The organism is Variovorax sp. dw_954 (genome assembly GCF_018449755.1).
Taxonomy (GTDB): Bacteria; Pseudomonadota; Gammaproteobacteria; order Burkholderiales; family Burkholderiaceae_C; genus Variovorax.
The window spans coordinates 113,980-224,063 of the sequence record NZ_JAAVVD010000002.1 but is presented as its reverse complement, the minus strand read 5'-3'; the positions used below and the strand labels follow the sequence as shown (position 1 = coordinate 224,063).

Below are 110,084 nucleotides of genomic sequence, written 5' to 3'. Positions count from 1 at the left end.
AGGGTATGCCCAGTGATCATGCGTGCCCTGGCCGAAGCCAGGAAGACGATCGCCTCCGCCACGTCGGCCGGTTCGGCCAGGCATCGCATCGGCGTCATGTCGAGCACGCGGTTGAGCAACTCGGCATTGCTGAACAGCCCGACCGTGAGTTCCGTGCGCACCCATGTCGGCGCCACGGCGTTGACGCGAATGCCTTGCGCGGCCCATTCGACCGCCAGCGCGCGCGTCATGTTGACGATCGCGCCCTTGGTCGCCTGGTAGGACACGTTCGGATAGAGCCCGCCGCCGGACAAGCCCATGATCGACGAGACATTGACGATGGCGCCCCCGCCCGCCGGCAGCATCCGCCGCGCCGCCGCGCGGCTGCACAGGAACACCGCCGTGAGGTTCACGTCCAGCACCGCCTGCCAGTGCGAGACGGGCATCTCGACGGTCGGGTGGCGCAGCGCGATGCCTGCGTTGTTCACGAGGACGTCGATGCGCCCGAAGCGCGCCATGACCTTGTCGAAGGCCGGTTCCACGGCCGACTCGTGCGTGATGTCGACGTTCTCCGCCAGGTGCTCGATGCCCCGCGCGGCCAGCGCTTCGTGCGCGACCGCCAGCGCCTTCTCGTCGCGGTCGAACACGACCGGCGTCGCCCCTGTCTCCACCAGCGCCTGCACGGTGGCCCAACCGATTCCCTTGGCGCCGCCGGTGACGATGGCGATGCGCGGCGTTGCGGAAGCATTCATGGTTTGTCGGCTTTCAGCGGACACAGTGGAGGATCAGTGTACGCCCGCACCCCACGCATCGAGGCAGGCCCGGTGGCATCATCCGCCGCATGAACGCCCTCCCCTCCGCCCGCGATGTCGTGGCCTTCTGGCGCGAGGCCGGTCCCCGCCGCTGGTTCGCGAAGGACGCGACCTTCGATGCCGAGTTCAAGTCACGCTTCGAAGCCGCCCACCATGCCGCCGCCACGGGCGCGCTCGACCACTGGGCCGACGATGCCGAAGGCGCGCTGGCCTTGCTGATCCTGCTGGACCAGTTGCCGCGCAACGCCTGGCGCGGCAGCGGCCACATGTACGCGACCGATGGCAAGGCCCAGGCGATTGCCCGCGGGGCGGTCGACGCCGGCTTCGACCAGCAGGTCGACGACGCGGAGATGCGCGCGTTCTTCTACCTGCCGCTCATGCACTCGGAATCACTCGACGACCAGCACCGTTGCGTCGCGCTCTGCACCACGCTGAACGAGGAACAGGCGCGCTACGCGGTGCACCATCGCGAGATCATCGAGCGCTTCGGGCGCTTCCCGCATCGCAATGCAGTGCTTGGGCGCACCGCCACGGCGGAAGAGCAGCGGTTCCTGGATGGCGGGGGGTTTGCGGGCTGAGGGCCGGGCCTTCACGCCTTCTTGGGCAAATCCTCTTGCAACTGCTCATCCAGCCAGTCCAGCACCCGCTGGTTGAGCAGCGAGCGGTTCTGCATCTCGCAGTGGGTGCCGGCGCCTTCCGCCGCAGTGAAGCGCAGCAGTTGCTTCGGGCATTTCAATGCTTCGAACAAGGCCGCGGCCGAGTGCGACAGCCGATCGTTCTCCGCTGCCGTGATGAGCGTTGGACAGCGGATCGAATCGATCCGTCCGTCGAGCGTGAACTTCTCGGCCTCGGCGAAATAGTCGCGAAGGTTGTTCACACCGTGGACCCAGTAGCCTCGCTTCATGACGCCCCAATGCAGCTTCGGATCGTTGGCGATGAAGGTCTCCAGCCGCTCGATCCACTGCGCGGGCAGATCGCTCAGTCGCGCGGCCAGCTCGACCGGGACGCCCAGTTGCACGGCCGCGGCGCTGAAGCCGGAAGCCACGCTCGACAAGCCCGGATCCGCGATGCACGCAGCCAGGCGCGGCTCGCCGGAGGCGCCGCGTGGCGCCAGGTAGCCGCCAAGGCTCAAGCCACTGAGCACGATCCGCTGCGGATCGACGATGTCGAAGGTGAGCGCGTGGTCGACGACGGCGCGAACGACCGTCTCCCAGTCCGGCCGCTGGCGGAGTCCCTGCTCGTACAACGCGCCGCCCTGGCCAGGGCCGTCGAACGCGAGGCAGTGATAGCCGCGACGGCTCGCGGCCACGACGGAGCCGAAATACAGGTCGGTGATGGTGGCGTCGTATCCGCTGAGAAGGATCAGCAACGGACGCCGCTCGTGCCCGCGCCTTTCGGCCGGCAGCAGGTAGCCCGGTAGGGTCGTGCCCTCGAACGGAATGCGCAGGCTGGTCGCGGGGGTCTCGTCCAGGGCCAGGGCGCTCTCGAACGCAGCGGTCTGACTCCGGAATGAAGCCAACAGGCGCGGGTCCACGGGCTCACCGAAAAGGGGGTGGAAGGCGGCCGCATGGAAGCAGCTCGCCTTGAGAAAGAGGCCGCGTGCGCTGTCCCGGTGGCCGCGTCCGAGCGCCTCTTGCGCGTTGGCCGAGAGACGCTCTGCCGCCTGCGTCCAGGCGGCATGGAAGGCGCTGTCGTCGCCATCCCCGACCGCCGCGCCCACGGCCGCGATCTCGCCGTAGTCGGCGCCGCCGTAAGGAATGTAGGCGAGAGGCCAGCTCCCGAATTCATCGTGGAGATGGTTGCGAAACAAGGCCATTGGTACTCCTCAGGGCCAGAAGTTGGCCGCAGCCGACGGGCTCGAATCGTATAGGCGGGCGGCTCCCGCGTCATCCTCTTTGCGCGCCGCTGGTTGCGAAAACCACCCTTCGCAGGCACGATATTGCCGCAGTGCGGTGAACCCTCGCGCTCACCATTTGCCGGTGCCGGACTGCGACTGCCGAGTTGCATGAAAAGGTCCGCCACGCGCCGCCATGTCCTTCCTCTGGCCTCAATACCTCTGGCTCTTGCCAGCGCTGGTGCTGCTGCCGCTGGCCTACGCCTGGCTGCTGCGCCGGCGGAGCAAGGCGGCCTTGCGCTACAGCAGCCTGGGCATCGTTCGCGCGGCGGCGGCTGGCCGCAACTGGCGGCGGCACCTGCCGCCCGCGCTGCTCCTGCTGGCCTTCGCAGGGATGCTGCTGGCCGCGGCGCGCCCGGTCTCGCGGGTGCCGTTGCCATGGGCGCGGTCCACCATCATGCTGGCCATGGACGTGTCGCTCAGCATGCGCGTCAGCGACGTCAAGCCGAGCCGCCTGGAGGCCGCGCAGGAGGCAGCCAAGCTGTTCCTGCGCGAGCTGCCCAAGGACATCGAGGTCGGGCTCGTCACCTTCGCCGCCAGCAGCCAGGTCGCGCAGCGCGCCACCCTGGACCGCGAGGTTCTGGCCGCTGGTATCGACGCCTTCCAGATGCAGATGGGCACGGCCGTGGGCAACGCCATCGTGCTGAGCCTGGCGGAGCTGTTTCCGGAGCAGGGCATCGATCTCGCAGACCTGAGCTCCGGCGGCGGCAAGCCGCAGGGTCGCAGCCTGGACGCGCAAGCGAAGAAGGCGCCCCGCGAGTTCACGCCGGTGGCGCCCGGCTCGTACAACTCGGCCGCGATCATCCTCCTGAGCGACGGCCGCCGGACCACGGGGGTCGACACGCTGGAGGCGGCCAGGATGGCGGCCGAGCGCGGGGTGCGCATCTACGCCGTCGGCCTGGGCACGGCGGAGGGCGAGGTCGGCACGCCCGAGGGCATGGCCATCTACCTCAAGCTGGACGAAGTCACGCTGCGCGAAGTGGCGCGCATGACGGGCGGCGAGTACTTCCATGCCGCAACGGCGGAGATGCTGAGCAGCGTCTATGGAAACCTCGGCACGCGCGTGCAGGTGGTGACGCGGGAGACCGAGCTGGCCGGAGTGCTGGCGCTGGCCTCGGCGGTGATCGCGATCGTGGCCGCCCTGCTGTCCATGATCTGGTTCCGGCGAATCACATAGGGCGTCACACCATCGCCAGCGTCCGCTCCACCACGTAGTCTGCGATCGCCAAGGACGCGGTCAGTCCGGGCGACTCCATCCCGAACAGGTTCACCAGCCCCTGGATGCCATGCTGCGTCGAATCCAGGATGACGAAGTCCGTCGCCGTGTTGTGCAGCGACGAGCCCGGGCCGGCCAGGCGGGGGCGGATGCCGGTGTAGCCGAGTTGCAGGTCACCGTCCTGCAACGCCGGGTAGTAGCGCCGGATCGAATCGTAGAACGCCGATTCGCGCGAGGCATCGAAGTGGTAGTCCACGCCGTCGCGCCAGCTCAGGTCCGGGCCGAACTTGCATTGCCCGCCCAGGTCCAGCGTGACGTGCGCGCGCAATGCGCCGTCGCGGCCGGTCGGGTACACGAGGTGATTGAACGGCGACTTGCGCGCCAGACTGAAGTAGTGGCCGATGGCGTAGTACAGCGGCGGCACCAGGCCGGCCGGCATGCCCTCGATCGCACTGGCCACGCGTTGCGCATCCAGTCCCGCGGCATTGACGACGGTGCGGCAGTGGACCTGCATCGCTTCCGGGCCGCCCACCTTCAGCACCACGCCATCGTCGTCCGCCGCGCCGCCGACCACCTGGCTTTGCAGCGCCAGCGTGGCGCCATGGTTCTCCGCATCGCCGAGGTAGCTGAGCATCAAGGCATGGCTGTCGACGATGCCGGTGGACGGCGAATGCAAGGCGCCGACACAAAGCACCTCGGACTCCATCGCACGGGCCTCGTCGGCATTGAGCAAGCGCAGGTCGGTCACACCATGCGCCGCGCCGAGTTCGATGTACTTGTGCAGGTCCGCCAGTTCCGATTCCTGCGCCGCGACGATCAGCTTGCCGATGCGCCGGTGCCCGACGCCGCGCTCCGCGCAATAGGCGTAGAGCGCCGCCTTGCCCGCGACGCACAGCCGGCCCTTGAGCGCGCCGGGCGCGTAGGAGATGCCGGCGTGAATGACCTCGGAGTTGCGCGCGCTGGTCTGCGTGCCGATCGCGTTCTCGCTCTCCAGGATCACGACCTCGCGGCCCGCCATCGCCAGGGCGCGCGCGATGGCGAGCCCGACCACACCCGCGCCGATGACGGCGCAATCGATCTTTTCCATGGCCTCAATCCAGCTTGATGCTGGCCTCGCGGATCAGGCCGCCCCACTTGGCGTGCTCGGCCTTGATCAGCGCCGCGAACTGCTCCGGCGTGCCGGTGACGGGAATGCTGCCTTCGCCGGACAGGCGCTCCTGCACATCCTTGCGGCCCATGATGGACACCACCTCCTTGTTGAGCAGGGTGACAGCGTCCGCAGGCATCTTCGCCGGGCCGACGAGGCCGAGCCAGGTCACGGCCTCGAAGCCGGCGAAACCCTGTTCCGCAACGGTCGGCACCTTGGGCAGTGCCGGCAGCCGCTGGGCCGAGGTCACGGCGAGGGCGCGCACCTTGCCCGCCTGGACCTGCGTCATCACCGACACGCTGTTGCCGAAGTACGCAGGAATCTGTCCACCAAGCAGGTCGGTCATGGCCGGCCCGGCGCCCTTGTACGGCACCTGCAGGACCTGGATGCCGGCGCGGCGCGCCAGCAGTTCGCCCGCGAGGTGACCTACGGTGCCGTTGCCGGCTTGCCCGATGCTCATGGTCCCGGGCTTGTCTTTCGCGGCCTTGACCAGGTCGGCCAAGGTCTTGTACGGCGAGTCGTCGCGCACCACCAGCACCACGGGCTGCACCGCGATCTCGACGATCGGCGTGAAGTCCTTGAGCGGATCGAACGGCATCTTCGAATACAACGCCGGGTTGATGGCCAGGTTCGAGGCCTGGCCCATGCCGAGCGTGTAGCCATCCGGCGCAGACTTGGCGACGGCGTCCAGGCCGATGTTGCCGGCCGCGCCGGGCCTGTTGTCGACCACCACGATCCACTTATGCAGCGTGGTGAACTTCTCGGCCACGAGGCGCGAGGTGGTGTCAGTGCCGCCACCGGGCGGGAACGGCACGATGAGCTTGATCGGCTTGCTCGGGTAGGCCCCTTCGGCCCATGCCGCGGCGGGCGCGATGGCGGCGGCTGCGAGCGCCAGGGAGGTCGACAGGAGGAAATTGCGTCTGTTCATGGAAATGCCTCGTTGGTACTTGAAGGAGTGACGGTTCAGATCGGCAGGCCCTTGGCCCGCAAGGTCGCGTCGAAGCGCTCGGGGTCGGACTTGCCGGCCGCGTTGTCGGCGCGGATCTTTTCCTCCTTGACCAGGTGGGCGCGGGCACGCGTGAGGACGTCGGCGGCTTCGGCCGCGGGAATCGCGATCACGCCATCGGCATCGCCGACGATCAGGTCGCCCGGCAACACGGCCAGGCCGGCGCAGGCGATCGGCACGTTGATCTCGCCCGGGCCGTCCTTGCTCGGGCCACGGTGCGTGTGGCCGCGGGCGAAGATCGGCATGCCCTCCTCCGCCCACTCGCAAAGGTCACGCACCGCGCCGTCGATGACCAGGCCGCCCAGTTTCTTCGCCACGCAGGTCGTGCGGATCAGGCCGCCGACCAGGGCTTGCGACACATCGCCGCCGCCGTCGACGACCAGCACGTCGCCGGGCTGCACCATCATCAGCGCCTTGTGGATCATGAGGTTGTCGCCGGGGCGCACGCGCACCGTGACGGCCGGGCCGCACAGAACCGTGTCGAGGCGGCCATGGTATTGGCGCAGGCCGACCGTGCCGATGTTGCGGCTCATCGCGTCGCCGATCGCGGCCACGGGGATCTCGCGGAATGCCGAGACGATGTCCGCTGCGGGCCCCTCGACGCGGGGGTTGATGCGGTAGCCCGCGGGCCACTGCACCGGCGCAGGGATTGAGGGGTTGGTGGTCATGCGGACACTCCTGAAGCGGGGGTTGTCTCGTTGCGAAGCACCTGCGGATTGACGCAGGCGGATGGATCGGCGGGACGGCCCTGCAGCCAGCCCAGCACATTGCGCGCGGCGCCGCTTGCCATGCCGGCCAGGGCGGCCGGCGTCGAGCCGCCGACATGCGGCGTGAGTACGACGTTGGGCAGTGCGGCGAGCGGGCTGCCCGCGGGCAAGGGCTCCTGCGCCATGGTGTCGAGCCCGGCGGCGTGAAGCTGGCCGCTTTGCAGCGCGTCGATCAGCGCGGGCTCGTCGACGACTTCACCGCGCGCCGTGTTCACGAGTATGGCGCCACGCGGCATCGCCGCGAATTGCGCCGCGCCCAGCATGTTGCGCGTGTGCTTGTTGAGCGGAACGTGCAAGCTGAGCACGTCGGACAGCGGCAGCAGCGCATCGAGCGAAGGCAGCGTGCGAACGCCGTCCACCGGGCTGGCACCGGCCTTGAGCGCAGGGTCGAAGGCCACGACCTTCATGCCCAGCGCCATGCAAACCTTGGCCACGCGCTGGCCGATCTGCCCGAAGCCGACCAGGCCCAGCGTCCGGCCTTGCAACTCGACGCCATCCTGCGCACGGGACCAGCGGCCATCGTGCAGTTCGCGGTCCATCCAGCCGATGCGCCGTGCCGCGGCGAACATCAGGCCGAGCGTCATCTCCGCCACCGACTGCGCGTTGGCGCCGGGCGTCACGTACACCGGAATGCCGCGTTCGGTGGCCGCCTCCACGTCGATGTTGCTCACGCCGACACCGTGCTTGGAAATCACCTTCAACGTCGGGCAGGCTGCAATGGCATTCGCAGACAAAGTGACCGTGCGCGAGATCACCGCATCGATCGGCTCGGTGGCCATCAGATGCTCGAGCTCCTCGACGCTCTCGGCATCCTTCAGGTAGATCACCCGCGCCCCGGCCTCGGCCAGCAGGTCCACGCCTGCCTTGGCCAGCTTGGGCGCGGTGACCAGAACTGTCGCTGTCATTGGACTGTCTCCGTTGTTGATGGACTGGATTCTGGAAAAACCCATTCATTCCGTCCATTCGATAATGTTCATCTTTCGATTCCTGTGATTTATCAATGGACATCAACCTCCGTGACCTGAAGTACTTCGAGACGGTGGCCGAGCTGGGTCATCTGGGCCAGGCGGCCGACAAGCTCGGCCGCACGCAGCCGGCGCTGACCAAGTGCGTGCAGCGCCTGGAGGAAGCCTTCGGCAGCGCGCTGTTCGAGCGCAAGGGGCGCGGCATCCAGCTCACGCCCGTGGGCGAGGTCTTGCTGATGCGGGCCAGGCTGTTGCGCAGCGCCACGGAAGAGGCCCTGCGCGAGGTCGGCGACTTCGCGCGCGGCAACGCCGGCCACGTGCGCATCGGCAGCGGACCGATCGCCGCCGACCACGTGCTACCCGAGATCTGCAGCCTGCTGCTGGCCGAGGCGCCGGGCACCACCATCGACATCACGATCGCGCCGAGCATGGCGCTGCGCGAGCGCCTGCGCGAAGGCACGATCGACCTGCTGATCGGCCTCATGTCGGAGCATGACGATGCCTTCGTCACCCATTCGATCGTCGAGGACGTGGTCGTGGTCGCGACCAGCCCCAGCCATCCGGTGTTCGACCTGCCCAAGGTCACGATGAAGGCGCTGCTGCAATGGAACTGGGTGCTGCCGGACCAGGCGACTCCAAGCCGGCAATGGCTCGATGCGGTGTTCCAGTCGCACGGCCTGGCCAAGCCGACCGTGCAGATCAACGCCAACTCGATTCCCCTGCTGCCGCGCCTGATCGCGCGCACCGATCTGCTGAGCTTCCTGTCGCGCCACACGCTGGGTACGGGCGACCGCCGCAACGCCTTGCGCGAGGTGCCTCTGAAGGAGACGACCCTGCGCCGCAAACTCGGCGTGACCTACCGCAAGGAAGGCTATCTGTCGCCAGCGGCGCAACGTCTGGTGACGCTGCTGCGCTCGCGCGGGGAGCGGCTGTTCACCTCCGCGATGGCAACGGGATCGGAGTGAGGGAGGCGCAAGCAGGCAAGCTCGCTGCTACTTCATCCAGTTCTCGACCTGCAGCCCCTTGACCCGGCCGAAATCCTTCGTGTTGTTGGTGACCACGATGGCGTCCGTCGCACGCGCGTGCGCGGCGATCATCAAATCGGCCGCGCCAAGCTGCGCACCACGCTTCTTCAGGTCCAGCCGAATCTCCGCGTAATGCTGCGCGGCCTCCTGCGGCCACGGCGCGACCGCCAGGTGCAGTTCCAGGTTGTCCAGCGCGGCCTGGTTCTGCTTGCGCCTCGCTGCGGCCGAGGCCCGCACGCCGTAGCTCAGTTCCGCGAACGTCACGACGGACATGAGCTGCTGTTGCAAAGGAACCGCCTGCACGCGAATTTCCAGCATGGGTGACTCGCGGCGCATCAGGAAGATGCAGGTATCCGTGTCCAGCATGTAGACGGGTGCGGTCAAAACGACCGCTCCTGGACCGGCAGACGCTCCGCATCGGCCATGAAGTCCGGCGATGCCACTACGGGCGATTCAAAGAAGCCGCTCCAGTCCGCAGGGCGCGGCGTCAGGATCACGCTCTCGCCCTCGCGGCGAATAAAGACCTCGCGCACGGAGTCTGGAAACCGGAAGTCCACCGGAATCGAAACGGTTTGAACGCGGTTGTTCCAGCCAACACGCGCGGTCGGCCGGTGGGTGGATGCTTGTGGTATTGCCATGTGTCACAGCATATGGCATTCGCCGCCATATATCAAGCCATGTGGCAAATGCGCGCTCTCGCCCGTCGGCTTTGTCAATTCGACTTCACCCATAGCGAGACAGGCCGGGCGCGGGCCGCCCCGGCGACTTTCAGTAAGTCGCATCCTTGCTCCGCGGCAGCCACACCTCGATGGCGCCCGGCGTGCTCTTCAGCGAGGGCGGCAGCTTGATCACCGTCCAGGCCTGGCCGTTCGGCAATGGGGCGGTGAGTTGCAGCAGGTCGGTGCACGCGCGTGCGCTGTCGGCCTGGATGACCATGGTGGGGACAGGATGGCCTCGCGGCGGCGAGCGTCCTTGCCGCTGCGAGGTGCTGATCAGGTCCTCCGTCGGCGGCACCGAGGCGCCGAGTTCGCGCCAACGCCAACGCCATTCGCGGACCTGCTCGCGCATGGCCGGGCCGTAGATCTGCACATAGACGACCGTGCCCGCACAGGCGGCGCTGCTGATCGCGGGAGGCACGGGTGGCGGCACTGGCGGCACGGCCGGTCCGGGGGGACCGACCTGCGGCGCTTCGGTTCCGGCCGGGGGCGCGGGGTAGGACGGCGTGCCGGCCTTGGGAGCCGGTCCGGTCGCCACGGCCACCGACGGCGCAGCACCGGTCAGCATCTCGTTCAGCCACACCACCATCGGCCACGGCGTGGGCAAGGTGCCGCTGCAGTTCTGCGACGGCGGCGTCAACCCGGTGTAGTCGCGCGCCCAGTAGCGCGGCGCGCATGGGGGTGCCTGCGCGGGCTGCAGGCAGTCGATGCCGTTGGCCGGGTCGAGCAGCCGCGCGCAGGCCGGCGTGCGCTGCTCCACCGGCTCGCGCGTGCAAGCCGCCTTGGCATCGTCGACGATCCGCACCGACAGGCGGAACTTCGCCATGAAGTTGTCGCCGCCGTCGCGGCACAGCAGGTCGCCGGTGCGCAGCAGTTCCGCCGCCAGCGAGGCGGGCGCATCGCCGCTGGTGCCGACGCCGTTCTTCAGCCGCGCCCACAGTTGCGACAGGTCCTTGAAGGCCGCGTTCTCCGATTTCTCCGCGTCGGCGAGCTGGGCGCGCCAGCTGTCGATGCCCTGCCACGCGGCCACGCCGATGGTCGCGGCCGTGCCCAGGCCCACGGTGGCCGTGACCGCCCCGGCGCGGAGCACGCGAGCCTGCAGCCGGCTCGCCGTCGTCGCCATCGTGCCGGCGGTGCCGGCAGGTGGCGCACCATCCGCGGCAGCCCGCGTGCCCGCAGCCTGCGCCGCCTGGCCGTCGTCGGGCATGAACAGGCCGGGCGCGCCGTCAGCCACCATGTCGAGCAACTCGCCGTCCAGCCGCGTGCCGATCTGGGCGCCCAGGCGGAAGTAGCTTTCCCACTGCGCCTCGTCGAAGAACTGGTCGGTGGTCGGCTGCTGCGGAAACGCCGGGTTGGCCGCCTTGAAGTTGACCAGGTCCACCGGGAGCGCGGCCGAGACGTTCGGCTTGACCAGGATGATCTGCCCCGTCGCGCCGCTCGTGTAGCGCACTTGCGCGAGCGCGAGGCAAGCCTGGCTGGAGGGCGACGCCAGGTCGTTGAGCGAGCCGAAGGCTTCGAGCTGCGGCAGGCTGGCGCCGGGCCGCGGCTTCATGAAGGTGATCTCGGCGTTGAGGTCGATGCGGGCGCGGCGGATGAGGATCTCGAGGTCGCAGAAGCGGTAGTCTGGGTCGGCGCCGCAATCGGCAATCACGATCAAGGCGGCCTCCTGCCGCAGCAGTGCATACGCGCCGGTGTTCTCGAAATGGCCGCCGTCGCTCAGGTACCAGTTGGCCGAGCTGCTGCCCGGGAAGGCGCCGAAGCATTCGAGCAACAGGAAGCGCGTCTTGGTCAGCAACTTGGTGCCGCGCACTGCCGCGCCACGTTGCAGGATGCCGGCTTCGGCGCTGTTCCACCAGTAGCCCAGCCGCAGCCCCGCGAACACGGTGAGCGCCGCAATGCCGCGCTTGGTCAGGCGGCCGAAGCCGGGCGCGAACGCGGCGCCGGAGATGGCCGTCCACGCGCCCAGCGTCATCGCGCCATCGCCGTGTGCCTTGGCCCATTCGGAGCCACCCGCCTGCATCCAGCCGAGCGGCCCGATGGTCATCGGCAGGCTCTTGCGGTCGCGGTTGAAGAGCTTCTGCTTCGGGTCGTGCGTCTGGTTGATGCAGACGTTGGCCAGGTGCACCGGCCCGCCGTATTGGTGCGGCGCGTACTTGAGTTGCGAGATGTCGTCCTGCCCATCCACCTCGCCCACCGGCACCTGGGGCGGCATGAGCCCGGAGACCTGGTCGGTCGGGCTCGCGCCCAGCCGCCGGGCATTGGCCGCGCCGAGGTAGCCGCGCACGATGCGCGCCTTGTAGAACATGTGCAGCGACGAGATGTTGAGGAACGCGAAGTTCGAGCCCGTGAGCGTTGCATACGCACCCAGGACCACGAACATCGCCGCCAGCCAGGCCCAGCCGCGCCAGAACTCCAGCCCCTCCGGCTGGAACACCTGCAGCAAAGTCGCCGCATACACCACGCCGATCCACCATGCGGCCAGGCAAAAGGCCAGCACCAGGCCGAGCACGCTCGCCAGCGCGGCCAGCATGCTCTTCTCCAGTCCCGGCGTCTGCTGTTTCTGCGACAGGATCACCGGCAGCACCGCGCGCAGGATCGCGGCCACCACCAGCAGCGTCGCGCCATAGGAGGCCCGCATCTGCTGGTTCTCCGCGGCCAGCCACCAGGCCGAGCGGTCGAGCAGGCCCAGCACGCCGATCAGCAAGGTGGTGTTGAGCACCGCAGCCAGCGCATCGGTCAGCTCGTTGCGCTGCTGCGCAGCCGTGCGGTGGCGGCTGCGGTACACGACCCAGGTCAAGGCGATGACCCAGCACAACGCAAAGCCAACGAAGGCGGCCGACAGCCAATCCGGCCCGCCGGCATAGATCACGAGCATCGGGCCGAGGATGCAGGCGCCGATGCTCAAGACGCACCACATGCCCACCTGGACCAGCAGGAACTTGAGCGAGGGTTTGTCGCGCACCGACCAGTACGCGCACGACAGCACGATCGACGCGATGAACGGTCCCGCGGCGGCAAACCACAGCGTGGGCAATTGCGTGGCCGCCTTCACCAGCAGCCCGATCGTGGCCTGCGCCGTGGTCGGCTGCGTGTTGTTGAGATCGACCGCGCGAAACACCGCATCCCACATCAGCAGGTTGCTCGCGGCCAGCGCCATGCCGACCAGGCAGGCGGCAATCGCCAGCTCGATGTGGGTGCCCAGCAGGTTGCGCAGGTAGAGCGCCGCGGCAAACAGCGTGTCGCGCATACCGCCCGGTATGAGATAGCGGCCGTTGGCGCGCAGCCACCACCCGAAGCGCGCGCGGTCCACGTCGGCGAAGGCGCGCTCGATCTCGCGCACCTCGTCCGCGGATTTCGCGTCGGTGCAGAGGCGGCCCAGCGTGGCGCCGATGTAGCCGCCGCCGGAGACCGTCGACACGATGTCGAACTTCAGCAACTGGCGGTGGGCCGCCAGGGACTTGATCAGCCCCAGGCAAAAAGTAGCGCTGCGGATGCCACCACCCGACAGCGCCAAACCCCAGGCGCGACGACCATCGTCCGCGCCATTCAATGCTTCGCGCCGTGTCTTCACAAGCTCACGCAGCGTCTCATCCATCCGGTGACCTCGGTGTGGAGACCCCACTATTCCATCCGCGAACGGAGGCGGCAATTTGGCGGACGGTCTATGGCGCAACGGCAACGGAGCTTGCAGGCATAGTGCTTAGGTGCGCTTAGCCTGCTCCCCTGAGCGTTGCAAGATCGGCCACGAGACAGATTCGCAAGAGGGGGCTCCCTGTGCTGACAGGCGCTCAATTCGCGCAGGTCATGGTTCGCGCTTCGCAGAGAAGCGCCTCCTTGGTGTATCTGGGCCGGCTCGACGGATCCAGCCGACGCATTGCTGCGTGGCACCGCGGCGATCCAGTTGGAGCTGACGCAACCACCTTTCATGCCACCACCCTTCGGGCCGCCGCCTTCGGACACGCTCGCGGTACGGCCCGACAAGGAAGATGCAGCGGAAAGTCACACGACGATCCGCTCCCGCAACTCCCGCCGCAGGATCTTGCCGGACGGCGACTTCGGGATCGCATCCACGAACGCCACCGCGCGCACCCTCGCATAAGGTTCTACATGCGCCGCGACGTGGGCCACGAGCTCGGCTTCGCTGACTTCTGCACGCTTCACGACGAAAGCCTTCGGCGCCTCACCCGTCTCCTCATGGGGGATGCCGATCACCGCCGCGTCCGCCACCGCCGGATGCGTGAGCAGCACCGACTCCAGTTGTGCCGGCGCCACCTGGTGCGCGTTGACCTTGATCAGCTCCTTCAGGCGGTCGACGATGAAGAACTCGCCATCGTCGTCGATGACCACGACGTCGCCGGTATGCAGCCAGCCATCGGCATCGATCGTGGCGTCGGTCGCCTGCACGTTGCCGAAGTAGCCGCGCATGACGGTCGGCCCGCGCACCAGCAGTTCGCCGCGCTGGTTCGGGCCGAGGTCCGCGCCCGTCGCCACGTCGATGACGCGGGCCTCGTTGTTGGGCAGCAGGCGGCCGACCGCGCCCGGCTTGGCCGGATCCTCGTCGCGCCTGCGGCCACTCACGGCCAGCGTACTTTCCGACATGCCATAGCCTTGCCGCACCTCGACGCCCATGCGCGCGCCGGCCTCGTTCTGCAGCGCCTCGCCCAGCGGCGCGGCGCCGCTGTTGATGAACTGGACGGACGACAGGTCGTACTTCGCCACCAGCGGATGCTTGGCCAGCGCCAGCACGATCGGCGGCACGAGCATGAGCGACGTGACGCGGTGGCGCTCGATGAGCTGCAGGAACTGCTCGAAGTCGAAGCGCGGCATCGTCACGCAGGAGAGGCCCCGCCGGACCGTCATGCAGACGAAGGCCAGCAGGCCGTAGCAGTGGAAGAACGGCAGCACCGCCAGCGACTGGTCCTCCGTGGCATCGCCCCACAGGGTTTCGAGCTGCGCCATCATCGCCACCATGTTCCGGTGCGTCAGCATCACCCCCTTGGCGCGGCCCGTGGTGCCGCTGGAGTAAGGCAGCGCGACCAGGTCGCGAGCCGGATCGATCTCGATCCTCAAAAGCCCGGCCTCCTCCGCGACCAGCGCCGCGAACGGCGTGGCGCCCTCGGCTTCGCCGAACACGAACACCTCCTCGACGCCGGCCGCTTTCGCCGCCTCGAGCGCGACGCCGATGAAAGGCGGAACCGTGAGGAGAAAGCGCGCCCTGCTGTCGCCGAGTTGTTCCGCCAGCGTCTCGGTGGTGCACAGCGGGCTGGCCGTGGTCACCACGCCGCCGGCCATCGCCACACCATGGAAGGCCACGACGTACTCGGGCAGGTTCGGGCAGAAGATGCAGAAGACATCGCCCTTGCGCAGGCCGCGTTCTTTCAGCAGCGCGCTGGCCACGCGCCGCGCCATGCCATGCACCTGGCCATGGGTCAGCGTGCGGCCGGTGGGGCCGTCGATGAAAGCGGTCTTCTGCGCATGCGAGGCCGCGTTCGCGAAGACGAAGTCGGTGACGGACTGGGCAGGGATCTCGATGTCGGGCCAGGGGCTGCGAAAGATCATGTCGGCCTCCTCGGCGCGGGACGCCGGGGTGGCACTTTACTGCGGGGGCATGCGTCGACTACGACTTTTTTCTACACCCGTGGAGGGATGAATCAGGCCATCCCGAACACGGTCACATCCGCCCCGCCATCGGGTGCGTCCGCCACCCTCGAAAACTGCCCCAGAATGCCATTGACAAGCCATGGCGCATGGACTGTCATGCACCACCATTTCAAGGAGGACAAACGAATGAATTTCCGATCCGATTCCAGCGCCCCTGCGGCCGTCTTCACCGTGGCTGCCATCCTCGGCGCGCCGGCCGCCCAGGCTCAGGACTCGGAAGAACTGGCCAAGAAGCTGTCGAACCCGGTCGCGGCGCTCATCAGCGTGCCGTTCCAATACAACTACGACCACAAGTACGGCAGCGACGAATCGGGCCATAAGAACGTGCTGAACGTGCAGCCGGTGGTGCCCATCGAGCTCAACGCCGAATGGAACATGATCAGCCGCACCATCGTGCCGATCGTCAGCCAGACCAACATCCAGCCGGGCACCAGCCAGACGGGCCTTGGCGACATCACGCAGAGCCTCTTCTTCTCGCCCAAGGCGCCGGGCCCGGGCGGCATCATCTGGGGCGTCGGCCCGGCGTTCTACCTGCCCACCGGCACCGACTCCGCGTTGAGTGCGCGCAAGTGGGGCGCAGGCCCGACCATCGTGCTGTTGAAGCAGGAAGGCCCGTGGACCTACGGCATGCTGGCCAACCACATCTGGGCGGGCGGCGGCGACTCGAATCGCCCGAGCATCAGCAACACTTTCATCCAGCCTTTCCTGTCGTACACCACGAAGGACGCATGGACCTTCGGCGTCAACACCGAGTCGACCTACGACTGGAAGAACAAGCAATGGTCGGTGCCCGTCAACCTCACGGTGGGCAAGCTCATCAAGGTGGGCAAGCAGCCGATCAGCCTGACCGGCGGCCTGCGCTACTGGGCCGAGAGCCCGGATTCGGGGCCGAAGGACCTGGGCTTACGCTTCGTCGTGACCTTCCTGTTTCCGAAGTAGCACGGCGACGATGCCAATTCGTCGCCGGACGCCGGTGGCGGACCCTCTTCGCCGCCCGACGTTGCGCCTCTACTTGCCGCCTTCCCAGCTCGACTCGATCTGTTTGACCAGGTTCTCAGGCAGCGGAACATATCCCAGGTTTTGCGCGTCTGCCCGGCCGCCCGAGAGCGACGCCTTGAAGAACTTCAATGCCTCGGCCGAGCGGGCAGCGTCGTGTGCCTGGCGCGGCATGAGTGCAAACGTCGTCGCGGTGATCGGCCAGGATTGCGCGCCTGGCGCATCAGTCAGCAGTTGATAGAAATCGGGGCTCGTCCAGGTGGCGCTGGCTGCTGCCGCCTCGAAGCTCTCCGGCGAAGGCCTGACGAAGGCACCGCTCTTGTTGCGCAGCAACGCGTACGTCATCTTGTGCTGGATGGCATAGCTCAGTTCGACGTAGCCGATCGAACCCTTGATGTAGTTGACGTAGCGTGTCACGCCGTCGTTGCCGCCGCCGCCCGTGCCGGTGGGCCAGGCGACCATCGTGCCCTCGCCGACCTTGGTCTTCCACTCCTCGCTCACCTTGCCGAGGTAGTTGACGAAATTGAAGGTCGTGCCCGAGGGGTCCGACCGGTGCGTGACGGTGATCTTGAGATCCGGCAGCTTCAGGTCGGGGTTGAGCGCGGCAATGACGGGATCGTTCCAGTTCGACACCTTGCCGAGGAAGACGGCGGACAGCACCTCACCGCTCAGCCGCAACTGGCCCGGCGCCACGCCATCGATGTTCACGACCACGACCACGCCGCCGATCACGAGCGGGAACTGCATGAGGTCTGCCGCCTTCAGGTCCTCTGGCGCCAGGGGCGTGTCGGAAGCGCCGAACGTGGATTGGCCGGCCTTGACTTGCTGGATACCCGCTCCGGAGCCGATGGCGAGATAGTTCACCTTGACGCCGGTCCTGGCGTAGTAGCTCGCGGCCCATCGCAGCATGACAGGGTAGACGAACGTCGAGCCCGATCCGGTGATGTCGACTGCCGAGGCCGGCATGGCAGCGAGCATCGAGGCGAGTGCCACGACGCCGGCCGCAAACCGTGGCCGGGTTGGATGAAACATCTTCATGACGAGTCTCTCCGCAGTCGAATGGACCGCCGACTATCTCGCCGGCTCGGCGTGAATGCCAATCGCCTGTTTGGCCGACGGCAATAAGCCGTAGGCGCCGTCACCTTTTTCCTCAGTGCGCGCTTGGCGTGCGCACGATTGCCGCCAATGCCTCTAGCGCAGCAACAGGCGCAGGAGATACGCGAATATCGCGAGCCCGCCAAGCGCGACGGCAGCCGTTTCGCCAAGGCTCGCCTCCTTGGGAACCGCTGCGCCGGCCACCGCGTTCGTGCGCGAGGCCGGCGCGGGCGCCTGCGAGAAGGGGTTGAAGATGGCGCCGCCGGGGCGCGCGCCGGGTTCCTGCTTCGGCTCCGGCCCCCCCGTGGCCGATGGCGTTCGCCTTGCTGGCGTGTCCTCGCTTGCCGTGACCTCCTGCTGCGCCATGGGACCTTCGCTTTCGCCGGCCTGCACGGGCGCGCATGTGGCCATGGCCGAAGCGAGTGCCGCGATCAGTAGCAGGAGGCGCATCTTCATGCCCGCGGCGCGATCACGCCCGTCGATCAATCTTCGTCGTCGTCATGGTCGCGGTCCCGGTCGCGCTCGTGCTCGTCGTCCATGCGCTGCGGCAGGTAGCGCGGCAAGTCGCGGTCGTCGAACGCGAACACGAAAAACTGGTTCGGATTGGCGACCATCCCGCGCGTGCCGTCGGCCGGGAGCTTGAGCGGGTCCGCGATCGTGGCAAGGAAGTCGTTGTCGTTGGCGACGAAGAGCGTGTGCCGGGTGATGCCCTTCACCGTGACGTCCTGTCCGAACGCGATGCCTTCGATCTTCGAGGGGATCAGCCGGGGATCGGTGCCGGCGGCCGTCAGCTTGGCCACGACGTCGAGGAAGGGCGTCGTGCTCTTGGTCACGGCATAGGCCGACAGGTCGCCTGCCACACCGCTCACGTCGCGGGCGCCGTCGAGGTCGATCACGTAGAGCTTCTTCACCTTGGCGGCCGACGCGGTGTCGGTCGGCAGGGGCGTGTCGGCCCTGCCGCTGCCGTCGCGCTCGTCGACCAGGAACTCGTGGTTGTTGATGGCCAGGATCTCGCTGACGCCCGAACCGTCGGTGAGGATGTAGGCATATTGGTGCGTGGCACCCGTGTAGGTGTCGATCGTGACGATGCGCAGGCTGCCCTTCTTGTCCTGCTCGAGGTTGGCTTGCATGATGCCCACGAGCTTGCGGCCATCGGGGGTGATGGCCAGGCCCTCCAGCCCCTTGTTGGTGACGCGCCCGACGGTGTTGCCGCTGATCTCGACGGCGCCCTGTGCGCTGAGCTTGCTGATCGCGAGGTTGGCGGGCAAGGCGAAGCTGCGCACGCGCTTGCCGGTGGAGCGCTGGAACTCGTGGACGAAGGGACCGTATTCGTCCGAGACGAAGACGCGCTCGCCGTCGTTGGAGACACGGATGCCCTCCGGATCCAGGCGAGCGTTGTTGGTGTAGGTCGACGGCTTCGAAGCGTCGAAGTTGTCCGAACGGCCAGTGAAGTAGTAGCGGCGGCGCTCGGCGTTCAGCGCCGGCGCGCCGGAGCCCAGCGGCGTCACGCCATCGATGCGAAATCCAAGGCCCGCGCCGGTGCCGTAGACCAGCGGTGTCGGGCTCGACAGCAGGGTCGTCTTGCGCAGCGTCGGCGTGAGGGTGAAGGGCAAGTCGGAGCCCGGATCGCTCGGCGACAGCGCCATCCTGAAGGTCTGGAATCGCGCGATGTACGACACCGTGTCGTCGACCAGCGGGTTATAGGGTTTCGCATTCGGACCGCGGTCCGGCAACGCCAGGAACGTCGTGCCGCCGGCGTAGGCGAAGCCCGAGCCCAGTCCACCGAGACGATTGCCCGGAACCCCGTTTTCGAGAAGTGCGGAAGTCCTGGTCGACAGATCCTCGTATGCGCCGCTGATGCTGCCGATGGCGATCAGGTCGACGCTGGCGTGGGCAGCGGGTGCAAGTGATGCGGCCGACAGCACGCCGAGCAGGAAGGTTCTTTTGATCATGGGTTTCTCCTGTGCGCCGCGGTCGGCGTGGACAGATGCTCACGGCCCGGTGTGACAACGGCGTGAAATTCCACGCGCCGAGGACTTCAGCGGGCGGCCGCTGCCCTGTCACGACATTGACCGATTGCGGTGATATCAATGCAGCATGGACCAAATCACACAGATCGACGGCTACGAGCCGGACTACCTGGGTCGCTGCGAGAACTGCGACGCAGCCCCCGTCGTGACTGCCGTCAAGGACGGCCGAACCATCTACCGCAGCATGCGCTGCGGGCGCTGCACCTGGGGCGAGCAACGCGCGGACGACCCGACCGTCTGGAACGAACTCTGAGCTTCGACGTTCAGGCCTGCGCCCGCAAAGGCCTGGCGTAGGCGCGCCTCGGCTTGCTTCGAGCGCAGCGAAGCGGCCGCCGCGCGGGAACTCGGTCCCGCGCTGCACGTTGAAGAAGCGTTCGGCCCAACCATTGCTCAGGCAGTTGGTGAACAGGAAACTGATGCCCGAACCGTCGGCGCGGCGAACCCGCGGCGAACGCCTCGCGCACCGCGGCTGTTGTCAAGAACATGAAACATGAAGCCGGTACCCTGAAATCCGTATAAATCATTTTCGACGGCCCGGGCCGAGCCTGGACGGCGAGCAACCCCTATCTCATGACCCTCTGGATTGCGGCGATCGACGCAGCGGACAGCATTCACTGCATTAGTTCCGACCTGGCCCCGGTGCCTTGCCGAGATCTGCGCTCATCGACGGTGTTCCCCGATGAATGAACGCGCGCACCGTACCGTGACGACGGCCCATCGCTATGCGGCCTACTACGCGCCAGCATTCGGCGGCCCCCTGTCGGAGGCAGGCAGCCGGTGGTTGGGCCGCAGCGCCTGCGACGGAAGAGCGGTGCCGCAACCGGTGGTCGAAGGCGTGTCGCCGGAACTGCTGCGGCAGTTGACCGCCGGGCCGCGGCGCTACGGCTGGCATGCAACGCTCAAGGCCCCGTTCGCGCTGCTTCCCCAACTCGAGCTTTCCAATCTCCACGGTGGGATTCAGGCCATCTGTGCGGCCTGGGATGCGTTCGAGCTCCCCGCGCTGAAGGTCGATCTCATCGATGACTTCCTGGCCCTCGTGCCCGCCCAGTCAAGCACGGCCATCCATGCGCTTGCGGGCGCGTGCGTCACGGGGCTGAAGTCGTTCGCACGGCCCCTCTCCTCCTTCGAGCTGGAGCGTCGGCGCGCGCCCGGCCTCACGTCCCGCGAAGACGCACTGCTGTGCAGCTGGGGGTACCCCTTCGTGCTCGATTGCTTTCGCTTTCACATGTCCCTGACCGACTCGCTGCGGCACACGGAACCGGAGATCGTGCGCGCCCTGGCGGAAGGCGCGCAGCGGCATTTCGACAAGGTGCCGGCAGGACGATTCGATGCGATCAGCCTGTTTGCCGAGCCCTCGCCCGGCGCCGATTTCATCTGTCTCGAGCAGATTCGCCTCGGCGCATGAAATGACGCTCGGAGCTACTCCCGGAACACCGCGAAGCCATTCGCCTCGATCTGCCGGGCGATGTCGGCAGCGTTGACACCCCCGTACACCGCATCGGGATTGAATCGATGTCGCAGCTTGTATACCACCAGGTTGGCGAGGTCGTCATGCGCCGGAAACTCGAAGGCGGCCGTCGACAGGCCGGCGGGCACGGCCAGGTACTTATTCCGGTCGGTGATGCTGCGGTACAGGTCTACGTCCACCGGTTTGCTCCAAGTCGACCAACGAACCTAGTCGACAACCGTGAAAGCAATATGATGCTTTCGCGTCAGCAGCGTCACCTGGACGGACCGGGTCGCCAACACCGGATGGAACATGGACGATCGCGGTCGAGTCAACGTTCTTTTTGTCTGCAACGACAACTCCGTGCGCAGCCAGATGGCCGAGTCGCTGCTGCAACGCCTGGGCGGCACTCGCTTTCGCGCCTTCTCGGCCGGAAGCGGCGAAGTGGATGACGACGAGCCCGACCCGCGGACCCTGCGAACGCTCCTCGAGGCGGGACTGCCGATCAAGGGGCTGTACTGCAAGAGCTGGCGGGAATTTCTCGGGGGCGGCGCGCCGCACATGGACCTCGTCGTGACCTTGTGCGACGTCGCGGCCGGCGAACCGATGCCCGACATGCCCGGCGAGCCGCCCGCCGCGCATTGGTCCCACCCCAACCCCCTCCACGCCAACCCCGCCGATGCCGCGACCGCGTTCCGGCACGTACTGCATGAAATCCGCCGCCACGTGGAGTTGCTGGTGAACCTCCCGGACGAGCGCGTCCACCGACTGGTGCTGGAAGCCGAGGCACGCGGACTCGCCCGATCGGGCAGCTGAGACGCTTCGGTACTGACCGCCGCTACCGGTCCATGCGCGTTCACGCCGGCGCCAGCGTCTTCCTGTAGAGCGCGTCGCCGGCGAGGTCCTTCAGCGTCACGGTCATGGCTCGCGTCCGGGCATCGATGTCGACCTGGCCAAAGAACTGGAGCCCCGCCGTCGGCGCGGTGTTCTGGACCTCCGGCGCCTTTTGATAGACCACCTGCAAGCCGAAGGTCGAATCCGGCGGGTTGGGACCGAAGCTGCCCGCATTGAGCGGTCCCGACACGAACTCCCAGAACGGCGCGAAGTCGCTGAACTTCGCCCTGGCGGGATCGTAGAAATGCGCGGCGGTGTAGTGCACATCCGCCGTGAGCCAGACCACGTTGCGGATACCCGCCTGCTTGATCTCGCGCAGCAGGCGCGCGATCTCGATCTCGCGTCCCAGCGGCTGGTTCGGCTCGTTGTTGGCGATGGCCTCCCACAGGTCTCGACCCTGGGCATCCTTGCCGTCCGGCACGCCAAGTCCGACCGGCATGTCGGCAGCGATCACCTTCCACACGGCCTTCGACTGCTTCAAGCCCTGGACCAGCCACGCGACCTGGGGCCGCCCGAGAAAGGCGCTGTCCGCATCCTCCGTGGTCTGCAGGTTGGCCGAGTTGGGGCCGCGATAGCTGCGCATGTCCAGCACGAACACATCCAGCAACGGACCCTGCGGCAGGTGGCGATAGACGCGCTGCGCCTCCTCGTCGCCGTGGCGGCGCATCGGCGCGTAGTCGTGGAAGGCGCGGGCCGCGCGCGCGACCATCAGCGGGATGTTCTTCTCGGTGTAGCGGGCATCGTTCAGCACGCTCTTCGCATCCGACCAGTTGTTCATCACCTCATGGTCGTCCCACTGCCAGATCTGCGGCACCTCGGCCGCCATGCCGCGTATGTTGGCGTCCATCATGTTGTAGCGATAGCGCCCCCGGAACTCATGGAGCGTTTCGGCCACCTTGCCGACCTCCTCCGTGACCAGGTTGTTCCACACGGTGCCATCGGGCAGCTTGACTTCGGAAGCGATCGGGCCATCGGCATAGATGGTGTCGCCGCTGTGCAGGAAGAAGTCCGGCGCAAGCTTGCGGATCTGCTCGTAGATCTTCATGCCGCCCCATCGTTCGTTGATGCCGAAGCCCTGCCCGGCGGTGTCACCGCTCCAGACGAAGCGCACGTCGCGCGTGGCACGTCCCGTGCCGGACTGCGGCAGGCGCAGATGGCCTTGCACCGGCTGGGAGAAGACACGCTCGTTGCCCAGGTCCTGCAGGCTGGCACGGTAGAAGATCTCCTGCCCGGCAGGCAGGCCGGTGAGGTCGATGCGTCCCGTGAAGTCGCTGTCCTCCAGCAGGTAGGGCCCGCGCACGCGCTGCGCGTCGGCGAAGCTGGCGACCGTCGACCACTCGAGCCACAGCCGCGCCGGCCGATCGGCACGCGTCCAGACGATGGCGCGGTCGGCCTGCGCATCGCCGCTCTGCACGCCGCTCGTCATCTGCGGCCGCGCGCCATCGCGGGTGATCGCGGCGGGAGCGGACTGGGCAGTCGCCCAACGGGGTATCGCGAGTCCGGCACCGGCGGCCGTGGCAGCGTGGAACAGATCGCGTCGGCGCATGGACATCGGGACTCCGTTGACTTGGCAAAACTGCGGGCACTTTCGGCTCGCACGATGTCAGCCTGATGAATCCAGGGGCCGCGGCGGCTGCTGGCTGCACCGCGCAGCCGCAAGGCCGACGCAGCGTCAGCCCATGTACCCGAGGTCCCGGATGTCGGAACGTATCGCTGCCGGGTCGGCACCTTGCAGCGGCAGGCTGGTGAAGAGCTCCAGTCGGCGTCGCAGGCCGTAGAGGATCTGGAGGGCGATGTGGGCCGCCCGCTCGGCATCGTCCGCCGCGGCGGCGTCCGGGAAGGTCCACAGCGCGGAATAGGGTTGGCCGGGCCAACTGGGCTCCAGCAACTGCGTTGCCTCGTCCAGCGTGATGACGAAATCGACGCGCGGCCCGCCGGCCCGCGCGAGATCGTTCCAGCCCCGTGGCGGAACCTGTGGCACTGCGATGCCGACGGTGCTCAGCGCCCACACCGCGGCGGGATGGACCGACTCGCCGACATGCTTCGGATTGCCGCAGGAGACGGCCGAAAAGCGGTCGCCGGCGATGTGCGCGAGAACCGCCTGGGCCAACACGCTGCGCAACGAATTGCGCTTTGAAACGAAGACTATTCTTGTTGCCATCGAACTCGGCCGGAGCAAACGCCATGCCGCCGCGCCACCCGACGCGGCCTTGCGACGTTGCCCGCATGGCCTGCGGAAAACTGGAAAGCGACAGCCTGCGGCATCGAGAAAAACAGCCAGACTACGTCTGCGCTGCGCATCCCTACCAGCGCTGCAAGCTGCCACCCCCGGCATTCTCGATCCGGATTCTTACGCGGGCAATACAGCATCACCCTGACTGCCCCGGCCGCGCCCACCATCCCGGTTCACGCAACCGTCACATCGTTTCGCGACGATCGCCACCCATGCACAAGAACATGACGCCGGGCCGGTGATGCCGCCCGGCTTCCACCTGCTGATCGCGGGTCAGGCTCTCTCTTCGCTCGCCGACAACGCGCTGCTGATCGTTGCCATCGCACTGCTGCAGGAGCGCAGCCTGCCCGGTTGGTGGGCGCCGCTGCTCAAGTTCTGCTTCACGCTGTCCTATGTCGTGCTGGCGCCGGTGATCGGGCCGCTGGCCGACGCGATGCCGAAGGCACGACTCATGACGGTGATGAATGGGGTCAAGTTCGCGGGCGTGGCCATGCTCATCGCCGGGGTGCATCCCCTGCTTGCCTTCGCGTTGGTCGGCTTCGGCGCCGCTGCCTATGCGCCCGCCAAATATGGCTTGGTCACCGAGATGGTCGCGCCTGGCCAGTTGGTGACGGCGAATGGCTGGCTCGAGGTGTCGGTGGTGTGCGCGGCGCTGCTGGGGACCGTGCTGGGCGGCCTGCTCGTGACCGACCTGGTGCGCGCCTCGGCCGCGAGCCGCGCGTTGCACGAGTGGCTCGCGGCCATCGCGGCGGGCGCGGGCAGCACGCTGGCGCTCTCGATGGTGGCGCTGCTCATGGTGTACCTGCTCGCCGCATGGCTCAACGCACGCGTGCCCGACAGCGGCGTGCGCTATCCGCGCACCCGCATCCACGGCGGGGAATTGATGCGCGACTTCCGCGCGGCATGCCGCACGCTGTGGCGCGACCGGGACGGCGGCCTGTCGCTGGCGGTGACGACCATCTTCTGGGGCGTCGGCGCCACGTTGCAGTTCGCGGTGCTGCGGTGGGCCGCCGACGTGCTGCAGCTGCCGCTCGACCGCGCCGCCTACCTGCAGGCCGCAGTGGCGGTGGGCGTGATCGCGGGCGCGGCCTTTGCCGGACGCCATGTCGGCCTGGCGCAAGCCAAGCGGGTGCTGCCGGCCGGCGTGATGCTCGGGCTGCTGATGCCGGTGGTCGCATCGACGCATTCGCTGATGCTCGCGGTGCCTTTGCTGGCGCTCGTCGGCGTGGTCGGCGGGGTGCTGGTGGTGCCGCTGAACGCGCTGCTGCAGCACCGTGGCTACACGCTGCTGAGCGCCGGCCGTTCGATCGCTGTGCAGGGCTTCAACGAGAACCTCAGCGTGATGGCGATGCTGGCAGGCTATGCCGCGCTGTTGGCGTTCGACGTGCCGATCGTGCCGCTGATGTGGGGCTTCGGCCTGACCGTTGCAGGCGCCATCGCGCTGCTCATGTGGCGCGAGCATGCACTCGACAACGCGGCGCCGGCGGCGGAAGGCTGACGCGGGCGGAATCGTTCAGGCCACGCCTGCAACGGAGCGCATGGGCGCGGCTGCTGCGCGCTCACCCGTGCCGCTGGCGAGCGTGGCAAACATCACCTCTTCCACCTGCTTCACGATGCGCGGCCAGCCCAGCCCGGTCGCGGACTGGCGTGCGCGCCGGCCCATCTCCCGGGCCTGCCCGGGGTCGCGCGCGAGCCGCAGCGCCTGCGCGATGAAGTCGTCCTCGTCGCCTAGGCGCGCGAGCAGTCCGTTGTGCCCGCTGCGGATCAACTGCCCCGCGCTGGCATGGTCGTAGGCGAGCACCGGCAAGCCGCTGGCCATGGCTTCGAGCGTGACGTTGCCGAAGGTCTCGGTCATGCTCGGGAAGACGAACATGTCGGCCGACGCGTAGAAGGCGGCAAGCTCCTCGCCGCGCCGCGTGCCGGCGAAGAAGGCATCGGGCACGGCAGCCGCCAATTGCTCGCGCCACGGCCCGACGCCGACCACCACCAGCCGCAGGTCGGGTCGCTTGCGGCGCATCGCCGCGAACGCGGAGACCAGCGCGCCCAGGTTCTTTTCCGCGGCAAGCCGGCCGACGAACAGGACCACCGGCGTCCCCGGCGGCGCGCCCCACAACTGCCGCACTGCGTCGCTGCGCCGCGCGGGATCGAACAACGCGGTGTCGACGCCGCGCGTCACCAGCACCAGCCTCTCGAAGCCGTTGTCGCGCAGGTCCTGCCGCAGCCGCTCGCTCGGCACCATCGTGAAGGCCGTGCGGTTATGGAACTTGCGCAGGTAGTCCATGATGGGCCGGTACAGCCAGCCGATGCCGTAATGGCGGCTGTAGGCATGGAAGTTGGTGCGGAAGTCCGAGCACACCGGCAGCTTGAGCCGGTTGGCGATCTTCAATGCCGACCAGCCCAGCGGTCCTTCCGTGGCGATGTAGACGAGGTCCGGGCGATGCCGGCTCCACAGCGAGACCAGCGCCTTGTTGGCGGGCATGCCCATCTTCATCTCCGGGTAGCGCGGGATCGGCATGCCGCGCATCAGCACCTCCTCGAAGCTGCCGGTGCGCTGCTGCGCGAGTTCGTCCGGCGCCTGCCGCGGGCGGATCAACTGCACGTCGTGCCGCAATTCGCACAAGCCCTCCACGACATGCTGCAGCGCAAGCGCAACGCCGTTGACCTCGGGCGCGTAGGTCTCGCTGACGACCGCGATGCGCAGCGAGCGGTGCACCGGCGGCAGATGGTCGACCACGATCGGGGGAAGCGATTCAGCCATGCGGCGAATGCTGACCGCCGATTGCAACAGCCAGATGACGGTACAAAAGAATTCCTTCGCAAGGCGTCACCAAACAGTCACGCAGGCCCGCCACGATGCCGCCACGCGCCGGGGCGCGCGCTCGCCGCCCGGCGTACCACCAAGGAGAGCCCGTGAACGATTTTTTCCGCACCCTTTCCGTCCAGCGTTGGGACGATCACCGCTACTACCACCACAGCCGGATCAACCAGGCGCTGCACCTGCTGAGTGCGATCAGCTTCGTGGTGGCCTATGCCCTGCTCTTCGTCGACCCGGTGGCGGCGGCGTTGCTCGCCTGGCTGGTGGCAATGACGAGCCGCCAGGCCGGCCACTTCTTCTTCGAGCCGAAGGGCTACGACCACGTCAACCGCGCGACGCACGAGCACAAGGAAGATATCAAGGTCGGCTACAACCTGCGCCGCAAGGTGGTGCTGATGGCGCTGTGGGCGGCCGCGCCGCTGCTGCTGTGGTTCGACCGCTCGCTGTTCGGCCTGATGACGCCAAGCGCCGGCTTCGAGGGCTTCGCGCGCCAGGTCGGCATGGTCTGGCTGTGGCTCGGCGCGGGCGGCCTGCTGTTTCGCACGGTGCACCTGTTCTTCATCGCCGACGTGCGGACCGGCCTGGTGTGGATGACCAAGGTCCTCACCGACCCGTTCCACGACATCCTGCTCTACTGGCGTGCGCCGCTGCACCTGCTGCGCGGCGAACTGATCGATCCGATGGGCCGGGTCGACCAGCGCGCTTGATACGACTTCGCAATCAATCGCATAACTGCGGTTGGATCGCCTTGCCGTGCTACAGCACTGTCTGCGGCGCTCCGCCTTGTTCTGCGCTTGATTGCAAAGTCGTATGAGCGCGCCGTCGCTACGCCTGCCAGCGCTGCGCGATCATCTCGCGCAGGATGCCGCGCTTGATGGCCTTGTTGGTCAGCGCGGCATCGTGCCACCACCAGCCATCGGCCTGCATTGCGCGGGCGGCGGCAACGAAGCGCCGGGCCACCTCCTCGAAGTCGGCGTCGGTGTAGTTGAGGCTGAAGATCAGGCGCCCAGTGCCGACCCAGCTCAGGGCCAGGCCCTGCGCGCGCAGGTAGTACTGCAGCATCCAGTTGTAGCGGGACGGGCGCGTGTAGAACACCGTCCAGATCGACGACAGGTTGGCCACCTGCACCGGCAAGCCGGCCTCGCGCAGGCGAAGGTTGAGCACGTCGGCGCGGTGGTTCCAGCGCGCATCGAGCCCGTCGTAGAGCGCGCGAACCTCGGGCTGCGCGATGCGATCGAGAAAGGCGTCCATCGCACCCATTACGTACGGATGCGAGTTGAAGGTGCCGCGCGCGAAGCAGATGTCGGCCGGGCGCTCCTCGCGGTAGCGCTTCATCAGGTCGGCACGGCCGCAGACCGCGCCGATCGGCAGGCCGCCGCCCAGCGTCTTGCCGTAGGTGACCATGTCGGCCCGCACGCCGAAGTATTCCTGCGCACCGCCGGGCGCGAGCCGGAAGCCGACGAAGACCTCGTCGAAGATCAGCACGATGCCGCGCTCGGTGCAGACCTCGCGCAGGGCACGCAGCCAGGCCGTGTAGGCCTCGCGGTCGAAGCGTGCGCTGCGGCTGCTGTCGACCAGCGACGAATCGCCCGGCGCGCCCGCGTTGGGGTGCAGCGCCTGCAGCGGGTTGACCAGCACGCAGGCGATATCGCGGCGCTTGCGCAGGACCTGCAAGGTGCGCTCGTCCATCTCGCGCAGCGTGTAGGTCTCGCGCGGCGGCAGCGGATTGCCCAGGCCCGGCTGGACGTCCTCCCACCAGCCGTGGTATGCGCCGCAGAAGCGCACCAGGTGCGAGCGGCGCGTGTGATAGCGCGCGAGGCGCACCGCCTGCATCACGGCCTCGGTGCCGGACATGTGGAAGGACACCTCGTCCATCCCCGTGATGGCGCAGAGCCGCTGTGCGTTGGACGCCACGACGGGGTGATACGCCCCCAGCACCGGCCCGAGCGCTTCCACGCGCGCCGCGCCCTGCGCGATGCAGGACTTGTAGAAGTCGTAGCCGAACACGTTGACGCCGTAGGAGCCAGTGAGGTCGTGGAACACGTTGCCGTCGAGGTCCTCGACGGTCACGCCGCTCGACGCCTGCACGAAGGCGCCCACGGGCAGGTGCTCGCGCAGGTACGGACTGAACTGGAAGGGCACGCGATAGCTGCTGGTGAACTGCAGGTCGGACAGGTGCTGCCGCGCCTGCGAGGTGGCGGCCAGGGAACGCTCGAAGCGCGTGCGGTACAGCCGCGTCAGGGCCTTGAGGCCGCTGCGCCGCTGCGCAGCCACCGGTTCAGGTGCGCCATCGGAATCGAAGAAATCGTCCGCCTCGTAGGCATAGCCCGGCAGCTGCGCGGCCACCCGCTTGGCCATGCGCGAATGGCCGGTCAGCGAGGGATGCTTGGCCCGCGAAAGTTCGAGCCTCCGCCAGGCCATCGGCAGCGTGGCGAGCAGGGAAGCGATGGCGACGGAAGACAGGAGGAATGTAGGTTGCATGGTGAGTTCTGGAGCGATCCCCCTGTCTATCCCACCTTCTTGACAGCCTCATGAAAACACGTCGATGGCGCGATGCCTTGCTGCAGCAGGAAGACCTCAACTTCCTGCTGACCAACCGCGTCCCGCGCATGGCGCTGACGCGCTTCATGGGGTGGTTCAGCAAGTTGCGCAACCCTTGGGTACGAGACGCGTCGATCGCGGTCTGGCGCCTGTTCACCGAGCTCGACCTGAGCGATTCGAAGAAGATGCACTTCGACAGCCTGCACGACTGCTTCACGCGCGAACTCAAGCCCGGCGCGCGCTCTGTCGACGGCGATCCCGATGTATTGGCCAGCCCCTGCGATGCGATCGTCGGCGCCTGCGGCGCGGTCGACGGAACGCGCGTGTTCCAGGCGAAGGGCTTTCCGTACGAAGCAGCTGAACTGTTCGGCGACGCGCAAGCCTTCGAGCCGTTCCGCGACGGCTGCTACGTCACGCTGCGGCTGACGTCGAGCATGTACCACCGCTTCCATGCGCCGCACGACAGCCGGGTCGAGCGAGTGACCTACCTGTCGGGCGATACGTGGAACGTGAACCCGATCGCGCTCAAGCGCGTCGAGCGCCTGTTCTGTCGCAACGAGCGCGCGCTGGTCGAGGCACGACTTCTAGGCAGCGACCACCGCATCGCACTGGTGCCGGTGGCGGCGATCCTGGTGGCCAGCCTGCGACTGCACTGCCTGGACCTGCTGCTGCACCTGGGCTACCGCGGGCCGAAGCGCATCGATTGCACGGCCGACTATCGCAAGGGTGACGAGATGGGCTGGTTCGAGCACGGCTCGACCATCATCGTCTTCGCGCCCGCCGGCTTCTCGCTGTCCCCGGGCATTGCGCCCGGCCGGCAGATCCGCATGGGTCAGGCGCTCATGACGCTGCCTCGCGCCGCAAGCACCGCCAGCACCGCCAGCGGCGGCTGAGTCGACAGAGGCAATCGCGGAAGGCTCAGGCCGCGTCCTTGCGGGGACGGCCTGTCTTCAACGGCGTCAGCGCATCCAGCGCTTCACGCAGGGCCGCGGCCGAGAGCGCCTGCAATGCATGGAGCCCGGCGCGCAGCAACTCGCTCTTCTTCGCCGGGCGCTTGAACTTCAGCGCGCGGTCCTTGAGCGCGGCGATCAGCGCGTAGTCGTCCTTGGGCATCGTGAAGCTGTCGCGAACGAGCTTTGCCTTCGGGGCCTCTGCCTTCTTGACGCCAGCCACGGCCTTTTCCGCATTCTTGCCGGGGGCCTTCTGCTTGATTTCCGTGGACTTGGGCTTGGCCGCCTTGGCTTTCGGCTTGCCTTGCTTCTGCACGGGCGCGCTTGCAGGCTTCGGCGCCTCGGGGGCCGCTACGGCTGGGGCCTTGACCGGCGGCGGAACGAACGCGAGCTTCGTGCCCGGTGCGACCCGCTTCTTCGTCGCGGTCTTCACTGGCGACTTGGCGGGCGTCTTGGCGGCGGTCTTGATCGCTGACTTGGTCACTGACTTGGCGCCGGTCTTGGTGGCGGGCGTGGCGTCAGCCTTCTTGACAACCTTCCTCGCGGCCTTGGCGCCAGCCTTTTTCACGGCCTTCGCGCCAACCTTCTTCGCGACCTTGGTCCCGGCCTCGGCAGCGACCTTCGCACGGCGGGGCGTCGAAGCGGTCTTGGGGGTGCCAGCGGCGGAAGGACTTGCGTCTTGCGTCGCGGCCACAGGCACTGCCTCGGTCCGCACTGCGGATGCCTCAACGGCGTCGAAGGACGGCGTGGCTGCGACGGACGCGGCCTCGACGTCGGTTGGCACGGGGTTCTGGTTCGCGATGCTGGTTGCCATGAGCAGGAATCTGTAATTGATATAAACGGTTTATACCCTTATTTTCGCAAACAGTAACATTCCGTCAAGAATTTGTGGTGCGCAGCACCTCCGCATCAGCCGCGCCCGCGTGCTGTTACAGACGCGGGCCAGCCGTGGGACCTGGACGACAGCGGCCAGTGGTACGACTTCGAGGGCGGCTGCGATGCCGGCTGCATCGAGACCGGCCGCCATTTGGTCAGCGATCCTGCGACGGGAATGCAAGAACCTGAAGGCGAGCTTCCTGTCTTCAGGCAACCGACGAAACGCAGCCCGCCAGCCTCAACTCCACGCACTCACCGACAAGCGCACCTTGCCCGAAATGCTCGGCGCAGCCAGCACCGCGCCCTTCGTCGACAAGGGCACCACGAACTGCAGCTTGCCGTCGATGACATCGTTGTAGTTCGTCGGCACGGTAGCGCGGCCCGCGGTGTCGGATTGCCAGCCGTACTTCACCTTCCATGTCCTGGTCGTGTCGTCGGCGGCCGGCGGCTCGATCTCGATGATCAGCGTGTCGCGGAACAGTGAGCTGCCTTCGTAGTGGCCGTCGACCCAGAACTTTTTGTTGACCTGGTAGTCGGGCACGCGCACACCCAGCGTCATGGCGTACGCGAGCGTGGGACGGTCCTGCTTCACGCGCGCCTTGTTGGAGAGGAACACGGTCGACAGGTAGATCGAGCGCTTCTCCGGCGTCGCGGGATTGGTCAACTCCTTGTGCGTGCGGCAGGCCGGCGAATCCTCCTCCGCCACGCGCCGGCTCAGGTACCAGCGCTTGCCGCGCGGCGCCGCCAGCAGCTCGACCTGGTAGAGCGCATCGACATCGGCGTCCTTCGGAATGTCCGGCGGCAGGATCACGCTGTCGACGTCGAACCAGAGGTCCACCCGCACATCGCCGAACAGGAAGCGCACCAGGTTCTGGAACGCCTCCTCCGAGTTGACGATGCCGAAGTAGCCCGAGTGCGACCGGTAGGTGTAGGCCGTGGCCACCGGCCGCTCCTTGCCGTCCTTGTCGAAGAAGCACAGCGTGGCGTTCTCCACGCGCACCAGGCCGTCGCTGCCGTGGCCCGCGAACATGCGCGACGCGCCCATCGCCACCTCATAGTCGCCGCGGTTCGAGCCCACCATGCAGAACACGCGCTCCGGCGCGATGGCCGTCGGGGGCAGGTAGTCGACGCGGTCGTTGAATTTCGGCGTGGCCAGGAACTCGGCGATCTTGTCGCGGTTGAAGGTGTTGATCTCGTTCGCCGTCAACCAGCTCGGCACGTTGACGCCGCCGATGTCGATGCCGTTGTGTGGCGTGGCGTAGGTGAAGAACTTGTCGACGCACTTGCGCGCCTTGTCGTCGCCGAGCGCGGGGTTCTGCAGAAAGGCGCGGCACACCAGCCCGCCCATCGAATGCGCGACCAGGTAGCAGCGGAAGTCATCCGACCCGGCCGCCCCCTCACGCTTGGCGACCAGGTCCTTCACGCGCAGGATGAGATCGTTCAACCCCTTCGCGTAGGCCATGATGTCGCGCGCCTTGCCATCGCCGAGCAGGTCGGAGCCCGTCTCGTAGTAGCGGTAGATGATGACCGAGGCCGACGGAATGCCATCGACGTCCGCGCCGGTCTCGTCCGGCGGCGGCTTCCAGTCCTCGTCGAGGATGTCGAGCCCGTTCTGGTAGACGCTCATGTACTGGAAGTCGGCCAGCAGCCGCACCACCGGCGACTCGAACACGAACTTCTGCGCCGCCGCCGTCTTGTCGACCGTCGCCCGGTACACCGTCGAGCCCACGTTGAAGCCGCAGAACGGGTCGGCCGTCGTCTCGTCGCGCTCGTTGGCGGTCATCGCGTAGCCGCGCACATAGATGATGGGATAGCGCTTGTCCGTCATGGCAAAGACCTCCGTGTTGCGCGCGCCGTGGCGAGGATTTGCAACGCCGCAGGCGGTGCATGACGCGCGGGACTTGTCCAGCGTTGCCCTCCACTGTGACGCCGGCACCTGGCCGCCGCCATAGCGCGCATGGCGTAGAGCAAGCGGCCGGTCATCCCGGCTACCGACAAGGTCGCTTCGCGCATACCATGACCGTCCCGCCGGTCGCAGAGCACGACCGCGAAACCGACAAGAGAGGCAAGGAGACTCATGCTGACTGCTGCCCTTCGCGAAGACTGCCCGGTTGAAGATGCCGTCGTGACCGACTGGCTGGACTGGCCCGGCCTGGCCGACATCGCCCCGATCTCGATCGATGAACTCGTGCCCGCAGGCGCCCGCGCGGTGGTCGTCGCGCCGCATCCGGACGACGAGGTACTGGCGCTCGGCGGCTTGCTCGCGCAACTGGCCGCGCAAGCGCGCGAGATCTGCATCGTTGCCGTCACCGACGGCATCGCCAGTTCCAGCGAGACACGGCACTGGCCTCCAGACCCGCGCGCCCGCATGCTCCCCGTCGAAAGCCGCCGCGCGCTGCACCGCCTGGGCGTCGTCGACGATCCGGTGCGCCTCGGCTTCCCCGACGGCAGCCTCAACATCCTGCGCCGCATGCTGGCCGAACGCCTGCAGCCGCTGCTGGGGCCGAACGACGTGGTGTTCACCACTTGGCGCATGGATGGCCCGCCCGACCACGAGGCCGCCGGCCATGCCTGCGCCTTCGCCGCCGCCCGCTGCGGCGCTCGACTCGTGGAAACGCCCGTGCGCGCCTGGCACTGGGCCGCGCCCGGCGACGCGCGCCTGCCCTGGCGCCGGGCGCGTCGACTCCCGCTCGACGCCAGCGCGCTGGACCGCAAGCGCAAGGCGCTGGAGGCCTTCGAGGCCCGGCTGCAAACCGTGCCGTCGATCATCGGCGACCCCAACCTTTGCAACAGCGCGGTCACGCGCGCGGCCTGGCCTTTCGAGGTCATGTTCACCTGAACCCGCCGCGCAGCGCTCGCTGTGCACTGAGCATCCAGGCGCTTCCACTATCCTCGCGCGGATGATCGCCACCCGCCTGCTGCTCGCCGCCGCCCTTGTCCTCGTCACCGCCTGCGGAAACTCCGGCGCCTGCGAATCACCCTATGCCGCGTCACCGCAGTTCAAGGACTGCGGCTTCGTCAATGCGCCGAATCCAGACGCGAAGCCCACGGCCAACGCGGCCAGGATCTGGTGGCGCTTCCTGTTCGGCGCCAAACCCGATGCCGTACCGGTCGACGCCATTCCCGTGCGGCCGCTCGACACCGCGCAACTGGAAGCGCTGGACCCGCAAGCCAACCATGTCATGCGCATCGGCCATGCGTCCACCTTGCTCAAGCTGCGCGGCAAGTTCTGGCTGATCGATCCGATGTTCAGCGAGCGCGCGTCGCCCTTCGGCTTCATGGGCCCGAAGCGCTTCCATGCACCGCCCATCGCCCTGCAGCAGTTGCCCGCCATCGACGGCGTGATCATCTCGCACGACCACTACGACCACCTCGACGCTCCCACCATCGAATACCTGGCGCAACGCGCGCAGCGCTTCTTCGTGCCACTGGCCGTGGGCCAGCGCCTGCGATCGATGGGCGTACCCGCCGACCGCATCACCGAACTCGACTGGTGGCAATCCGCCAGGCAGGGCGAGGTGCAGGTGACCGCCACGCCGTCGCAGCACTTCTCCGGCCGCACATTGAGCGATCGCAGCGAAACGCTGTGGGCCTCGTGGGTGATCCAGAGCGGGCCGCAACGCATCTTCTACAGCGGCGACTCCGGCTACTCCAGCGGCTTCAGGAAAATCGGCGAGCGCTTCGACGGCTTCGACCTGGCCATGATCGAGAACGGCCAGTACGACGAATGGTGGCCCTCGGTGCACATGACGCCGGAGGAGGACATACAGGCTTTCGAGGACGTGCGCGCCAAGGTGCTGCTTCCCGTGCACAACAGCACCTTCGACCTCGCCTTTCACACCTGGCACGCACCGCTCGACCGCATCGCGGACCTGGCGGCAGCGAAGAAGATCGACCTCGCGACGCCGGAGATCGGCGAGGTGGTGACCGTCGGCCAGCCGCGAACCAACGTGCGCTGGTGGGCTGGGTTGAAGTAGGTCAGCGCTTCGCGCGCCGCTCGCGTGCGCGCCGCGCCTGTCGGCTTTCATTGGCAAGCGCGGCTTCGCGCTCGCGCTTGGCCTTGCGCTCGCGCCGGCCCTTTCCGATCCAGCGACCGAGATAGACGCTGCAGATGCTGCTGACCACGAAGATCAGGATGGTGACGAGTTCAAATTTCATCTGGCTGTCCCTTGCCTGCCCTTACTGCACGCGCGTGATGCTCGCCGGCTTGAAGCCCAGGTCCGCCGCCTTGCCCTTGCGCGCCCGCGTGCCGCGCGCGTTGTTCAAGGTGCGGATCTCCAGCGTCTCGTCGCGCTCCTTGCCGCCGCGCCCGATGCCCTGGATCTTCACGCTGCGCGTGTAGGCCGCGGCGCCCGCGAGCGTGTCCTTGGCTTCCAGGTCGATCAGCGTGAGCCCGCGGCCGCCCTTTGGCAGGGCCTTGAGTTCACCGATCTCGAAGGTCAGGATGCGCCCGCCGGTCGACGCGCAAGCCACATGCGTGGCAGGCGGCGTCGGCTCCGCGCCGCTGGCGCCGCCCACCAGCGAAGGCCGGCACAACTGCTCGCCCTCGCCCACGTCGACAAAGGCCTTGCCGCCGCGCTGGCGCGACGTCATGTTCTCGACTGTCGCGATGAAGCCGTAGCCACCCGTGTTCGACAACAGCAGGCTCGCGCCCAACGGCCCGGCAAAGTAGTGCGCCACGTGCGTGCCGCTTTCCAGGTCGATCAGCGTCGTCACGGGTTGCCCGTCGCCGCGTGCGCCCGGCAGTGAAGCCACCGCGACGGTGTAGACGCGCACCGCCTTGTCCTTGGCGGTGCCGAACACCAGCAGCGTGTCGACCGAGCGGCATTCGAAGGCGCCGTACAGCGCGTCGCCGGACTTGAAGCTGTACTCCGTCGGCGCGCCGTTGCCGCCCGCCGCCTTCTCGCTGGCCCAGCCCTTCTGCGCGCGCACCCAGCCCTTCTGCGAGACGATCACCGTCACCGGCTCGTCCACCACCCTGACCTCGGCCACGGCGCGCTTCTCCGCCTGGATCACCGTACGGCGCGGGTCCTCGAAGGTCTTCGCGTCCTGCTCGATTTCCTTCACCAGCAGGCGGCGCAATGCGGCCGGGCTGCCGAGGATGTCCTCGAGCTTCTTCTGCTCCTCGCGCAGGCCCTTGAGTTCCTGTTCGATCTTGATGGCTTCGAGCCGCGCCAACTGGCGCAGGCGAATCTCAAGGATGTCCTCGGCCTGCCGCTCGCTCAGGTTGAAGCGCGCGATCAGCGCCGCCTTCGGGTCTTCCGCCGCGCGGATGATCGCGATCACCTCGTCGATGTTCAGCAGCACCAGTTGCCGGCCTTCGAGGATGTGGATGCGGTCCAGCACCTTGTCGAGCCGGTGCCGCGAGCGCTTCTCGACCGTGATCTCGCGGAACGCGATCCACTCGTTGAGCATCTGCCGCAGCGACTTCTGCGTCGGCTTGCCGTCGATGCCGACCATCGTGAGATTGATCGGCGAAGAGGTCTCCAGCGAGGTCTGCGCCAGCAGCGTGGTGATGAACTCATCCTGGCTGATACGCGAGGTCTTCGGCTCGAACACCAGGCGCACCGCCGCGTCCTTGCTCGATTCGTCGCGCACCACGTCCAGCACGGACAGCATCGCCGCCTTGAGCTGTGTCTGCTCGGTGCTCAGCGCCTTCTTGCCGGTCTTGATCTTCGGGTTGGTGATCTCCTCGATCTCTTCCAGCACCTTCTGCGTGCTGACACCCGGCGGCAATTCGTTGACGACCAGTTGCCATTGCCCGCGCGCCAGGTCCTCGATCTTCCAGCGCGCGCGCACCTTCAGCGAGCCGCGTCCGGTGCGATAGGCGTCGGCGATGTCGGTCGGGCTGCTGATGATCTGCGCGCCGCCCGGATAGTCCGGGCCGGGCACGATGACAAACAGCTCTTCCTCGCTGAGCTTGCCGTTGGTCTTGATCAGCGCCACGCAGGCATCGGCGATCTCGCGCAGGTTGTGGCTCGGGATCTCGGTCGCCAGGCCCACCGCGATGCCGCTTGCGCCGTTGAGCAGCGTGAACGGCAGGCGTGCCGGCAGCAGGCGCGGCTCCTGGGTCGAGCCGTCGTAGTTGGGCACGAAGTCCACCGTGCCTTCGTCGATTTCGTCAAGCAGCAGGCTGGTGATGCGAGCCAGCCGCGCTTCCGTGTAGCGCATCGCCGCTGCACCGTCGCCATCGCGGCTGCCGAAGTTGCCCTGGCCGTCGACCAGCGGATAGCGCTGCGAGAAGTCTTGCGCCATGCGCACCAGCGCGTCGTAGGCGGCCTGGTCGCTGTGCGGATGAAAGCGGCCGAGCACGTCGCCCACCACCCGCGCGCTTTTCACCGGCTTGGCGCCGACCGTGCCATTGGCGCCGCCGAAGCCGAGCCCCATGCGCGACATGGAATAGAGAATGCGCCGCTGCACCGGCTTCTGGCCGTCGCACACATCGGGCAACGCGCGGCCCTTGACCACGCTCAGCGCATATTCGAGGTAGGCCTGTTGCGCGTAGTCGGCCAGCGTGATGCCGTTGCCATCGTCTTCGGGTGGCAAGAGGTCGAGCGTTGGTTCGGAGTCCATGAGCAAAAGAGTTCGAGAAAAAAATTAAAGTAGATCGGGCAGGTCAGGAAGCGGGCGCAATGAGCGGCGCAGCGGCCGGCCCAGCAGGCGCATCCGGCAGCGCCGGGAGCGTCCGGCTGCCCGGCTCCGGCGGCATGTTTCCACGGCCGATGGCCCCGCCCTGCGGCACCACCATCTCCATGCGGATGCGCCCCGGCGCCTTGCCGCCGCGGCCCATGCCGGCGCGGGCGCCGGGCTTCAGGTAGGCGTAGAGCTGCAGCACGGTCTGCACGTAGTCCTGGGTTTCGCGGTAGTTCGGGATCTTGTTGCCGGCGCGCTGCACAGCGCCTTCGCCGGCGTTGTACGCGGCAAGCGCGAGTTCGATCTGGCCCGGGAACATCGCGATGAGGTCGCGCAGGTAGCGCGAGCCGGTCGCGATATTGATGCGCGGGTCATAGAGCTTTTCCTCGATGGAGCGGCGCTTGTCGCCCTGCACGCCGTAGCGTTCCGCGGTGGCGGGCATCACCTGCATCAATCCCAGCGCGCCCTTGGGCGACAGCGCCTGCGCATCGAAGCCGGATTCAGTCGCGACCAGGGCCTGCAGCAGCTCGTAGTCGATCGCGTGGCGCTTCGACGCGTCCTGCAACGCCGTCTTGGCGACCCGGTAGTTGGGCGATTTCTCGAACATCGCGACCAGCGCTTGCGACACCGCCGGCGCCTTGCCGCTGCCGCGCCGCCCCGGTGCACCGATGCCATCGGCTGTGTCGAAGCTTTGTCCGCCCTTGAAGAACAACAAGTAGCGCGCATCGAGCTTCTCCGAAGCGAAATGCGCCATGCCCTTCTCGTCGATGTAGCCATAGATGTCGGCCGCGAGCGCGCCGTGCTGCAAGCAAATTGACAGCACGAAGGCGATCAGCAGTCTAGACATCGATCTCCACGTCATCGCCACGCAACTCCATCAGGTCGCGCCGCGCGGCGGCCTCGCCCTTGCCCATGAGCTTGGTGATTTCTCCCTGCGTCTGCGTGAAATCGAGGCGGCCGAGCTGCACCTGCAGCAGGCGGCGCGTGTCCGGGTTCAGCGTGGTTTCCCACAGCTGCTCCGCGCTCATCTCGCCCAGGCCCTTGAAGCGGCTGATGCTCCATGCGCCTTCCTTCACGCCGTCCTTGCGCAGCTTGTCCAGCGTGGCCGTGAGTTCGCCCTCGTCCAGCGCATAGACCTTCGACGCGGGCTTCTTGCCGCGCGCCGGCGCGTCGATGCGAAACAGCGGCGGCTTCGCCACGTACACGTTGCCGGCATCGATGAGCTTCGGAAAGTGGCGGAAGAACAGCGTCAGCAAGAGCACCTGGATGTGGGAGCCGTCCACGTCGGCATCGCTCAGGATGCAGATCTTGCCGTAGCGCAGGCCGCTCATGTCGGGCGTGTCGGTCGGCCCGTGCGGGTCGATGCCGATGGCCACCGAGATGTCATGGATCTCATTGTTGGCAAAGAGCCGGTCGCGCTCGACCTCCCAGGTGTTCAGCACCTTGCCCCGCAACGGCAGGATGGCTTGCGACTCCTTGTCGCGGCCCATCTTGGCGCTGCCGCCGGCCGAGTCGCCCTCGACGAGGAACACCTCGTTGTGCGCCGTGTCCTTGCTCTCGCAATCGGTCAGCTTGCCGGGCAGCACCGCCACGCCGGAGCCCTTGCGCTTCTCGACCTTCTGGCCGGCCTTCTGCCGCGATTGCGCGGCCTTGATGGCCAGTTCGGCGAGCTTCTTGCCGTAGTCGACGTGCTGGTTCAGCCACAACTCCAGCGCGGGACGCACGAAGCTCGACACCAGCCGCACCGCGTCGCGCGAGTTCAGCCGCTCCTTGATCTGGCCCTGGAACTGCGGATCCAGCACCTTGGCGCTCAGCACGTAGGAGGCACGCGCGAACACGTCCTCCGGCAACAGCTTCACGCCCTTGGGCAGCAGCGAATGCAGTTCGACAAAGCCCTTGACCGCATTGAACAAACCGTCGCGCAGCCCGCTCTCATGCGTGCCGCCGGCACTGGTCGGAATCAGGTTGACGTAGCTCTCGCGCACCGGTTGGCCGTCCTCGGTGAAGGCCACGCACCAGTCGGCGCCCTCGCCTTCGGCAAAGTTGTCGGCATTCTTGTCGGCATGGCCAGCACCTTCGAACAGCGGGATCACCGGCTCGCCGTTGAGCGTCTGCATCAGGTAGTCGCGCAAGCCGCCCTTGTAGAGCCATTGCTGCGTCTCCCTGGTCTTCTCGATCACGAGCGTGACGGTCACGCCGGGCATCAGCACCGCCTTGCTGCGCAGGAGGTGCGTGAGTTCGTTCACCGGTAGCGTGGCCGTCTCGAAATACTTCGGATCGGGCCAGGCCCGCACCGTCGTGCCCTGCTTGCGGTCGCGCCCGCCGTCGGGATTGCTGCTACCGCTTTCCTGCGGACGGATCTGCAAGGGCTCGATCACGTCGCCGGCCGAAAAGGCCAGTTGGGCCACCGAACCCTCGCGGTACGTCGTGACCTCGAGCCGCTTCGACAGCGCGTTGGTCACCGAGACGCCCACGCCATGCAGACCACCCGAGAAGCTGTAGGCGCCCCCCGAACCCTTGTCGAACTTGCCACCGGCGTGCAGGCGCGTGTACACCAACTCGACCACCGGGGCCTTCTCTTCCGGGTGCAGCCCGAACGGAATGCCCCGGCCATCGTCCTCGATGCCGACCGAACCATCGGTATGCATCGTCACCTTGATCTTCTTGCCATAGCCCGCGAGCGCCTCGTCGGCCGCGTTGTCGATCACTTCCTGGATGATGTGCAGCGGGTTGTCGGTGCGGGTGTACATGCCCGGCCGCTGCTTGACCGGCTCGAGTCCCTTGAGAACACGGATCGAGCCTTCGGAATACGCCGGGGGAATTGTCTTGCTGGGGGTTGCCATGGGGGCGGATTGTAGTGAGCCAGCCTGATAAAAACTGGATGCCCATACAGGCAACTTTCATGTCGGAGAGCCACTCGGTATCGGTTGCGCCGCAACGCGATGCGCCGGGCGCATCAATGGCTCGAAGATATTTCAACAATCGCCCATGGACCAGCGCCGGAACGGCCCATGGCTTTTGGGTACATTGGCCGGGATGCGCCCCTCCTCCACCCAGCCCCTCAGCCTGAAGCAGGTGCTCCTTTGCGGCGCGATGATCGTCACGCTCTCGATGGGCATCCGCCATGGCTTCGGCCTGTGGCTGCAACCGATCACGCAGGCACAGGACTGGTCGCGCCAGACATTCTCCTTCGCCATCGCCATCCAGAACCTGTCGTGGGGCGTGATGGGGGTATTCGCGGGCATGCTGGCCGACAAGCTGGGCGCGTTCCGCGTGCTGCTGATCGGCGCCGCCTGCTATGCGCTGGGCCTGGTCGGCATGGCGCTCTCGCCGACGCCCACCTTGTTCGCATTGACCGCCGGCGTGCTGATCGGCGCCGCGCAGGCCGGCACCACCTATGCGGTGGTCTACGGCGTGATCGGCCGCCAGATCCCGGCGGAGCGCCGCTCCTGGGCGATGGGCGTGGCCGCCGCGGCCGGCTCCTTCGGGCAATTCCTCATGGTGCCGATCGAAGGCCAACTCATTGCAACCATGGGTTGGCAGACCGCCCTGCTCGCGCTGGCGGCCGTGGTACTGCTTGTGGCGCCGCTCGCCTTCGGCCTGCGCGAGCCGGCTTCCACCACGAGTGGCGCCAGGCGTGAGCAGACCATCGGGCAGGCCCTGGCCGAAGCCTTCCGCACACCCAGCTTCAGCTTGCTGATGGCGGGCTATTTCGTCTGCGGCTTCCAGGTGGTGTTCATCGGCGTGCACATGCCGAGCTACCTGCGCGACAAGGGGCTCTCGCCCGAAGTAGCCAGCTATGCACTGGCGCTGATCGGCCTGTTCAACGTGTTCGGCACCTACACCGCCGGTTCGCTCGGGCAGAAGTACGCCAAGCGCAAGATCCTCGCGGCCATCTACTTCGGCCGCGCCATCGCCATCGCCTTGTTTCTGCTCGTGCCGATCTCGCCGCTGTCGGTCTATGTCTTCTCGGGCGCCATCGGCTTCCTGTGGCTCTCGACCGTGCCTGCGACCAATGCGCTGGTCGCGCAGATCTTCGGCGTGGCGCACCTGTCGATGTTGAGCGGCTTCATCTTCCTGGGCCATCAGGTCGGCTCCTTCCTCGGCGTGTGGCTGGGCGGCGCCCTGTACGACCGCACCGGCAGCTACGACATCGTCTGGTACATCTCCATCGCGCTCGGCGTGTTTGCCGCGTTGATCAATCTGCCGGTGAAGGAAAGCGCCGTCGTGCGCGTCACGCCGCAGCCGGCCTGAAGCCCATGGCCAGCCAGAACCGCCACCGAATCCGTCGCGCCGCCGCCTGGCTGGGCATCTGCGTGGTGCTGGCGCTGGTGTTCGCGCTCTACACCCGTCCCGGCTTCATGGTGACGCTCATCGACCAACTCTGGGCCTGCTTTTGAGTGCGCTGCACGGGTTCGGCGCACCCTCCCCGTGGGTGATGCGCTGGTCGCACCTGCTGCCCGAGGGCGGCAGCGTGCTCGACATCGCCTGCGGCGCCGGGCGGCACATGCGATGGTTTGCCGGGCGTGACCATGTCGTCACCGGCGTGGACCGCGCGCCCGAGGCAGTCGCCGCCGCATCGCACTTCGGCCGCGTGCTGCAGGCCGACATCGAATCGGGGCCCTGGCCGTTCGCTGGCGAGCAGTTCGATGCCGTCGTCGTCACCCATTACCTCTGGCGCCCCCTCCTGCCCCGCATCGTGGCGGCGGTGGCACCCTCAGGCGTACTCCTTTACGAAACTTTTGCAGCCGGTAACGAAAGCGTCGGCAAGCCCTCGCGTCCGGATTTCCTGCTGCGACCCGGCGAATTGCTGGCCGCCAGCGCCGGACTGCGCGTGGTCGCCTACGAAGACGGCTTTCTCGACGATCCCGCCCGATTCGTCCAGCGCATCGCGGCCGTGCGCCCGGCGGGCGCGTCGGCGCGCTACCCGCTCGAAGCGCCGCCCCGGCAATTGACCATCACGCCGCGCCTCTAGGGCACGAAACGGCGGCAAGCAACAGGAAGCGCCGTCATGGGCACCCGCGGAACCGGCGTGAGCTTCGGGGCTGCGGCATCACATCAGTAGAATGGCAGGTTTTCGGCCCGAACAAAGAGAACCCCCCTTGGATCCACTGACTGGCAGCATCGTCGCGCTCGTCACGCCGATGCACGACGACGGCAGCGTCGACTATCCCGCATTGCGCCGCTTGATCGACTGGCACATTGCCGAAGGCACGGACTGCCTCGGCGTCGTTGGCACCACCGGCGAATCGCCGACGGTCGACGTCGAAGAGCACTGCGAAATCATCCGCGTTTCCGTCGAGCAAGCCAAGGGCCGAGTGCCCGTGATGGCCGGTTGTGGCGCCAATTCCACGAAGGAAGCGATCGAGCTTGCCAGGTTCGCGAAGGGTGTGGGCGCGGATTCGCAACTCCAGGTCGTTCCCTACTACAACAAGCCGACGCAGGAAGGCCAGTACCAGCACTTCAAGGCCATCGCCGAAGCCGTCGGCGACCTGCCCACCGTGCTCTACAACGTGCCCGGCCGCAGCGTCGCCGATATGGCGCACGACACGGTGCTTCGCCTGGCGCAGGTGCCCGGCATCATCGGCATCAAGGAAGCCACCGGCAACATCGAGCGGGCCCAATGGCTCATCCGCGAGGTGCCGAAGAACTTCGCCGTCTACTCGGGCGACGACCCGACCGCCGTCGCCCTCATGCTGTGCGGCGGCCAGGGCAATATCAGCGTCACCGCCAACGTGGCGCCCCGCAAGATGCACGAGTTGTGCGTGGCCGCGCTGGCCGGCGACGTCGCCACCGCAATGCGCATCCAGTTCGAACTGATGCCGCTGCACCGCAACCTCTTCATCGAGCCCAACCCGATTCCCGTCAAGTGGGCCATGGCGCGCATGGGCCTTTGCACAGACGCGTTGCGCCTGCCATTGACCGAACTCAGCAAGGCATCCCAGCCCGCCGTGCTGGACGCCCTGAAAGCCACGGGCCTGCTTCACTGACGCCTGCCTCGATTGCGCAATCGCGCATGCAACCTTTTTGCCGACTAGCCACTCACAACCTGCGGCGCCGCATGCGTCCATTGAATTGCGATATTCCAGAAGGAAGACGACGTTGAACCACATTTCGCGACTTGCATTGCTCGGACTCGTCACGAGCCTTGCGGCCTGCTCGGCTCTAGACTCCGACAAGATCGACTACAAGAGCGCCGGCAAGGCCCCGACCCTCGAAGTCCCGCCCGACCTGACCCAGCTCTCGCGCGACAACCGCTACGCCCTTCCCGGCGCGCCGGTCTCGGCGAATTCGTACCAAGCCGGCATCGCCAACGCACCGACCCTGCCGACCGCCGTGTCGAGCATCGGCGACGTGCGGATGGAGCGCGCAGGCAACGAACGCTGGATCGTGGTGAATCGGCCAGCCGACCAGTTGTGGGAACCGGTTCGCGACTTCTGGCAGGAAAGCGGCTTCCTGCTGACCACCGACCAGCGCAACCTCGGCATCATGGAAACAGACTGGGCCGAGAACCGGGGCAAGCTGCCGCAGGACATCATCCGCGGCACCGTCGGCAAGCTGATGGACTCGGTGTACTCCACCGGCGAGCTCGACCGCTTCCGCACGCGCATGGAGCGCACGCCCAACGGCACCGAGATCTACATCACCCATCGGGGCATGGAAGAGGTCTACAGCACCGCCCGCAAGGACCAGACGATCTGGCAGCCGCGCAAGCCCGACCCGGACCTCGAAGCTGAATTCCTGCGCCGCCTGATGGTCAAGCTCGGCGTGTCGCAGGAACAATCGAAGGCCCTGGTGGCGGCAGGCCCGGTGGCGCAGACCTCCAAGGTCAGCACCATCGACGGCCAGCCCGTGGTGCAGATCAACGAAGGCTTCGAACGCGCATGGCGCCGTGTCGGCCTGGCGCTCGACCGCACCGGCTTCACCGTGGAAGACCGTGACCGCGCCGCCGGCACGTACTTCGTGCGCTACGTTCCGCCCAATGCCAACAAGGACCCGGGCTTCATCGCCCGGATGCTCACGCTGGGCCAGGCCGGCAAGTCCGACCCGCCGATCAAGTACCGCATCCAGGTCAAGAGCCAGGGCGAAGCCACCACCGTGGCCGTGCTCAACGACAAGGGCGCGCCCGAGACCTCGGCGAATGCAGAGCGCATCGTGAAGGTCATCGCCGACGACCTGAAGTGAAGTGAAGCCGACGGCGAGCGCTACCGATGCTCCGTTTCAGAAGCCTCGGTAGCGGCAGCACCGGCAACGCCACCTTGGTGGAAGCGGCCAGCGCGGGCCGCACGACCCGGCTGCTGGTGGACTGCGGCTTCGGGCTCAAGCAACTGGAGAAGCGCCTGGCCACGGCCGGACTGGCCATTGCCCAGCTGGATGCCGTCTTCGTCACGCACGAGCACGGCGACCACATCGGCTGCGCGCACATGCTGGCGCGCCGCCATCGAATCCCGGTGTGGATGAGCGAGGGCACCTGGCTCGCCACCGGCGGCCGCGACTTCGAAGGCATGTTGCACCTGGCCCGCGACGGCGCCGACATCGCGATCGGCGAGCTCTCGCTGCATCCCTTCACCGTGCCGCACGATGCGCGGGAGCCGCTGCAACTGGTCTGCACCGACGGCGCCCGCCGCCTCGGCGTGCTGACCGACCTCGGCCACGCCACGCCCTACGTGCTGGCGCAACTGGCCGGCCTCGACGCACTGCTGCTCGAATGCAACCATGACAGCGACTTGCTCGCCCAGTCGAGCTACCCCGCCTTCCTGAAGCATCGGGTGGGCGGCAACTATGGTCACTTGTCGAACACCGCGGCCGCGGACATTGCGCGAGCCGTCCTGCATGGCGGCTTGCGACATGTGGTGGCGGCGCATCTGAGCGAGCAGAACAACCGGCCCGCCATCGTGCGGCAGGTGCTCGCCCAGGCCCTAGGCACGTCGGAGCAAGACATGCTCACCGCCGATGCGGCTTCAGGCTCGCCCTGGCTCGACGTGTAGGTCGCCGGCTCTCGCACCGTGCACACAAAAAAAGCCACCCTCGCGGGTGGCTTTTCCATGAAGGCAGTCGCGCTTACTTCGGCGCGTCCTTGGGCTTGTTCGGATCATCGGCGGCTGCAGGTGCCGCAGCGGGCGCGTCCGCGGCCGGGGCAGGAGGGGCGGCGGCCGGTGCATCGGCAGCAGGCGCGGCGGGCGCTGGAGCCGGCGCTTCCGCGGCAGGCGCAGGCGGGGGCGCGGGAGGCGTCACGACCACAGGTGGCGGCGTCACGACGGCCGGTGCTTCCTCCTTCTTGCTGCACGCACTCAGTGCTGTCACGGCGGCCAACGAGGCGAGCAAGACGGTCTTTTTCATGAAGTCTCCTTTGGATGGGATGGAACAAAAAATTCTAGTCCTCCATCCTGACCGGATGCTGCGACATCCGGCAATTCGCGGCGTTGGCTGACAAGGCTCCTGGTCTTTTGAAAACCAAAGCACTCCTTTCGGTCAAAGGCCCAGCGTGAAGGCCGGGAAGGCCGGGCGCCCTTGGCGCAGGCATTCATCGATGGATTCGCGCAATGCGCGCCGCCGCTCCGGCTGCACCGAACACATCCCCCGCGCATGGTCGATGTCGATGCGCTGCAGACACCAGGACGGCGTCCAGATCGCGCTGGGCACCGTCGGCAGCCCCGGGCCCCTGCAGGCCCGGCAATCGATGATGTGGCTCCAGGTCTGGCGCCAGCGAACGAAGCGCGCATGCTCGCGTTCGAAGACCTTGAAGTGCTCGGCCAGCAAGACCAGGCTGCGGCCCGCGGCGGCCCAGGCCTGCAGCGACTCGATACTGGCGCGCTCGCCCAGCGGCCAGTCCTCGAAATCGATGTCGCTGAAGACGATCTCGCGCCAGTTCTGCCGCGCAGCCTCCGACATTGCCATCCTGAGGTGCGAGCGGAAGGCCTCCCGGCCCTCGAATGGACCGTCGGGCAACATGGCGCCCGCGTGGTGTTCAGGTGGCGGCATGCAGCCATCCGGCTTCGCGCCAGTCGTCCAGCAAGGCCAGGGCATCCTCGCTCGCCCGCGCCAGGTCGGCAGGTTCGAGCGCACGCCGATCGGCCAGGCGACGCATCAAGGTCGCATCGCGGCCCGCGGCCCGAAAGCTCTCGCCGTTGATGTAGAGATGGCGTGCGTCGTAGAGCATCCTGCTGCGGCGGTCGAGCGCGACGCCGCGTGTCACGTCATCCGCATCGCGGGCCTCGAACCAGACCTTGGCCTTTGGTTCGGTCATCGACTCGCCCAACGCGCGCTCGATCGCATGCGGATCGCGCTGCAGGCCAGCCAGCACCGCGTCGCGTGCGAAGGCCTGCAACGCGCACGGCATCTGGGCGGGCTGCTCGACCGCGGGTTGCTGCGGGTCGCGGTAGCGCGGCGGCGCCCTGCGATCCGGGTCTTCGAGCGCGTCCGCCTGTGCCTCGGCAATGCGCACCAGCAGGTCCGCGGCCAGTTCGTCGGCGGCCGGCGTGCGCAGGCCGATCGAACAGGTCATGCAGTCGCCGCCCACCGCCACGCCATCGTGCGCATAGCGCGGGGGCAGGTACAGCATGTCGCCGGGCTCGAGCACGAAGGTCTGCTCCGGCTCGAAGCGCTCGAGGATCTTGAGCGGCACGTTCTTCTGCAAGCTCAGGTCGCGCTGGCGGCCGATCGACCATCGGCGCTGGCCCGTGGCCTGCAGCAGGAACACGTCGTAGCTGTCAAAATGCGGGCCCACGCCGCCCTGGTCGCTGGCGTAGCTGATCATCAGGTCATCTACCCGCGCATCGGGGAGGAAGCTGAACTGCCGCAGCAGCGCGTGAACGCCGTCGTCGTGCGTGTCGACGCCCTGCACCAGCAGCGTCCAGGCAGCCTGCTTCGCCGCCGGAAGGGCTCGGCGCGGGAACGGTCCGTGGCGCAAGGTCCAGCCCTTTTCCGCATGGCGGATCAGGCGCGATTCGACATCGTCCCGCGCGGCCAGTTCGAACAGGCCGGCACGGGAGATCGGGGGGGTCATGCCCGGCACGGCTTGCCGCACCAGCAGCGGCTTCTTCTGCCAATGCCGTCGCATGAACTGCGCGGCGCTCAGTCCGCCCAGCAGGGCGAGGGGTTTGTTGATCTCCATGGGAGAATTATCGCGATGGAAATCTCTGAACAATGCGTGGTCGGCCTGACCTGGACGCTGAAAGACACGCTCGGCGAAGTGCTGGACGTACTCGACGAACCGGTGGAATTCCTGGTGGGCGGCGACGACCTTTTCGCCGCGATCGAGGCCGCGCTGCAGGGGCATGAACCCGGCGCGAAAGTGCAACTGCAACTCGAACCCGAACAGGGCTTCGGCGACTTCAACGACCAGCTTCTGTTCCTGGAACCGCGCGCGCTGTTCCCCGAAGGCACCGAGGAAGGCATGACCTTCGACGGCGCCGCGCTACCCTCCGGCGTGAACCCCGACATGCCGCGCGACGTGCTCTACACGGTGAGCGAGGTCTATCCCGAGCATCTGGTGCTGGACGGCAACCACCCGCTCGCGGGCATCGCGATCCGCCTCGACATCACGGTTCGCTCCGTGCGCGAAGCCACGGAAGAAGAGATCGGCCGCGGCACCGCTGGCACAGGTTTCTTCAAGGTGCCATCGATGGCGCCGGGGAACGACCTGCTGCACTGACTCTCAAGTCGATGTGGCTTTGCCATCTCGACTTGATCCCCCGCAGGGGACGGGCCGGGCCGGGCCCGGCCCTGGGGGCTCAAAACCGCGAGATCTGCCCGTTGTCGATGCGGACGCGGTCGCCGATGCGAAGGTCGCCGGGGTTCGGCACATCGAAGGCGCGATAGGCGCCGTTCTCGGTCTGGATCGACACGCGATAACTTTCATACACACGCGGACCGTTGTTCTGCGCCTCGACACTGTTGCCGAGCAGCGCCCCACCGATGACACCCAGGGCCGTTGCCGCGGCGCGGCCGTTGCCGCTGCCGAACTGGTTGCCCACCACGCCACCGATCACACCGCCCGCCACGGCGCCGGCGCCACCGGTGCCGGTGCCCGGGCGCTCGGTGCGCAAGACTTCGATGTTGGCGATGCGGCCGTACTCGGTATAGGGCGCGGGCTGCGCCGGATAGGCCGCCTGCGGCTGGTACGGATAGCGGCTGGTGGTGTAAGGCGCGGGCGCAACGCAGGCCGTCAGCGTGGCGACTGCCAGGACCAATGCGGCGACGGAAACGATACGTGGAAGCTTTTTCATGATGGACTGTTCCATGGGGCTGAATCTCGACTGTCACTGAAATACACATGCATCCAACGCGCGGCTGCGCGTCCAGATGACCGGCCTGTGTAGGAGCACGTCGCTTATTCAACGGTTCCTCAACGGTTCCGCGCTTTACGCGCCAGATGCAAATCTCAAAACTGGAACAAGCCACGGCCGAATGATCATGCTGCTTGCCCGAAGGCCCAGCGCGGCCAACTGCTCTTCAAGCGCTCAGTGCTTGCCGGTCGAGCCGTAGCCGCCCTCCCCGCGCTCGGAGCGCTGGAACTCGTCTACCACGTTGAATTGCGCCTGCACCACCGGCACGATCACCAGCTGCGCCAGCCGCTCCATCGGTTGCAGCACAAAGGACGTGTTGCTGCGGTTCCAGGCGCTCACCTTGAGTTCGCCCTGGTAGTCACTGTCGATCAGGCCGACCAGGTTTCCCAGCACGATGCCGTGCTTGTGGCCCAGGCCGGAGCGCGGCAGGATCAGCGCCGCATAGCCAGGATCGGCCAGGTGGATCGAGATGCCGGTGCCGATCAGCTGCCAGCCGTTGGGCTCCAGCGTGACCGGTGCATCGAGGCATGCGCGCAGGTCCAGCCCGGCGCTGCCAGGGGTTGCGTAGGCGGGAAGTTGATCCGCCATGCGCGCATCGAGAATTCGTAGGTCCACTTTCACTTGCTGCGTCTTTCCTGTTGTTGTCTTGCGATGTGTTCGAGCCATTGGCGCCAGCTGCCGAAACCGGGCGGCAGGAAGCGGTGGCGCAGGCTGTGGGCCGCCCAGAGCCCGCCGATGAAGACCAGCGTCAACGCGGCCAGCGGCGCGCCCATCGCCATCAATGCGAGTAACAGCACCAGCCAGGCGACGGCCAGGCCCTTGGCCACCTTCAGCCTGATCTCGGCGGCTGTGGCCGGCGGCACCGCGCCCGGCGACGGGAGGGTGGCCGGCAGCCGATGCGAGACGCCCGCGTGCGGTGCGCCCGACGGCGTCATGCCCTCATCGAGCAGATGTTCGTTCTCGCCTGGCGGCCGCTTCGGCATCGCTGCCTCCGCCGCCAGCCTCTCGACCAGGCGCGCGAAATCACCGTTGGGTGGCGTGTTCCATTGCGGGTTCATGGCGGCTTCCGTGCGGGCAGGCGCGCGGCAATTTCGGCCACGAGCTGACGCGCGAGCGCCAGCTTGGTGGCTCGCGGCAGCTCGCGCACGCCGTTCGCGTCGACCAGCAGCAGGCTGTTGTGGTCCTGCCCGAAAGTCAGCGGGCCGATGTTGCCCACCAGCAGCGGAATGCCCTTGCGCTCGCGCTTGGCGCTGGCATGGGCGACGAGGTTCTCGCTTTCGGCCGCGAAGCCGACGCAGAACAACGCGCCGCTCTGGGCACGCGCGCTCCTGGCCACGGTGGCCAGGATGTCCGGGTTCTCGACGAAGTGCAGCATCGGCGGCTGGCCGCTGCCGTCCTTCTTGATCTTCTGGTCGCTGTGCGAGGCGGGGCGCCAGTCGGCCACCGCCGCCGTGGCGACGAAGACCGTCGCGTCCTGCGCATTGCCCATCGTGCTTTCGAGCATGCCTTGCGCCGACTGCACGTCGACACGACGCACGCCACGCGGTGTCTGCTGGCTGACCGGCCCGGCGATCAGCGTGACCTCGGCGCCTGCCTCGCGCGCCGCCCGTGCGATGGCGAAACCCATCTTGCCGGACGAATGGTTGGTGATGCCCCGGATCGGGTCGAGCGCCTCGAAGGTCGGCCCGGCCGTGACCAGCACGCGCTGGCCGGCCAGCACCTTGGGCTGGAAGAAGGCCACGATGTCTTCGAGCAGTTGCACCGGCTCCAGCATGCGGCCGTCGCCGGTTTCGCCGCAGGCCTGGTCGCCGGTTCCGACGCCAAGCGCGATCGCGCCATCGGCCTGCACCTGCGCCAAGTTGCGCTGCGTGGCCGGGTGCGACCACATCTCGCGGTTCATCGCCGGCGCGAGCAGCAGCGGCACTCTGTCACGCGGGCGCGCCAGGCACAGCAGGCTCAGCAATTCGTCCGCCCGCCCCTGCACGAGGCGCGCAATGAAGTCGGCACTGCAGGGTGCCAGCACGATCGCATCGGCCTCGCGGCTCAGGTTGATGTGCGGCATGTTGTTGGGCTCGCGCGTGTCCCATTGCGAACCGTAGACCGCACGGCCGGACAGCGCCTGCATCGTCACCGGCGTGATGAACTGCTCCGCCGCCTCGGACATCACCACCTGCACGGTTGCGCCTGACTTGATGAGCAATCGGCATAGCTCTGCCGACTTGTAGCAGGCGATGCCGCCAGTGAGGCCCAGGACGATGTGTTTGCCAGCGAGATCTTGCATATGCGCGGAAGTGTAATGACCCGCAGCGCAGGCCGGGGCGCGCCAATTCCCGGCATCTATAATCTCAATTTCCCACTGCCCGGACCTTTGCGTTCGGTAATGGCATGACCAAATTTGTCTTCGTCACCGGCGGTGTGGTGTCTTCCCTCGGCAAGGGAATCGCCTCCGCCTCGCTCGCCGCGCTGCTCGAATCGCGCGGCCTCCAAGTCACCCTCATCAAGCTCGATCCGTACATCAATGTCGACCCCGGCACGATGTCGCCTTTCCAGCATGGCGAGGTGTTCGTCACCGATGACGGCGCCGAGACCGACCTCGACCTCGGCCACTACGAGCGCTTCATCAACACGCGCATGCGGCGCGCCAACAACTTCACCACTGGCCAGATCTACAAGACCGTGCTCGAGAAAGAGCGCCGCGGCGATTACCTCGGCAAGACGGTGCAGGTGATTCCGCACATCACCAACGAGATCCAGGAATACGTCAAGCGCGGCGCCGGCATCGGCACCTCGCACGAGGTGGACGTGGCCATCGTGGAAATCGGCGGTACTGTGGGCGACATCGAATCGCTGCCTTTCCTCGAGGCCGTGCGCCAGATGAGCCTGCGCATGGGCCCGAACAATTCGGCCTTCGTGCACCTGTCGTATGTGCCGTGGATCGCTGCCGCCGGCGAGCTCAAGACCAAGCCGACGCAGCACACCGCCAAGGAACTGCGCGCCATCGGCATCCAGGCCGACGCCCTCCTCTGCCGCGCCGACCGCCCGATCCCCGACGACGAGCGCAGCAAGATCTCGCTGTTCTCGAACGTGCCCGAATGGGGCGTGATCTCGATGTGGGACGTGGACACCATCTACAAGGTGCCGCGCATGCTGCACGAGCAAGGCCTGGACGGCCTGATCTGCGACAAGCTGCGCATCAATACACCGCCCGCCAAGCTCAATCGCTGGGACGACCTGGTCTACGAGGTCGAGCATCCGCAGAACGAAGTCACCATCGCGATGGTCGGCAAGTACGTCGAACTGTCGGACAGCTACAAGTCGCTCAACGAAGCGCTGCGCCATGCCGGCATGAAGAACCATGCAAAGGTGAAGATCGAGTACATCGACTCCGAGACCATCACGCCGCAGGACGTCTCGCGCCTGGGCAAGTACGACGCGGTGCTGGTGCCGGGCGGCTTCGGCCAGCGCGGTGTCGAGGGCAAGATCTCGGCTGCGAAGTTCGCACGCGAATCCGGCGTGCCCTACCTTGGCATCTGCCTCGGCATGCAGGTCGCAACCATCGAGTACGCCCGCAACGTGGCCGGCCTCAAGAATGCCAACAGCACCGAGTTCGAGCCCAACACGCCCTGCCCCGTGATCGCGCTGATCACCGAGTGGAAGGACAACGACGGCACCGTCAAGACCCGCAGCGAAAAGTCCGACCTCGGCGGCACCATGCGCCTCGGCGCGCAAAGCTCCGACGTGACGCCGGGCACGCTGGCCCACAGCATCTATGGCGACGTGGTCACCGAGCGCCATCGCCATCGCTACGAAGCCAACGTGCACTATCTGGACCAGCTGCGCGACGCCGGCCTGGTGATCTCGGCGCTGACGCAGCGCGAGCACCTGACCGAAATCGTCGAATTGCCGAAGGAGATCCATCCCTGGTACATGGGCGTGCAGTTCCACCCGGAATTCAAGTCGACACCGTGGGGCGGGCATCCGTTGTTCAATGCGTTCATCAAGGCCGCGCTCGCGCATCAGGCGCAGGGTGAAGGCAGCAAGCCGCTCATGAAGGTGGTTGCATGAGTGCCGCTCACGTAGTGGCAGGCGTGGGGGTCCTATGAAGCTCTGCGGATTCGACATCGGGCTCGACAAGCCCTTTTTCCTCATCGCCGGACCTTGCGTCATCGAATCCGATCAGTTGCAGATGGACACCGCCGGCACGCTGAAGGAAATCACCGCCAGCCTCGGCATCCCGTTCATCTTCAAGAGCAGCTTCGACAAGGCCAACCGCTCGTCGGGCACCACCTTCCGCGGCCCGGGCCGGGAGAAGGGATTGGAGATCCTGGCCAAGGTCAAGCGCGAACTCGGCGTGCCGGTACTGACGGACGTCCACACCGAGGACGACATCGTCGAGGCCGCGAAGGTGGTGGACGTGCTTCAAACGCCCGCCTTCCTCTGCCGCCAGACCGACTTCATCCGCGCCGTGGCGCAGTCGGGCAAGCCGGTCAACATCAAGAAGGGCCAGTTCCTCGCGCCGCACGACATGAAGAACGTGATCGACAAGGCGCGCGCGGCCGCCAGGGAAAAAGGGCTGGAGCAAGACAACTTCCTGGCCTGCGAACGCGGCGCCAGCTTCGGCTACAACAACCTCGTGTCGGACATGCGCTCGCTGTCGATCATGCGCGAGACCGGCGCGCCGGTGGTGTTCGATGCGACGCATTCGGTGCAGCTTCCGGGCGGCCAGGGCACGAGTTCCGGCGGCCAGCGCGAGATGGTTCCGGTGCTGGCGCGCGCAGCCCTCGCCGTCGGCGTGGCCGGTGTCTTCATGGAAACGCATCCCGACCCCGCCAAGGCGATGAGCGACGGGCCGAACGCAGTGCCGCTCAAGCACATGAAAGCGCTCCTCGAGACGCTGGTCGCGCTCGACGCGGTCACCAAGAAAAACGGCTATCTCGAAGACAGGTTCCAGGCATGAGCAACGCAGGATCGCTCCACGTTGCGGATGCCCCCGCGGGGCGCAGCGAGGACACGACCATGCCGAGCGTGGGGGCGCCATGAGCTGCGGATACGTGATCGCATACGTCGAGGTGACCAACCCGACGCAGTACGAGGAATACAAGAAGTGGTCGACCGTCGCCATGCAGGCCCATGGCGCAGAAGTCTGCGTGCGCGGCGGCCAGGTTGAGCCGCTCGAAGGGGACTGGAAGCCCACGCGCGTGATCGTGCTGAAGTTTCCGAGCCTCGAGAAGGCCAAGGCCTTCTACGACACGCCTGAATACCGCAAGGCGCGCGAGGCGCGTGCCGGCGCGGCGATCATGAACATGATTGCCGTCGAAGGTCTGTAAGAATCAAGTTCTCAAACAAAGGGTAAGCAATGAGTGCAATCGTTGACATCGTCGGCCGCGAGATTCTCGACAGCCGAGGCAATCCCACCGTCGAATGCGACGTGCTGCTGGAAAGCGGCACCATGGGCCGCGCGGCCGTGCCTTCGGGCGCTTCGACCGGCTCGCGCGAGGCCATCGAGCTGCGCGACGGCGACAAGAGCCGCTACCTCGGCAAGGGCGTGCTGAAGGCCGTGGAGAACATCAACACCGAGATCTCCGAAGCCGTGCTCGGCCTCGACGCCAGCGAGCAAGCCTTCCTCGACCGCACGCTGAACGACCTGGACGGCACCGACAACAAGGCGCGCCTGGGCGCCAACGCGACGCTGGCCGTGTCGATGGCCGTGGCCCGCGCCGCGGCCGAGGAATCCGGCCTGCCGTTGTACCGCTACTTCGGTGGCATGGGCGGCATGGAATTGCCCGTGCCGATGATGAACGTCATCAACGGCGGCGCCCATGCCAACAACAGCCTGGACCTGCAGGAGTTCATGATCATCCCCGTGGGCGCCAAGAGCTTCCGCGAGGCCGTGCGCTACGGCGCGGAGACCTTCCATGCGCTCAAGGCCATCCTGAATTCCCGTGGCATCAGCACCGCGGTCGGTGACGAAGGCGGCTTCGCGCCCAGTGTCGAAAGCCATGAAGCCGCGATCCAGCTGATCCTCGAAGCCATCGACAAGGCCGGCTATGTGGCCGGCGAACAGATCGCGCTGGGCCTGGACTGCGCCGCCAGCGAGTTCTACAAGGACGGCAAGTACGTGCTGTCGGGCGAGAACCTCACGCTGACGGCCGAAGGCTGGACCGACATGCTCGCGACCTGGGTCGACAAGTACCCGATCATCAGCATCGAGGACGGCATGCACGAAGGCGACTGGGACGGCTGGAAGCACCTGACCGAACGCCTTGGCAAGCGCGTGCAACTGGTGGGCGACGACCTGTTCGTCACCAACACCAAGATCCTGCGCGAAGGCATCGACAAGGGCATTGCCAACTCGATCCTCATCAAGATCAACCAGATCGGCACGCTGACCGAGACTTTCGCCGCCATCGAGATGGCCAAGCGCGCCGGCTATACGGCCGTGATCTCGCACCGCTCGGGGGAAACCGAGGACAGCACCATCGCCGATATTGCGGTGGGGACCAACGCTGGCCAGATCAAGACCGGCTCGCTCTCGCGTTCGGACCGCATCGCCAAGTACAACCAGTTGCTGCGCATCGAGGAAGACCTGGGCGACGTTGCCACCTACCCGGGCCGTTCGGCGTTCTACAGCCTGCGCTGACATTGCATCATGCGCTCCCGCGTCGTCGCTCCCATCGTGCTCGTGTTGCTGCTGCTGTTCTTGCAATGGCAGCTGTGGAACGGCCGCGGCAGCCTGCGCAGCGTGGCGCAGCTCGAGGACAAGCTGGCGACGCAGAAAGCAGCCAATGCCAAGGCTGCCGTAATCAACGACCGACTCACGGCCGAGGTGCGCGACCTGCGCGAAGGCCTCGAGATGGTCGAGGAACGCGCGCGGCAGGAACTCGGCATGGTGAAGCCGAACGAAGTATTCGTCCAGATCACACGCTGATGCGGCCCACCCCCGAAGCGCCTGCGGCGCAGCGTGCGGCGCCCGGAAAACCCACATGACCCCGACTCTCCCGGCCGGCAGCGTGATCGCGCTGCTGGGCGCCGAGAGCACCGGCAAGACCGAACTTGCGCAGGCGCTGGCCACGCGGCTGCAGCAGCGCGGCATCGCGAGCACGTGGGTTCCGGAGCACTTGCGCGAATGGTGCATGCGCGAAGGCCGCGCACCGCGGCGTGATGAACTGCAGGCCATCGCGGACGAGCAGACGCGCCGCATCGTCGAAGCCGCACGCAGCGGCGTTGTCGTGGCGGACACCACCGCATTGTCGATTGCCGTCTACAGCGACACCCTGTTCGGTGACACCTCGCTCTACCCCGGCGCAACGGCCGCGCAGTGCCGGTACACGATCACGCTGTTGACCGCGCTCGACTTGCCCTGGGTCGATGACGGCCTGCAGCGCGAAGGCCCGCAGGTGCGCGAGCCCTTCGATGGGCGGCTGCGCGGCGCATTGGCTGGCGCCGGCATCGGCTACGCCGTCGTCCACGGCACGGGCGCCGAGCGACTGGCCAGTGCCTGGAACGCGATCCATTCGATCGCTTCACGCGAGCGCCCCACGGGGGCCCCGGTGCGGCGTGGCGCCGGCTCGGCGTGGCAGTGGCCTTGCGACAAGTGTTCCGATCCTTCCTGCGAGCACCGGCTGTTCAGCGACCTCGTCGCGGGGCGGCAATAGCGGTCAGTCCCTGCCCCCCCGGACCGGGCGCCTCCGGCCAGCGGAACCCCACGTCCACCGCCATGATGCGCAGCCCCCGGGACTTGACCCGCGCCGTCCCTACTGGACGATCGCCGTCCCGGGCGGCTGGTCGCCCGGCGACTTGAAGATCTGCGCCGCGTCGACGGCATCGAAGCGGTACTGCTTGCCGCAGAAGTCGCAGCCCACCTCGATGTCGCCGCGCTCGGCCAGGATCTCTTCCGCCTCCACGATGCCCAAGCCGCGGATCATTCCGGCCACGCGATCACGGCTGCAGGTGCATGCGAAGTGCGGCCCGAGCAGACCGGCCTGCGGCTCGAATCGCAGCACCTTCTCTTCCCAGAACAGACGATGCAGGATGGTGTCGACGTCGAGCGTCAGCAGCTCGTCGCGCGTCAGGCTGGAGGCCAGGATCGAGATGCGGTTGTAGTCCTCGTTGAGGCCGATCTGGTCCTGGTGCGCTTCCGCGATGCCACTGCGCAGCAGGTTGGCCTCGCCCTTCACCGGCAGGCGCTGGATCAGCAACCCGGCCGCCACCTTGTCGTCGGCCGCCAGCACCAGCGTCGTGTCGAGTTGCTCGCTCTTGAGCATGTAGTGCTGCAGCACGTCGCTGAGCTTGCCGAACTTGTCGTTGTGGTCGCCCACCAGCGGCACCACACCCTGGTAGGGCTGCTGGCCGGGCACCTTGTCCTTCGGGTCGAGCGTGATCGCGCAGCGGCCCTTGCTGTGCACGTTGACCATCTCCGAGAGGTGCGCGTTGTCAGGAATGGCGCCCATCACCTTGGCCGTGGCACGCAGGCTCAGGTCGGCCTGGACTTCGGCGACGGCGATCTTCACCGGCCCGTCGCCGAAGACTTGCAGGATCAGCGCGCCATTGAACTTGATGTTGGCCTGTATCAACGTTGCCGCAGCCGTCATTTCGCCGAGCAGCTCCACGACGGGCGGCGGATAGGCACCCGTGGTGGAGTTCGATGCCCGCCGCGCCAGGATTTCGGTCCAGGGTTGGGTCAGGCGCACGATCATTCCGCGCACGGGCATTCCGTCAAACAAGAACTTGTGCAGCTCGCTCAAAATCATCCTTCAGTCGCCTGGGCAATCAGGCGATCTTCCTCAGGCCCTTCGCGAAGCGATGGCCGTTTTGTACATAGTGCTCGGCGCTTTGCCGCAGCTTGGCGGCGGCCGCATCGTCGAGCGTGCGAACCGCCTTGGCGGGCGCGCCGATGATGAGCGAGTTGTCGGGAAATTCCTTGCCCTCGGTGACCACGCTGCCGGCGCCAACGATCGAGTTGCGGCCGATCTTCGCGTTATTCAAGATGACGGATTGAATGCCGATCAGCGAGTTGTCGCCGATGGTGCAGCCATGCAGCATCACCTGATGCCCCACGGTGACGTTCTCGCCGATGGTGAGCGGGCAACCATGATCGGCATGCAGCACCGACAGGTCCTGCACGTTCGAGTTGCGGCCGATGGTCAGGGTGTCGGTATCCCCGCGCAACACCGCGCCGAACCAGACGCTGGTGTTGTCGGCCAGCTTCACGTTGCCGATCACCTGTGCGCTGTCAGCGACCCATGCGCCATCGCCAAGTTGCGGCGCCACGCCGTCGAGTTCATAGATCGCCATCGTCAGGGTCTCCAGGGAGCAAAACTAGAATTGTAGGGATGCACCATCGCCTGAGCGCCCTTGCCGCGCTGCGCATCGAAGATCCCGCAGAAAAAGTGACCGCGGCACGCGCGGCGGCGGCGCTCGCGGCCGTGGATGCCATCGGCTCGGACGAACTGCGCGGCGTGGTGGACGAGTCCGGCGTGCCGGGGCGGCCGGCGCGGCCCGTCCGAGTCGCCGCCACCTCGGTGCCGCAGCGCTCGCCCTTCACGGACGAGGGCCGCGCCGCGCTGATCCACGCGATCTGCCACATCGAATTCAACGCCATCAACCTCGCGCTCGATGCCGTCTGGCGCTTCGGCGGCATGCCCGAGGCCTACTACCGCGACTGGTGGCGCGTCGCCGACGAAGAGGCGCAGCACTTCGCCTTGCTTCACGCGCACCTGCGCGGGATGGGCTGGCAGTACGGCGACTTTCCCGCGCATGACGGCCTGTGGACCATGTGCGAGAAAACGAGAGACGATGTGACAGCGCGCATGGCGCTGGTGCCCCGCACGCTGGAAGCACGTGGGCTCGACGCCACGCCGCTGATCCAGGCCAAGCTGGCGCGAATCGGCACGCCCGATGCCGTGGCCGCGAGCGCCATCCTCGACATCATCCTGCGCGACGAGATCGGCCACGTGGCCGTCGGCAATCGCTGGTATCGCTGGCTCTGCGAGCGCGACGGGCTGGACCCGATCGCCCACTACCGCATGCTTTATCGCCGCCACGAAGCACCGCGGCTGCGACCGCCGTTCAACCTCGATGCGCGCTCGCGTGCCGGCTTCACGGACGAGGAGCTGGGCGCGCTGTCACAGGCTGACTGAACCAGCGCAATTGACCCAGGAAGACGGGAGCGGACAGCCGTACGCAGAGGACGCAAAGGTTCCGCAAGGACGCGAAAGAAGACAAGGAAAAAGCAAAGGCTTCTCTGGTTTTCTTTTGCGATCTTTGCGAAGCCTTTGCGCCCTCTGCGTTCGGCTGTCCGTTCCCATTCCCGTTCCCGTTCCCGCTACCCCTATCGTCGACGCATCACGACCAGCTTCGGCAGGAAGTGCTGCAGCACCTCGCCGCGCTGGTTGCGCGTCTCGCACCGCATCTGGACCATGCCGCGATCGGGCTTGGAGCGCGATGGCACGATCTCCATCACCTCGGCTTCGACGCGCAGCACGTCGCCCGGCCGCGTCGGATGGGGCCAGCTGAGCTGGCCGCCCGAGCCGATGATGCCGTCGGCCAACGGCAGGCCGCTGGTGACGAGCAAGCGCATGGTGATTGCAGCGGTGTGCCATCCGCTGGCCGCCAGTCCTCCGAAGAAGGTGCTCTTCGCGGCCTCTTCGTCGGTATGGAAAGGCTGCGGGTCGAACAGGTTGGCAAAAGCCTTGATCTGCTCCGCGTCGATCTCGTGCCCCTCGCTCGTGAATCGATCGCCGACTTTCAGATCGTCGAGATACAGCGCCTTGTCGGCCATGGCTTGCTCCGGTGGGATGGATGGGACGCCCATGATGGCAGACCCGTCTATTCCGCCTTGATGTTCGCGGCCTTGATGATGCGCCCGTTGCTTTCGTACTCCGCGGCGATGGCCTTTGCGAAGTCACCCGCGCCGCGGGTCGTCGGCACGTTGTCCGCCGCCAGCAGCTTGGCGCGCAGTTCGGGGCTCTCCAGCGCCTTGTTGATCTCGGCGTTGTAGCGATCGACCAGCGCGCCCGGTATGCGGGCCGGCGCGAACACGCCGAAAAGCGACGACAGGTTCGCCGTCTCGAAGCCGAGTTCGCCCAGCGTCGGCACCGCAGGCAGGCTGTCGAGCCGAGCGGGTGCGCCCGCGGCGAGCGCCCGCAGCTTGCCGCTCTGGATGTGCGCGGTCAACGTCGGACCGGCATTGGTCGACAGGATCTCGAATTGCCCACTCAATGCGTCGGTCAGTTGTTGGCCGCCGCCCTTGTACGGCACATGCGTCACGTCGATGCCCGCGCTCGCACGCAACTGCGCGAGCACGATGTGGCCGAGCGAACCCAGCCCGGAGGTGGCCCAGCGGATGGCGCCCGGCTTGGCCTTCGCTTCGGCCAGCAGCGCCTTGAAGTCCCTCGCCGCTTCGGCGGGCGTGGCCAGCAGCAGCACCGGCGAATACATCACGCTCGCCACCGGCACGATGTCCTTCAACGGGTCGAAGGGCGACTTCGCGAGATGAGGATTCAGCACCAGCGGGCTCGTGGCAGAAAAGCACAGCGTGGCGCCGTCCGGCGCGGACTTGGCCACCGCGTCCATGCCGATGCTGCCGCTGGCGCCGGCCCGGTTCTCGATGATCACCGTCGTGCCGAGTTGCGCCGCGAGCTTCTCGCCCAAGGCTCGCGCCACGTTGTCGCTGACGCCGCCCGGCGGATAGGGCACGACGATGCGGAGGACCTTGGGAAGGGCCTGGGCGCGCGCACGCGCGCTCCAGAGCGCGGATGCAGCCAGTGCAGTGATCGCAAGGTCGCGTCGGGTGAACGCCAGGTTCATCTTGAAAATCCCCTTTTCCATTCCAGATTTCCACTGAAGGCGCCGCGGGCGCTTCGGCGGTGGGCACCATTCAGCCGCGCGGATGATGCTGCGCGTGCAGTTGCTTCAAGCGCTCGCGCGCGACATGGGTGTAGATCGTCGTCGTCGAGATGTCTGCATGGCCCAGCAACAGTTGCACCGCGCGCAGGTCGGCGCCATGGTTGAGGAGGTGCGTGGCGAACGCGTGGCGCAAGGTGTGCGGGGAAAGCGGTACATGGATGCCGGCACGCAGCGCGTGCTTCTTCACGATGATCCAGAACATCACGCGCGTCATGCCCGAGCCGCGTGCGGTCACGAAGAGGTCATCGGTTTGCTGCCCATCGAGGATCTCGGGGCGCGCCTCCTTGAGATAGCGCTCGATCCATCGCCGCGCTTCGCCGCCGAAGGGCACCAGCCGCTCCTTGCTGCCCTTGCCGACGACGCGCAGCACGCCGTCGTTGAGGCTCATGTTCAGCACCTTGAGCGTGACCAGTTCGCTCACGCGCAGCCCGCTGGCGTACATGAGTTCCAGCATCGCGCGATCGCGCAGGCCAAGCGGCGTGTCAACCTCGGGCGCCGTGAGCAGATCTTCCACATGCTGCTCGGTCAGCGTCTTGGGTACGCGCAGCGACTGCCGCGCGGGGCTCAGGCGCAGGGTCGGATCGGCGGTGATGCGACGCTCGCGCAAGGCCCAGCGGAAGTAGCGCTTGAACACGGTGAGCCGCCGGTTGGCCGAGGTGGCCTTGCCCTTGTCGGCGAGCTTGGCGCCCATGTAGGCCTGCAGGTGATGCTCCTGCGTGGCATCCAGCGCGACGCTGCGCTCCGCCAGCCAGCGCTCGAACAATTCAAGGTCGCGCCGGTACGCCTCCAGCGTGTTGTTCGCCAGGCCGTGCTCCAGCCACAGCGCATCGACGAAATCCGTGATGGCGGAGCTTTGGGAAGAGGTCGCGGCGACGGTCATGGGCGCAACCATACCCAAATTGAAAAAGCCGCCCGCGGCGGCTTCTGGTGGGACGGTGCCGTGATCAGTCCAAAGAGAGGTTCTGCTTTTTCACCACATCCTTGTAGACCGCAAATTCCGCCTTGATCTGCGCCGCGAACTGCTCGGGCGTGTTGGCCACGATGAGCGAGCCGGTGTCCTCGATGCGCTTCTTGACGGCCGGGTCTTCCACCGACTTCTTCACGCCGTCGGCGATCTTGTCGACGACTTCCTTGGGCAGGCCCTTGGGTCCGAGGATGCCGTAGTAGGCCATGCGATTGACCGGCTCCAGCCCGACTTCCTTGAAGGTCGGCACATTGGGCAATTCCTTCAACCGCTGCGGCGCGGACACCACGATGGGCACGAGACGGCCCGCCTTGATGAAGGGCATGGCCGAGGGGATGTTGTCGAACATGATGGCCACCTGGCCCGCCACCACGTCGTTGAGCGCCGGGCCCGCACCGCGGTAGGGAATGTGGGTCACGAAGGTGCCGGTCAGGCTCTTGTACAACTCCATCAGCAGGTGCCCGATGCCGCCGGTGCCCGACGACGCATACGAATACTTGCCCGGGTTCTTCTTCAACTCGGCCACGAACTCGGCGTAGTTCTTCGCCGGGAAGTTCGGGTTCACCGCGATGATGTTCGGCGTGGCGGCGATGTTGGTGATCGGCGTGAAATCGGCGATCGGGTCATAGGGCGTCTTCGGATTGATGGCCGGGTTGGCCGCCGTGCTCGACACGGTGGCCACGCCGAGCTTGTAGCCGTCCGGCGCGGCCCGCGCGGTTTCAGCCGCACCCACGATGCCGCCGCCGCCCGGGCGATTGATCACGATCACGGGCTGCCCCAGCACCTTGGCCAATGGCTCGGAGATGACGCGGGCCACGATGTCGGTGGTGCCGCCCGGTGCGAAGGGCACGCTCAATTCGATCGGCTTGTTGGGATAGCCCTCTGCCCAGGCCTGGCCGGCAAACGCAACCATGGCAACGGCGCCCACACTCCATTGACGACGATTCAAGTTCACTGAACTCTCCAGTACAAATTTGCAAACATGAGCCTCATGCTAGCGGCATGCCCGCGGAGCCGCGCCCTGAAATACCCGCGTGATTGCCCGTTTATGCTCTGAGGCGCGCTCCATCATGCGCGGCCTTCATGCGAGACAAGCACCCCCGTGAACTATGCGCAACTGCTCTTCCCCGACTTCTCGCTGATCGCCTGCGGCTGGCTCCTGTGCCGCTTCACCGCGCTCGACCGCCGCGTGTGGGACCAGGTCGAAAGCCTCGTCTACTACTTCCTGTTCCCGGTGCTGCTGTTCCATTCGATCGTGCGCAGCCCCTTCGACTTCGCGGCGACGTCGAGCATGCTGGGAGCGGGCGTCGCCATGAGCCTGTGCGGCGTCGGGCTGTCGTATGCCCTGCCCCATCTCCCGTGGCTGGGCCGGTATATCGATCGCGCCGATCACGCTGCCAGCGCGCAGGTCTCGTTCCGCTTCAACTCCTTCATCTGCCTCGCGCTGGCCGACCGGCTTGCGGGCCCGCAGGGGCTGTTGCTGATCGCGGTGTTGATCGGCGTGTGCGTGCCGCTGCTGAACGTGGCCGCCGTCTGGCCGATGGCCCGCCATGCGCAAACGGGCTTCCTGCGGCAATTGATACGCAACCCGCTGATCATCGCGACGGCGACCGGCCTGCTGGCCAACGTGCTCGGCTTCAGGGTGCCGCCGTGGCTGGAGCCCACGCTCTCGCGCATCGGCGGCGCCTCGCTGGCGCTGGGCCTGATGGCCGCCGGTGCGGGTATGCAGTTCGCCACGCTGGCGCGTGCCAAGGTGCTCGCAAGCTGCGTGCTCGCGATCCGGCACCTGGTCCTGCCGCTGGTCGCGTTCGGCCTGTCGCGCCTGCTGCACCTGGAGCCGACGCAGGCCACCGTGCTGCTGGCCTTCTCCGCCGTGCCCACGGCCTCCAGCGCTTATGTGCTGGCGGCTCGCATGGGCTACAACGGGCCGTTCGTCGCGGGGCTGGTGACGCTGTCGACGACGCTGGGGGTGTTGAGCCTGCCGTTCGCGCTGGGGGTGTTGAGATAGTTGCTGGCCTGGGCCTGTTCCAGCGCCCATTCGACATGCTCGCGAACCAGCGCGGAGGGATGCGCAAGCCGGGCCCTCAGCGCGTCAACCAATCCCGGGTCCGAAGGCGTTATGCGTAGGGCGTTGCCGACCCCGACGGCCAGGTTGCGCAGCCACCGCTCGTGCCCGATGCGACGAATCGGGCTGCCCTCCGTCCATCGAAGGAACTCGTCCTCGGTCCACGCGATCAACTCCGCCAGATGCCGCCCCGTCAACCCTTCCCGCTGATCGAAGTCCGGCAACGCGCTGCGGCGCGCGAACTTGTTCCAGGGGCAGATCAACTGGCAGTCATCGCAACCGTAAATGCGGTTGCCGATCAAGGGCCGCAGCTCGACCGGGATCGCCCCGGCATGCTCGATGGTGAGGTAGGAAATGCAGCGCCGTGCATCGAGCCTGTGGGCGCTCAGGATCGCCCTTGTCGGGCAGATGTCGATGCAGGCGGTGCAGCTTCCGCAATGCGGCGTCACCGGTTCGCTCGCGGGCAATGCCACGTCGACGTAGATCTCGCCGAGGAAGAACATCGAGCCCGCCTCGCGGTCCAGCACCAGCGTGTGCTTGCCCCTCCAGCCCTGGCCGCTGCGCGATGCCAGTTCGGCCTCCAGCACGGGCGCCGAATCGGTGAACACGCGATGCCCGAACGGCCCCATTTCAGCGGCGATCTGGTCGGCCAGCTTCTGCAGTCGCGAGCGCAGCACCTTGTGATAGTCGCGTCCTCGCGCATAGAGCGACACGATCGCCTCGCCCGGTCGCGAGAGACGGTCGAACTCGATGGCCTGCCAATCGGCGGGCGTATCGCGCGGCAGGTAGTTCATGCGCGCGGTGATCACGGTGACCGTCCCCGGCACCAGCTCGGCCGGCCGGGCGCGGCGCGCGCCATGGGCCGCCATGTAGTGCATGTCGCCATGGAAGCCTTCGGCCAGCCATGCCATCAGTCCGGGCTCGGCACTGGACAAGTCGATGCCCGCCACGCCGATTTGGGAGAATCCCAGTTCCCGGGCCAGCGCCTGAATACGAATCACGAGTGGATGGCTGCCGATCACCTGCCGATTGTAGAAACGCAAGACGCCGTGCGCGTCTGGCACACCGAAGAGGACACCGCGGCCTTTGCGCAGACGCTGGCGCACAAGCCGGCGTTGCGTGATGCGTTCGTCGAGTTGCGTGGCGACCTCGGCGCCGGCAAGACCACCTTCGTGCGACACCTGTTGCGCGCGCTCGGCATTGCCGGCCGCATCAAGAGCCCGACCTACGCGGTGGTCGAGCCGCACGAGGCACCCGATGGCCTCGCGATCTTTCATTTCGACTTCTACCGTTTCAGCGATCCCCAGGAGTGGGAAGACGCCGGCTTCCGTGACATTTTCGCGGGCCCCGGCCTCAAGCTCGCCGAATGGCCCGAAAACGCCGCAGGCCGCATTCCGCTTGCAGACCTTGCTATTAAAATCGAAGCAATGACCGACCAATCCCGTACCGTGCGCCTTCGCGCGAACACCGCCCGCGGCCGGCAATTGCTGGCCGGGTTCGTTGAATGAGCGCGAAGTCCTTTCAATGACTCTTGAGCACCCCAATCGCCGCCACCTGTTGAAGGCAGGCAGCCTGGTGCTGCTGCTCGGCGTGCAGGAAATCGCGCATGGCGCAACCATCATGGCCGTGCGCGTCTGGCCGGCCGCCGACTACACCCGCGTGACCATCGAATCCGACGGGCGCCTGCAAACGCAGCAGCTGGTGGTCGGCAATCCGCCGCGCCTGGCCATCGACATCGAAGGCATCGAGCTGAACCCGGCGCTGCGCGAACTGGTCGGCAAGATCAAGCCGGGTGACCCGTACATCAACGGCCTGCGCGTGGGGCAGAACTCGCCCAACGTGGTGCGCATCGTGTTCGACCTGAAGCAGTCCGTGGTTCCGCAGGTGTTCTCGCTCGCGCCGGTCGCCGCGTACCAGCATCGACTCGTGCTCGACCTCTATCCGCAGCAGGCGGTCGATCCGATGGAAGCCCTCATCGCCGAGCGCCTGCGCGACGCGCCGTCTTCCACCGCCAAGGGCAACGCAGACACCACGGTGGCCGGCATCGCCCCACGCGAATTGCCGCGCACCGGCGAGCCGCAAAACGCCACGCGCGCCGCGCCTTCCACAGGCGACGCGCTCGGCGAACTGATGGCGCAGCAATCGATGCGGCCCGCACCGGCCACCCAGGGCGCAAGTCCCGGCGGTTCGCCAACGCTCTCGGCGCCGCCGACTTTGCCGCCTGTCGTCGGTGTCACCCCGGTCAAACCGCCGCCCGTGGCTGCGACAGCGGGTCCCAGTGTCGCCACTTCCAGCCGCACTGATCGGCTCATCATCGTCGCGCTCGATCCCGGCCACGGCGGCGAAGACCCTGGCGCCACCGGGCCGGCCGGCACCCGCGAAAAAGACATCGTGCTGCAAGTCGCCTTCAGGCTGCGCGACCGCATCAACGCGGGCAGCGTGAACGGCAACCCGATGCGCGCATTCCTGACGCGCGACGCGGATTTCTTCGTGCCCTTGGGCGTGCGCGTGCAGAAGGCCCGCCGCGTGCAGGCCGACCTGTTCGTGAGCATCCACGCAGACGCCTTCACCACGCCCGCAGCGCGCGGCGCCAGCGTGTTCGCGCTGAGCCAGGGCGGCGCGTCGAGCAGTGCGGCGCGCTGGCTGGCCAACAAGGAAAACGAGGCAGACAAGGTTGGCGGCATCAACGTCGGCGGCCATGAGGCGCAGGTGCAACGCGCATTGCTCGACATGAGCACCACGGCCCAGATCAACGACAGCCTGAAGCTCGGTGGCGCGATGCTCGGCGAGATTCGAAACGTGGGACGGCTGCACAAGGGCGAGGTCGAACAGGCCAGCTTCGCCGTGCTGAAGGCGCCCGACATTCCAAGCGTGCTGGTCGAGACCGCATTCATCAGCAACCCCGAGGAAGAAGCCAATCTGCGTCGGGTGAGCTACCAGGAAAACCTCGCCGATGCGCTGATGCGCGGCATCCAGCGCTACTTCACGCAGAACCCGCCGCTGGCTCGCAGCCGGCAACTGTAGCCGTCATCAATGCCCGGCCAAACGCCGGGTCCTGCGCGTGCACAAGCCCCGCGCGGCGTCGCGCAAATAACCGGGACCGTCTCCTACAGCCCCGCTGGAGGGGGTTCGCACAATGAGTCCATCACTTCAAAACGAAAGGTGGACATCATGAAAGCACGTCTCTGGATCGCGGCCGCTGCAGCATCTTCGGCAATGGCATTGGTGGGTTGCGCGGGAACCGGGCCCAACCAGCAGTTGGGCGTGGGCGCGGGTGCAGTGGGCGGTGCCTTGGTGGGCCAAGCCATCGGGCACAACACTGCGGCGACTGTTGGCGGCGCGGCGATTGGCGGCCTGATCGGCAACGAGGTTGGACGCAACGCGGACCAGCGCAACTACAACAACAACCGCAACAACTACTACCCGTACAACGGTCCGAGCAACTGAGCGAGTTGAATCGGTCGGGCCGGCGCGAGGAGCGGCTGGCCAGCAAAAAGGCGTGTCATCGACACGCCTTTTTTGTTGAGTCTCGGCAGGCTCACGTAGTCGGTCGTGCCGCCGCGGACGCCATCGCAAGGAAGGCATGCGTCATGGCCATCGCCCGGGCTGCCCAGGGATGATGCGCGGTGTCGTCTTCTTCCCGCACCAGCGCAGGCAACCTGACTGCGGAGCCAATGCTTTCCAGGAGCGCGGCGTATTCGGAAGTGTCGGGTTGTGGGGCTTGCATGGAGGGCATGCTACGCGGCGGGGCTCGACTCACAATTCGTCGGACGGCGTAGGAAGACACAATATCAGAACAAAGTCACACATTGTTTCATGACCTTTGGGACTCGAACCTTCCACCCTCGAACGGGGCTTATTTCTGCAACGCCGCACGCTCGCGTTCCGCACGGCCCGCACGCCATGCGCCAAAGATCGCCATCACGCCCGGTATGAAAATCAGCGCCCAGATGATCTTGTCGAGGTGTTCGCGAACCAACGGCAGGTTGCCGAAGAAGTAGCCCGCCGTCGCAATGCCCAGCACCCAGACCAAGGCGCCCACGATGTTGAACATCGTGAACCTGGCGCGATTCATCGCCGCCACGCCGGCCACGAACGGCGCAAAGGTGCGGATGAACGGCATGAAGCGAGCGAGGATCACGGTCACGCCACCGTAGCGCTCGTAGAACGCGTGGGCCTGGTCGAAGGCCTTTCGGTTGAACAGGCGGGAGTTCTCCCATTGGAAGACCTTCGGCCCGAAGAATCGCCCGATCGCGAAGTTGGACTGGTCGCCCAGGATCGCTGCGGCAATGAGCACAACGCAAGCCAGCGCAAAGTCCATGTGGCCGACACCGCACAGTGCGCCAACGATGAAGATGAGTGAATCGCCGGGCAGGAAGGGCATCACCACGACGCCGGTCTCGACGAAGACGATCAGGAAAAGCAGCGCGTAGACCCAAGGGCCATAGGCGATGACGAATGCTTCGAGGTGCTTGTCGACGTGAAGGATAAAGTCGACGAAATAACTGAGTATGTCCATGGCGGGAGATTATCCGGGGGGCTGCGCGGCCCGCCTGTACGGGTGCTGAACCGGGCGTGCATCCGCCACGGAAATCGCTTCGATGGCCCCGACCTGATCACCGGAACTTCATTCGTGGCTTCTTTCTTCCTGCTGCATTGGCGCATGACCGCCCTTGCGCTGGCAGGACGGCGCGGCGCATGTCGATCTTCACCACTTTGCACCGGCGGCCTATGAGGCCAGGATCGGCGCATTCCTCGCCCTGCGCATGCCAGGACGCAGCACCGCTGCGTCGCCCGGCAAATCCTAGAATCACTGCGTGAACGCCCCCCTCTCCCCCGCCTCCACCCGCCGCCCCATCCGCGATTTGCCCGACGAACTGATCAGCCAGATCGCGGCCGGCGAGGTGGTGGAGCGGCCCGCGTCGGTGGTGCGTGAACTGCTGGACAACGCGCTGGACGCCGGCGCGCGCGAGATCACGGTGCGGTTGTCGGCCGGCGGCGTGCGGCTGATTTCGGTCGAGGACGACGGCGGCGGAATTCCGCGCGATGAACTCACCGTGGCTTTGCGTCGCCATGCCACCAGCAAGATCGCCAGCCTCGGCGAGCTCGAAACCGTCGGCACGATGGGCTTCCGGGGCGAGGCGCTGGCGGCGATCAATGCGATTGCCGACCTGTCGCTGCTCTCGCGCACGGCCGGCGCCGACAGCGCTTGGGCGCTCGATGGCCGGACCGGAGAACTGCGCCCGGTGGCGCGCGCCATCGGCACCACGCTCGAAGTGCGCGAACTGTTCTACGCCACGCCGGCGCGCCGCAAGTTCCTGAAGACCGATGCCACCGAACTGGCGCACTGCGTCGAGGCGGTGCGCCGACAGGCGCTGGCGCGTCCGGATGTCGGTTTCTCGATCTGGCACGAAGGCAAGCTGGTCGAGCAATGGCGCGCCGCCTCGGGCCCCGAGGCGCAGGTGCAACGCCTGGCCGATGTGCTGGGCGACGATTTCGTGGCGCAGAGCGTGGCAGTCGATCGGCCGGGTGGCGCCGTGCGTGTCGTGGGCCGCGCCGGCATACCGGACGCCGCACGCTCGCGCGCGGACCAGCAGTTCTTCTATGTCAACGGCCGCTTCGTCCGCGACAAGGTGCTGGCCCACGCGGTGCGCAGCGCCTATGAAGACGTGCTGCACGGCCAGCGCCAACCCGTGTATGCGCTCTACCTGGAGATCGACCCGGCCCGCGTGGACGTGAACGTGCACCCGACCAAGATCGAAGTGCGATTTCGCGATGGCCGCGAAGTGCACCAGGCGGTCCGGCATGCGATCGAGGATGCGCTCGCCGCACCGCGTGCGGGGGACGCGGTCAACACGCCCGCCGCACCCTTTTTCAAGCAGTCCCAGCCTGCCGCGCCGGCACCGTGGGCACAGCCGGCCATCCACTTTGCGTCCGAGCGACGCCTGGGCGATGCGGCTGCAATGTGGCCCGCGCAACGACTCGACGGCGCCACGACCCCGCCGATGGGTTGGGCGACAACGCCGCAGCCCGCGCAACAGCCCGCCGCGCCCTTCTCCCCCACCTTCCAACCCGCCGCACCCCTCCCGACCACAGGCGACGCCAACGCGGACGCCTGGCCGCTGGGCCGCGCGATCGCCCAGCTCCAGGGGATCTACGTGCTGGCCGAAAACAGCCAGGGCCTGGTCATCGTCGACATGCACGCGGCCCATGAGCGCATCGTCTACGAACGGCTCAAGACCCAGCTTGACGGCGCCGCCATCACCAGCCAGCCGCTGCTGATCCCCGCCACCTTCGCCGCGACGCCGCAGGAAGTCGCCACCGCCGAGGCCTGCGCAGACGTACTGGCGACGCTGGGCCTGGAAATCTCGCCCTTTTCGCCCCGCACGCTGGCGGTGCGCGCCGTGCCCGGCACGCTGGCCGATGGCGACCCGGTCGAACTCGCCCGCAGCGTGCTCGCCGAACTGGGCCAGCACGACGCCAGCACGGTGGTGCAGCGGGCGCAGAACGAGTTGCTGTCGACCATGGCCTGCCACGGCGCGGTGCGCGCCAACCGGCGCCTGACGCTGGACGAAATGAACGCGCTGCTGCGCCAGATGGAAGCCACCGAACGCTCCGACCAGTGCAACCACGGGCGGCCGACCTGGCGGCAACTCTCGCTGCGTGAACTGGACGCGCTGTTCCTGCGAGGACGGTAACATTCAGAAACGTGTCGTCCGATCGGCGGGCACGCGCGTTGCATGACCTTGTCGCGGCCATTGCTGGCAGGCCGCCGGAACTTTCGCGCCAGCCAGGTCTCCCTCTGCCACAAACATGAAACGTTGGGCCTTCCTCGCTTCTGCCATTGCCCTGAGCGCACTTTTCGCGGGTGGTTGTTCCACGCTCGATGAGCGCCAGCGCGAATGGATCTTCCAGCCGAGCGACCAGAGCTGGGGCAACACGGCTGAACAGACGGCCGGCATGGAGCAGGTGTGGATCGACTTCCGCTCCTCGCTCACGGGCGAGCCGGCCCGCCTGCACGGGCTCTGGCTCGGCGCCAAGCCCGAATCGGCCGACACGCCCGTGTTGCTGTACCTGCACGGCGCGCGCTACAACGTCAGCGGCTCGGCGCCGCGCATCCGGCGGATGAATGAATTGGGCTTCTCGGTGCTGGCCATCGACTACCGCGGCTTCGGCAAGAGCACCAAGGGCCTGCCATCGGAAGAAACCGCGCGCGAGGATGCGCGCGCGGCCTGGGCCTGGCTCGCGGCGCGGCATCCGCAGCAGCGCCGCTACATCTTCGGGCACTCGCTGGGAGGCGCCATCGGCATCGACCTGGCGGCCAGCGTGAAGGACGAAAGCGGCGTCATCGTCGAGGGCACCTTCACCTCCATCTCCGACGTGGTGAGCAGCTTCAAGTGGGGCTGGCTGCCGTTCCAGCCTTTCATCACGCAACCCTTCGATGCGCTCGCCAAGGTCAAGGACATCGGCGCGCCGCTGTTGGTGGTACATGGTGCGCTCGACAACCTGATCCGCCCCGAACTCGGCCGCAAGCTGTATGACGCCGCCACCGGTCCGAAGAAGTTCGTGCTGGTCCGGAACGGATCCCACTACAGCACCAACACGGTCGGCGGGACGGAGTACCGCGAGGCGCTCGAGCAACTGTTCAGCGTCAGGGCGCCCGACCCGGCAGCATCGCAGCAGCAGGCCGCGCCCGGCACGGCGCCACCGCGCGCCGCAGCCATGCGGCCGTACGACGGCGGCCGGCAGCTCTGAGCATTTGACGAAGCGCCTCGGCCACAGCCGCCCCGCGGCCCGCCTGGCGCACCTTTGTTAACCTCGGGCGCATGCCCTCTTCCACCGCCGACATGGCCGTTTCCCGTCCGGCCCCTGCGGCAGCGTGGCTCGGCATCGCCGGCCCCACGGCTTGCGGCAAGACGGCCGCCGCACTGGCACTGGCGCGCGAACGCCTGGTCGAGATCGTCAGTGTCGATTCGGCGCTGGTCTATCGCGGCATGGACATCGGAACCGCCAAGCCCAGCGCTGCCGAACTGACTGCCGTCCCGCACCACCTCATCGACATCCGAGATCCGAGCGAGAGCTACAACGCCGCCGCCTTCGTCGCGGACGCCACGCGGCTGGTCGCGGAAATCCGTGCGCGCGGCCGGATGCCGCTGCTGGTCGGCGGAACGATGCTGTACTTCAAGGCGCTGATCGATGGCATTGACGCGATGCCCGCGGCCGAGCCCGCCGTGCGCGCGCGCCTCGATGCCGAAGGCGCGGCATTGGGCTGGCCCGCGATGCACGCGAAACTGGCCGAGATCGATCCCATCGCCGCCGCCCGCCTGTCGCCCAACGACAGCCAGCGCATCCAGCGCGCGCTGGAGGTGTGGCATGCGAGCGGGCAGCCGCTGTCGAGCTTCCACGCGGCACGCCATGCCGGGCGTGCGGACACGGCCGGCTCGCCCGCAGGCATCCTCTTTTCCCTCGAGCCGACGGACCGCGCCTGGTTGCACGAGCGCATCGCGCGCCGCTTCGATGCGATGCTGGACGATGGCTTCCTCGACGAGGTACGCGCGCTGCGGGCGCGCGGCGACCTGCGGCCCGACATGCCGTCGATGCGGTGCGTCGGCTATCGGCAGGCGTGGGAGTTCCTGGACGAGTGCCCGTGCGACCGATCGACCTGCGGCGACCGCGCCGGCCCGTCCATCGCCGCATTTCGCGAACGCGGCATTGCCGCCACCCGGCAGCTCGCCAAACGGCAAATCACATGGCTGCGCAGCATGCCGGCCCGCCGCATCATTCCCGCCGAGGCACCGGACGCCATGGCGCAGCTGGTGCATGCGGCCATGGAGATTCCATGAGCGCAGCGCCGCTTGCACGGACCACATGACGCTCCAAGTCCAGGATCTGGCCAAGCACTACGGCGATGCGGCCGTGTTCGAGCATGTATCGCTCGAAGTCGCGGCCGGGGAGTTCGTTGCCATCGTCGGCGAATCGGGCGTGGGCAAGTCCACGCTGCTCAACTGCATGGCCGGCCTGGACAGCTGGGATGCCGGCAGCATCCGGCACGACGGGGTCGCGCTGGCCACGCTCGACGACGAGGCGCGCGCGCTGTGGCGCCGGCGGCAAGTGGGTTTCGTGTTCCAGGCCTTCCACGTCCTGCCCCATCTGGACGTGGCGCAGAACGTCGCCCTGCCGCTGATGCTGCTGGGCGACATCGATGCAGCGCGCGTGCAACAGATGTTGTCGATCGTGGGACTGGAAGGCTTGGGCGAACGCCTGCCCCAGCAGCTTTCCGGTGGGCAGTTGCAGCGCGTCGCGATTGCCCGGGCGCTGGTGCATCGCCCCAGCCTTCTGCTGGCGGACGAACCGACCGGCAATCTCGATCCCACCACCGCAGGCCGCGTCATGGATGTGCTGGTGCAGCAAACGCGGGAGCATGGCGCGTCGCTGGTGCTGGTCACGCATTCGGAGGCGGCTGCGGCGCGCGCCGATCGGGTGCTGCACCTGCGCGCGGACGGCATCGCTTCCTGACCGTATTTCCGGCCGATATCGCACCCCGGCGGGGGCGGTTTCGGGTCCGATGAAAGTACACGTCGGCGTACCATTCAATGAAAAGTAATTCTTAGGGTTTACGTCATTTCAAAATGTCAAGAAATATTTCAGACAATTCATCGAAATGACGCGTTGAAACGCTTTGTCACACTCATACTGGAGGCCCAACAGCAGGAAAACACCCGTTATGCCCAGCTTGCGTGAGGAATATCGCCAAGTCACCGACGCCCTTGAAGCCGCGTATCTCGCAGACAAGGCCGCCTATGAAGCGCTGCCGCGCCGAAGCAAGGACTTCTGGGCGCTGCAGCCGCCGCAGTCATGGCCGACGGCCGAAGAATTCAAGCCCTGGTTCGAGGCCCGCACGGCCTTGCTGGAGGCCGAGCAGCGCGTGATCCAGATGCTGCGTGCCCGGTGCGAAATGGTCCGCCAGAAATTGGGCCGTGCCGGCATCGAATTGCTGCTGCGCACCGCCAACTACCCGGCCTACATGGAACAGATCGTCGACACCGTGCCGGACGACCTGCACCTGGCCGAATTCATGCGCATGCCGGCAACGGGCGACGAACCGGGCGCCGCGGTGCGACCGATCCCTCAACCGCAGACGCATTGAGCCGGGTTCTGGAGGAATTGTTCAGCATAGCCTTCAGGTCGGGCGCCGCATCCTGAAACGCAAATCGGGCGAAATCTCGAAATAGTCGGCCGGCCCGCCGCCCCGCAGGATCGGGCGCGCAGCGGCGGTGTCGTACACACCGTCCTTGATCAGCGAGCGGTCGATGTGCACCGCGACAACCTCCCCCAGCGTCATCCAGGTTTCGATCGCACCGCCATCGGCGGACTGCAACTGGAAAGATTGCGTGAGCCTGCATTCGAACGCGACCGGGCTCTCGCCCACGCGCGGCGGCGAGACCAGCCGCGACGGCACCTGCGTGAGGCCCGCCAACTCGAACTCGTTGACCTCCGGCGGCACCATCGCGCAACTCGCATTCATCTGCTCGGCGAGCGGCCGCGTGGCCAGGTTCCAGACGAACTCGCGCGTCTGCTGGATGTTGCGCACCGTGTCCTTGTAGCCGATGCTGGCGAAACCGACGATCGGCGGCGTGTAGTTGAAGCCGTTGAAGAAGCTGTAGGGCGCAAGGTTCACGCCGCCGTTCGCGCCGCGCGACGAGATCCAGCCGATGGGACGCGGCCCGACGATCGCGTTGAATGGATCGTGCGGCAGGCCCGTTCCGAGGCGCGGCTCGTAGAAGTGCATGTCGGCATTCATCGTCATGCTGCGCTCGCTCCCGACAGCAGTTCGGCATAGCGCGCCATGTCGACGTTGCCGCCGCTCACGATGATGCCGACGCGCTTGCCGCGGATCGCGTCCCCGGCCGCGCACGCCGCCGCAAATGCGAGGCAACCGGTCGGCTCGACGACCATCTTCATGCGCTCGGCAAAGAAGCGCATGGCTTCGATGAGCTGGGCATCGGTGACGGTGAGGATGTCGGTCACATCACGCTTGATGATGCCGAAGGTGTACTGGCCGAGATGCTGCGTCTGCGCACCGTCGGCGATGGTCTTCGGCGTGTCGATGTGCACGATCTCGCCCTTGCGGAATGACTGCTGGCCGTCGTTGCCGGCCTCGGGCTCGACGCCGTAGATCTTGCATTGCGGGATCAGCGTGCGCGCGGCCAGTGCGCAACCACTGGTCAGGCCGCCGCCGCCGAGGCAGACATAGAGCGCATCGAGCGGCCGGCCGGTCTCGAAGATCAGTTCCATCGCCGCGGTGCCCTGCCCCGCGATGACGTCGGGATGGTCGTAGGGCGGGATCAGCGTCATTCCTCTGTCCGCGGCGATGCGCTTTGTCAGCGCCTCCCGGTCTTCGGCAAAGCGGTCGTACTGCACCACCTCGGCGCCGTAGCCGCGCGTGGCCGCGAGCTTGGCCGCCGGCGCATCGTGCGGCATGACGATGACCACCGGCATGCCGAGGATGCGCGCCGCCAGTGCCATGGCCTGCGCATGGTTGCCCGAGGAAAAGGCGATAGCGCCGGCCTTGCGCTGCGCCGCGTCGAACTGCGACAGCGCATTGAACGCACCGCGGAACTTGAACGCGCCCATGCGCTGGAAGTTCTCGCACTTGAAGAAGAACTGCGCGCCCCATCGCTCGTCGGCCGTGGCCGAGCGGAGCACGGGCGTGCGGTGGGCATGGCCATCGAGCCGCTTGGCGGCCGCGAAGACGTCGTCATAGGTGGGGAGTTGAAGCATGGCACCGAAGATAGCCCATCGGGCCGGCCGGCGTGCCAGGCCAGCGCGATCTTCGCCTCGCGGGTCAGCTTCGACAGGCGCTTGCCCTCGTCGTCGAGCAGCCTTCGAAGCTCGGCCGTGTCCATCGCCGCTGGCCCGGCGACGAGGGCTGCATGGCGGCTCGAGCCTCTACGCCGTCTCCGCGCGCAGCAGCTCGCGCAGCTTGTACTTCTGGATCTTTCCCGATGGCGTGGACGGCATCGTGTCGCGCACCACGAGCCTCTCCGGGATGTATTGCAACGCGATCTTCTGGGCCTTGAGGAAGTCGACGATCGACGGCAGGTCGATCTCGTGGCCGGGGCGTGGCACGACCACCGCGCAGGCCCGTTCGCCGAGGCGCTCGTCCGGGTAGGCGACGATGGCCGCCATCTGCACCGCGGGGTGGCGGTACAGCAGCGACTCGATTTCCACCACCGGGATGTTCTCGCCGCCGCGAATGATCACGTCCTTGCTGCGCCCCGTGATGCGCAGGTAGCCGCGCGCGTCGATGCGCGCGAGATCGCCGGTGTCGAACCAGCCATCGGCATCGGTCCCGTTGAGATGCGGTCGCTTGAGGTAGCCGCCGAAATTGGAGCAGGCGCGCAGCAGCAGCTTGCCCGACTCGCCCGGCGGCAGGCTTGCGCCGTCGATGTCGACCACCTTGATCTCCACGCCGGCCAGCGGCTTGCCGTCGGTGGCGAAGGCGCGCTCGTCATCGTCGTCGAGTTCGATGGTGGTAACGGCGCCGTTCTCGGTCATGCCCCAGGCCGACACGATCTTGGTCTTGAGCACGCTGCGCGCCTGCTCGACCAGCGGGCCGGGGATCGGCGCGCCGGCGCAGAGGAAGGTGCGCAACGTCGGCACGGCCAGGCCGCTTTCGGACACGCCGCGCGTCAGGTCCGCGAGGAACGGCGACGACGCCATCGTGAACGTGACGCGCTCTTCGCGAATCAGGCCGATCGCGCGTGCCGGTTCCCAGATGTCCTGCAACACGGCCGTGGCCTTGAGCATGATGGGCATCATCAGTCCGTACATGAAGCCGGTCTGGTGCGCCATCGGCGAGGCCATCAGCACCACGTCGTCCTGCGTCAGGCCCATGCGCTGCGCATACGGAATGATGTTGGCCATGACCGTGTTGGCCGAGTGCATCACGCCCTTGGGCTCCCCTGTGGTGCCGGAGGTGTAGATGAGTTGCGTGACATCGTCCGGGCCGGGGCGGTGGCGCGTGAGGATGTCCTGCGCGTCGGGTTCGTCTTCCCAGTGCGGGCCGCCCAGCAATGCCTCGAAGCTGTGCGGCGCCGGCTGGCCATCCTGCGTCGCGCCGATCACGACGAGGTGCTGCATGGCCGGCAGACTGGGCCGCAAGTCGACCAGCATCTGCTCGTGGTCGAAGCCGCGGAAGGTCTTCGGCACGATCATCACCTTCGACTCGCCATGCTTGAGCATGAACGACAGCTCGCGCTCGCGGAAGATGTGCATCATCGGATTCAGCACGGCGCCGATGCGCGAGCACGCGAGATAGGTCAGCGTGAATTGCCACCAGTTCGGCAACTGGCAGGAGACCACGTCATTGCGTTCGACGCCCAGACGCGTGAGGCCGACGGCGATGCGGTCGGCCATGCGCGCCATCTCGCGGTAGGTCATGCGCGTGACGGTGCCGCTCTCGACCTGAACCGCCACGATGCCGGTCTTGTCCGGGCAAGCAGCGAGGCAGGCATCGAAGTCGTCGTTGATGGTGCGGTCGTGCCACAAGCCCTGCGCGACCATGGCGGCGCGACGGGACGGAATGAGTACGGCGTCGAATTGCATGTGTGTCTCTTCTGGTCTTTTGTGGAAGGGTCAGGCCGGAACCGCGGAGCGGCCGGCGCGTGCGCGCGCGATGACCGTCTTCATGATCTGCGCTGTTCCGTCGCCGATCTGGAAGCCCAGCACGTCGCGCAGGCGCTGCTCCATCGCGCCGCGGTCGTAGCCGCCGTGGCCGAACATCAGCAGGCACTGGTGGATGCAGTCGTACGCCAGCTTGGGCGCCCACCATTTGCACATCGCGGCTTCGGCGCTGTGCGGCGCGCCGCGGTCCTTCAGCCACAGGGTTTGCAGGCACAGCAGGCGCGCGGCCTCGACCTGCGTGTCGAAGTCGGCCAGCGGATGCGACACGCCCTGGAAGGCGGACAGCGGCTTGCCGAAGGCCTCGCGCTGCGCGACGTAGTCCCACGTTTCCTCGAGCGCCACGCGGGCGACGGCCAGCACCTGCAAGCCGATCAGCGCGCGCGAGAAGTCGAAGCCCTGCATCACCTGCACGAAGCCCTTGTTCTCCTCGCCGAGGCGATGATCGACCGGCACGCGCACGTTCTCGAAGAACAGCGAGCCGCGGCCGATGGCGCGCTGGCCGTGGCAGTCGAAACGGTTGCGCGTGAGGCCCGGCACATCGGCCGGCACCAGCAAGGCAGTGACGCCGTGCGCGCCGTCGCTCACCGCGCCGGTGCGGCCGAACACGACGATGGCATCGGCCTGGTCGGCGGCGGAGATCGAGGTCTTCTCGCCGTTGATGACGTACTCGTCGCCGACGCGCTCCACGCGCAGGCGCAGGTTGGCCGCGTCGGAGCCGCCGCGCGGCTCGGTGAGCGCGATGGCGAACAGGGCCTCGCCGCGCGTCAGCTTCGACAGCCACGGACCGACCACTTCGGGCCGGCCGTGCTCCGACAGGATCTGTCCGTTCAGCGATGCCAGCAGGTTGATGTACGACATGCTCAGGTCGGCCCGGGCGATCTCCTCATGGATCACGCCGGCAGCGAGGCAGCCCATGCCCTGCCCGCCATGCGCTTCGGCGAGTTCGGGCGCGATGAAACCCATCTCGCCCATCTCGCGCATCAGGCCGCGCTCGAGCGTTCGGTTCTTGTCGCGCTCCAGGAAGCCGGGCGCGATGCGTTCGGTGGCGAAGCGCCGGGCGTGGCCGGCCAATGCTTCGAGTTCGTCGTCGAGATAGGGGTTCATCGCGGCGGGCTCACTTCGCGTACTTGCGGAAGTCGGGCTTGCGCTTTTCCTGCAAGGCCTTCACGCCCTCGCGCGATTCCTCGGTGTCGTAGTAGAGCTTGAGCGCGTACATGCCCATGCCGGCGATGCCTGCCTGATGCGCGGTGTCCATGTTGAAGCTGCGCTTGGCGATGGCAATGGCGGTCGGGCTGCGTTCGCAGATGGTCTCAGCCCACTCCTGCACGGTCTCGTCGAGCTTCTCGGGCGCCACGCAGATGTTGGCCAGGCCCATGGCCACGGCCTCCTGGCCCGAGTAGCGCTTGTTGAGGTACCAGATCTCGCGCGCCTTCTTCTCGCCAACCACTCGCGCCAGGAAGGCGGTGCCATAGCCCGGATCGACCGAGCCCATCTTCGGGCCGACCTGGCCGAAGATCGCCTTCTCGGAGCAGATCGTCAGGTCGCAGATGGTGCACAGCACGTTGCCGCCGCCGATGGCAAAGCCCTGCACGCGCGCGATCACCGGCTTGGGCACGTTGCGGATCGCGTCGTGCAACTCCTCCATCGGCAGACCGATGGTGCCGCGGCCGTCGTAGTTGCCGTCATGCGCGGACTGGTCGCCGCCGGTGCAGAAGGCGCGGTCTCCTGCGCCGGCCAGCACGATGGCGCCGATGGCGCGGTCATAGCCGGCACGGTTCAGGGCCTTGATGAGTTCGTCGCAGGTGGTGCCACGGAAGGCGTTCATCTTCTCGGGGCGGTTGATGGTGATCCATGCGACGCCGTTGCGCACTTCGTAGAGGATGTCTTCGTATTCCATGATGAGTCTCCTGGGGTGTGTGGGTTGTTCAGCCGTTCATGGTCAAGCCGCCGGAGACGCTCAACACCTGGCCGGTGATGAAGCCGGCGTCGTCGCTGGCAAAGAAGAGGATCGCACCCGGCAAGTCGTCGGGCTGGCCGATGCGGCCGAGCGGTATGGCGCGGGTGAAAGCTTCCATCAGCTTCTCGGGGTTGCCAGCGCCTTCCTTGTAATCGGCGAACAGCGCGGTGTCGGTCGGGCCGGGGCACACCACGTTCACCGTGATGCCGTGCCGCGCATGCTCGCGCGCGATGGTCTTGGAGAACGAGATGAGCCCGCCCTTGCATGCGGCATACACCGCCTCGCCCGAGGAGCCGACCCGCCCCGCGTCCGATGCGATGTTCACGATGCGCCCGGCCTTGCGCGAGGCCATGCCCGGCAGCACCGCATGGTGCATATGCAGCGCGCCGGTGAGGTTGATGGCGATGAGCTTGTCCCACTGCGCGGGCTCGGTCTTGGTGAAAGGCTTGAACACATCCCAGCCGGCGTTGTTGACCAGCACGTCGATGGGGCCCAGCGTCGATTCGACGGCCGCGATGGCCGCGTCGACGCTAGCGCGGTCGGTGATGTCGCACCTGAATGCCTCGGCCTTGCCGCCATTGGCACGGATGCCCTCGGCGACGCGCTGCGCCGCTTCGAGGTTCATGTCGAGCACCGCCACGACGGCGCCCTCCGCCGCGAATCGGCGGCAGGTCGCGCCGCCGATGCCGCCACCGCCGCCGGTGAGCGCCACCGTCTTGCCCTTGAATCTTTCCATGATGTCTCTCCTTGAGGTTGAAGCTTGGTATCGTCGCGCCATTCGAGTCGACGATTCCCGGATATACGTCAATATGTTGTCGTATCATAGGCGCCTTGCCTCTAGCTCATCAACTTCTTTCACAAGCAGAGTCACCATGGTAATCCCTAATCAAAAAGACGACTCGACTCGCATGGACCTGGCCAATCGCGTCTTCTTCCGCCTCTACCAAAGCGCAAATATGTTGCATAAAACGGGCACCAAGGCCGTGGAGGCCGAAGGGCTGACCACGCAGCAGTGGGCGGTGCTGGGCGCGCTGTCGCGCGAGGAGGCGGAAGGCGGCATGAGCGTGGGCGACCTGGCCCGCTACCTGAAGGTGAGTCGGCAGAACCTGTCGGGCCTGCTGGGCCGCATGGAGCGCGACGGCCACCTGGGCATGGCACCTGACGGGCGCGACCGACGCTCGCGCCTCATCACGATGACGCCGTCCGGCCGGGACGTCTGGCTGGCGCAGGCGCTGCCGAAGATCCACAACTACTACGAGCAGGCGCTGGACGGCTTCTCGGTCAATGACATCGTGCACACGCTGCATTACCTGCTGCGCTTGCTGGAGAACATGGAGCGCGTCGATGCGGCGCAGGGCGGCACGACGGAAGGCGACGAATAGCCACAAATAAACTTTCACGCCGCTGTCGAAACGCACGCGGCCCGCGCGTCATGGAGGCGAGCCATACTGCTCGACAACCCCTTTTTCAAGGAGCCCGCCATGCAATACATGCTGATGTTTTATGTCACCCCCGATGACCTCGCCAAGTACGGCGACGAGCGCGCGGAAGCGCACAAGGCCAGCTGGATGGCCTACGTCGGCGCCGTCTACGAGTCCGGCACTGTCGTCAACGGCGATGGCCTGCTACCGCCCTCCACCGCCACCACGCTGCGTGTGCGCGGCGACAAGCGCCAGGTGCAGGACGGCCCCTTCGCCGACACCAAGGAGCAGCTCGGCGGCTACTTCGTCATCGACGTGCCGCACATCGACGCGGCGCTGGAATGGGCCGCCCGCGCGCCCTGCGCCGCCACCGGCGGCGTGGAAGTGCGACCGGTGATGCCGCGCGACGCAATGTGAACCCGGAAGCGGCAGCGCGCCGTGCCGCGGAGCGCGCGGCGCGCGACTCCTACGGCCGGCTGCTGTCGATCCTGTCGGCCCGCACGCGCGACATCGCGCTGGCCGAGGACGCGCTGGCAGACGCATTCGAAAGCGCCCTCGAAACCTGGCCGCGCACGGGTGTACCTGACAACCCGGCCGCGTGGCTCGTGACGACGGCGCGGCGCAAGACGCTCGACGCGTGGCGTCACGACCAGGTGCGCGAGGCCGCGGCGCAGACCCTGCACCTGCTGGCCGACGAATTCACCGAGAGCGAGGCCGCAGGCGCCGTTCCCGATGAGCGCCTGCGACTGCTGTTCGTCTGTGCGCATCCCGCCATCGATGCGGCGGCGCGCACGCCGCTCATGCTGCAAACCGTGCTCGGCCTCGACGTGCAGCGCATGGCCGGTGCGTTTCTCACCGCGCCGGCCACCTTGGGCCAGCGACTCACGCGCGCCAAGGCACGCATCCGGCAGGCGGGCATTCCCTTCGAATTCCCCGAAGCGCGCGACCTGCCGGATCGCCTGCTGGATGTGCTCGACGGCATCTACGCGGCCTACGGCACAGGTTGGGACGACATCGACGGCACCGACAGCACACGACGCCTGAGCAACGAGGCGATGGAACTCTGCGCGATCCTGTGTCGCCTGATGCCGGGCGAGCCCGAGCCCTTCGGGTTGCTGGCGCTGATGCTGTTCTGCGAATCGCGCGCGGCGGCGCGGCGTGATGCGGCTGGCAGCTATGTGCCACTGGATGCGCAGAACACCGCGCAATGGAGCCGGCCGATGATCGCCGAGGCCGAGCACGCGCTGCGACACGCGGCAAACCTCTCGGCGCGCGGCCCCTATCAACTCGAAGCGGCAATCCAGTCAGCCCACATCCAGCGAGGGCTCGGCGCCGACGTGCCAGCGACGGCGCTGGTATCGCTCTACGACGGGCTGCTCGCGCTGCGGCCGAGCGTTGGTGCGCAAGTCAGCCGTTGCTGCGCGGTGGCGCGTGCCGATGGCCCGCTCGCGGGACTTGCCGCGCTGGAGGCGCTCGATAGCGGCGTCGTGACGAACTACCAGCCATGGTGGGCGGCGCGCGCCCATCTGCTGGCGGAGGCGGGACAGACGGCGGAAGCGCGGGCAGCGTATCAACGCGCCATCGGCTTGGCCGTGCAACCGGCGGTGCGGGCGCATCTGACACGCGTGGCGGCACGGGTCTCCTGACTTTGCCAATATTCGCAGCGAAATTGAACCCGCCTGCGATCCCGTGTGTGCCGACTCAAATCCAGCGCGGCCCATCCCGCCCGCCCAGCGCCCGCAGCCTGGAAAAGCCGGCGACCAGCGCATCGGAATAACTCAGGTAGGTGCGCTCGGAAACGTCGAACTCCGCATAGGAGACGAAGGTACCTTGTTCGCCGGTGCCCTTGAGAATCACCCACGAGTAGGTCCTGGAACTCATTTCACGCACGCTCAAGGCGAGGTCTTGCAAAGTCATGGCGGTTCTCCCTGTTCTGTTTCGATGTCTGGGGCGCATTCTTGAGGGCCCGCGCTTTCCGACCAAGGGCGAGCTTCACGATTCCAGGCGTTTTCTCACGCGCCACAATCGCGGCATGCGCGCCCTGCTCTCCACTTTCTCCTGGCAGGAATTGCGCCACCATCCGTGGCGCAACGCGGCAGCGGTGGTGGCGGTGATGCTGGGCGTGGCGCTGGCCTTTTCGGTGCAACTCATCAATGCCTCGGCACTCGATGAGTTTTCCAGCGCGGTGCGTTCGGTCAACGGGCAGCCCGACCTCGAGTTGCGCGCGGCCCAAGGCAGCTTCGACGAGTCGCTGTTCGCGCGCGTCGTCGCCGATCCGCGCGTGGCGTTGGCGAGCCCGGTGCTCGAGGTCCAGACGGTGGCGCTGGCGCCGGGCTTGTCGGCGCCCCTCTCGATTCGCGTGATCGGCGTGGATGCGCTGGTGCTGCCGTCGATCGCGCCTGAGTTGATCCCCAAGCCTGCAGAGGGCGCGCAACGCCTCGCGCTGCTCGCACCAGCGACGATCTTCCTGAATGCGGGCGCGCGTGGCGCGCTGGGCGACGTGCCAGCGGTCGAACTGCGCACTGCGGCAGGTGCGCGCCGGGTCGATGTTGCGGGCAGCGTCCCGGCGGGCGGCAAGGCGCTGGCCGTGATGGACATCGGCGCGGCACAGGACCTGTTCGGCCGCGGCGGGCAACTCACGCGGATCGATCTGCGCCTGGCGCCAGGAGTCGACCGGTCCGCTTTCGTGCGCTCGCTGCAGCAGTCGGCCGGCTGGCCGGCGGCGGTGCAGGTCGCGGAGCCGGGTGATGCAGCGCAGCGCGTGAGCAACTTGTCCCGGGCCTATCGCGTGAACCTGACGGTGCTGGCGCTGGTCGCACTGTTCACCGGCGCGTTCCTGGTGTTCTCGGTGCTGGCGCTCAGCGTGGCCAAGCGGGCGCAGCAGTTCGCGTTGCTGGGTGTGCTGGGCCTCACGCCGAAGCAGCGGCTGCGGCTGGTGTTGATCGAATCGCTGGTGCTGGGCATCGTCGGCAGCGTGGTGGGCATCGGGCTCGGCACGGCGCTGGCTGCCTTCGCGTTGCAGGTGCTGGGTGGCGACCTGGGTGGCGGCTACTTCGCCGGGGTCGCGCCCGCCTTGCAATGGAGCACGGCGGCGGCGATCTCCTACGGCGCGCTCGGCGTGCTCGCGGCGATGGTGGGTGGCTGGTATCCGGCGCGGGCCGCGCAGGCGTTGCCGGAGGCGCAGACGCTCAAGGGCCTGGGCTCTGCGCCAGCAGGGTCCGGCCGGCAATGGATCGCGGTCGTGCTGGTCGCGGGTGGTGCCTTGCTGGCCTTCGCGCCGGCTGTGTACGGCGTGCCTATCGCGGCCTACCTTTCGGTCGGCTTGCTGCTGGTCGGCGGCATCACCGGCTTGCCGGGACTGATCGCGTTGATCTACGACCGCCTGGCGCCCCTGGTGGCGATGCGCCTGCTGCCGCTGCTGGCGGTGGAACGCGCGCGGCGCATGCGCGGCACCGCGGCAGTGGCCGTCAGCGGCGTGGTCGCGAGCCTGAGCCTGGCGGTGGCGCTCACGGTGATGGTCGCGAGCTTTCGCGATTCGGTCACGCGCTGGCTGGACGTGGTGCTGCCGGCCGATCTCTATCTTCGGGCGGCCAACGCGGGCGGGTCGGGCAGTGGCAGCGACACGGGTGCATTCGGGCCGGACATGGTCGACGCCATCGGGCAGGTGGAAGGTGTGACACGCGTCAGCACGGTGCGCGCGAGGCAGGTGTCGCTGGCCGCGACGCAGCCGCCCGTGACGCTGCTCGCTCGCACCTTCGTCGGCGATGCGGCGCAGGCGCTGCCGCTGGTGGGCGACGCGTTCAAGACACCCCCGGGGAGCATCGGCATCTATGTGAGCGAGGCGGTCGCCGACCTCTACGGCGCGCGGCCCGGCACTGCGTTCGCGCCGCTGGCCAGGGCGTTCGAGCAGGACGGCAAGCCACCTGTCGAGTTCTTCGTGGCGGGGGTGTGGCGCGACTATGTGCGGCAGTTCGGCTCCATCGTGCTCGACGCGCGCGACTTCCAGCGATTGACCTCCGACCGCAGCGTGAACGACGTCTCGCTGTGGCTCGCGCCGGGCGCGGATCTCTCGCAGGTGCAGCAGGCCATCCGCGCGCTGGCGGCGCAAAGGCAGATGGCCGGCGACGCGCTGGAATTCGCGTCGGTGGGCGAACTGCGCGCCACGTCGCTGCGCATCTTCGACCGCAGCTTCGCGGTCACCTACTGGCTGCAGGCCGTGGCGATCGCCATCGGCCTGTTTGGCGTGGCCGCGAGCTTCAGTGCGCAGGTGCTGGCGCGGCGCAAGGAGTTCGGGCTGCTCGCGCACCTGGGGTTCACGCGGCGACAGGTGCTGGCTGTCGTCGCCGGCGAGGGCGCGGCCTGGACCGTGATCGGCGCCTTCGCCGGCATCGCGCTGGGATTGGCGGTGTCGGTGGTGCTGGTGAAGGTGGTAAACCCGCAGAGCTTCCACTGGACCATGGACATCCTGGTGCCTTGGGGCCGGCTGCTCGCGCTGTGCGCCGCCGTCATCGCGGCCGGCACGATGACAGCGTGGTTGGCCGGCCGTGCGGCTGCCGGTCGCGATGCGGTGCTGGCGGTGAAGGAAGACTGGTGAGACAAACGACAGTCATGAGCATGGGCGGACGCCCAAAGTGCCGCTGCGCGTGGCGGCGCCGCAGGAAAGTGGAAAAGCCCTGGGTCAGAACTGTCCGCACGTCGGTGGGGCGATAGGCGCTCCCCTCGTTGTTTCTTGTATGCGTGCCGCAAGGGCCGCGTCTGTGCGGTACCGCTCAGTGTGCGCGGCCGGATTGACGCGCCTCATCCACTGAACATATCGGAACACGTTATGTGCGGTGGCAGACAGCCAGGGTCCATGATTTGCGCCAAGGTGGAACCCTCTCCAGGAACCCCGTATGTCCGCCATCCCAATGGTCAAGGTCGCGCCACCAGCGGAGCACGAACCGAAGAGCGCGATACCCCCCGATTCCGAAAGCGGATTGACGAGTGAAGAGGCTCTGCGTCGCATGGCGGCCGATGGGCCGAATGCGGTTCAGGATGTGGCGCCGCATCCGGTCCGTCGCGCCTTGGGCAAGCTGTGGGCGCCGGTGCCGTGGATGCTCGAGGCGGCGGTGCTGCTGCAACTGGCGCTGCGCGAATATGTCGAGGCGTCGGCCGTCGCGTTTCTCCTGGTGTTCAACGCGGGCCTGGCGTTCTTCCAGGAGGGACGCGCCCAGGCGACGCTCGAAGCCCTGAAGTCCCGTCTTCCATTGAGCGCATCGGCGCGGCGCGACGGCGTGTGGAAAACGCTGGCTGCGGCCGAACTGGTTCAAGGCGACATCATCAAGTTGTCCCTCGGCACCGTGGTCCCCGCCGACGCCCGCCTGATCCGCGGATCCGTGCTGATCGACCACTCGATGCTCACCGGCGAATCCGTGCCGATCGATGCCGGCGCCGGCTTCCAGACCTTTGCCGGCGCGCTGGTGCGTCGGGGCGAGGCTGTCGCCGTGATCGTCGCGACCGGCGCGCGCACGAAGTTCGGGCGCAGCGCCGAACTCATTCGCACGGCCCATGTCGAGAGCACCGAACAGAAGGCCATCGTTCGCGTGGTGCGCAATCTCGCCGTGTTCAACGGCGCAGTGATCATCCTCCTCGTCGGCTATGCGGAGCATCTGGCGATGCCGCTGGTGCAGATCGCGCCCTTGGCGCTGGTAGCCATCCTGGCTTCGATTCCAGTGGCGCTTCCGTCGATGTTCACACTCGCGGCGACGGTTGGAGCGCGGGCCGTGGCGCGACGCGGCGTCTTGCCGACGCGCCTTTCAGCGCTCGACGAAGCAGCCGGGATGGATGTCCTGTGCGTCGACAAGACCGGAACACTGACACGCAATGAACTCGCAGTGACTGCGTGCCGCGCGCTGCCGGGTTTCGAGGAACCGCAAGTCCTGGCGATGGCGGCGCTGGCGAGTTCCGACGGCGGCGCCGATCCCCTGGACGCTGCGATCCGCGCTGCCGCCCAACCCGCAAATGAACCGGCGGTTCAACCGGCGACCGTGGCGCGCTGGAAGCTCGTCACCTTCACGCCTTTCGATCCCACGCGGAAGATGTCGGAGGCCACGGCCATCGACCCCGAGCGCAAGGCGGTCAGGATCGTCAAGGGCGCCTTCACCGTGGTCGCTGCGATTGCCGAACCGTCTCCTGCGGCGTCGGCAATGGTCGAGGAACTTCAGGCCCAGGGCTTTCGCGTCCTTGTCGTCGCCACGGGATCGGCCGAGCCGCTGCGCATGGCCGGCGTGATCGCGCTGAGCGATCCGCCGCGCGCGGATTCCGCGGCACTCGTGGCCCAGTTGCATGGCTTGGGCATTCGCACCGTGATGGTCACCGGCGATGCGCCAGTGACCGCCCGGGTCGTGGCGCAGGCAGTCGGAATCACCGGGGCGGTCAGCCCGGCCGCATCGCTTCCCCACGATGCTCGCGTGGAAGCGTTCGACGTCTTCGCGGGCGTATTGCCCGAAGACAAATACGCGCTGGTCCAGGCGTTCCAGCGTGGCGGCCATGTGGTCGGCATGTGCGGCGATGGCGCCAATGACGCGCCGGCACTGCGGCAAGCGCAGATGGGCATCGCCGTCTTCACCGCGACCGACGTTGCGAAATCGGCGGCCGGCATCGTGCTGACCGACCCCGGTCTCGGCGGCATCGTTGCCGCCGTGCAAGTCGGGCGGACGACGTTCCAGCGAATCCTGACCTACACGTTCCGGTCCATCGTTCACAAGATCGTCCAGGTGCTCTTCCTGCTGGCCGGGCTGGTCATCTCCGGCGCTGCCGTGCTGACCCCGTTGCTGATGGTGCTGATGATGGTGGCGGGCGATTTCTTCGCGTTGTCATCGGCGACCGACAACGTCCGGGCGTCGTTGACCCCCAACGTCTGGCGGATCGGCAACCTCACCATCGCCGGCATCGTCCTGGGGGTATGCGATCTCGTCTTCTGCGTCCTCACGCTCGCGGTCGGGCGCTTCGAACTCCACCTCGACAGCGATACGTTGCGGACGCTGACGGTCGTGACGCTGGTGTTCAGCGGCCAGGCGATTTTCTATGTCACGCGCGAGCGCCAGCACCTGTGGAGTTCGCGGCCCGGCGGCTGGCTGATCGCGTCGTCGGTCCTCGACGTCACGATCTTCAGCGCGCTCGCGACCCAAGGCATCCTGATGATGCCGTTGCCGGCAGCCGTCGTCGCCTGCGTATTCGGCGCGGCAGTCGTCCTGGCCTTCTGCCTGGACATGGTGAAGGTCCTGCTGTTCCGGCGCCTGGCCATTGCCTGACGCCATGGGCGTCGTTACTGGCAGACGTCCGGAACTCTCGCGGTATCGCTATCAGGCCTCGGTCGTCGCGACTGCGGCTTTCGAGTTCTTCACCACGGCATCGGCGACCTGTTCGGCGTTCGCAGTCAGGGCGTCGGCAATTTGCTTGGCTGCCTTGTTCGTGCCCTCGTAGGCGTTTTTCGCGGCAGCCGCCGCCGACTTCGCCAGCGTCAGAAACTGCTCGGTGCCGGGCGCATCCTTCATGACACCGTTGACGGCGTCCGTGAACTTGGCTTGCACATCTTCGAATTGCGCATCGAGGCTCGCGCGTTGGGCTGCCGCGAAGGACGCGAGGATCTCCTGCACCTGGCGGCCATAGGCGGCGGCCTTCTGGGGCGCGGCCTTCAGCGCTTCGGACTGGAGCTTCAGCAGATCGGCCGGGCTCTTCGCGAGCAGCGCGGCCTGGCTGGCTTCATGGGATTCGGCCAGCAGGGTCTTGATCGTCTGGAGGTTCAGCGCGACCAGCTTTTCCACGCTTTCGAACGCTTGCGTGCTCAGGCCGAACAGCGTGTCGACCGAGGCCTTGGTCGGGGCGGCGAATTGGTCAAGATTGATCATGAGAGGCTTTCTATCTGGTGGGAAGGGCTCGGACTTTGCTGCACCGCAGCATGACCAAGTCTATTCCGGGTTTCCCCCAATGCAAGCGTTAATTGCTGCACTGCAACATCTTGATGCATGACAGCGAACGTGAATGCGTGCGTCACCGAACAGACTGGGACCGAGCAGCCGCGCAGGCTGGGCGTTTTCATACCAGGGTGATCTGCGATGACCAAATCAGATAAACAAATCCAGCGAGATGTCCTTGCCGAACTCCGACTGAGCTCGCCATGATGAGCAGGAAAGAGCGGGCGAGTCGGACGCTTGAGCGGGCGATTCCCGCGGGAGAGCGCACCGAAGGCTCGCCCCTGGCCGAGGCCCCGGAGATCGACCCGCAGCGTCAGTCGTCGATCGAGCACAAGCACTACAAGCAGCAGTTGCGGCTGTTGCAGATCGAGCTGGTCAAGCTCCAGCGGGAACTCATCGCCCACGGCGACAGCATCGCGGTGGTGCTGGAGGGGCGCGATGCAGCCGGCAAGGACGGCAGCATCAAGCGCATCGTCGCGCACCTCAGTCCGCGCGAGACGCGGGTCGTCGCCCTGGGTCCGCCGTCCGACCGGGACCGCAACAGCTGGTATTTCGCGCGCTACGTCAGGCAGTTGCCCGTCGGTGGCGAACTGGTGCTGTTCAACCGCAGTTGGTACAACCGTGCGGGCGTGGAACTGGTGATGGGTTTCTGTTCCAGGCAGCAGCATGAAGAGTTCATGGCCTCGGTGCCGAAATTCGAGCAGATGCTGGTCAGCTCGGGCATCCGGTTGCTGAAGTATTACCTGGACATCGGGAAGGCGGAGCAGGTGACCCGTCTGGCCGATCGCGCACGCGATCCGCTCACCCGATGGAAGGTCAGCCCGATCGACGCCATGGCCGTGAAGCACTGGAAGGCGTATTCGAAGGCACGCGACGAGATGCTGCTCGGAACCAGCGCCAGCATCGCGCCGTGGCACATCGTGCGCACCGACGTGAAACACCTGGCGCGCCTGAACCTGATGCGCGACATCCTGTCGAGGTTGCACTACCCGGGCAAGGACAAGCTGCTCGTCCAGCCTGACCGGGACATCGCGTTCGAGTTCACGCCCGATTGCATCGACGGCGGGCGGCTCGTGCGCTAGAGGCGCTCGAACACCGCGGCGATGCCCTGCCCACCGCCAATGCACATCGTCACAAGCGCATAGCGCCCGCCCGCGCGGTGCAATTCGTAGATGGCCTTGGTCGCGAGGAACGCACCGGAGCATCCGATGGGATGGCCCAGCGCAATTGCGCCGCCGTTCGGGTTGACCTTCTTCGCGTCGAACTCCAGCCCGCGCGACACTGCGATGGCTTGCGCGGCAAAGGCCTCGTTGCTCTCGATCACATCCATCTGGTCCAGCGTCATGCCGCACTTCTTCAAGGCCGCCCGGGTCGCGGGGATCGGCCCCTCGCCCATGATCTCGTTCGGCACGCCGGCCACCGCATACGACACCAGGCGGGCCATCGGCTTGTGGCCGGCCGCGGCAGCCACGCTCGCGTCGGCCAGCACGAAGAAGGCGGCGCCGTCATTGATGCCGGACGCGTTGCCTGCCGTCACCGAGCCATCCTTCTTGAAGGCGGGCTTCATCTTTCCCAACGTCTCCATCGAAGTCGTTGCCTTGACATGCTCATCGGTGTCGAAGGTGACCTCGCCCTTTCGGGTCTGCTTGACGATGGGCACGATCTGCGACTTGAAGCGCCCTTCCGCGATGGCGGCCGCGGCGCGTCGATGCGATTCGACGGCCAGCGCGTCCTGCTCCTCGCGGGTGATGCCCCACTTGGCCACCAGGTTCTCGGCCGTGATCCCCATGTGGCCCACGCCGAAGGGGTCGGTCAAGGTGGCGACCATCATGTCGATCATCTTGGTGTCGCCCATGCGCGCGCCATTGCGCATCGCGGGCGACATGTAGCCGCCCCGGCTCATCACCTCGACGCCGCCGCCCACGCCGTAGTCGCAGTCATTGAGCAGGATCTGCTGCGCGGTGGTCACGATGCCCTGGAGGCCCGATGAGCAGAGGCGATTGACCGACATCGCGACCGAGTCCATCGGCAGCCCGGCCTGGATGGCCGCGACCCGCGCGACGTAGGCAAAGCGGTGGTCGGTGGGGATCGTATTGCCGACGGTCACGTAGTTGATGGCCTTCGGGTCGACGCCCGAGCGGCTGACGGCTTCCTTCATCACGGTGCCTGCCAGTTCCGCAGGCTCCATGTCGGCCAGGCCGCCGCCGAAGGTGCCAATCGCCGAACGGGCGGCGCCCAGAATCACGACGTCTCTTTGGGTCATTTCATTTCTCTTTTCAATGTGTATTCGCCCGCGGCTTCTGTCCACGCGCTGCACTACTTGTAGACCGGCGCATCGGACATTGTCGGTGCGCCAGTGCACCCACGGAAAGAATAGTTCGGTAGCGCACAGACCCGCCTGCGCCGCCGGACTACAACGGGTTCGACATGACTGCGCGGTGGGCGAACCTCCTTTACGGGCTGGTCGGAAGGCGGCGCACCCAGGCGGCCAATCGCCAGCTGGGCTGCGTGCTCGCCGCCGTTGCCGGTGCGATCAACGCGGGCGGCTTTCTTGCGGTACACCGCTACACCTCCCACATGACAGGCATCGTGTCGTCGGTCGCGGATGACCTGGCCATCGGCAGCGTGGCGATGGCGTTCGCAGGCGTTGCTGCGCTTGCGACGTTCATGGCCGGCGCCGCCTGTACCGCCCTCCTGATCAACTGGGCGCGGCGCCACAAGTTGCACAGCAAATATGCGCTGGCCCTGATGGTCGAGGCCGCGCTGCTGCTGTTGTTCGGCCTGGCGGGTGCGAACCTCGCGTCATTGCCCCATCTGCTGGTGCCGTCCACGGTGCTGCTGCTGTGCTTCATCATGGGCTTGCAGAACGCGATCATCACCAAGATTTCCGATGCCGAGATCCGAACGACCCATATGACCGGCATCGCGACCGACATCGGCATCGAGCTGGGCCGGCTGGTCTACTGGAACCGCAACGAGACGGCCAACACCGTGCACTTCGTCAAGGCCAACCGCGACAAGCTCTTCATCCATTCCGCCATCCTGGCGTCGTTCTTCGTCGGAGGCGTTGGTGGCGCGATGGCATTCAAGGCCGCGGGGTTCGCGGCGACCGTTCCGATCGCCTGCACATTGGCCGTGCTGGCGTTGCCGCCGATCCTGGTCGACCTCCAAGGTCGCCGGTTCGGGCGCCGCTCCGCGCCGGGAAGATGATGCTCACCTGTCAGATCAGCGCCCTGGCCAGGGCGGGAACAGGTTCGATCACGTGCACCACCCTGGCGGGTGGCGTGGCCGGACCCTTGCGGATGAAGCCGAACGGCTTGCCGAGCGGCAGAAGCTCACGGCCGAAGTAGCTGTTCAGGAACACCGCGCCCGCACAGTAGAAGCCCAGCAACGAGATCGCCAGTTCAGAATACGCCGCGAGCGCACCGAAGAGCGGCGCGCTGATGCCGAAGATGCTCAGGGCCAGCGACGGCAGCAGCACGTTGATCATCACCAGGATGGCCGCGAACACCTTGTTCGCCTCGAATGCCGCGACCATGATGAACAACGAGAAGATGAAAAAGCCGATGCATGCCACGCCAAGCTGCCTGGGGTCGGCGTTGGCGCCGACCGCGCCGAACCAGCCAAGGCTGACGGCCCAGTGCATGGCCACGGCGCCCCAGAACAGGCCGTAGGCGCCCAGCACGATGGCGCCGAAGTAATTGTTTTTCTTGAAGTCGACGCTGGAAGCCCAGACCTGCGCGATCGAGCCCAGGAACAGCGCCCAGGGAATCAGGTAGACGCTGCCACTGGTCCAGCCCATTTTCTGGGAAGACGCCACGAAGGTGACCATCGACAGGCCAAACACGCCCAGCGCGGTCGGGTCGGACATGATGATCCTGGTATCGGTGACCGGGGTCGGGGATGTTGTCGAGGGCATGGACTTTCTCCTTGGGTTCCGCTCGCATTCACGCCAGGCTGAGCGCCGGCGTCTGCTGCGGCTGCACGGCAGCGATCGAGGGCGGCCGCTTGGCGGACGAGGTGGTCATCACCAACGCTTCGCCATCGATCACCACCGTCGTTCCGACCATGCAGATGGTTTCAAGCGTCACGCGGCGGCGAATGGGGTCTACGGATTTGACACTCACGCTGGCATGCACCGTTTCGCCAATGTGCACCGGCGCGCGGAAGTTCAGCAACTGGCTGAGATAGATCGTGCCCGGTCCGGGAAGGTGGTTGGCCACCGCGGCCGAAATCACGCTGGCCGTCAGGAAGCCGTGCGCGATGCGGCCGCCGAAGCGCGTCGTCGCCGCGAACTCCTCGTTCACATGCAGGGCGTTGTTGTCGCCGGAGACGCCGGCAAACAGGACGATGTCGGCCTCGGTGATGGTCTTCGAGTAGGTCGCGGACATGCCCGCCTTCAGGTCTTCGACGTCGTAGCCGTTCATTTCGTTCATGGTGTCTTGTCTCGATGGTTCGGTTGCCTGGAACTGGCAGTGAACAGGAGTTTCATGACAGCACTCACACGATGGCCGAAGCCGAATGCAGTTGCTCGCGCAACACGAACTTCTGGATCTTCCCGGTGGAAGTCTTGGGCAGTTCGCCGAAGATGACCTGCTTGGGCACCTTGAATCGCGCCATCTCGGCGCGGCAATGCGCGATGATTTCCGCCTCCGTCACCGTGGCTCCCTCGCGGAGTTCGACGAAGGCCGCGGCCACCTCGCCCCATTTCTCATCCGGCTTGGCCACGACGGCCGCTGCGAGCACCGCTGCATGGCGATACAGCACCTCCTCGACCTCGACACTGGAAATGTTCTCGCCGCCGGAGATGATCACGTCCTTGCTGCGATCCTTGATCTTGACGTAGCCGTCGGGCTGCGTCACCCCCAGGTCGCCCGTGTGGAACCAGCCACCGGCAAACGCTTCCTCCGTGGCCTTCGCGTTCTTCAGGTAGCCCTTCATCACCACATTGCCGCGGAAGAAGATCTCGCCGATCGTCTCGCCGTCGGCCGGCACCGGCTCCATCGTGTCGGGCGTGAGCACGGCGATGGCCTCCTGCATCGGGTAGGCCACACCCTGGCGGGCGTTCAGGCGGGCGCGTTCGCCCACCGGGAGCGCGGCCCACTCGACCTGCTGGGCGCATACCGCCGCCGGGCCGTAGACCTCGGTCAGGCCGTAGACGTGGGTGATGGCGATGCCCATCTGTTCGCAGCCTTCGATGATGGCGGCGGGCGGCGCCGAGCCGGCGATCAGGCCCTTGACAGCGTGAGCGATCCCCGCGCGCTGCGCTGGGGGCGCGTTGATCAGCATGCCGTAGACGATGGGCGCACCGCACAGGTGGGTGACCTTGTGCTCGCGGATCAGGTCGAAGACCACCGCCGGTTCGAACTTGCGCAGGCAAACGCTGGCGCCGGACTGCAAGGCCAGGGTCCACGGGAAGCACCAGCCGTTGCAATGGAACATCGGCAAGGTCCACAGGTACACGGGGTGGCGCGGCATCTCCCAGGTCACGACGTTCGAAACCGCATTGAGGTAGGCGCCGCGGTGGTGCGTCACCACGCCCTTGGGGTTGCCGGTCGTGCCGGATGTGTAGTTCAGTGCGATGGCGTTCCACTCGTCGGAAGGCAGCTTCCAGTGAAAGCCGGGGTCGCCATGCGAGAGGAAGGACTCGTAGGAAACATCGCCGAGGGACTTGCCGGGCGGTGCATCGTCGTCCTCGACCTCGATCACGAACGGCCGCTTGTCGCCGACCATCGCGAGGGCCTTCTCGATCACGACGGCGAACTCGCGGTCGGTCAGCAGCACCTTGGCCTCGCCGTGCTGCAACATGAAGGCGATGGCCTCTGCATCGAGCCGTGTGTTGAGCGTGTTGAGCACGGCACCCGTCATCGGCACGCCGAAATGCGCCTCGAACATCGCCGGCACGTTGGGCAGCATGACCGCGACGGTGTCGCCGGCGCCGACGCCGCGTTGCACGAGCGCACTGGCCAGTCGGCGACAGCGCGCATACGTGTCGCGCCAGGTTTGCCGTCGTGATCCATAGATCAACGCGATGTGCTCAGGGTAGACGCAGGCTGATCGCTCGATGAAGCTCATGGGCGACAAGGCCACGAAGTTGGCCTCGTTCTTGTCCAGGCCGAATTCGTAGGGGTGGGTTCTTGTCATGATGTCTTCCGGGTTCTCGCGGGCCGCCGGGGCACGCCATACCAACATAGGCGCATCGCGTCGGTCGGTCTGTGCGCTGGCGTACCACGTCATTCCGGCAGCATGGCGCGCCGGGCGCCGCTTGCCGGTGTGCGCTTGCGCACAGATGGAGCCGCCACGTCCGCGTATGTTCAACCTCCATGAATCTCAACACGGACACGCAGCCGTCCGACGCATTGGTCGTGTTCGGCGCGACCGGGGACCTGGCGCACAAGCAGATCTTTCCGGCGCTCTATGCCATGAGCAAGCGCGGCACGTTGAACGTGCCGGTGATCGGCCTCGCCTCGTCCGCGTTGACCCGCGAACAGTTTTGCGCGCGCGTCGAGGCAAGCATCGATGGCAACGGCGGCGTCGACGACGCACCTGCCCTCGAGCGGCTGATGTCGCAGTTGCAGTTCGTCAGCGGCGACTACAACGACGCCGGTACTTTCAACGACTTGAAGCGAACCCTCGGCGCGGCGCGCCGCCCCGCGCACTACCTGGCAATACCACCGTCATTGTTTGCGACGGTGATCCGCGCGCTCGGCGCATCGGGGCTTGCCGCGGAGGCACGCGTCGTCGTCGAAAAGCCCTTCGGCCGCGACCTTGCCTCGGCGCGTGAACTCAACCGCATCGCGCTCGAAGTCTTTCCCGAAGATGCGATCTTCCGCATCGATCACTTCCTCGGCAAGGAAGCGATCATGAACATCCTCTACTTCCGGTTTGCCAATTCATTCCTCGAGCCGATCTGGAATCGCAGCCATGTGGCGAGCGTGCAGGTCACGCTGGCCGAGAAGTTCGGCGTAGAGGGTCGCGGCGCGTTCTACGAGAGCGCCGGATGCCTGCGCGACGTGGTGCAGAACCACTTGCTCCAGATCGTGGCGCTGCTGGCGATGGAGCCGCCGGCGCGACGCGGTTTCGAGGCGGTCAACCGCGAGAAGACCAGCGTCTTCGAAAGCATGCGGCCGCTGCAAGCGCTCGACATGGTGCGGGGGCAATACGCGGGCTACCTCGACGAACCGCAGGTGGCCAAAGACTCCGACGTGGAGACTTTCTGCGCCGCCCGCCTCCATCTCGACTCCTGGCGCTGGGGCGGCGTGCCGTGGTATCTGCGCTCGGGAAAGTGCCTGCCGGAGACGGCGTGCGAAGTGCTTGTGCGACTCAGGGCACCGCCGCAAAACCTCTTTGCCGATTCGGCTGTGCGCGAGGACGCGAACTACCTCCGCTTTCATCTGTCGCCTCACTCGACGATTGCGCTCGGCGCACGGGTCAAGCGGGCCGGCAAGGAGTTTGTAGGAGAACAGCGCGAGTTCTCGCTGCTCGAAGAAGAGCTGGGCGAGCAGAGTCCCTACGAACGATTGCTGCGCGATGCCATGGCCGGCGACCGGTCGCTCTTCGCCAGCGAAGACGCCGTAGAGGCGGCCTGGCGGGTGGTGGAGCCGGTGCTGGCCGAGCACCCGCGTTCGATCATTTATGCACCCGGCTCCTGGGGCCCGCCGGCTGCGAATCACCTCATCGCGGGCGATGGCGGCTGGGACAACTCCGAATACGCGACCTGACGCGCGGTGAGTTGTGCGCGGCACCGAACAGACGGTGCCCGTGCAACCGCTGACAGTGCACAGGTGCGCACCATTCCGGTTGCGACTCGATTCCACAGGAACCATCATGAAGAACTACACATTGCCCTCACTCTTGCTCGGCTCCATCCTCGCGCTTGGCGCTTGCACAGGGCCCATGGGCCCGCAGGGTAACCAAGGCAACACGGGCTATACCGGCGCCACGGGAAACACAGGCAACACCGGAAATACGGGCGCGACCGGAGACACTGGCGGGCAGGGCCGAACCGGCTTCACCGGCTCCACCGGCGCGAGCGGCGACACCGGCGCGCAAGGTGCGACTGGCAACCGGGGCAACACGGGTGCCACCGGCGCCAAGGGCAACGCCGGCGGCGGCGGCGACACCGTGGTGGTCGTACCCGCCCGATGAAAGCCCGCATCCTTCGCCAGAGGACGTCATGAAGACCGACAACCAACTCCAGCAGGACGTCCTCGCAGAACTGAAGTGGGACCCTTCCGTCCACGCCGCCGAGATCGGCGTGGCAGTCAAGGACGGCGTGGTCACCCTGGCCGGCGAGGTCAGCAGCTTCCCCGAGAAATGGGCGGCACAAGGCGCCGCACAACGCGTATTCGGCGTGCAGGCGCTGGTCATGGCGCTGGACGTCAAGCTCTCCGAACTTGGAAAACGAACCGACGCCGACATCGCGCGGTCGGCCGAAACTGCGCTGAACGCCCACACGCTCCTGCCGACCGATGCCGTCAAGGTCATGGTCGAGCACGGATGGATCACCCTTTCGGGCGAGGTGCACTGGCAGTACCAGAGGGAAGCGGCGATCGAATTCGCCAGCCATCTTGCGGGCGTGCGCGGCATCGACAACCAGATCACGCTCAAGCCCCGCGACGCCGAAGGCACTCTCCAGTTGGACCTTGACGCCGCGCTCGCGCGGCTCGCGACGGCCGACGCGCAACCGATTTCGGCTTCGGTCCACGGCGCCGATGTCACGCTGTCGGGAACGGTGCAAGGCTGGCACGAGCGAGACCTCGCCATGCAAAGTGCATGGGCCGCGCCCGGCGTGCGCAGCGTCATCGACAACCTCACGCTCGCCTCGCGGGCCACGTTCACATCACCCACGAAAGCAGCAGCATGATCACCGACATTTCCCCGGCCTACATCTTCGAGACGCGCGTGCAGGCAGAGGACGCGATCTACGCTTTGAGCGAGTCCGGATTCGACGTCAAGAAGCTGTCCCTGGTCGGACGTGGCTATCACAGCGAAGAACACCCGATGGGCTTCTACACCGTCGCCGACAAGATCAAGGCGTGGGGCGGCGCGGGCGCATTCTGGGGTGGGATCTGGGGCCTGTTGCTGGCGCCGGCTGTCTTCATCCTGCCCGGTCTCGGCCTTGTGGCAATGGCAGGCCCCGTCGTGGCAGCACTGGTCAGCGCGCTGGAAGGCGCCGTCCTGGTTGGCAGCCTTTCTGCGCTGGGCGCGGCGCTGACGCAAGTCGGTGTGCCCAAGGATCAGGTCATCAAGTACGAAACTGCCGTCAAGGTCGACAAGTACGTTCTTCTGGTCCATGGCGGCGCGGAAGATCAATCAAAGGTGAGATCTGTTCTTGCCGGGTCGATCGCGCAGGCCACTGCATAAGTGCTCGCACATTGAGGCCAAAGGACTATCGTGACCTACGCAACATTGATGGTGCACCTGCAGATCGGGCAGTTGAACAGCGGCGTGCTGAAGATGGCCCGTCATCTCGCAGAAAGCCATGGCGCCAACGTGATCGGCATCGCAGCCCAACAGCCTCTGGAGATGGCGTACGGCGACGGAATTGTTCCGCAAGAAATGTATGAGGAGAGCCGGGCGCAAACCGCCAGGCTGCTGAAGGATGTCGAGGCAGGTTTTCGAAGCGCACTGCAGGGCATGCCGGAGCCGCTCGAGTGGCGCAGCTCGACGCCCTTTGACCTGTTGGCCGACTACGTCGCAGGCGAAGCGCGCAGCGCCGATCTCATCCTGACCACCGTCGACACGAACCGCATGCTCGACGCTGCCCGCTGCCTCAACACCAACGATCTCATCATGCAGGCCGGACGACCCGTGCTGCTGGTGCCGGCCGCCACCGACAAGGTCGACCTCGATCGCGTGATGATCGGATGGAAGGACACGCGCGAGGCGCGCCGGGCCATCGTCGATGCGATCCCGCTGCTACAGAAAGCCACGCACGTGAGCCTGGTCGAGATTTGCACGCACGCCGATCAGGCTGCGTGTCGAATCCGCCTCGCGGATGTCGCCGCCTGGCTGCAGCGGCATGGCGTTGCTGCGAAGTGCATCGCATCACCATCGACCGGTGACGATGCCGAAGCGCTTTATGCCCTGGGTCAGGACATCGACATCGACTTGATCGTTGCGGGTGCATACGGCCACAGTCGCTTGCGGGAATGGGCGCTGGGTGGTGTCACGAGTGATTTGCTGGTGAGCCCGAATCGATGCGCATTGGTTTCGCATTGAGCATAGGTACGGCACCGCACAGACTGAATTGCGCTATTGGCACAAGCTTTGTCGATCCAGACACGAGCCCATTGCCATGAAGATTTCTGACACGTCCTACCAGAAGGCACCTCGTGTGACATTGACGCTGCGCGGTGTTCGTGGCGCAGCGCCATCTCGCAATTTCAAAGGAAATACCATGATCAGCGCATCGAAGGACGCGGCAGCCAGCAACGATTCCGCGGCCGGCAACGAAGAATTGAATGGCGGCCGGCACGAAATGCTGCGCGGCGGCGACCGGGTGTTGATTCGCCCGATCCACAAGGACGATGTCGAGATGGAGCGCAAGTTCATCGAGGCCCTGTCGCCCGAGTCGCGGCGATTCCGCTTTCTGGAGACCTTGAACTCACCGAGCGATGCGCTGCTTGCAAAGTTGACGACGATCGACCCATCGACGGACATGGCGTACGTGGCAGTGATCGAGGAGAACGCGAAGGAGATTGAAGTAGGCGTTGCCCGATTCAGCGCGCAGGCGGGCGGCAAGGAATGCGAGTTTGCCGTCACCGTCAGCGACGCGTGGCAGAACAAGGGACTCGGCACGCTGTTGATGAAATACCTCATCGTGGCCGCGAAAAAACTCGGCATCGAGCGGATGCATTCGAGCGACCTCGAAGACAACAACCTGATGCGCAAGTTCGCCGCGCACCTGCAACTCGACCACAAGCGCGACCCGGATGACATCACGCAGGTCTTGTACACCGTCGACTTGCGAAAGCCTGCGCTTCACGTGGCGGCAGCCAGCGCCGCATGATGATCTGACCTGAGGAAACCGGCGATGCCCTACGAACTTCTTGAGCGCCTTCGCTGCGCAAGGCTTCCAGCCAGGATCGTTGACGACAGCGAAATCGGCAAGCTGGAGATACTTCGAACGGCGGGTCTGGTCGAAGCCGATCTGCCCCTGACGCACCAGGTTCGCGGCGGCCAGTCCTATATCGGCAATGCCATCGTGATGCGGGTAACGCCCAGCGGCCACGTGGCCGCGAAGGCCCGGTCCGGCGAGCGCTGAGCGCGGAGAGGGGGACAGTCGCCGGCATCGAGGACCGCTCAGTGATGGGCGGGCGCCGAAGCATCCTCTACCAGCGCCGACAGACTGTCACCGGGCAGCATCGCGGAATCCCGGGCTCATGTCCGTGCGACACCGCACATCGCCACACATCGCCGCACATCGCAAACTGATCCGGCACCAAGCGCCAGTCATCGCCCGGCGCCCAGCGCCTTGAATCCCGCAACCACGTCAGACAGCTCATCGTCGATGCTGCTTTGCCGCAGGCGATGAAAGCTGCCGCCGAGCGTGCGCAGCATTTTTTCGATGTTGTGGTCGGCGCGGTCCATTGCCGCCAGGCGGCTCGCGTTTTCACTTGCGAGCGACTCCGCGGCGGCCCGGAAGATCGAGACGAACAGGTACTCGCGGATCAGGGCACGCACCGTTGCGGTGCCCTCGCCCGGCACCTCAACCACCGCCTCACCCGGCACCTCACCCAGCACCTCCGGCAGCATGCCGGTCGGCCAGGGCTGATCGGCGAGCTTTCGTCGCCAGCTCCCGTCGAGTGGCAACAGGCGCTGGCTCACCGGCGCATACGCAGAGCCCGGGACCGGGCGGTTGTTGAACAGGTAGAGCGCCGTGCGTGGGCCGGGCGCATCGTGCGCCTCGTCTTGCCCGACGACCTTCACCATGACCTGCCCGACCAGCGCCGTGATCGCTTGCACCGATCGCGGCACGGCGAAGGTTCCCGCCGCCGGCGTGCGGCGGTCCGCGAGCCCGGAACTGATCCGCTCGCCCACCGCCCAGACCTGCGCCGTTGCCGGCAACGCGGCCAGCGTGGCGCGTGCATGGTCGAGCACCACGTCATTGAAGCGCCCGACCAGGCCCTGGTCGGAACCGAAGATCACGGCGCGGATGGCGCGGCCGGTCTGTCCGTGCGATGGCGGCGCGCCATCGAGCGGCGCACTGCTGCGAAAGCACGCGCCCAGTCCAAGCTCCACCGTGCGGGCATAGTCGCCGAGCGCAGCCACGGACCGCTCGTACTGGCCCACGCTCGCGGCCGCCTGCGACTTCATCGCGCGAACGACCGATTGCAGGTCGCCAGCGCTGGCGATCTTGCGCCGCAGGCTTGCGGACGTGTCGGCCATCAGGGCACTTCCGTCGGCGCAGTCTTGCTCGCCTCGGCATCCGGCAGGAAAGGCACGATGGCCTTGCGGGCCAGTTCGACCATCGCCGCCTGGTCTTCTTCGCGCAGCTTGTCCGCGCTGACAAGCCGGGCAGCCAGGGCTACAGGCATCCCCGCAGCAGCCTCCTGCACCGCGCGCTGGGCTTGCGTCATGCGATCCAGCGTCACAGGCTCGAAGAGCCGCGACTTCAGCGCGAGCAGGATCGCAATCTGCGCCGGCACGGGCACCGGCGACAACTCCGCCTGCTGCAGGCACGCGCGGATGCGTTGTCCATGCTCGATGGCCTGCTGCGTGTCGTCGTCCAGCCTGGCGCCGAAGCGCGCGAAGGACTCGAGTTCCTCGAACTGCGCGTAGCCCAGCTTCAGATCGCCTGTCACCGCCCGGAAAGCCGCGCGCTGCGCCTGGCCACCCACACGCGACACCGACTTGCCGACGTCGACGGCTGGCAGCACGCCGAGTTCGAACAGCGTCGGCGACAGGTAGATCTGGCCGTCCGTGATGGAGATGAGGTTGGTCGGGATGTAGGCCGAGATGTCCTCCGCCTCGGTCTCGATGATGGGCAGCGCCGTGAGCGACCCGCCGCCCAGTTCCTTGCGCAGATGGGTGGCGCGCTCCAGCAGTCGCGAGTGGATGTAGAAGATGTCGCCGGGGAAGGCCTCGCGTCCGGGTGGGCGCTCCAGCAGCAGCGACAACTCGCGGTACGAGCGCGCATGCTGGGTAAGGTCGTCGTAGACGATAAGCACGTCGCGCCCGGCTTCCATGAAGTGCTCGGCGATGCTGGTCGCGGCGTACGGTGCGGCATACGCCAGCCCGGGCGGGTCGTTGCCCTCGGCCACGACCACCACGGTGTAGTCCATCGCGCCCTGCGCGCGCAGCACGGCCACGACCCTGGCCACTGCCGACGCGCGCTGGCAGATCGCGCAATAGATGCACACCACATCCTGACCGCGCTGGTTGACGATGGTGTCGATCGCCATCGAGGTCTTTCCGGTCTGCCGGTCGCCGAGGATGAGTTCGCGCTGGCCGCGTCCGATCGGGATCAACGCGTCCACTACCTTCAGGCCGGTCTGCAATGGCACGTTGACGCTCTCGCGGTCCATGATCGCCGGTGCCGGGCGCTCTATGGGCAAACGGGTGGTGCCGGTCGGCGCATCCTGTCCGTCGAGCGGGCGACCCAGCGGATCGATCACGCGGCCGAGCAGGCTTTCGCCGACCGCGACATCCATCACCCGGCCCGTGCGCTCGACCTCGTCGCCCGCATGCAGGTGGGCATGGTCGCCCAACAGCACCACGCCGATTTCGGTGTCGTCGACGTTGAAGGCAATGCCCGACACATCGCCGGGAAAGCGGATCACCTCCGCATAGCCGACGCCGGGCAACCCGCTGACATGGGCCACGCCGGTGTCGACGGAAGTGACCGTGCCGACCTCGCGCGGCACGAGCCGCGGCACCAATGCATCGCGCGCCTGGGCCAGCAGTTCGAAGGCGGTGTCGAAGGTCTGCTGCAACGTGGCGGTGGGTGCGTTCATGCAGCGCTCGACGCAAGGCTCGATGATGGGGTTGAAGCAGGTGCGGCCCGCGCCTTCAGCAGCTCGCCCACGCCCCGGTCCAACGAGCCGAGGTAGTCGGAGATGCTCCACGCGAACTTGTGCCCCTGCGCACTGAGTTCAATGCCGCCCACGAGCTCCGGCGCAACTTCGAACTGCAATGGGGCATCCATTGAAAAGGTCTCGTTGATCGCATGCTGGACGGCATCGCGCTGCTGCTTTGGCAGCGCGAACGCACTGCGGACGAGCGCAGGGCCATTGCCGGATTTCAGTGCGGCGTCGAGCCCTTCCCGGGCGCTGCCGTCGAGCGCCCGCAGGCGCTGCGTGAACACCTCGCAGGCGCTGGCTTCAAGGCTCGTCGAGGCCAGGTCCGCGAGCGCGCGGCGCGCAATGGCGAACACCTCCTGCACCGTGCGATCGCGCACCGATTCGTTCAGCCGCTGTGCGTCGCCGGCCAGCGTCTCCTGGCGCTTGGCCGCCAGCGCCTCGGCCGCGCTGTGTGCCACGTCGCGCAGTCGCTGGCGGTCCGCGTCGGCGTCGCTCGTCGCCGCGGCAAACAGGGCTGCGCGGTCGCGATCGAAGTCGGCGTTCTTGCGCTGGAAATCCTCGCGCTCCTTGTTCGCCTCGACCTTCCTCGCGTCTGCATCCGCGAGTTCGTCGGCAATGCGCTTTTCGCGTGCGGCGATGGCGTCTTGTACCGGCTTGTAGAGAAAGCGCTTCATCAGCCAGACGAGGACGAGGAAGTTCAGCGCCTGCGCACCGACGGTGAACCAGTCGATCAGCATGGCTACTTCCCGGCGACGTGGGCCGCGACCGTCACGGCGGCATTCCAGAACGGGTTGGCGAAGATCAGGATCATCGACACCACGAAGCAATAGATGGCCGTCGACTCGATCATCGCCAGGCCGACGAACAAGGTGCGCGTGATGGTGGCCGCGGCATCGGGTTGTTGCGCCAGCGCCGTCAACGCCGTGGCCACCGCCCTGCCCTCGGCCAGCGCGGGGCCCATGGTGCCGAAGCCGGTGGTAAGGCCGGCGACGACGATCGATGCGATGGCAATCAGGGTCAGGCTGTCCATGGGCGGGCCTCGGGTGGTGGGGTGGTTGGCGCGGCGGTTTGCTCGACCGATCCAGGCGTGGCAACGCGCGTGGCGGCGGCGATGTATACCGCCGCCAGGATGCTGAAGATGTACGCCTGCACCATGCCGGTGAGCAAGCCCAGCAAGGTCATGACGACCGGAAAGAGAAAAGGCGTGATCGTCAGCAGGATGCCGGCGATCATCGCGCCGCTCATCATGTTGCCGAACAGGCGCACGGCGAGCGCCAGCGTGCGCGATGCCTCGCCGATGATGTTGAAAGGCAGCATCAGGATGGTGGGCTCCAAGTACGACCTGAGGTAACCGCGCAGGCCCTGGCTCGCGATGCCGAAGAAGGGCACCGCCACGAACACGCACAGCGCCAGGGCGGCCGTGGTCGACAACGAACTCGTGGGCGGCTCGAAGCCGGGCAGCACGGTGCACAAGGCCGAGGCCGCGACGAAGACGAACAGCGTGCCGATGAACGCGAGGTACTTGCCAGGTTCGCTCAAGCCGACCTCCCTGATCTGGCCGGCGATGCCTGTCACAACGATCTCGAGCAGGCATTGCCAGCGCGAGAGCTGCCGCCCGCTGCCGAGCCTGCGCGTGACGAGCGCGGACCCTGCGACCAGCACCAGCATCAGCGCCCAGGTGAAGACGATGGTTGCGTTGAGCTTGACGAATCCGTGTTGCCAGAAGATCCATTGGTCCGGGCTAAGGCGCATGGGAGCCTCCAGGGGCCAGGCGCCGGCGCGGCGATGACGCGGGCTGTGCGAGCCAGGTCACCATGCCGCGTGCGATCACGAAGCCGAGCAGGCACGCCAGCAGCCTTTCCCAATGGCCGGCGCCAGCGAAATAGAAGCCCGTCAAGGTCAGGGCCATGCGCAGAAGCAGGCTGGTGAAGATCCACAGGCCGGGCTGCCTCGCCGTGGTGGCGCGGTAGACCGTCCAGCACAGGCCGCCAAAGAAGATCGCCCCGAGCACCGCGCCGGCAATGAAGGACAACGACAGGAACAGCGCTTCATGCATCGCCGGCCCCGCCTTCTTCGTGCATCGCGCGGTCTTCGTTGGCAACCCAACGCCATGCGTTCACGCAACCCAGCACCAGGCCGGCCACCAGCAGCGCGAGCGTCCACGAATGCTGGCCCGCGTAATGCTTGTCCAGCCAAAGGCCGAGTGCGGCGCCCAGCAAGGTCGGCACCGCGACCGACCATCCGACCAGGCCCATCATGCCGAGGCCGAGCCAGACGCCGGGCGTACCATCGCGCCGCGCCTTGAGTTTGCGCTGCGCCTTGGCGCCCACCTGATCGGCCATGGGCGGCCGGGGAGTGTCGTCGTCATGCATTTTCGAAACGCGCGAAGCGTCGCAGAAAGCCGCTCTCCACGGCCGCCATGGCCGATCGAAGGCTCCGCGCTTGCGCGTCCTCCTGCAAGAACTGTTGCGCGACCGCTTCGCGCAACTGCGCCAGGCCCGCACCACGCAAGGCACGGCGCACCGACACCAGCACGTTCGCCCCGGTCTTGACGAGGATGCCCTCGTCCACCGCGAGGCAGACTTCGCCATGGGCGGGCGTTTCGTAGATCAGTATTCCCGGCACCAGTGCGGCGACGCAGTCGAGCCGGTGCGGCAACAAGCCGAACGATCCGCCAAGCGACTCCGCGACGATGCGCGAGACGCCATCCTCGTCGGCGAAGACCTGGAAGGGCAGCAACACCTTAAGCCGCATGCGTCGCCACCTCGGGTTTGGCGGCAGGCGCCGCCTTTGCCTCGCTGATCGCACCGATCATGTAGAGCGCACTCTCGGGCCGGTCGTTGAACTCGTCGCGCAGGATGCGTTCGCAACCCTCCAGCGCATCCTTCAGGCTCACCAGCTTGCCCGCCTGCCCGGTGAATTGCCCGGTCGTGAAGAAGGGCTGCGTCAGGAAGCGCTCCAACCGGCGCGCGCGCGCCACCACGCTGCGATCCGCGGGCGACAGCTGCTCCAGGCCCAGCATCGCGATGATGTCCTTGAGCTTGGCGTACTGCGCGAGCGTGCGCCGGATCTCCTGCGCCAGCGCGTAGTGACGCTCGCCGACGATGCCGGGCGTTGCCATCATCGAGTGCGACTGCAATGGATCGATGGCCGGGTACAAGCCTTCGCTTGCGCGTTGGCGCGACAACACGATGGAGGCGGACAGGTGCGAGAACGTGTGAACCGCTGCCGGATCGGTGAAGTCGTCGGCCGGCACGTACACCGCCTGGATCGAAGTGATCGCGCCGGTGTCGGTGTTGGCGATGCGCTCCTCGAGACCCGCGAGTTCGGTGCCCATCGTCGGCTGGTAGCCGAGCCGCGACGGCATCTGCCCCATCAGGCCCGACACCTCGGAGCCGGCCTGGATGAAGCGGAAGATGTTGTCGATGAGCAGCAGCACGTCGCGGTGCTCGTCGTCACGGAAGTACTCGGCCATCGTCAATGCCGCGTCGCCGACGCGAAAGCGCGCACCCGGGGGTTCGTTCATCTGGGCAAAGATCATCACCATCCTGGACAGTACGCCCGCGGCCTTCATTTCGCCGTAGAGGTCCGCGCCCTCGCGACAACGCTCGCCGATGCCGCAGAAGATGCTGACGCCGTCCTGGCGGCCGATCATGTTGTGGATCATCTCGGTCAACAGCACGGTCTTGCCCACGCCGGCGCCACCGAACATGCCGGCCTTGCCGCCGCGCTCCAGCGGCGCCAGCACGTCGATGACCTTGATGCCGGTCTCGAAGACTTCCGACTTCGTGGACCGCCGCGCCAGCGCAGGCGGCGCCCGATGCACCGACCGCCATTCGACGCCTGCCAGTGGCTCGCCACGATCGATGGTGTTGCCGAACACGTCGAACATGCGCGAGACGATGCCCTTGCCCACCGGCGCGCGAAGCGGCGCGCCGCTGTCGCGCACCGGCATGCCGCGCGCGAGGCCCTCGGTGGGTGTCAGCGCGATGCAGCGCACGTGGTGTGCGTCGCGCTGCGCCAGCACTTCGATGACGATCCGGCTGTCTTCGCCCGCGTGCAGCAGCGAATGGATCGGCGGCAGGTGCCTGTAGAAGCGGACATCGACCACGCTGCCACGCACCGCCGCGACCGTGCCGACGTTGAAGGCGGTCGCGGGGACCTCGGGTTGGGTTACTTCGGCGAGCGATTCCGGTAGCGTCGATGTCTGGATAGGGAACATGCCTCAAGAAAGCAGGAGCGAGAAAACCAGCGTAGGTCTCGCATCGCCGGCGGTCTGTGCGCTGCACAACATAGCGAGGCGCACCGCCTATGCGCGCCCGCGCACAGACGATGCGGCCCGGCGACTTCTATAACAAGGCATGAAGATCGCCACCCTGCCCCCCGAACTGCTCTCCCGCATGGACGCGTACTGGCGCGCCGCCAACTACCTGTCCGTCGGTCAGCTCTATCTCTACGACAACCCCCTGCTGCGCGTGCCGCTGAAGCTGTCGCATGTCAAGCCGCTCGTGGTCGGGCACTGGGGCACCGTGCCGGGCCAGAACTTCATCTACGTGCACCTGAACCGGGTCATCAGGGAGCACGACCTGAACATGATCTATGTCGCCGGCCCCGGCCATGGCGGACAGGCGCTGGTGGGCAACGCCTGGCTCGAGGGCACCTACAGCGAGATCTACCCGGACATCGGGCAGGACGAGGCCGGCATGAAGAAGCTGTTCGCGCAGTTCTCGTTTCCCGGCGGTATTTCGAGCCACGTGGCGCCGACGACGCCAGGTTCCATCCACGAAGGCGGTGAACTGGGCTACTCGCTCAGCCACGCGTTCGGCGCGGTATTCGACAACCCCGACCTGATCGTCGCCTGCGTGGTCGGCGACGGTGAAGCCGAGACAGGCCCGCTGGCCACGGCATGGCATTCGAACAAGATGCTCGACCCGATCAACGACGGCGCAGTGCTGCCAATCCTGCACCTCAACGGTTTCAAGATCAGCAACCCGACCGTGCTGGCACGCATCGAGCGCGACGAACTGGCGCAGTTCTTCCGCGGCTGCGGCTGGACACCGCTGTTCGTGGAGGGCGAGGACCCGGAACAGATGCACCAGCTCATGGCCGCCACGATGGACTACGCCGTCGAGCAGATCCGGCGGATCCAGCAGGATGCGCGCGGCACCGGCGACCACGAGCGGCCGCGCTGGCCGATGATCGTCTTCAGGTCCCCCAAGGGATGGACCGGGCCGAAGGTGGTCGACGGACTGCCGGTCGAAGGCACCTTCCGGTCGCACCAGGTGCCGCTGGTGGTCGATCCCGCGCACCCCGACCACCTGTTGCAACTCGAAGCCTGGATGAAGAGCTATGGCGCCGAAACCCTGTTCGACGAGCGGGGCGGCTTGCTTCCCGAATTGGCCGAGCTGGCACCCAGGGGCACGCGCCGGATGAGCGCCAATCCCCATGCCAACGGTGGCATGCTGCTGCGCGACCTGCGCATGCCCGAGTTCCGGTCCTACGCCATCGCAGTGGAGAGCCCCGGCGCGGTCGACATGGGCGACACGGTGGTGCTCGGCAAGTTTCTGCGCGACGTGATCAAGCTCAATCCGCAGACTTTCCGCCTCTTCGGGCCGGACGAAACGCTCTCGAACCTGTTGGGCGCCGTCTTCGAAGCCACCGCGCGCCAGTGGGACGCGCGGCATGTACCCGGCGACGAGTTCCTCGCGCCGGCCGGCCGCGTGCTCGATTCGATGCTCAGCGAGCACCAGTGCGAAGGCTGGCTGGAAGGCTACCTGCTGACCGGCCGCCACGGCGTGTTCAACAGCTACGAGGCCTTTATTCGCATCGTGGATTCGATGTTCAGCCAGCATGCCAAGTGGTTGAAGGTCACGTCGGAACTGCCGTGGCGGCGCCCGATCGCCTCATTGAACTACCTGCTCGCCTCGCATGTCTGGCAGCAGGACCACAACGGCTTCACGCACCAGGACCCGGGCTTCCTCGACCACGTGGTCAACAAGAAAGCCGACATCGTGCGCATCTACCTGCCGCCCGATGCCAACTGCCTGCTCTCGGTGTTCGACCACTGCCTGCGCAGCCGGCACTATGTCAACGTCGTGGTGGCCGGCAAGCATGCGTTGCCGCAGTGGCTGGACATGGAGGCCGCCGTCACGCATTGCACCGAAGGCATCGGCATCTGGCAATGGGCCAGCAACGACCAGGACGCCGAACCCGACATCGTCATGGCGTGTTGCGGCGATACGCCCACGCTGGAAGTGCTGGCAGCCGTCTCGATCCTGCGCGAACACCTGCCCGAGATCCGGATCCGCGTCATCAACGTCGTCGACCTGATGAAGCTGCAATCCGCGAGCGAGCATCCGCACGGGCTGAACGAGTCGGACTACAACTCGCTGTTCACCACCGACAAGCACATCATCTTTGCCTTCCACGGCTATCCGTCGCTGGTTCATCGCCTGACCTACCGGCGCGCCAACCGCAACCTGCACGTGCACGGCTACCGGGAAGAAGGCACCATCACCACCGTGTTCGACATGCGCGTGCAGAACGAGCTGGACCGCTTCCACCTGGTGCAGGACGTGATCGACTACCTGCCCAACCTGGGGAGCAAGGGCGCCTACCTGAAGCAGATGACGCAGGACAAGCTGATCGCGCACCAGCACTACATCCGCCAGCATGGGCAGGACATGCCCGAGATCCGGAACTGGAAATGGGGCAATCCGCCGTCGACAAGTTCGGGCAGCGGGCACGATGGAGGAGCCGCCGAACATGGAGAGCCGGACGACGAATACCAACGGCCGGTCTACGTCTCCAGCTAGGGAAGCTATTCGTCGACGCCTCCGAGCGAAATACCAAGCGCTGCGTTCCCGGCCGCAGGCGGTTTGGTGACAATCCCCCGATGACGCGTCCCCCCCACACCCCAGGCTGGCAGACCGAGGCGATCCGCCGCATCGAGGCCGACTACCAGCGCAGCGCCGACACGCACCTCATCCCGCTGCCGCTGCCCGGCCTCGCCGCTGCCGGCATCGACCTGTACCTGAAGGACGAGTCGACCCATCCCACGGGCAGCCTGAAGCACCGGCTCGCGCGCTCGCTGTTTCTCTACGCCTTGTGCAACGG

General features: G+C 66.8%; 112 protein-coding genes (2 of these 112 only partly in view). 51 read left to right on the top strand and 61 right to left on the bottom strand.

Annotated elements, in window-relative coordinates; translation table 11 throughout:
• A protein-coding gene (locus tag HB681_RS04195) for an SDR family oxidoreductase (protein ID WP_213953511.1) crosses the window boundary here: on the bottom strand, positions 1-731 show its 5' portion. It extends 31 nt beyond the left edge of the window; the window shows 731 of its 762 coding nt (coding positions 1-731); its start codon is at positions 729-731; its stop codon lies off the left edge, out of view.
• 89 nt (positions 732-820) lie between these two features.
• On the opposite strand from HB681_RS04195, the gene HB681_RS04190 reads away from it, so the two are divergent.
• Positions 821-1,369 carry a DUF924 family protein gene (locus tag HB681_RS04190; protein ID WP_213953510.1) on the top strand — a complete coding sequence of 183 codons (549 nt, stop codon included), beginning with the start codon at positions 821-823 and terminating at the stop codon, positions 1,367-1,369.
• A gap of 11 nt (positions 1,370-1,380) precedes the next feature.
• On the opposite strand, the gene HB681_RS04185 is transcribed toward HB681_RS04190, so the two are convergent.
• Positions 1,381-2,607 carry an alpha/beta fold hydrolase gene (locus tag HB681_RS04185; protein ID WP_213953509.1) on the bottom strand — a complete coding sequence of 409 codons (1,227 nt, stop codon included), beginning with the start codon at positions 2,605-2,607 and terminating at the stop codon, positions 1,381-1,383.
• A gap of 214 nt (positions 2,608-2,821) precedes the next feature.
• On the opposite strand from HB681_RS04185, the gene HB681_RS04180 reads away from it, so the two are divergent.
• Positions 2,822-3,862, top strand: a complete 1,041-nt coding sequence (locus tag HB681_RS04180) for a VWA domain-containing protein (RefSeq protein WP_213953508.1) — start codon at positions 2,822-2,824, stop codon at positions 3,860-3,862.
• A 4-nt stretch (positions 3,863-3,866) separates the two neighbouring features.
• On the opposite strand, the gene HB681_RS04175 is transcribed toward HB681_RS04180, so the two are convergent.
• The 4 genes from HB681_RS04175 to HB681_RS04160 are packed head-to-tail and all read right to left on the bottom strand — an operon-like array spanning position 3,867 to position 7,726.
• Positions 3,867-4,988, bottom strand: coding sequence for an NAD(P)/FAD-dependent oxidoreductase (locus HB681_RS04175; RefSeq protein WP_213953507.1), 1,122 nt, complete (start codon positions 4,986-4,988; stop codon positions 3,867-3,869).
• Between the two features lie 4 nt (positions 4,989-4,992).
• A complete protein-coding gene (locus HB681_RS04170; protein WP_213953506.1) occupies positions 4,993-5,976 on the bottom strand; it encodes a tripartite tricarboxylate transporter substrate binding protein in 984 nt (327 codons plus the stop codon).
• A 35-nt stretch (positions 5,977-6,011) separates the two neighbouring features.
• On the bottom strand, positions 6,012-6,722 hold the full coding sequence (locus HB681_RS04165; protein ID WP_213953505.1) for an RraA family protein: 711 nt from the start codon (positions 6,720-6,722) through the stop codon (positions 6,012-6,014).
• Positions 6,719-7,726, bottom strand: a complete 1,008-nt coding sequence (locus tag HB681_RS04160; RefSeq protein ID WP_213953504.1) for a hydroxyacid dehydrogenase — start codon at positions 7,724-7,726, stop codon at positions 6,719-6,721. Before HB681_RS04160 ends, HB681_RS04165 begins: the two co-directional genes overlap by 4 nt.
• Positions 7,727-7,821: 95 nt before the next feature.
• On the opposite strand from HB681_RS04160, the gene HB681_RS04155 reads away from it, so the two are divergent.
• Positions 7,822-8,751 carry a LysR family transcriptional regulator gene (locus HB681_RS04155; RefSeq protein WP_213953503.1) on the top strand — a complete coding sequence of 310 codons (930 nt, stop codon included), beginning with the start codon at positions 7,822-7,824 and terminating at the stop codon, positions 8,749-8,751.
• A 27-nt stretch (positions 8,752-8,778) separates the two neighbouring features.
• Here the strand turns inward: HB681_RS04155 and HB681_RS04150 are convergent, their stop codons facing one another.
• The 4 genes from HB681_RS04150 to HB681_RS04135 all read right to left on the bottom strand — a co-directional run bounded on the left by HB681_RS04150 (position 8,779) and on the right by HB681_RS04135 (position 15,086).
• Positions 8,779-9,195: a type II toxin-antitoxin system VapC family toxin gene (locus HB681_RS04150; protein WP_213953502.1), complete on the bottom strand. Its 417-nt coding sequence runs from the start codon at positions 9,193-9,195 to the stop codon at positions 8,779-8,781.
• The gene (gene vapB, locus HB681_RS04145; RefSeq protein WP_213953501.1) at positions 9,192-9,449 is read right to left on the bottom strand and encodes a type II toxin-antitoxin system VapB family antitoxin; all 258 of its coding nucleotides are present in this window, start codon (positions 9,447-9,449) and stop codon (positions 9,192-9,194) included. Before vapB ends, HB681_RS04150 begins: the two co-directional genes overlap by 4 nt.
• 130 nt (positions 9,450-9,579) lie before the next feature.
• Positions 9,580-13,122 carry a patatin-like phospholipase family protein gene (locus tag HB681_RS04140; RefSeq protein ID WP_213953500.1) on the bottom strand — a complete coding sequence of 1,181 codons (3,543 nt, stop codon included), beginning with the start codon at positions 13,120-13,122 and terminating at the stop codon, positions 9,580-9,582.
• Between the two features lie 404 nt (positions 13,123-13,526).
• Positions 13,527-15,086 carry an AMP-binding protein gene (locus HB681_RS04135; RefSeq protein WP_213953499.1) on the bottom strand — a complete coding sequence of 520 codons (1,560 nt, stop codon included), beginning with the start codon at positions 15,084-15,086 and terminating at the stop codon, positions 13,527-13,529.
• 228 nt (positions 15,087-15,314) lie between these two features.
• Between HB681_RS04135 and HB681_RS04130 the strand changes: the two genes are divergently transcribed.
• Positions 15,315-16,127 (top strand): transporter, encoded by an 813-nt coding sequence (locus HB681_RS04130; RefSeq protein WP_256734811.1) that lies wholly within the window; start codon positions 15,315-15,317, stop codon positions 16,125-16,127.
• Positions 16,128-16,196: 69 nt separating this feature from the next.
• Here HB681_RS04130 and pstS read toward each other — a convergent pair whose 3' ends face one another.
• From pstS to HB681_RS04115, 3 genes are all read right to left on the bottom strand, one after another.
• The gene (pstS, locus tag HB681_RS04125) at positions 16,197-17,222 is read right to left on the bottom strand and encodes a phosphate ABC transporter substrate-binding protein PstS (protein ID WP_345944617.1); all 1,026 of its coding nucleotides are present in this window, start codon (positions 17,220-17,222) and stop codon (positions 16,197-16,199) included.
• Positions 17,223-17,375: 153 nt separating this feature from the next.
• Positions 17,376-17,735: a hypothetical protein gene (locus HB681_RS04120; RefSeq protein ID WP_213953498.1), complete on the bottom strand. Its 360-nt coding sequence runs from the start codon at positions 17,733-17,735 to the stop codon at positions 17,376-17,378.
• Positions 17,736-17,761: 26 nt separating this feature from the next.
• The gene (locus HB681_RS04115) at positions 17,762-19,231 is read right to left on the bottom strand and encodes an esterase-like activity of phytase family protein (protein ID WP_213953497.1); all 1,470 of its coding nucleotides are present in this window, start codon (positions 19,229-19,231) and stop codon (positions 17,762-17,764) included.
• Between the two features lie 145 nt (positions 19,232-19,376).
• Between HB681_RS04115 and HB681_RS04110 the strand changes: the two genes are divergently transcribed.
• Positions 19,377-19,562, top strand: coding sequence for a hypothetical protein (locus HB681_RS04110; protein ID WP_213953496.1), 186 nt, complete (start codon positions 19,377-19,379; stop codon positions 19,560-19,562).
• Between the two features lie 558 nt (positions 19,563-20,120).
• On the top strand, positions 20,121-20,714 hold the full coding sequence (locus HB681_RS04105; protein WP_345944616.1) for a DUF1045 domain-containing protein: 594 nt from the start codon (positions 20,121-20,123) through the stop codon (positions 20,712-20,714).
• A 14-nt stretch (positions 20,715-20,728) separates the two neighbouring features.
• On the opposite strand, the gene HB681_RS04100 is transcribed toward HB681_RS04105, so the two are convergent.
• Entirely contained in the window at positions 20,729-20,956 is a 228-nt protein-coding gene (locus tag HB681_RS04100; RefSeq protein WP_213953494.1) for a hypothetical protein, read from the bottom strand.
• 112 nt (positions 20,957-21,068) lie between these two features.
• Here HB681_RS04100 and HB681_RS04095 point away from each other — a divergent pair, with 112 nt between their 5' ends.
• Positions 21,069-21,572 carry an arsenate reductase ArsC gene (locus tag HB681_RS04095; RefSeq protein WP_213953493.1) on the top strand — a complete coding sequence of 168 codons (504 nt, stop codon included), beginning with the start codon at positions 21,069-21,071 and terminating at the stop codon, positions 21,570-21,572.
• 40 nt (positions 21,573-21,612) lie between these two features.
• On the opposite strand, the gene HB681_RS04090 is transcribed toward HB681_RS04095, so the two are convergent.
• Positions 21,613-23,202 (bottom strand): alkaline phosphatase D family protein, encoded by a 1,590-nt coding sequence (locus tag HB681_RS04090; RefSeq protein WP_213953492.1) that lies wholly within the window; start codon positions 23,200-23,202, stop codon positions 21,613-21,615.
• A 120-nt stretch (positions 23,203-23,322) separates the two neighbouring features.
• Positions 23,323-23,811 carry a protein tyrosine phosphatase gene (locus HB681_RS04085; protein WP_213953491.1) on the bottom strand — a complete coding sequence of 163 codons (489 nt, stop codon included), beginning with the start codon at positions 23,809-23,811 and terminating at the stop codon, positions 23,323-23,325.
• A 313-nt stretch (positions 23,812-24,124) separates the two neighbouring features.
• On the opposite strand from HB681_RS04085, the gene lplT reads away from it, so the two are divergent.
• Positions 24,125-25,381 carry a lysophospholipid transporter LplT gene (gene lplT, locus HB681_RS04080; protein ID WP_213953490.1) on the top strand — a complete coding sequence of 419 codons (1,257 nt, stop codon included), beginning with the start codon at positions 24,125-24,127 and terminating at the stop codon, positions 25,379-25,381.
• 15 nt (positions 25,382-25,396) lie between these two features.
• On the opposite strand, the gene HB681_RS04075 is transcribed toward lplT, so the two are convergent.
• Positions 25,397-26,641, bottom strand: coding sequence for a glycosyltransferase family 1 protein (locus tag HB681_RS04075; protein WP_213953489.1), 1,245 nt, complete (start codon positions 26,639-26,641; stop codon positions 25,397-25,399).
• Between the two features lie 152 nt (positions 26,642-26,793).
• Here HB681_RS04075 and HB681_RS04070 point away from each other — a divergent pair, with 152 nt between their 5' ends.
• Complete coding sequence (locus HB681_RS04070) at positions 26,794-27,405, top strand: hypothetical protein (RefSeq protein ID WP_213953488.1); 612 nt, start codon at positions 26,794-26,796, stop codon at positions 27,403-27,405.
• A gap of 118 nt (positions 27,406-27,523) precedes the next feature.
• On the opposite strand, the gene HB681_RS04065 is transcribed toward HB681_RS04070, so the two are convergent.
• Positions 27,524-29,179, bottom strand: a complete 1,656-nt coding sequence (locus HB681_RS04065) for an aminotransferase class III-fold pyridoxal phosphate-dependent enzyme (RefSeq protein ID WP_213953487.1) — start codon at positions 29,177-29,179, stop codon at positions 27,524-27,526.
• Between the two features lie 50 nt (positions 29,180-29,229).
• Here HB681_RS04065 and asd point away from each other — a divergent pair, with 50 nt between their 5' ends.
• A complete protein-coding gene (gene asd, locus HB681_RS04060) occupies positions 29,230-30,132 on the top strand; it encodes an archaetidylserine decarboxylase (protein ID WP_213953486.1) in 903 nt (300 codons plus the stop codon).
• Positions 30,133-30,157: 25 nt separating this feature from the next.
• Here the strand turns inward: asd and HB681_RS37910 are convergent, their stop codons facing one another.
• Both HB681_RS37910 and HB681_RS04050 read right to left on the bottom strand, forming a co-directional pair.
• A complete protein-coding gene (locus HB681_RS37910) occupies positions 30,158-31,003 on the bottom strand; it encodes a hypothetical protein (RefSeq protein ID WP_256734810.1) in 846 nt (281 codons plus the stop codon).
• 300 nt (positions 31,004-31,303) lie between these two features.
• Positions 31,304-32,893: a hypothetical protein gene (locus HB681_RS04050; RefSeq protein WP_213953485.1), complete on the bottom strand. Its 1,590-nt coding sequence runs from the start codon at positions 32,891-32,893 to the stop codon at positions 31,304-31,306.
• A gap of 249 nt (positions 32,894-33,142) precedes the next feature.
• Here HB681_RS04050 and HB681_RS04045 point away from each other — a divergent pair, with 249 nt between their 5' ends.
• Together HB681_RS04045 and HB681_RS04040 are read left to right on the top strand one after the other, a co-directional pair.
• A complete protein-coding gene (locus HB681_RS04045; protein ID WP_213953484.1) occupies positions 33,143-33,904 on the top strand; it encodes a PIG-L family deacetylase in 762 nt (253 codons plus the stop codon).
• Between the two features lie 61 nt (positions 33,905-33,965).
• Positions 33,966-35,042 (top strand): MBL fold metallo-hydrolase, encoded by a 1,077-nt coding sequence (locus HB681_RS04040; RefSeq protein WP_213953483.1) that lies wholly within the window; start codon positions 33,966-33,968, stop codon positions 35,040-35,042.
• A 1-nt stretch (position 35,043) separates the two neighbouring features.
• On the opposite strand, the gene HB681_RS04035 is transcribed toward HB681_RS04040, so the two are convergent.
• The 4 genes from HB681_RS04035 to HB681_RS04020 are packed head-to-tail and all read right to left on the bottom strand — an operon-like array spanning position 35,044 to position 40,541.
• Entirely contained in the window at positions 35,044-35,223 is a 180-nt protein-coding gene (locus tag HB681_RS04035; RefSeq protein ID WP_213953482.1) for a hypothetical protein, read from the bottom strand.
• A gap of 21 nt (positions 35,224-35,244) precedes the next feature.
• Entirely contained in the window at positions 35,245-37,638 is a 2,394-nt protein-coding gene (gene parC / locus HB681_RS04030; protein WP_213953481.1) for a DNA topoisomerase IV subunit A, read from the bottom strand.
• Positions 37,639-37,681: 43 nt separating this feature from the next.
• Positions 37,682-38,545, bottom strand: coding sequence for a lytic transglycosylase domain-containing protein (locus tag HB681_RS04025; protein ID WP_213953480.1), 864 nt, complete (start codon positions 38,543-38,545; stop codon positions 37,682-37,684).
• Positions 38,538-40,541 (bottom strand): DNA topoisomerase IV subunit B, encoded by a 2,004-nt coding sequence (locus tag HB681_RS04020; RefSeq protein WP_213953479.1) that lies wholly within the window; start codon positions 40,539-40,541, stop codon positions 38,538-38,540. The genes HB681_RS04025 and HB681_RS04020 overlap by 8 nt, the downstream gene beginning before the upstream one ends.
• A gap of 193 nt (positions 40,542-40,734) precedes the next feature.
• Here HB681_RS04020 and HB681_RS04015 point away from each other — a divergent pair, with 193 nt between their 5' ends.
• From HB681_RS04015 to HB681_RS03990, 6 genes are all read left to right on the top strand, one after another.
• A complete protein-coding gene (locus HB681_RS04015; protein WP_213953478.1) occupies positions 40,735-41,952 on the top strand; it encodes an MFS transporter in 1,218 nt (405 codons plus the stop codon).
• Between the two features lie 5 nt (positions 41,953-41,957).
• Positions 41,958-42,098 (top strand): hypothetical protein, encoded by a 141-nt coding sequence (locus HB681_RS04010; protein WP_213953477.1) that lies wholly within the window; start codon positions 41,958-41,960, stop codon positions 42,096-42,098.
• A 38-nt stretch (positions 42,099-42,136) separates the two neighbouring features.
• Positions 42,137-42,673: a class I SAM-dependent methyltransferase gene (locus HB681_RS04005; RefSeq protein ID WP_213953875.1), complete on the top strand. Its 537-nt coding sequence runs from the start codon at positions 42,137-42,139 to the stop codon at positions 42,671-42,673.
• 127 nt (positions 42,674-42,800) lie between these two features.
• Complete coding sequence (dapA, locus tag HB681_RS04000) at positions 42,801-43,688, top strand: 4-hydroxy-tetrahydrodipicolinate synthase (RefSeq protein WP_256354113.1); 888 nt, start codon at positions 42,801-42,803, stop codon at positions 43,686-43,688.
• A 112-nt stretch (positions 43,689-43,800) separates the two neighbouring features.
• Entirely contained in the window at positions 43,801-44,883 is a 1,083-nt protein-coding gene (bamC, locus tag HB681_RS03995) for an outer membrane protein assembly factor BamC (RefSeq protein ID WP_213953475.1), read from the top strand.
• Positions 44,884-44,909: 26 nt separating this feature from the next.
• Complete coding sequence (locus HB681_RS03990) at positions 44,910-45,686, top strand: MBL fold metallo-hydrolase (RefSeq protein WP_213953474.1); 777 nt, start codon at positions 44,910-44,912, stop codon at positions 45,684-45,686.
• Between the two features lie 73 nt (positions 45,687-45,759).
• Here HB681_RS03990 and HB681_RS03985 read toward each other — a convergent pair whose 3' ends face one another.
• The 3 genes from HB681_RS03985 to HB681_RS03975 all read right to left on the bottom strand — a co-directional run bounded on the left by HB681_RS03985 (position 45,760) and on the right by HB681_RS03975 (position 47,812).
• Positions 45,760-46,038, bottom strand: a complete 279-nt coding sequence (locus HB681_RS03985; protein WP_213953473.1) for a hypothetical protein — start codon at positions 46,036-46,038, stop codon at positions 45,760-45,762.
• Between the two features lie 132 nt (positions 46,039-46,170).
• A complete protein-coding gene (locus HB681_RS03980; RefSeq protein ID WP_213953472.1) occupies positions 46,171-46,680 on the bottom strand; it encodes a hypothetical protein in 510 nt (169 codons plus the stop codon).
• Complete coding sequence (locus tag HB681_RS03975; RefSeq protein ID WP_213953471.1) at positions 46,667-47,812, bottom strand: cupin domain-containing protein; 1,146 nt, start codon at positions 47,810-47,812, stop codon at positions 46,667-46,669. Before HB681_RS03975 ends, HB681_RS03980 begins: the two co-directional genes overlap by 14 nt.
• A 15-nt stretch (positions 47,813-47,827) precedes the next feature.
• Between HB681_RS03975 and HB681_RS03970 the strand changes: the two genes are divergently transcribed.
• Positions 47,828-48,352 carry an FKBP-type peptidyl-prolyl cis-trans isomerase gene (locus HB681_RS03970; protein ID WP_213953470.1) on the top strand — a complete coding sequence of 175 codons (525 nt, stop codon included), beginning with the start codon at positions 47,828-47,830 and terminating at the stop codon, positions 48,350-48,352.
• A gap of 79 nt (positions 48,353-48,431) precedes the next feature.
• Here HB681_RS03970 and HB681_RS03965 read toward each other — a convergent pair whose 3' ends face one another.
• The 4 genes from HB681_RS03965 to coaBC form a co-directional block, all read right to left on the bottom strand.
• Positions 48,432-48,926 carry a glycine zipper 2TM domain-containing protein gene (locus tag HB681_RS03965; protein ID WP_213953469.1) on the bottom strand — a complete coding sequence of 165 codons (495 nt, stop codon included), beginning with the start codon at positions 48,924-48,926 and terminating at the stop codon, positions 48,432-48,434.
• A gap of 234 nt (positions 48,927-49,160) precedes the next feature.
• Positions 49,161-49,607: a dUTP diphosphatase gene (gene dut, locus HB681_RS03960; RefSeq protein ID WP_213953468.1), complete on the bottom strand. Its 447-nt coding sequence runs from the start codon at positions 49,605-49,607 to the stop codon at positions 49,161-49,163.
• Positions 49,604-50,044: a hypothetical protein gene (locus HB681_RS03955; RefSeq protein WP_213953467.1), complete on the bottom strand. Its 441-nt coding sequence runs from the start codon at positions 50,042-50,044 to the stop codon at positions 49,604-49,606. Before HB681_RS03955 ends, dut begins: the two co-directional genes overlap by 4 nt.
• On the bottom strand, positions 50,041-51,267 hold the full coding sequence (coaBC, locus tag HB681_RS03950; protein ID WP_213953466.1) for a bifunctional phosphopantothenoylcysteine decarboxylase/phosphopantothenate--cysteine ligase CoaBC: 1,227 nt from the start codon (positions 51,265-51,267) through the stop codon (positions 50,041-50,043). The genes HB681_RS03955 and coaBC overlap by 4 nt, the downstream gene beginning before the upstream one ends.
• A gap of 104 nt (positions 51,268-51,371) precedes the next feature.
• Between coaBC and HB681_RS03945 the strand changes: the two genes are divergently transcribed.
• The 6 genes from HB681_RS03945 to HB681_RS03920 all read left to right on the top strand — a co-directional run bounded on the left by HB681_RS03945 (position 51,372) and on the right by HB681_RS03920 (position 56,641).
• The gene (locus HB681_RS03945; RefSeq protein WP_213953465.1) at positions 51,372-53,051 is read left to right on the top strand and encodes a CTP synthase; all 1,680 of its coding nucleotides are present in this window, start codon (positions 51,372-51,374) and stop codon (positions 53,049-53,051) included.
• A gap of 34 nt (positions 53,052-53,085) precedes the next feature.
• Complete coding sequence (kdsA, locus tag HB681_RS03940; protein WP_213953464.1) at positions 53,086-53,943, top strand: 3-deoxy-8-phosphooctulonate synthase; 858 nt, start codon at positions 53,086-53,088, stop codon at positions 53,941-53,943.
• 79 nt (positions 53,944-54,022) lie between these two features.
• Positions 54,023-54,313, top strand: a complete 291-nt coding sequence (locus tag HB681_RS03935; RefSeq protein ID WP_213953463.1) for a DUF1330 domain-containing protein — start codon at positions 54,023-54,025, stop codon at positions 54,311-54,313.
• Between the two features lie 29 nt (positions 54,314-54,342).
• Positions 54,343-55,626, top strand: a complete 1,284-nt coding sequence (gene eno / locus HB681_RS03930) for a phosphopyruvate hydratase (RefSeq protein WP_213953462.1) — start codon at positions 54,343-54,345, stop codon at positions 55,624-55,626.
• 9 nt (positions 55,627-55,635) lie between these two features.
• On the top strand, positions 55,636-55,914 hold the full coding sequence (locus tag HB681_RS03925) for a septum formation initiator family protein (protein ID WP_213953461.1): 279 nt from the start codon (positions 55,636-55,638) through the stop codon (positions 55,912-55,914).
• Between the two features lie 55 nt (positions 55,915-55,969).
• Positions 55,970-56,641 carry an ATP-binding protein gene (locus HB681_RS03920; RefSeq protein ID WP_213953460.1) on the top strand — a complete coding sequence of 224 codons (672 nt, stop codon included), beginning with the start codon at positions 55,970-55,972 and terminating at the stop codon, positions 56,639-56,641.
• A gap of 99 nt (positions 56,642-56,740) precedes the next feature.
• Here the strand turns inward: HB681_RS03920 and HB681_RS03915 are convergent, their stop codons facing one another.
• Both HB681_RS03915 and HB681_RS03910 read right to left on the bottom strand, forming a co-directional pair.
• Complete coding sequence (locus HB681_RS03915; protein ID WP_213953874.1) at positions 56,741-57,730, bottom strand: Hsp33 family molecular chaperone HslO; 990 nt, start codon at positions 57,728-57,730, stop codon at positions 56,741-56,743.
• Positions 57,731-57,755: 25 nt separating this feature from the next.
• The gene (locus HB681_RS03910; protein ID WP_213953459.1) at positions 57,756-58,280 is read right to left on the bottom strand and encodes a gamma carbonic anhydrase family protein; all 525 of its coding nucleotides are present in this window, start codon (positions 58,278-58,280) and stop codon (positions 57,756-57,758) included.
• Positions 58,281-58,318: 38 nt separating this feature from the next.
• On the opposite strand from HB681_RS03910, the gene HB681_RS03905 reads away from it, so the two are divergent.
• Positions 58,319-59,125 (top strand): ferritin-like domain-containing protein, encoded by an 807-nt coding sequence (locus HB681_RS03905; RefSeq protein WP_213953458.1) that lies wholly within the window; start codon positions 58,319-58,321, stop codon positions 59,123-59,125.
• 191 nt (positions 59,126-59,316) lie between these two features.
• Here HB681_RS03905 and HB681_RS03900 read toward each other — a convergent pair whose 3' ends face one another.
• The 4 genes from HB681_RS03900 to HB681_RS03885 all read right to left on the bottom strand — a co-directional run bounded on the left by HB681_RS03900 (position 59,317) and on the right by HB681_RS03885 (position 62,770).
• Positions 59,317-59,766, bottom strand: a complete 450-nt coding sequence (locus tag HB681_RS03900; RefSeq protein WP_213953457.1) for a MaoC family dehydratase — start codon at positions 59,764-59,766, stop codon at positions 59,317-59,319.
• A 47-nt stretch (positions 59,767-59,813) separates the two neighbouring features.
• A complete protein-coding gene (locus tag HB681_RS03895; protein WP_213953873.1) occupies positions 59,814-60,794 on the bottom strand; it encodes a tripartite tricarboxylate transporter substrate binding protein in 981 nt (326 codons plus the stop codon).
• A 70-nt stretch (positions 60,795-60,864) separates the two neighbouring features.
• Positions 60,865-61,773, bottom strand: a complete 909-nt coding sequence (xerD, locus tag HB681_RS03890; RefSeq protein WP_213953456.1) for a site-specific tyrosine recombinase XerD — start codon at positions 61,771-61,773, stop codon at positions 60,865-60,867.
• A 64-nt stretch (positions 61,774-61,837) separates the two neighbouring features.
• Complete coding sequence (locus HB681_RS03885) at positions 61,838-62,770, bottom strand: tripartite tricarboxylate transporter substrate binding protein BugE (protein ID WP_213953872.1); 933 nt, start codon at positions 62,768-62,770, stop codon at positions 61,838-61,840.
• 189 nt (positions 62,771-62,959) lie between these two features.
• Between HB681_RS03885 and HB681_RS03880 the strand changes: the two genes are divergently transcribed.
• Positions 62,960-63,865 (top strand): AEC family transporter, encoded by a 906-nt coding sequence (locus HB681_RS03880; RefSeq protein ID WP_213953455.1) that lies wholly within the window; start codon positions 62,960-62,962, stop codon positions 63,863-63,865.
• On the opposite strand, the gene queG is transcribed toward HB681_RS03880, so the two are convergent.
• Positions 63,775-64,944 carry a tRNA epoxyqueuosine(34) reductase QueG gene (queG, locus tag HB681_RS03875; protein ID WP_213953454.1) on the bottom strand — a complete coding sequence of 390 codons (1,170 nt, stop codon included), beginning with the start codon at positions 64,942-64,944 and terminating at the stop codon, positions 63,775-63,777. The genes HB681_RS03880 and queG overlap by 91 nt on opposite strands.
• On the opposite strand from queG, the gene tsaE reads away from it, so the two are divergent.
• The 3 genes from tsaE to HB681_RS03860 all read left to right on the top strand — a co-directional run bounded on the left by tsaE (position 64,930) and on the right by HB681_RS03860 (position 67,369).
• Positions 64,930-65,430, top strand: a complete 501-nt coding sequence (gene tsaE, locus HB681_RS03870) for a tRNA (adenosine(37)-N6)-threonylcarbamoyltransferase complex ATPase subunit type 1 TsaE (RefSeq protein ID WP_213953453.1) — start codon at positions 64,930-64,932, stop codon at positions 65,428-65,430. The two genes, queG and tsaE, sit on opposite strands and share 15 nt — an antisense overlap.
• A 16-nt stretch (positions 65,431-65,446) precedes the next feature.
• Positions 65,447-66,946, top strand: a complete 1,500-nt coding sequence (locus tag HB681_RS03865) for an N-acetylmuramoyl-L-alanine amidase (protein ID WP_213953452.1) — start codon at positions 65,447-65,449, stop codon at positions 66,944-66,946.
• A 147-nt stretch (positions 66,947-67,093) separates the two neighbouring features.
• Positions 67,094-67,369: a glycine zipper domain-containing protein gene (locus HB681_RS03860; RefSeq protein WP_213953451.1), complete on the top strand. Its 276-nt coding sequence runs from the start codon at positions 67,094-67,096 to the stop codon at positions 67,367-67,369.
• Between the two features lie 91 nt (positions 67,370-67,460).
• Here HB681_RS03860 and HB681_RS03855 read toward each other — a convergent pair whose 3' ends face one another.
• On the bottom strand, positions 67,461-67,649 hold the full coding sequence (locus tag HB681_RS03855; protein ID WP_213953450.1) for a hypothetical protein: 189 nt from the start codon (positions 67,647-67,649) through the stop codon (positions 67,461-67,463).
• Positions 67,650-67,778: 129 nt separating this feature from the next.
• Entirely contained in the window at positions 67,779-68,441 is a 663-nt protein-coding gene (locus HB681_RS03850) for a DedA family protein (RefSeq protein WP_213953449.1), read from the bottom strand.
• A 298-nt stretch (positions 68,442-68,739) separates the two neighbouring features.
• Here HB681_RS03850 and mutL point away from each other — a divergent pair, with 298 nt between their 5' ends.
• The 5 genes from mutL (at position 68,740) to HB681_RS03825 (ending at position 74,069) form a co-directional block, all read left to right on the top strand.
• Positions 68,740-70,620, top strand: coding sequence for a DNA mismatch repair endonuclease MutL (gene mutL / locus HB681_RS03845; RefSeq protein ID WP_213953448.1), 1,881 nt, complete (start codon positions 68,740-68,742; stop codon positions 70,618-70,620).
• 115 nt (positions 70,621-70,735) lie between these two features.
• Complete coding sequence (locus tag HB681_RS03840) at positions 70,736-71,677, top strand: alpha/beta fold hydrolase (protein ID WP_213953447.1); 942 nt, start codon at positions 70,736-70,738, stop codon at positions 71,675-71,677.
• Between the two features lie 92 nt (positions 71,678-71,769).
• Positions 71,770-72,765, top strand: coding sequence for a tRNA (adenosine(37)-N6)-dimethylallyltransferase MiaA (miaA, locus tag HB681_RS03835; RefSeq protein ID WP_213953871.1), 996 nt, complete (start codon positions 71,770-71,772; stop codon positions 72,763-72,765).
• Between the two features lie 25 nt (positions 72,766-72,790).
• Positions 72,791-73,438: an ABC transporter ATP-binding protein gene (locus tag HB681_RS03830; protein WP_213953446.1), complete on the top strand. Its 648-nt coding sequence runs from the start codon at positions 72,791-72,793 to the stop codon at positions 73,436-73,438.
• 208 nt (positions 73,439-73,646) lie between these two features.
• Positions 73,647-74,069, top strand: coding sequence for a hypothetical protein (locus HB681_RS03825; protein WP_213953445.1), 423 nt, complete (start codon positions 73,647-73,649; stop codon positions 74,067-74,069).
• 33 nt (positions 74,070-74,102) lie between these two features.
• Here HB681_RS03825 and HB681_RS03820 read toward each other — a convergent pair whose 3' ends face one another.
• From HB681_RS03820 to badH, 6 genes are all read right to left on the bottom strand, one after another.
• Positions 74,103-74,729 (bottom strand): flavin reductase family protein, encoded by a 627-nt coding sequence (locus tag HB681_RS03820; RefSeq protein ID WP_256354112.1) that lies wholly within the window; start codon positions 74,727-74,729, stop codon positions 74,103-74,105.
• Positions 74,726-75,703, bottom strand: coding sequence for a threo-3-hydroxy-L-aspartate ammonia-lyase (locus HB681_RS03815; RefSeq protein ID WP_213953444.1), 978 nt, complete (start codon positions 75,701-75,703; stop codon positions 74,726-74,728). Before HB681_RS03815 ends, HB681_RS03820 begins: the two co-directional genes overlap by 4 nt.
• Positions 75,704-75,871: 168 nt before the next feature.
• Positions 75,872-77,530 carry a cyclohexanecarboxylate-CoA ligase gene (gene aliA, locus HB681_RS03810; RefSeq protein ID WP_213953443.1) on the bottom strand — a complete coding sequence of 553 codons (1,659 nt, stop codon included), beginning with the start codon at positions 77,528-77,530 and terminating at the stop codon, positions 75,872-75,874.
• 30 nt (positions 77,531-77,560) lie between these two features.
• Positions 77,561-78,712, bottom strand: a complete 1,152-nt coding sequence (aliB, locus tag HB681_RS03805) for a cyclohexanecarboxyl-CoA dehydrogenase (RefSeq protein ID WP_213953442.1) — start codon at positions 78,710-78,712, stop codon at positions 77,561-77,563.
• Between the two features lie 10 nt (positions 78,713-78,722).
• A complete protein-coding gene (gene badI / locus HB681_RS03800) occupies positions 78,723-79,505 on the bottom strand; it encodes a 2-ketocyclohexanecarboxyl-CoA hydrolase (protein WP_213953441.1) in 783 nt (260 codons plus the stop codon).
• A gap of 28 nt (positions 79,506-79,533) precedes the next feature.
• Entirely contained in the window at positions 79,534-80,301 is a 768-nt protein-coding gene (badH, locus tag HB681_RS03795) for a 2-hydroxycyclohexanecarboxyl-CoA dehydrogenase (RefSeq protein ID WP_213953440.1), read from the bottom strand.
• 136 nt (positions 80,302-80,437) lie between these two features.
• Here badH and HB681_RS03790 point away from each other — a divergent pair, with 136 nt between their 5' ends.
• From HB681_RS03790 to HB681_RS03780, 3 genes are all read left to right on the top strand, one after another.
• Complete coding sequence (locus tag HB681_RS03790) at positions 80,438-80,947, top strand: MarR family transcriptional regulator (protein WP_256354111.1); 510 nt, start codon at positions 80,438-80,440, stop codon at positions 80,945-80,947.
• 99 nt (positions 80,948-81,046) lie between these two features.
• Complete coding sequence (locus HB681_RS03785) at positions 81,047-81,403, top strand: YciI family protein (RefSeq protein ID WP_213953439.1); 357 nt, start codon at positions 81,047-81,049, stop codon at positions 81,401-81,403.
• Positions 81,400-82,632 carry a DUF6596 domain-containing protein gene (locus HB681_RS03780; RefSeq protein WP_345944615.1) on the top strand — a complete coding sequence of 411 codons (1,233 nt, stop codon included), beginning with the start codon at positions 81,400-81,402 and terminating at the stop codon, positions 82,630-82,632. Before HB681_RS03785 ends, HB681_RS03780 begins: the two co-directional genes overlap by 4 nt.
• Before the next feature lie 55 nt (positions 82,633-82,687).
• On the opposite strand, the gene HB681_RS03775 is transcribed toward HB681_RS03780, so the two are convergent.
• The gene (locus HB681_RS03775; protein ID WP_213953437.1) at positions 82,688-82,903 is read right to left on the bottom strand and encodes a hypothetical protein; all 216 of its coding nucleotides are present in this window, start codon (positions 82,901-82,903) and stop codon (positions 82,688-82,690) included.
• Between the two features lie 115 nt (positions 82,904-83,018).
• Between HB681_RS03775 and HB681_RS03770 the strand changes: the two genes are divergently transcribed.
• On the top strand, positions 83,019-85,580 hold the full coding sequence (locus tag HB681_RS03770) for an ABC transporter permease (protein ID WP_213953436.1): 2,562 nt from the start codon (positions 83,019-83,021) through the stop codon (positions 85,578-85,580).
• A gap of 298 nt (positions 85,581-85,878) precedes the next feature.
• The gene (locus tag HB681_RS03765; protein WP_256734809.1) at positions 85,879-88,278 is read left to right on the top strand and encodes an HAD-IC family P-type ATPase; all 2,400 of its coding nucleotides are present in this window, start codon (positions 85,879-85,881) and stop codon (positions 88,276-88,278) included.
• A 51-nt stretch (positions 88,279-88,329) separates the two neighbouring features.
• Here HB681_RS03765 and phaP read toward each other — a convergent pair whose 3' ends face one another.
• A complete protein-coding gene (gene phaP / locus HB681_RS03760) occupies positions 88,330-88,875 on the bottom strand; it encodes a TIGR01841 family phasin (RefSeq protein WP_213953435.1) in 546 nt (181 codons plus the stop codon).
• A gap of 269 nt (positions 88,876-89,144) precedes the next feature.
• Here phaP and ppk2 point away from each other — a divergent pair, with 269 nt between their 5' ends.
• Positions 89,145-90,023 carry a polyphosphate kinase 2 gene (gene ppk2, locus HB681_RS03755; RefSeq protein WP_256734808.1) on the top strand — a complete coding sequence of 293 codons (879 nt, stop codon included), beginning with the start codon at positions 89,145-89,147 and terminating at the stop codon, positions 90,021-90,023.
• Here ppk2 and HB681_RS03750 read toward each other — a convergent pair.
• Positions 90,020-91,204, bottom strand: a complete 1,185-nt coding sequence (locus HB681_RS03750; protein ID WP_213953434.1) for an acetyl-CoA C-acyltransferase family protein — start codon at positions 91,202-91,204, stop codon at positions 90,020-90,022. The two genes, ppk2 and HB681_RS03750, sit on opposite strands and share 4 nt — an antisense overlap.
• A gap of 164 nt (positions 91,205-91,368) precedes the next feature.
• On the opposite strand from HB681_RS03750, the gene HB681_RS03745 reads away from it, so the two are divergent.
• A complete protein-coding gene (locus HB681_RS03745) occupies positions 91,369-92,151 on the top strand; it encodes a YoaK family protein (protein WP_213953433.1) in 783 nt (260 codons plus the stop codon).
• 10 nt (positions 92,152-92,161) lie between these two features.
• Here the strand turns inward: HB681_RS03745 and HB681_RS03740 are convergent, their stop codons facing one another.
• The 3 genes from HB681_RS03740 to HB681_RS03730 form a co-directional block, all read right to left on the bottom strand.
• Entirely contained in the window at positions 92,162-92,860 is a 699-nt protein-coding gene (locus HB681_RS03740) for an acetate uptake transporter (protein WP_213953432.1), read from the bottom strand.
• A gap of 28 nt (positions 92,861-92,888) precedes the next feature.
• Positions 92,889-93,377: a MaoC family dehydratase gene (locus HB681_RS03735; protein ID WP_213953431.1), complete on the bottom strand. Its 489-nt coding sequence runs from the start codon at positions 93,375-93,377 to the stop codon at positions 92,889-92,891.
• 64 nt (positions 93,378-93,441) lie between these two features.
• Positions 93,442-95,085 (bottom strand): acyl-CoA synthetase, encoded by a 1,644-nt coding sequence (locus tag HB681_RS03730; RefSeq protein WP_213953430.1) that lies wholly within the window; start codon positions 95,083-95,085, stop codon positions 93,442-93,444.
• Between the two features lie 179 nt (positions 95,086-95,264).
• Here HB681_RS03730 and zwf point away from each other — a divergent pair, with 179 nt between their 5' ends.
• From zwf to HB681_RS03695, 7 genes are all read left to right on the top strand, one after another.
• Positions 95,265-96,662: a glucose-6-phosphate dehydrogenase gene (gene zwf, locus HB681_RS03725; RefSeq protein ID WP_213953429.1), complete on the top strand. Its 1,398-nt coding sequence runs from the start codon at positions 95,265-95,267 to the stop codon at positions 96,660-96,662.
• 106 nt (positions 96,663-96,768) lie between these two features.
• The gene (locus HB681_RS03720; RefSeq protein ID WP_213953428.1) at positions 96,769-97,089 is read left to right on the top strand and encodes a collagen-like protein; all 321 of its coding nucleotides are present in this window, start codon (positions 96,769-96,771) and stop codon (positions 97,087-97,089) included.
• Between the two features lie 28 nt (positions 97,090-97,117).
• Positions 97,118-97,807 carry a BON domain-containing protein gene (locus tag HB681_RS03715; RefSeq protein WP_213953427.1) on the top strand — a complete coding sequence of 230 codons (690 nt, stop codon included), beginning with the start codon at positions 97,118-97,120 and terminating at the stop codon, positions 97,805-97,807.
• A complete protein-coding gene (locus tag HB681_RS03710) occupies positions 97,804-98,307 on the top strand; it encodes a DUF1269 domain-containing protein (RefSeq protein WP_213953426.1) in 504 nt (167 codons plus the stop codon). Before HB681_RS03715 ends, HB681_RS03710 begins: the two co-directional genes overlap by 4 nt.
• A gap of 72 nt (positions 98,308-98,379) precedes the next feature.
• The gene (locus tag HB681_RS03705) at positions 98,380-99,165 is read left to right on the top strand and encodes a universal stress protein (protein WP_213953425.1); all 786 of its coding nucleotides are present in this window, start codon (positions 98,380-98,382) and stop codon (positions 99,163-99,165) included.
• A 178-nt stretch (positions 99,166-99,343) separates the two neighbouring features.
• On the top strand, positions 99,344-99,955 hold the full coding sequence (locus HB681_RS03700) for a GNAT family N-acetyltransferase (RefSeq protein WP_213953424.1): 612 nt from the start codon (positions 99,344-99,346) through the stop codon (positions 99,953-99,955).
• Between the two features lie 24 nt (positions 99,956-99,979).
• The gene (locus HB681_RS03695; RefSeq protein ID WP_213953423.1) at positions 99,980-100,210 is read left to right on the top strand and encodes a hypothetical protein; all 231 of its coding nucleotides are present in this window, start codon (positions 99,980-99,982) and stop codon (positions 100,208-100,210) included.
• A 188-nt stretch (positions 100,211-100,398) separates the two neighbouring features.
• Here HB681_RS03695 and HB681_RS03690 read toward each other — a convergent pair whose 3' ends face one another.
• Genes HB681_RS03690 through atpD form a run of 9 tightly spaced genes read right to left on the bottom strand, consistent with a single transcriptional unit; the run spans position 100,399 to position 107,190 of the window.
• The gene (locus HB681_RS03690; protein ID WP_213953422.1) at positions 100,399-101,334 is read right to left on the bottom strand and encodes a F0F1 ATP synthase subunit gamma; all 936 of its coding nucleotides are present in this window, start codon (positions 101,332-101,334) and stop codon (positions 100,399-100,401) included.
• Entirely contained in the window at positions 101,334-102,902 is a 1,569-nt protein-coding gene (locus HB681_RS03685; protein WP_213953421.1) for an alternate F1F0 ATPase, F1 subunit alpha, read from the bottom strand. Before HB681_RS03685 ends, HB681_RS03690 begins: the two co-directional genes overlap by 1 nt.
• Complete coding sequence (locus HB681_RS03680; protein ID WP_213953420.1) at positions 102,899-103,705, bottom strand: F0F1 ATP synthase subunit delta; 807 nt, start codon at positions 103,703-103,705, stop codon at positions 102,899-102,901. The genes HB681_RS03685 and HB681_RS03680 overlap by 4 nt, the downstream gene beginning before the upstream one ends.
• A gap of 2 nt (positions 103,706-103,707) precedes the next feature.
• Positions 103,708-103,998, bottom strand: coding sequence for a F0F1 ATP synthase subunit C (locus HB681_RS03675; protein ID WP_213953419.1), 291 nt, complete (start codon positions 103,996-103,998; stop codon positions 103,708-103,710).
• Entirely contained in the window at positions 103,986-104,720 is a 735-nt protein-coding gene (locus tag HB681_RS03670) for a F0F1 ATP synthase subunit A (protein ID WP_213953418.1), read from the bottom strand. The genes HB681_RS03675 and HB681_RS03670 overlap by 13 nt, the downstream gene beginning before the upstream one ends.
• Positions 104,710-105,024 (bottom strand): ATP synthase subunit I, encoded by a 315-nt coding sequence (locus HB681_RS03665; RefSeq protein WP_213953417.1) that lies wholly within the window; start codon positions 105,022-105,024, stop codon positions 104,710-104,712. The genes HB681_RS03670 and HB681_RS03665 overlap by 11 nt, the downstream gene beginning before the upstream one ends.
• Positions 105,017-105,310, bottom strand: a complete 294-nt coding sequence (locus tag HB681_RS03660) for an AtpZ/AtpI family protein (RefSeq protein ID WP_256734807.1) — start codon at positions 105,308-105,310, stop codon at positions 105,017-105,019. Before HB681_RS03660 ends, HB681_RS03665 begins: the two co-directional genes overlap by 8 nt.
• A gap of 22 nt (positions 105,311-105,332) precedes the next feature.
• Complete coding sequence (locus tag HB681_RS03655; RefSeq protein ID WP_213953415.1) at positions 105,333-105,722, bottom strand: F0F1 ATP synthase subunit epsilon; 390 nt, start codon at positions 105,720-105,722, stop codon at positions 105,333-105,335.
• Entirely contained in the window at positions 105,712-107,190 is a 1,479-nt protein-coding gene (atpD, locus tag HB681_RS03650) for a F0F1 ATP synthase subunit beta (protein ID WP_213953414.1), read from the bottom strand. The genes HB681_RS03655 and atpD overlap by 11 nt, the downstream gene beginning before the upstream one ends.
• Before the next feature lie 139 nt (positions 107,191-107,329).
• On the opposite strand from atpD, the gene HB681_RS03645 reads away from it, so the two are divergent.
• Both HB681_RS03645 and HB681_RS03640 read left to right on the top strand, forming a co-directional pair.
• Positions 107,330-109,783: a phosphoketolase family protein gene (locus HB681_RS03645; protein WP_213953413.1), complete on the top strand. Its 2,454-nt coding sequence runs from the start codon at positions 107,330-107,332 to the stop codon at positions 109,781-109,783.
• A gap of 80 nt (positions 109,784-109,863) precedes the next feature.
• Positions 109,864-110,084: the start of a PLP-dependent cysteine synthase family protein gene (locus HB681_RS03640; protein ID WP_213953412.1), read on the top strand. It continues 844 nt past the right edge of the window; the window shows 221 of its 1,065 coding nt (coding positions 1-221); the start codon lies at positions 109,864-109,866; the stop codon falls past the right edge of the window.

Bases quoted from the DNA above. Each gene is read 5' to 3' on its own strand.
- HB681_RS04180 (WP_213953508.1), top strand. From the start codon at position 2,822: ATGTCCTTCCTCTGGCCTCAATACCTCTGGCTCTTGCCAGCGCTGGTG.
- HB681_RS03840 (WP_213953447.1), top strand. From the start codon at position 70,736: ATGAAACGTTGGGCCTTCCTCGCTTCTGCCATTGCCCTGAGCGCACTT.
- xerD (WP_213953456.1), bottom strand. From the start codon at position 61,773: ATGACCGTCGCCGCGACCTCTTCCCAAAGCTCCGCCATCACGGATTTC.
- HB681_RS04140 (WP_213953500.1), bottom strand. From the start codon at position 13,122: ATGGATGAGACGCTGCGTGAGCTTGTGAAGACACGGCGCGAAGCATTG.
- HB681_RS03720 (WP_213953428.1), top strand. From the start codon at position 96,769: ATGAAGAACTACACATTGCCCTCACTCTTGCTCGGCTCCATCCTCGCG.
- HB681_RS04025 (WP_213953480.1), bottom strand. From the start codon at position 38,545: ATGTCTAGACTGCTGATCGCCTTCGTGCTGTCAATTTGCTTGCAGCAC.
- badH (WP_213953440.1), bottom strand. From the start codon at position 80,301: ATGGAAAGATTCAAGGGCAAGACGGTGGCGCTCACCGGCGGCGGTGGC.
- HB681_RS03700 (WP_213953424.1), top strand. From the start codon at position 99,344: ATGATCAGCGCATCGAAGGACGCGGCAGCCAGCAACGATTCCGCGGCC.
- HB681_RS03710 (WP_213953426.1), top strand. From the start codon at position 97,804: ATGATCACCGACATTTCCCCGGCCTACATCTTCGAGACGCGCGTGCAG.
- HB681_RS03980 (WP_213953472.1), bottom strand. From the start codon at position 46,680: ATGCCGCCACCTGAACACCACGCGGGCGCCATGTTGCCCGACGGTCCA.
- HB681_RS04170 (WP_213953506.1), bottom strand. From the start codon at position 5,976: ATGAACAGACGCAATTTCCTCCTGTCGACCTCCCTGGCGCTCGCAGCC.
- HB681_RS03885 (WP_213953872.1), bottom strand. From the start codon at position 62,770: ATGGTTGCGTTTGCCGGCCAGGCCTGGGCAGAGGGCTATCCCAACAAG.
- HB681_RS03850 (WP_213953449.1), bottom strand. From the start codon at position 68,441: ATGGACATACTCAGTTATTTCGTCGACTTTATCCTTCACGTCGACAAG.
- HB681_RS04190 (WP_213953510.1), top strand. From the start codon at position 821: ATGAACGCCCTCCCCTCCGCCCGCGATGTCGTGGCCTTCTGGCGCGAG.
- parC (WP_213953481.1), bottom strand. From the start codon at position 37,638: ATGGACTCCGAACCAACGCTCGACCTCTTGCCACCCGAAGACGATGGC.
- HB681_RS03715 (WP_213953427.1), top strand. From the start codon at position 97,118: ATGAAGACCGACAACCAACTCCAGCAGGACGTCCTCGCAGAACTGAAG.
- atpD (WP_213953414.1), bottom strand. From the start codon at position 107,190: ATGTTCCCTATCCAGACATCGACGCTACCGGAATCGCTCGCCGAAGTA.
- HB681_RS03690 (WP_213953422.1), bottom strand. From the start codon at position 101,334: ATGGCCGACACGTCCGCAAGCCTGCGGCGCAAGATCGCCAGCGCTGGC.
- HB681_RS04005 (WP_213953875.1), top strand. From the start codon at position 42,137: ATGCGCTGGTCGCACCTGCTGCCCGAGGGCGGCAGCGTGCTCGACATC.
- HB681_RS03945 (WP_213953465.1), top strand. From the start codon at position 51,372: ATGACCAAATTTGTCTTCGTCACCGGCGGTGTGGTGTCTTCCCTCGGC.
- badI (WP_213953441.1), bottom strand. From the start codon at position 79,505: ATGGAATACGAAGACATCCTCTACGAAGTGCGCAACGGCGTCGCATGG.
- HB681_RS04110 (WP_213953496.1), top strand. From the start codon at position 19,377: ATGGACCAAATCACACAGATCGACGGCTACGAGCCGGACTACCTGGGT.
- HB681_RS04075 (WP_213953489.1), bottom strand. From the start codon at position 26,641: ATGGCTGAATCGCTTCCCCCGATCGTGGTCGACCATCTGCCGCCGGTG.
- HB681_RS03790 (WP_256354111.1), top strand. From the start codon at position 80,438: ATGGTAATCCCTAATCAAAAAGACGACTCGACTCGCATGGACCTGGCC.
- HB681_RS03910 (WP_213953459.1), bottom strand. From the start codon at position 58,280: ATGGCGATCTATGAACTCGACGGCGTGGCGCCGCAACTTGGCGATGGC.
- vapB (WP_213953501.1), bottom strand. From the start codon at position 9,449: ATGGCAATACCACAAGCATCCACCCACCGGCCGACCGCGCGTGTTGGC.
- HB681_RS03750 (WP_213953434.1), bottom strand. From the start codon at position 91,204: ATGACCCAAAGAGACGTCGTGATTCTGGGCGCCGCCCGTTCGGCGATT.
- HB681_RS03900 (WP_213953457.1), bottom strand. From the start codon at position 59,766: ATGGCCGACAAGGCGCTGTATCTCGACGATCTGAAAGTCGGCGATCGA.
- pstS (WP_345944617.1), bottom strand. From the start codon at position 17,222: ATGAAGATGTTTCATCCAACCCGGCCACGGTTTGCGGCCGGCGTCGTG.
- HB681_RS04020 (WP_213953479.1), bottom strand. From the start codon at position 40,541: ATGGCAACCCCCAGCAAGACAATTCCCCCGGCGTATTCCGAAGGCTCG.
- HB681_RS03685 (WP_213953421.1), bottom strand. From the start codon at position 102,902: ATGAACGCACCCACCGCCACGTTGCAGCAGACCTTCGACACCGCCTTC.
- HB681_RS03660 (WP_256734807.1), bottom strand. From the start codon at position 105,310: ATGGCCGATCAGGTGGGCGCCAAGGCGCAGCGCAAACTCAAGGCGCGG.
- HB681_RS03965 (WP_213953469.1), bottom strand. From the start codon at position 48,926: ATGAAAAAGCTTCCACGTATCGTTTCCGTCGCCGCATTGGTCCTGGCA.
- tsaE (WP_213953453.1), top strand. From the start codon at position 64,930: ATGGCTGCCGATCACCTGCCGATTGTAGAAACGCAAGACGCCGTGCGC.
- HB681_RS04155 (WP_213953503.1), top strand. From the start codon at position 7,822: ATGGACATCAACCTCCGTGACCTGAAGTACTTCGAGACGGTGGCCGAG.
- asd (WP_213953486.1), top strand. From the start codon at position 29,230: ATGAAAACACGTCGATGGCGCGATGCCTTGCTGCAGCAGGAAGACCTC.
- HB681_RS03695 (WP_213953423.1), top strand. From the start codon at position 99,980: ATGCCCTACGAACTTCTTGAGCGCCTTCGCTGCGCAAGGCTTCCAGCC.
- HB681_RS04115 (WP_213953497.1), bottom strand. From the start codon at position 19,231: ATGATCAAAAGAACCTTCCTGCTCGGCGTGCTGTCGGCCGCATCACTT.
- HB681_RS03820 (WP_256354112.1), bottom strand. From the start codon at position 74,729: ATGACGATGAATGCCGACATGCACTTCTACGAGCCGCGCCTCGGAACG.
- HB681_RS03675 (WP_213953419.1), bottom strand. From the start codon at position 103,998: ATGGACAGCCTGACCCTGATTGCCATCGCATCGATCGTCGTCGCCGGC.
- HB681_RS04095 (WP_213953493.1), top strand. From the start codon at position 21,069: ATGGACGATCGCGGTCGAGTCAACGTTCTTTTTGTCTGCAACGACAAC.
- HB681_RS03680 (WP_213953420.1), bottom strand. From the start codon at position 103,705: ATGCTGATCGACTGGTTCACCGTCGGTGCGCAGGCGCTGAACTTCCTC.
- aliB (WP_213953442.1), bottom strand. From the start codon at position 78,712: ATGAACCCCTATCTCGACGACGAACTCGAAGCATTGGCCGGCCACGCC.
- HB681_RS03925 (WP_213953461.1), top strand. From the start codon at position 55,636: ATGCGCTCCCGCGTCGTCGCTCCCATCGTGCTCGTGTTGCTGCTGCTG.
- HB681_RS04050 (WP_213953485.1), bottom strand. From the start codon at position 32,893: ATGACGGACAAGCGCTATCCCATCATCTATGTGCGCGGCTACGCGATG.
- HB681_RS03990 (WP_213953474.1), top strand. From the start codon at position 44,910: ATGCTCCGTTTCAGAAGCCTCGGTAGCGGCAGCACCGGCAACGCCACC.
- aliA (WP_213953443.1), bottom strand. From the start codon at position 77,530: ATGCAATTCGACGCCGTACTCATTCCGTCCCGTCGCGCCGCCATGGTC.
- zwf (WP_213953429.1), top strand. From the start codon at position 95,265: ATGAATCTCAACACGGACACGCAGCCGTCCGACGCATTGGTCGTGTTC.
- HB681_RS04015 (WP_213953478.1), top strand. From the start codon at position 40,735: ATGCGCCCCTCCTCCACCCAGCCCCTCAGCCTGAAGCAGGTGCTCCTT.
- HB681_RS04165 (WP_213953505.1), bottom strand. From the start codon at position 6,722: ATGACCACCAACCCCTCAATCCCTGCGCCGGTGCAGTGGCCCGCGGGC.
- HB681_RS03645 (WP_213953413.1), top strand. From the start codon at position 107,330: ATGAAGATCGCCACCCTGCCCCCCGAACTGCTCTCCCGCATGGACGCG.
- HB681_RS03935 (WP_213953463.1), top strand. From the start codon at position 54,023: ATGAGCTGCGGATACGTGATCGCATACGTCGAGGTGACCAACCCGACG.
- eno (WP_213953462.1), top strand. From the start codon at position 54,343: ATGAGTGCAATCGTTGACATCGTCGGCCGCGAGATTCTCGACAGCCGA.
- HB681_RS03730 (WP_213953430.1), bottom strand. From the start codon at position 95,085: ATGACAAGAACCCACCCCTACGAATTCGGCCTGGACAAGAACGAGGCC.
- HB681_RS03860 (WP_213953451.1), top strand. From the start codon at position 67,094: ATGAAAGCACGTCTCTGGATCGCGGCCGCTGCAGCATCTTCGGCAATG.
- HB681_RS04010 (WP_213953477.1), top strand. From the start codon at position 41,958: ATGGCCAGCCAGAACCGCCACCGAATCCGTCGCGCCGCCGCCTGGCTG.
- HB681_RS04175 (WP_213953507.1), bottom strand. From the start codon at position 4,988: ATGGAAAAGATCGATTGCGCCGTCATCGGCGCGGGTGTGGTCGGGCTC.
- HB681_RS04085 (WP_213953491.1), bottom strand. From the start codon at position 23,811: ATGGCAACAAGAATAGTCTTCGTTTCAAAGCGCAATTCGTTGCGCAGC.
- HB681_RS03975 (WP_213953471.1), bottom strand. From the start codon at position 47,812: ATGGAGATCAACAAACCCCTCGCCCTGCTGGGCGGACTGAGCGCCGCG.
- HB681_RS37910 (WP_256734810.1), bottom strand. From the start codon at position 31,003: ATGGCAACCAGCATCGCGAACCAGAACCCCGTGCCAACCGACGTCGAG.
- HB681_RS03865 (WP_213953452.1), top strand. From the start codon at position 65,447: ATGACTCTTGAGCACCCCAATCGCCGCCACCTGTTGAAGGCAGGCAGC.
- HB681_RS03785 (WP_213953439.1), top strand. From the start codon at position 81,047: ATGCAATACATGCTGATGTTTTATGTCACCCCCGATGACCTCGCCAAG.
- HB681_RS03655 (WP_213953415.1), bottom strand. From the start codon at position 105,722: ATGCGGCTTAAGGTGTTGCTGCCCTTCCAGGTCTTCGCCGACGAGGAT.
- HB681_RS03815 (WP_213953444.1), bottom strand. From the start codon at position 75,703: ATGCTTCAACTCCCCACCTATGACGACGTCTTCGCGGCCGCCAAGCGG.
- HB681_RS03670 (WP_213953418.1), bottom strand. From the start codon at position 104,720: ATGCGCCTTAGCCCGGACCAATGGATCTTCTGGCAACACGGATTCGTC.
- ppk2 (WP_256734808.1), top strand. From the start codon at position 89,145: ATGATGAGCAGGAAAGAGCGGGCGAGTCGGACGCTTGAGCGGGCGATT.
- HB681_RS04045 (WP_213953484.1), top strand. From the start codon at position 33,143: ATGCTGACTGCTGCCCTTCGCGAAGACTGCCCGGTTGAAGATGCCGTC.
- HB681_RS04065 (WP_213953487.1), bottom strand. From the start codon at position 29,179: ATGCAACCTACATTCCTCCTGTCTTCCGTCGCCATCGCTTCCCTGCTC.
- HB681_RS03740 (WP_213953432.1), bottom strand. From the start codon at position 92,860: ATGCCCTCGACAACATCCCCGACCCCGGTCACCGATACCAGGATCATC.
- miaA (WP_213953871.1), top strand. From the start codon at position 71,770: ATGGCCGTTTCCCGTCCGGCCCCTGCGGCAGCGTGGCTCGGCATCGCC.
- HB681_RS04090 (WP_213953492.1), bottom strand. From the start codon at position 23,202: ATGTCCATGCGCCGACGCGATCTGTTCCACGCTGCCACGGCCGCCGGT.
- HB681_RS03985 (WP_213953473.1), bottom strand. From the start codon at position 46,038: ATGAAAAAGACCGTCTTGCTCGCCTCGTTGGCCGCCGTGACAGCACTG.
- HB681_RS03745 (WP_213953433.1), top strand. From the start codon at position 91,369: ATGACTGCGCGGTGGGCGAACCTCCTTTACGGGCTGGTCGGAAGGCGG.
- coaBC (WP_213953466.1), bottom strand. From the start codon at position 51,267: ATGCAAGATCTCGCTGGCAAACACATCGTCCTGGGCCTCACTGGCGGC.
- HB681_RS03920 (WP_213953460.1), top strand. From the start codon at position 55,970: ATGACCCCGACTCTCCCGGCCGGCAGCGTGATCGCGCTGCTGGGCGCC.
- HB681_RS04130 (WP_256734811.1), top strand. From the start codon at position 15,315: ATGAATTTCCGATCCGATTCCAGCGCCCCTGCGGCCGTCTTCACCGTG.
- HB681_RS03955 (WP_213953467.1), bottom strand. From the start codon at position 50,044: ATGAACCCGCAATGGAACACGCCACCCAACGGTGATTTCGCGCGCCTG.
- HB681_RS03830 (WP_213953446.1), top strand. From the start codon at position 72,791: ATGACGCTCCAAGTCCAGGATCTGGCCAAGCACTACGGCGATGCGGCC.
- HB681_RS03825 (WP_213953445.1), top strand. From the start codon at position 73,647: ATGCCCAGCTTGCGTGAGGAATATCGCCAAGTCACCGACGCCCTTGAA.
- HB681_RS04120 (WP_213953498.1), bottom strand. From the start codon at position 17,735: ATGAAGATGCGCCTCCTGCTACTGATCGCGGCACTCGCTTCGGCCATG.
- HB681_RS03905 (WP_213953458.1), top strand. From the start codon at position 58,319: ATGCACCATCGCCTGAGCGCCCTTGCCGCGCTGCGCATCGAAGATCCC.
- HB681_RS04160 (WP_213953504.1), bottom strand. From the start codon at position 7,726: ATGACAGCGACAGTTCTGGTCACCGCGCCCAAGCTGGCCAAGGCAGGC.
- HB681_RS03770 (WP_213953436.1), top strand. From the start codon at position 83,019: ATGCGCGCCCTGCTCTCCACTTTCTCCTGGCAGGAATTGCGCCACCAT.
- HB681_RS03775 (WP_213953437.1), bottom strand. From the start codon at position 82,903: ATGACTTTGCAAGACCTCGCCTTGAGCGTGCGTGAAATGAGTTCCAGG.
- HB681_RS04040 (WP_213953483.1), top strand. From the start codon at position 33,966: ATGATCGCCACCCGCCTGCTGCTCGCCGCCGCCCTTGTCCTCGTCACC.
- HB681_RS04185 (WP_213953509.1), bottom strand. From the start codon at position 2,607: ATGGCCTTGTTTCGCAACCATCTCCACGATGAATTCGGGAGCTGGCCT.
- HB681_RS04035 (WP_213953482.1), bottom strand. From the start codon at position 35,223: ATGAAATTTGAACTCGTCACCATCCTGATCTTCGTGGTCAGCAGCATC.
- HB681_RS03665 (WP_213953417.1), bottom strand. From the start codon at position 105,024: ATGCATGAAGCGCTGTTCCTGTCGTTGTCCTTCATTGCCGGCGCGGTG.
- phaP (WP_213953435.1), bottom strand. From the start codon at position 88,875: ATGATCAATCTTGACCAATTCGCCGCCCCGACCAAGGCCTCGGTCGAC.
- kdsA (WP_213953464.1), top strand. From the start codon at position 53,086: ATGAAGCTCTGCGGATTCGACATCGGGCTCGACAAGCCCTTTTTCCTC.
- HB681_RS04135 (WP_213953499.1), bottom strand. From the start codon at position 15,086: ATGATCTTTCGCAGCCCCTGGCCCGACATCGAGATCCCTGCCCAGTCC.
- lplT (WP_213953490.1), top strand. From the start codon at position 24,125: ATGCCGCCCGGCTTCCACCTGCTGATCGCGGGTCAGGCTCTCTCTTCG.
- HB681_RS03765 (WP_256734809.1), top strand. From the start codon at position 85,879: ATGTCCGCCATCCCAATGGTCAAGGTCGCGCCACCAGCGGAGCACGAA.
- HB681_RS03735 (WP_213953431.1), bottom strand. From the start codon at position 93,377: ATGAACGAAATGAACGGCTACGACGTCGAAGACCTGAAGGCGGGCATG.
- HB681_RS03895 (WP_213953873.1), bottom strand. From the start codon at position 60,794: ATGAACCTGGCGTTCACCCGACGCGACCTTGCGATCACTGCACTGGCT.
- HB681_RS03970 (WP_213953470.1), top strand. From the start codon at position 47,828: ATGGAAATCTCTGAACAATGCGTGGTCGGCCTGACCTGGACGCTGAAA.
- HB681_RS03855 (WP_213953450.1), bottom strand. From the start codon at position 67,649: ATGCAAGCCCCACAACCCGACACTTCCGAATACGCCGCGCTCCTGGAA.